Source organism: Pantoea sp. JK (genome assembly GCF_026130245.1).
Taxonomy (GTDB): Bacteria; Pseudomonadota; Gammaproteobacteria; order Enterobacterales; family Enterobacteriaceae; genus Pantoea; species Pantoea trifolii.
Window position 1 is genome coordinate 115,344 of sequence record NZ_JAINFN010000009.1, and the last position, 112,960, is coordinate 228,303.

A 112,960-nucleotide genomic window follows, 5' to 3' on the forward strand; every position below is an offset into this window, starting at 1 on the left:
TGGGGACCCTTGGCTGGATTGCCTCCGGCATCGTTTGTGGTTTCCTGCCGCCGCTGCTGGGCTATGGCGATATTTCAGCCAGCAACGTGCCGTTATTGATCACTGCGGCAAGTTCGCTGTTGCTCGGCATTTTTGCCCTGACGTTACCCGCGACCGAGCCGAAAAGCACCGGCAAATTCAGCCTTCGCGTCGCGCTTGGCCTGGATGCGCTGCATCTGCTGAAGGATCGCAGCTTCCTCGTCTTCTTCGTCTGCTCCTTCCTGTTCAGCATGCCGCTGGCGTTTTACTACATCTTTGCCGAAGGCTATCTGACGGAAGTCGGCTTGCCGCATGCCACCGGCTGGATGACGCTCGGTCAGGTTTCGGAAATCTTCTTCCTGCTGGCGCTGCCGTTCTTCATTAAACGCTTTGGCATCGGTAAAGTGCTGCTGCTGGGATTGACTACCGCCGCGTTACGCTACGTGTTCTTTGTGTTCGGCGGCGATCAAAACATGCTGACGTACGGCTTGCTGTTCATGGGCATTCTGCTGCACGGCGTCAGCTACGATTTCTACTTCATCACTGCTTACATCTACGTTGATAAGAAAGCGCCAGTGGCAATCCGTAACGCCGCGCAAGGGCTGATCACACTCGCCTGTCAGGGCATCGGTAGCCTGCTCGGTTACCGCCTGGGCGGCTATCTGATGCAGGAAATGTTTGCCTACGACCAACCCCGCAACGGCCAGACTTTCAACTGGGCCGGCATGTGGATGTTTGGCAGCGTGATGATCGTAATGATCACCATCGCCTTTATCGTCCTGTTCCGCGACGGTAAAAAACGCAGCGATGAGCTTACCGCTTTCGATAATTCAGCAACTGCTGACAGCCATAAATAAGGGATTTCACCATGACGATGACAACGCAAGAAAAACGGATTTTAGGCGCGTTTTACGGCCAGGCGCTGGGCGATGCGATGGGCATGCCATCGGAATTGTGGCCACGATCGCGCGTGAAGCAGCACTTCGGCTGGATCGATCGCTTCCTGCCTGGTCCGGCTGAAAACAATGCCGCCTGCTACTTTGGCCGGGCGGCCTTTACCGATGACACGTCCATGGCGCTGGCATTGGCTGATGCGATCGTCTCTCACGATGGTGAGATCAACGCGGAAACCATCGGCGCAAATATTTTGCACTGGGCCGAGTCGTTTGATGCCTTTAACAAGAACGTACTTGGACCGACTTCAAAAATCGCGCTCAACGCGATGAAAGCAGGGACGCCGGTGTCGCAGCTGGAAAATAACGGCATGACCAACGGCGCAGCAATGCGCGTGTCCCCGCTCGGCTGTCTACTGCCAGCACGCGATTTATCCGCTTTCATTGATGCCGTCGCACTGGCGTCGAGCCCAACGCACAAATCGGATGTCGCGATTTCCGGCGCGACGGTGATCGCGTGGGCGGTTTCGCGTGCTATTGATGGTGCCAGCTGGACAACGATCCGCGATGAACTGCCTACGATTGCACGCGCGGCGCAGGAGATGCGTGTTACCACCTTTAGCGCATCAATGGCGGCACGCCTCGAACTGGCGTTGAGCGTTGTCGTGCAGGGCAGGGGCGTGGAATCTACGATGCAGCAGATTTACGATCTGGTTGGCACCGGCACCAGCACCATTGAATCGGTACCGGCGGCGATTGCGATGGTGCAATTAGCTGAAACCGATCCGAATCGCTGCGCGATCCTTTGCGCTAACCTCGGCGGCGATACCGATACCATCGGCGCGATGGCGGTGGCGATTTGCGGTGCGCTGCATGGCATCGACAGTATTGATGTTGCCCTGAAAGCCGAGCTGGATGCCGCTAACGCGCTGGATTTCACCCGCTACAGCGCCGCATTTACGCGTTTCCGCCAGCAGCGCGAGGCCGCTTATGCTGACGCCTGATGATCTGCAGAGACTCGAAGGCCGTCTGCCGGTGTGCGTGATTGGTGCGGCGGTGGTGGATGTGATTGCTGATGCTTACTCGTTGCCACATCGTGGCAGCGATGTTGAGCTCCACCAGCAGGGTGTCAACGTGGGCGGCTGTGCGCTGAACGTGGCGATTGCGCTGCACCGGCTTGGCATCCCGTCCATCAACGCGCTACCGCTCGGTAACGGCACCTGGGCGAGCATTGTGCGGCAGAAGTTGACGGAATATGGCATTCACAGCGTGCTGGAAACCGCGAAGGGCGATAACGGCTGGTGTTTAGCGTTGGTGGAACCCGATGGCGAGCGCACATTTCTGTCAGTGAGCGGCGTTGAAAATCAGTGGGATGCAGCACTGCTCGATACGCTGCCGCAGCCGGCTAATCGCTGGATCTACCTTTCCGGCTATCAGCTCACCAGCAAAAGCGGTGATGTGATGATCGACTGGCTGGAGCAGCAAAGCCAGCCGTATCAATTGTTAGTGGATTTCGGTCCACGTCTGGCGGATATCGGCGATGCGCAGTTTGAACGCATTATGGCGCGCCGTCCACTGATTACAGTGAACAGACAGGAAGCCGAACTGCTGTGGCATGAACGTTTGAATCAAACAGAACCCTTTGATGCACATCAGTTAATGTCGCGCTGGCAGCAGCGCTTTGGTGGCGCGATGGTAGTGCGACTCGATAGCGAAGGTGCCGGCTTCGTTGACGCGAATACGCAAGGTTGGATACCGGCATTGCCGACAAAAGTGGTCGATACCATCGGCGCAGGCGACAGCCACGCGGGCGGATTATTGGCGGGATTGGCGTCGGGTTGGTTGCTGGGTGAAAGCGTTGCGCTGGGCAATGCGGTGGCGTCTTATGTGGTGTCACAGCGCGGCGGGGATTGCGCGCCCGATCGCGCCACATTAACGGCTTATTGGCAGCAGCGCCTTACTCCGCAATAAACACATACATATCGCTACGACAGTAGCTAATGCTGTACTCCAGCGGATTGCCCTGCGCATCTAACGCCAGCTGCTTGATCACCAAAACAGGCACGTTGTCGGGTAGGGCGATCTGCAGCTGGAGCGCCTCATCTGGCATGCGAGCACTTACTCTGCTTTGTGACTTAACCGGCAGAATTTGCTGCTGATGGAAATAATCGTACAGCGAAATCCCAATCTCGTCTGCATCGGCGATATAGCGCGCCGGCACCCAGGATTCTTCTACCGACACCGCTTGCTGATCGACATAGCGAATACGCTTCAGTAAATAAACCTCGCTGCCTTTACTCAACCCGAGCTTTTCGGCGATTTCTGCGTCGCAATGGATTTTGCTTTTGTTAATCCACACGGTGTCGGGCTTTTTACCGCGCAATACCGCTTGTTGCGACAAGCCTTTCGGTTCTTTAAGCGAATACTCAAACTGGCTGCAGATCTGCGTGCCGTAGCCACGAGAACGCAACACCACGCCCTCTTTTTCCAGCGCATCCATGGCTTTACGCACGGTGATACGCGAAATGCTCAGTGACTGGCTGAAGTCACGCTCACTTGGCAGGATCTCTTCATGCACTAACACGCCATCGCGCACCGCATCTTTAATGGCAGTGGCAAAGCGTTTGTACAGCGGCGTGCGGCTTTCATCGGCAAGGGTAGAAGTCAGCCGCGAAAATAGTGCAGTTTGATCGGTCATAGCGGGCGGGTTCACTCATTCTGGTAAGCGGCAGAACGTCTATGATACTGAGTTTTAGGCTATTGGGATACGCCAGCAAATGCATGAAAATTGACCTAGCCCGTAAGCAAGACTATAGTAATGCTTACGGGTTAAAAAGAGGCAAGGAAGCGACCATGGGGGATTTATCTTACGCCAGAATTTCAGGAAGAGCGTTTAAGAGCACGCATCAGCGATAAAATTTTGTGCAAGGCAGCGATGTCCATTTTCGCGGGACTTCATGGTGATTGCCTGGGCCGATTTACTTATAAGAAGCGAGTCGGTTTACCAGGCGTCGGTGCTTCTGATGGTGCGCGCTGCATAGTATTTTTCAATGATGGGAAAAATCTTTACTTCTTTGATATGTATTTAAAAAGCCAGCTTTCGAAGAAGAAAGGTAAAGAGTTAGAAGACGATGAAATTGATGCATATTGCAGCATCGCGCGAGATTTTATTGCTATGCCAGACGAGCTAATCGAGGCGTTAATTAAAGCAAAAGAGTTAATTGAGGTAACCTGTAATGACTGGACGTTTAAAAAAAATTCAGAGCATGGCGCAACGCTATAACCAGCTTGGCGCAGTGCAAGATGAAACAGTTGCCGAAATTAATGCTGCCATAGAAGCACGTAACATTCCTCCAGTGCGTACGATGAGTGGCATAGAAATTAAAGCGGTGCGACTGCGCTGGAATATGTCGCAAGCTGCCCTGGCGTTAACCACCGGAATGTCTGTGGAAAGCGTATCCAAATGGGAGCGCAACGAAAGCAAGCCAAATAAAGCGGCATTACGCATTCTCAACACGATTGAAGATAAAGGGCCGGCCGTCTTTATCCTCTAAACAATAAAAGCCCCATTGGGGCTTTTATGCATATACCCGACTCAGCGCTCATCAAACGGCACGCCGCCTTTCGACTTATGATGTTTTGGCGTTTCGATAATGGAAACTGTCACCGAATTAGCGTCGATCTCAAACGAATCGGCCACCGCTGCGGTGACGGCTCTCAACAACTTTTTCTTCTGCTCAACCGTGCGACCTTCCGCTGCATACACAACAATTTCTGGCATCTTTGCTGCTCCTGAAAGTAAACGTAAGTTTTCAGCATACCGCAGCCAACGCCCTGCGTGCAGCGTCAATCACCTATGTTTGCCGGCAATCTGTGTTGAAATGTGTATTGTTATGTTATAACGTAATTAACTCGTTTAATATGTAGCGGATTCAGTCGGAAATCATAATGAAATCAATGAAAAATTTGCTTATCGCTTCGGCGTTAGGCCTGGCTTCTTACGCCTCAATGGCGGCTGAACATCAGGATAAACCGGTGCGCATTGCGGCACCGTTTGAAATTAAAGGCACCGATCCGGCGCTCTCCGGCGACATTTTGTTGCGTATGGATGTGGTGGAAACGCTGGTGGAAGTGAACGAAAGGGCCGAGCCCATTCCGGCGCTGGCGCAAAGCTGGCAGGTATCGGCAGATGGTTTGCAATGGCAATTGAATTTGCGTCCCAACGTGCGTTTCCATGATGGATCGCCACTGGATGCAGCCGCAGTGGTAAAATCTCTCAACACCGCGCGCAGCAAAGCGGGTCTGCTGGATAAAACGCCGATTGCCGCTATCAGGGGGGAAGGGCAGCGCGTCACTATCACCTTGCGCGAACCTTTTACGCCACTGCTTTCGGTGTTAGCAGAGAGCCGTTCTCAGATTCTGGCATTGGCCAGTTGGGATGCGCAGGGCAACATTACCCGCATCATCGGCAGCGGGCCGTTTATGCTGACGTCGTTCCAGCCACCGCAATCTTTGGCGGTAAAACGGTTTGACGATTACTGGGGCGAAAAGCCGGCAATTGCGGCCGCCAGCTATCTCTCTTCCGGACGCGCAGAAACCCGTGCCCTGCTGGCAGAAAGCGGCGACGCGGATTACGTCTTCAACCTGGATGCCGCCAGCCGTAAGCGTTTGGCGCGCAAGCCATCGCTGCAACTTCCTGCTATTCCAGTGCCACGCACGCTGATGCTTAAACTGAATGCGGGCGATCCGCTGTTAGCTGAACAGCCGGTGCGTGCTGCGATCAGTATGGCGATTGATCGTAACGCGCTGGCGATGGCGGTGCTGCGTTATCCGGGCGCGGCCAGCCAGTTATTCCCGCCGAATATGGGCGAATGGCACAACAGCGCACTGCAACCGCTGCAATTTAATCCGCAGCTGGCGGCACAACAGCTGCAAGCGACGGGCTGGACACTGGGCGCGGACGGCGTGTTAACGCGCAACGGCCAGCGCTTCAGCGTGACGCTGCTGACGTTCCCCGATCGTCCCGAACTGCCGCTGATGGCGATGGTTATTCAGCAGCAGCTGCGTAAAGTCGGTATTGAAGTGAAGATCAACTCCACCAACGCCAGCGAAATTCCAGCGCAGCATCACAGCAATCGACTGCAACTGGCGCTGTTTTCCCGTAATTTTGCGCTCACGCCTGACCCAACCGGCACGTTACTGCAGGATTATGCGGAAAAGGGCGGCGACTGGGGCGCGATGAACTGGCATCCGGCCGGTTTTAGCGCGGCGTTGCACACCTTAACGCAATCCACCGATACCGCCGAACGTGCGCAGGCGCGTAACCTGATCACCGCCTCCTTACAGCAGGATTTACCGGTTATCCCGATTGCCTGGTATCAGCAATCGGCCGCGATCAACAGCAAGTTGAAAAACGTGACGCTCGATCCGTTTGAACGCCACTTTGGTCTGCGTCAAATGCAGTGGGAGCAATGATGATGATCAAGCTTGTTGGCTGGCGCCTGGTACAGGCGGCTTTCGTGGTGTTGGCAGTAGGTTTACTCACCTGGTTTCTGGTGCAGGCCTTGCCCGGCGACATGGCGTGGCGCATTGCCAGCGGGCGTTATGGATATGATCGTGTGGATGCCAACGCGGTGGCGCTGGTGCAGCAGGAACTGAGCGGCTCGTTGCATCAGGGCAGCGCGTTGCTGCACTGGCTATTCGATCTGCTGCAGTTCAACTTTGGTCGTTCACTGGTGTCCGGCGAACCGGTGATGGATGAACTGCGCTGGCAGCTGAGTCAAACGCTGGCGCTGGCAGGAACATCACTGTTACTGACGATTATCTTCACTTTGCCGCTGGGCATTTGGGCGGGATGTCACGCCAATGGCAAGCTCGATCGCGCGTTGTTCTGGCTGAGTGCGCTGCTGAAATCGGTGCCGCATTTTGCGCTTGGCATGCTGCTAATTGTGTTACTGGCGCTGCAACTCGACTGGCTGCCTAGCGCCGGGCACGGCGAGCTGCGTCATTTTCTCTTGCCATCGTTAACGCTGGCATTGTCGCTCACCGCAGTGGGCGTGCGCGTAGTGCGTGAAGCGACTTATCAGGTGGTCACGTCAGGCCATTACCGCTGGGGCGCGCAGAAGGGGTTAGCATCCACAACGCTAATGCGTCGTCACGGCATGCGTAATCTGGCATCGCCGGTGTTGACCTGGTTTGGTATGCAGTTTGTCTGGCTGGTGGAAGGCGTGGTGGTGGTGGAAACGCTGTTTGCCTGGCCCGGCATTGGTCACGCGCTGGTGCATGCCATCTTTGCCCGCGATGTGCCGGTGATTCAGGCCAGCGCCATGACGCTCGGACTGCTGTTCGTGCTGCTGAATATGCTGGTGGATGCGGGTTGTTATCTGCTTGATCCCCGAGGAGCACGCGCATGACCATTTCCTTCCCGCGTCTTATTGGCCTGCTGTTGTTGTGCGTGCTGCTTGGCTTCGCCTTCCTGCTGCCCCTGATTCATCACGGCGATCCGCTGGAACAGGATCTGCTGCAGATGCTGCATGCGCCGAGCGGCGGCAATCTTCTCGGATTTGATCATCTGGGCCGCGACATGCTGCCGCGCCTCAGTGCCGCGTTGCGTCTTTCGCTTGGCCTCGCTGCATTATGTGTGATGAGCGCGCTGCTCGCGGGCGTGCTGGCCGGCGTATTTAGCGCGCTGTATGGCGGCTGGCTTGATCGTCTGCTCAGCATGCTCGGCGACATGTGTCTGGCATTGCCAGGATTGCTGCTGGTGTTGCTGTTAGCGGCGATTGCGCCGGATTCTCCCGGCATGTTATGGCTGGGGATTTCGCTGGTGCTGTGGGTGGAATTCTTCCGCGTCACGCGCGCAACCTTGCGTCCGATTGTGCATGCACCCGGCATACAGGCCTCAACACTGCTCGGTTTCTCGGCATTCTACCGTTTTCGACGTCATCTGTGGCCCGCGTTAGCGCCGGTATTAACTACGTTGACACTGTTCGCGTTCAGCAGCGCCATCATGGCGGTATCGGCGCTCGGGTTTATCAGCGTCGGTGTTCGTCCGCCTACGCCAGAACTGGGATTGATGATGACCGAACTGCTGCCGTTCGCCTGGGAAGCCCCGTGGCTGTTAATGCAGCCGGTAATCGCGCTGTTTCTGCTGTTGATCAGCCTGAATCTGTTGATGAAAAAGGAGAGCAAATGAAAGGATTACAGGTTATTGGCATCAGCGTCACAACCGCCAGCGCCACGCTGGTGGAACCGGTTGATTTCACCTTGCAGCCCGGCCAACCGCTGACCTTGCTGGGGGAAACCGGTTCAGGAAAAAGCCTGCTGGCGCAAGCGATCATGGGCATTTTGCCCGATGAATTGCAGGCCAACGGCACGCTGATCATCAACGATCAACGTTTTGCCCTGCCGCAGGATGCCGGATTGCTGCGCGAATTATGGGGCCGCACGTTAGCGTCGCTGCCGCAGGAGCCGTGGCTATCGCTGGATCCCACCATGTCAGTGCAGCAGCAGGTTGCAGAAGGCTATCGTTATGTACGTGGACAAGCGAAAGCTGCCAGCTTAATCGCCGCGCGTCGCGATTTACAGCAGCTTGGTTTACAGGACGCGACGCCGCGTTTTCCGTGGCAACTCTCCGGTGGGATGGCGCAACGTGCCGCGTTTGCCGCCGCACGGGCAGGCGGCGCGGAGATACTGATTGCCGATGAGCCAACTAAAGGGCTGGATGTGGCGCGTCGCGATGAGGTCGCGGCTTTGCTGCGCCGGGAAGTGGCCGACGGCGGCACACTGCTCACCATCACCCACGACATCGCGCTGGCCCGTCAGTTGGGCGGTGAGGTTATCGTGATGCATAAAGGCAAGGTGATCGAGCAGGGCAGGGCGGAACAGGTGCTACATGCGCCGCAGCAGCGGTACACGCGTGAATTACTTGCCGCCGATCCCGCCGCCTGGCCTGCACGGCAACAAACTATTGTTGGCAGCAAAGTGGTGGTGAGTGCTGAGGGCATTCGCATACAGCGCGGCGGCAAACCGCTCGGCGTGCCGCAAAACTTCACGCTGCACGCCGGGGAAATCGTGGGATTACACGGTGCCAGCGGCAGCGGCAAAAGCAGCTTTGGAGATGTGCTGCTCGGTCTGTTAACGCCGCAGCAAGGCAAGATTACGCGCCATGCGGCGGTCGATGCGCTGAAATACCAGAAGATTTATCAGGATCCGTCAGCGCTGTTTCCACCGACCCGCACGCTGGCACAAAGCCTCGACGATGTGTTGCGCCGTCATCACATTGCCTCCACGCGGCGGGATGCGCTGATGGAGCAACTGGCGCTGGCGCCGGAACTGCTGACGCGTCGGCCCGATTCGCTGTCGGGCGGCGAGCTGCAGCGCTTCTCGCTGTTACGCGTGATGCTGCTTGATCCGATATTTCTGTTTGCCGATGAACCCACATCGCGTCTTGATCCACTGGTGCAGCAGCAAACCATCCAGCTCATCACCTCGCTGGCGCGCGAACAACAGTGCGCGGTATTGCTGGTAAGCCACGATCGCGATCTGCTGGAAAAGGGCACGCATCGGGTGATCGCGATGGAGGAGGTCGCTTAACGCTCTGGCGGCTGGCTATCACCGTGGCCGAGTGAACGCTGCATCACCACGGTGTCGAGCCAGCGGCCATGTTTGAATCCCACCGATTTCATTACACCGGTGTGCTCAAACCCGAGCGCCCGGTGTAGGCCAAGCGATCCTGTATTCTCGCTATCGCCAATAATCGCGATGATTTGGCGAAATCCCGCCGCTTCCGCTAGCGCAATGGCTTTGTGTAACAGCGCGCGACCAATGCCTCTGCCGGTTTGCTGCTGATCGAGGTAAATCGAATCCTCCAGCGTAAAGCGATAGGCATAACGCGGACGATACGGCGCCAGATAGCAGTAGCCCAGCACCTGATCATCCTCCTGCGCCACCAGCCAAAAACCGCCGCGCTGCTGCACATCCTGCACGCGATTCTGCATTTCGCTCGTTGAAGGCGGTTCGGTTTCAAAAGTCGCGGTACCGTGCAGCACATGCCAGGCGTAGATTTTCTGGATGGCAGCGGCGTGGTGAGGTCGGGCGGGAATAATGTCCATATGTTCCTGATTCTTAGCGGAGAAAACCACAGCATGCCACCGCGCCGCACGCGAATCATCGGATTTAACAATAGGAAATTCTGATGGCTAACCTTCTGTGCCGTAGAGTCGCCATTGATGGCGACCTGAACAACCACAACTCAATTCTGCTCCGACAATTGCACCGCCATGGTATCCGCCTCCAAAGCCTCGAACACATGAGGTTCGTCGGCGGGATAACAAATGTAGTCGCCTGGATGCAGTTCGACCGGTGCATCGCGCGGCCCTACCAGCGCACGGCCACGCGCGATGATCACATGCTCCACCGATCCCGGCGGATGCGGTTTTGAGTCGCGCGGTGCGCCAGGTTGGCTGGTGACCAGATAAAGATCGCGGCGTCCGCCGGGCGGGCAACTTGCCAGCAAGGCCGCCTGATAATCCGCCATCTCCGCTGAAACGATCATGCCTTCGCCACGGCGAATTACCTGCAATCGCTTCACTTCCGGCTCCATCAAACGCGCGAAAGGAATATTCAACGCCACACACAGCGCCCACAACGTTTCAAGGCTGGGATTGCCGTTGCCCGCTTCGAGCTGCGACAGCGTAGATTTAGCGATCCCGGCGCGACGAGCCACTTCTGTCAGTGAAAGCCCTGCGCGCTGGCGTTCGCGCAGTAATCCGACAGCAATAATATCAATTGGCGTGGTCAAACCCTCTCCTGTTCTTTATATCGAACGATTTGTTCGTCTTGTAAAACAATTCTGCTGCGTTCATTATAACGGCTTTCCTGTTCGATATAAGATCAAATTGTGATGCGTCTGGGTGCAGTGCCGCTTGATCGCGGAGTAATAAAAGCCATATTCCTGGTTTGTCTGGCCGACGGTATTGTCGGGCTTTCTTACGGTTCGCTGGCGGCGGCCGAAGGTTTTCCGCTGTGGGTGCCCATTGCACTCTCAACCCTGGTGCTGGCCGGTGCGTCGGAATTTCTGTTTATCGGCATTGTGGCGGGCGGCGGCAGTCCATTGACCGCAGCAGCGGCTGGGTTGTTGGTTAACGCGCGGCATTTGCCGTTTGGTATTGCGGTGAAAGATCTGGTGGGCAAAGGCAGCCGCAGTCTGTTGGGGTGCCACATCATGAATGATGAAAGCGTGGTGTTTGGTATTTCTCAGCCAAAACTGGCGCAGCGTCGCGCCGCGTACTGGATTTGCGGTTTGGGCATTTTTACCATCTGGCCGCTGTCGGTGATTGGCGGTGCGGTGATCGGCCGCTTTATTCCCGATGTCTCGGCCATTGGTTTAGATGCGGTGTTCCCGGCGATCCTGATTGCCCTGATTTTCCCGGCGCTGCGTCAGCGTCGCACGCTGATCCCCGCTACGCTTGGCACCGCGCTCTCTGTGCTGGCGACGCCGTTTGTGCCAGCGGGCATGCCGGTGCTGTTTTCATTGCTGGGATTACTGAGCTGGCGGGAGCGTAAAAATGCAAAATAATCTGATCATTGGCGGTATCGCGCTGCTGGCGGTAGGCACTTATGCGATCCGCTTCGCCGGTTATCGCCTTGGCAGCCGTATGCAGATGTCGGATCGCGCGCGCAACATGCTGTCTGATGCCGCCACCGTTTTGTTGCTAGCGGTAGCCGTAACCACCGCGCTGTTTGAAGGCACGCACTTCGCTGGCGTAGCGCGCATCGCTGGCGTGCTGTTTGCAGTATTTTTGGCCTGGCGGCGCACACCGTTGATTCTGGTAATTATCGGTGCTGCGCTAATGACCGCGTTGCTACGCTACTTCGGCGTGCCCTGATCGCGCCAGGTTTGCGCGCGTAATTCATATACCAAACTGGCGGGCGCGCCCGGAACATCGTGAACCTGGCCGTAACAGCGCAGTCCCGCCTTTTCCAGTACCTGCTGTGATGCAATATGATCCTGACGCACCGCCGCATCAATCACCGGAAGCTGGCATTCATCGAAGCCATAAGCGACAACCCTTCGTGCAAACTCGGTGGCGAAACCTTTTCCCCACGCCTCTTTCGCCAGACGATAGCCAAGATTATTGACAGGCTTGCCAGCAAACTCGCGCACTGATAAACCACCAAATCCTATAACCTCATCCGGCTGTTCCCGCAGGCAAATCGCCCAGTTACCGAAGGGAAAGGATTGCCAGTGCGCCAGCCAGCGAGTTAATACCTCCTCTGCAAAGGCTACATCGGGAAACGGACCCGCCGGATTGAACATATTGGTATCCGGATCGCCATAGATGGCAAACAGGCGCTGAACATCGGTGGGTTCAACCGGACGAAGAAACAAACGTGATGAAGTGAGCTGCATTGTCGTAACCTTTTGTAGCCGGAATCGGCGTTATCTTCCTGATGAGTTTTGTTACTGTGATACTCCACGGATTACTAGCATAGAGGAAAACGTATGAAACCGCGTTTAGCCCGCTGTGATGAAACGGCCACGCTGTGGCGTATTCGCAACCTTGCCATTCGCCACGGTTGCCAGGACGCTTATCCAGCAGATGTGATCAGCGCATGGACGCCCGATGCGTTGCCGCACGGTTATTTCGAGGCGGTAAAAAGCAATCCCTTTTATGTGGTCGACGACGCTGAATATGGCGTCGCCGCGACCGGTTTTCTCGATTTGCACAGCGGCAGCGTTGAAGCGATCTTTACGTTGCCCACCTGCAATGGCAAAGGGTATGCCAGCGCGATAATGCAGGCAATTATCGATGAAGCGCGTCAGCGTGGTTTTAATCAGCTGACGCTCGCCGCCACCCCCAACGCCAGTAGCTTCTATCAGCGCCACGGTTTTCGTGTAGTGCGAGAGGCGCTTTATCCCTCGGCGCTGGCGCAAGCCGATCTTCCCTGCGTCGAAATGATTCGCGAACTTTAAGGCTAAAATGACAAACAGTGCAAACAACATGGACAGCGCGAATATGGTAATTAACTGCGTAGCCTATCGCCACGGCGAGCGCGAAGAACATGTCGATATCGCCGATATCAGTGAAGTATTAAAAGAAGAGAAATCCTTCGTCTGGATGGGTTTGTACCAACCCGAACCGGCTTTTATGCAGACGCTGCAGCAGGAATTCAGCCTGCATGAACTGGCGATTGAGGATGCGCTGGTGGCGCATCAGCGACCGAAGATCGAGCAGTACGGCGATTCGGTGTTTATCGTGGTGAAAACCGCCCACATGGATGAGCAGCAGCGCATCACTTTCGGAGAAACCCACTTCTTCCTCGGCAAAAACTTCCTGATCACTGTGCGTCACGGTTCTTCGGAAGGCTATGCAGACATCCGCACCAAAGCCGAAAAGAACCACGCGCTACTGTGTGAAGGACCGGGTTATGCGCTCTACTGCATCCTTGATTTCATCGTTGATAACTACAGTAAAATCACCGAATCCCTCAACGATCGCATTAGTCGGTTGGAACAGGGCATGTTCACCACACGTTTCGACAGCGACGCGCTGCAGAACGTTTATCATCTGCGTCGTGAACTGCTGGCGCTGCGTAACGCGGCGCTGCCGGTGACCGAAATCTGCCAGCAGCTGGTGCGCTTCCACGAAGATATCATTCCTAAAAATCTGCGTGCCTATCTGCGTGACGTGCAGGATCACGCGCATCACGTGATGATCGATGCGGAAGATATGCGTGAAATGCTCACCAGCGCGATGCAGGTCAATCTGGCGCTGGTATCAGTGCAGCAAAGCGAAGTGAATAAAAAGCTCGCTGGTTGGGGTGCGATCCTGATTGTGCCGACCATCATTTTCAGCATGTACGGCATGAACTTCCCCGATATGCCGGAGCTGCACACCCACTTTGGTTATCCCGCAGTGGTGGGCGTAACCATCGTTATCTGCTGCGTGATGTGGAGGCGACTGAAAAAGGCCGGTTGGCTATAAAAGTTTATTACCTGCATTTTTTGCACAACTTCCTGCAACCCGGAGTGAAAGATGTCCTTTAATATTGGTCTGCTGCTGTTCCCCAATCTCACGCAACTTGATCTCACCGGTCCGTGGGAAGTGTTTGCCCGCATGCCCAACGTTAACAACTATCTGATTTGGAAAGATCGCCAGCCGGTGATGTCAGATCGCGGTCTGGCAATCGTACCAACGGTGACCTTTGACGATTGCCCCCAACTCGATCTGATTTGCATTCCCGGCGGTCCCGGACAAATTGCGCTGATGGAGGATGACGAAACGCTGGATTTCGTGCGTCACATGGCGGAAAACGCCAAGTGGATGACTTCGGTATGTACCGGTTCGCTGGTGTTAGGTGCAGCGGGTTTATTGCAGGGATATCGCGCGACGTCACATTGGGGTTCGCTTGATCAGCTAAGCCTGCTCGGTGCTACGCCGGTAGCGGAACGTGTGGTGCGCGATCGCAACCGCATCACTGGCGCGGGTGTCACCTCGGGCATTGATTTCGCTTTAACCGTGGCAGAAGAGCTGCTTGGACGTGAAACAGCAGAAAATATCCAGCTGCAGATGGAGTACGATCCGGCGCCGCAACTCCATTCCGGTTCGCCACGCAGCGCGTCGCCGGAACGGTTGGCGGAGGCAAAAATCCAGATGCAGGATTTTATTGCACGCCGACGTGCAGCGACCGAAAGGGCCGCAGCGCGGCTCAAGCGTGATTGAGAAAAACTGGCGATTTCAGCCTGAAATCGCCACAGGTTTTACCGCTTAATGTGCGCTGGCAGTAGGGCGCACGGTGATTTCACTGGTATCCACCTCGCCAGGCTGATCGATGGCCCAACTCACCGCTTTGGCAATCGCTTCCGGCTTGAGCGCAATCTGGCGATAGCTCTTCATCGCGTCACGCGCGGTGCTATCGCTGATGATATCCGCCAGTTCAGATTCCACCACGCCGGGATTGATCACCGTAACCCGCAGATGCTGCGACTCCTGACGCAGGCCATCGGAAATCGCGCGTACGGCGAACTTGGTGGCGCAATATACGGCGGCGGTTGGCGAAACGGTCAGTGCGCCAATTGAGGCGATATTGATAATGTGACCATATTGCTGCGCTTGCATGGTCGGCAGCACCGCAGCAATGCCATACAGCACGCCGCGAATGTTGACGTCGAGCATCAAATCCCATTCATCGACTTTCATTGAGATCATCGGTGACAGCGGCATTACGCCCGCATTGTTGATCATCACATCAATACGGCCATATTTCTCCAGTGCAAAATCGGCCAGCTGCTGTGTGTCGGCGCGCTGGGTGACGTCGGTGGCGAGGTAATCCACGCTCGCGCCGCCAAAACGCAATTCATCACATAACGCCTGCAGACGACCGGTACGGCGTGCGCCGAGCACCAGCTGATGGCCTTGTTGCGCCAGATGACGTGCAATGCTTTCGCCAATGCCGCTGCTGGCACCCGTCAAAATAATCACTTTCTTAACTGTATTCATGATGCATTCCTCGTTGAGTTGACGAGGCTATTGTTGATAAATCACGCAGTGCGCAACAGACCGAATTGTGGCGCATCTTTGCCTGATTCTCTCGGGCACATTGTGCAATCACGATTTACACCGCTATGCTTTGCCTGAATCTCTCTGAGGAAATTATTCATGCCGCACACCGTGCAACAGCGCACCTGCGCTTTACTCAGTCAGCTGGCGCGCCAGGAGGGCTATACCGAATCGCTGCTCGATAGCGTGCGCTTTATGCGCGCCGATCGGCAGTGGGCGCGCACGCCGGTATTGTATGAGCCGAGCATCATTATTATTTGCCAGGGATCGAAACGCGCTTTCCTCGCCGACAAAATGTATCGCTACGACGCGCAACATTATCTGGTGTTGTCGGTGCCGCTGCCATTTTCTGCTGAGACGGAAGCCACATCAGAAGAGCCGCTGCTGGGCATCGCTATTCGTCTGGATGTTGCCATGGTGGCGCGGCTGGTGGCACAACTGGCCAGCAGTGATACAACGGTAACCGCTGCACCGGCGGGCATCATCTCCACACCGATCAACGAAACGCTGGCGGAGAGCACGCTACGTTTACTGGAAACGTTGAGCGATCCCCTTGAAGCCAAAGTGTTGGGACCGGCGCGCGTCGAAGAGATCTGTTTTCGCGTATTGATGGGCGAGCAGGGCGGCGCGGTGCGTGCGGCGTTAACCTATCAAGGCCATTTTGGTCGTATCGCGCGAGCTTTGCAGCGCATTCATGCCGACTGGCGTCAGCCGCTGGATGTGCCGCATCTGGCGAATGAAGCCGGCATGAGCGTGCCGCGTTTCCATCTGCATTTTAAAACGGTGACGCAGACCTCGCCGATTCAATATCTAAAATCGCTGCGCTTGCATCAGGCGCGTTTAATGATGATCCGCGACAATCTCACCGCCGCTGGCGCAGCAGCGCGTGTCGGCTATGAGAGTGATTCGCAGTTTAATCGTGAGTTCAAACGGATGTTTGGTCGCAGTCCGGCAGAAGAAGCGCGGGAGATGAAGCGGGCGTTTGAGTTGTTACCGCCGGAGCAGCTGTCCGGCCGATTGCAGGCGCATTAACTTAGCAAATGCTCATGATGGCAACCACTAATAAAATCCAGAAGGCAGCACAGCCGGTAAACATCAGTTGCCAAACCTGATGGCGTTGTGCGGTGAAAAGAGTAGACATACGAGCACGTAGAACCGATTGCATAGCGACCTCAAATCAAAATGTTCATAAAAGTAAGTAAGCGAGCTGAAGCAGGAAAATTCTGTCAGCGAATAAGAATATTCTGACTTTTTTTGAGGGGTAAAATCGACAAGACCAGTCTTGTTTTTTGCTTGATAAATAATCGGTAATAAAATAAAAAGCCGTGAAAGTCAGGAGGCTATTCACGGCGACATCCAGATATTTTTCTCATTACACGTTGCGCGTCACGCCGCCGTCAACGCGAATATTCTGGGCGGTAATATAGGCCGCACCAGGCGATGCCAGGAAGGCGATGGTTGCTGCCACTTCTGCAGACGTGCCGTAGCGTTGTAATGGCACGCTGTCGCGACGTTCATTGGTTTTCGGCAAGCTATCGATCCAGCCAGGCAGCACATTGTTGATGCGAATGTTATCGGCCGCGTAAGTATCGGCGAAGATTTTGGTGAAGGATGCCAGCCCGGCACGGAACACCGCTGAGGTCGGGAACATATCGGTTGGCTCAAACGTCCACGCCGAGGAGATATTGATAATGCTGCCGCCGCCCTGTTTCTGCATGGTTGGCGTGACCAGGCGCGTGGCGCGCACCACATTCAAAAAGTAGGTTTCCATGCCGAGCTGCCACTGCTCGTCGGTTAATTCCAGAATCGGCGCACGCGGACCATGACCGGCGCTGTTCACCAGCACATCAATGCGGCCCCAACGCGCCAGCGTTTGATCCACCAGCTTCTGCAGATCTGCAATCGACTGATTAGAACCGGTCACGCCTAAACCGCCCAGCCGCTCCGCCAGCGCTTCACCTTTGCCGGATGAAGAGAGAATCGCCACTTTAAAGCCGTCACTTGCCAGTTTTTCCGCTGCTGCTGCACCCATGCCGCTGCCGCCTGCGACGATTACTGCGACTTTTTCTACTGTCATCATTGATCTTCCTGTTAATTAAAAATCGATTAAATCCAGTATAAAAGGTAATTTCAGCAGCAGAGAGTCAGTCTGTTTGCCAATTGACGATAGGAAAACTACAGGATGAGTCAGGGATTTAACGAGTTGCCGCCGCTCAATGCATTGAAAGTGTTTGAAGCCGTGACGCGGCATCTTAATTTTCGCCTGGCGGCGGAAGAGTTAGGCGTGACGCAGGGCGCGGTGGCGCAGCAAATTCGCGGTCTGGAAGCCAGCCTTGGGCTGAAATTGTTCGATCGATTGCCGCGCACGCTGGCGCTGACCGGCGCGGGTGCAGGTTATGCGGTGAGTATTCGTCAGGCATTTGAACTGATCGATGAAGCCACGCGCACGCTGCGTCCGGAACCGAATCGCTTAACATTGAGCGTAACGCCCACCTTTGCCAGCCGCTGGATGCTGCCGCGCTTACCGGGTTTTACCGCCGCGTGGCCGGATATCGATCTGCGCGTGTTGGCGTCTGAGCGGCTGGTGCAGTTTCATCATGAAGGCGTCGATTTAGCGGTGCGCTACGGCAGGCCGCCATTTGGCGCGGGTCTGGATGCCACTTTACTGTTTAGCCAAACGGTATTAGCGGTAGTGAGTCCGGCGCTGCTTGCCGAGCTGGGAAATCCGGCCGACAGCGACAACTGTCTGCGCTACGCCTTGCTGCACGATGGTCATCATCTTTGGCCTGCGTTTCTCGCGTTTAACTTCCCGCAAGTATCGCTACATCATCAGCATCACCTGCGTTTCAATCAAACCGCGCTGGCATTGGAAGCGGCGATCAGCGGGCAGGGCATTGCGCTCACCAGCCCGCATTTCGTGCAGAACGATCTGGCCAGCGGACGTTTGGTGCCTGCGTTTCCGCAGCAAATGACCATGGATGCCGGTTGGTATCTGGTGTGGCCGCGCCGTCGGCGCGAGCAAGCGCCAGTGATGGCGGTGCGCGATTGGCTTTTAGCGCAGGTTAGCAGCTGATTATTGTTCAATAACGATATCAATAAAACTGATGATCCGCACGGGATCATGAATGTTATAACTGCTTAATGATGCAGGCGTGGGGTTTTATCCTGTTAAGGCAGTGAATTAGCAAAATATTGCGAAAATTCAGCAAGTAAAGCAACGGATTGCGCGTTGCATTCTGTCGGGTGCTGTGAATAAATACGGAGTCAATTTTAATAAAAATGCCATAAAGGCCAGGCTCGCGCCTGAAAAAGATCATTGCCTATGACCGACCATAAAGATGTTTTAGCCAGGGACATCAGCGCCAAAAGTGAAAGCATGCAGGCGCATCTCATCGCCATCCGCCGTGACATTCACGCGTATCCGGAGCTGGGTTTCGACACCATTCGCACTGCGCACATCGTTGAGCAGGAGCTGCTGCGCCTGGGTTTGACGCCGAAAACCGGCGTCGGCAGAACCGGCGTGATGGTTGAGATTGTCGGCGCGCATCCCGGTAAAACCGTGCTGTTACGCGCGGACATGGATGCATTGCCAATCCATGAACAAACCGGTTTATCTTTCAGCAGCCAATATCCTGGCAAAATGCACGCCTGCGGCCACGATATTCACACCGCGACGATGCTCGGCGTGGCGGCGATTGTGCCGCACTATCGCGCGCAATTGCATGGCACCTTGCGTTTGATTTTTCAGCCAGCGGAAGAGACGCCCGATAGCGGTGCCGAAGCGATGATCGCCGATGGCGCGGCAGACGGCGTCGATCTTGCCATTACGCTGCACAATAAACCGGAACTGGCCGCCGGGGAAATTGGCTTAACGCGCGGTGCCAGCACCGCCTCCAGCGACGAGTTTGATGTGGTGGTGCACGGTAAATCAACGCATGCCGCCCGTCCGCACATGGGAACCGATCCGATCATTGCCGCCGTGAACCTGGTCAGCCAGCTGCAAACCATTATTTCGCGCGAGCTCGATCCCGCCAACTCGGCAGTGCTGACCATCGGGCACATTCATGGCGGCAGCACGCACAACATCATTTCCGATAGCTGCCTTATTCAGGGCACGGTGCGCGCCAAATCACCGGCGGCGCGTGTGCATATCGAAGAGGCGTTCAAACGTATCTGCGCGGGCGTCGCGCTGTCGCTGAATGTGCGCGTTGAGGTCAATTATCAGCGCGGCGTACCGCCGTTGATGAACGACGATGCGCTGATTGATGCGCTGGAACCGATTTTATCGCATCAGTTTAGTAAGGTGATTGTCGCCAAACCGAGCGCCAGTTTTGGTGCTGAAGATTTCTCGCTGTTTACCGAGCGCGCGCCAGGCTGCCAGATCCACATCGGATCCGGCGCGCCGGGGCGCGACGACCATCTGCACAATTCGGATTACCAACCCGACGAGCGCAGTATCCATGCCGGCACGCAGGCATTAGCCCGTTTAGCCATTGATTTACTCTCTTAAAATAACGAACTTCGAGGTTTTCTGATGATGCGTAAAGGACTGTTTACCGCTTCTATGGGCATGCTGCTGCTTGCCTCTTCCGCTCTGGTGCAGGCAAAAGATTTTGGCACGCTGAAATTCGCCACTGAAGCTGCTTATCCGCCATTTAACCAATCCACGCCGAACGGCAAAATCGTCGGTTATGAGCCGGATATGGTGGCTGAAATCGCTAAACGTGCTGGTTTCAAATACGAAATCGTGGCGCAGAAATGGTCCGGTATGATTCCGGGTTTAGTCGATGGCAAATATGACGCGGTGATCGATGCCGTGACCGTCACGCCGAAGCGTGAAGAAGTGGTGGATTTCTCTCGCCAGTACACCGTGAGTGTTTCAGGATTCGTGACTCTGAAAGGCAGCGCAGTTGATACCTTGCCAGGCAATGGCGAAGTGGTGCTGGCGGATGACGAAGCGGCTATGACCAAATCTATCGATGCTTTGAAAGCCAAATTCAAAGGCAAAACCATTGCGGTGCAGGTTGCCACCATTCAGGCGGATTTCCTCAACAAATATCTGGCGGATGTGGCAACGATTCGCACGTATCAGGCTGGCCCGGAAACCTTCGCCGATCTGCTGAACGGCCGTGTTGATGCGGTAATGGCGTCACGCACCAACCTGAATGCCTATGTGAAAAAGCATGCGGATACCGTTAATAGCACCGGTTACGGTTTCTCGGGCGGCGTGTTGGGCCAGGGTTCCGCTATCGCGATTCAGAAAAACAATCCTGAGCTGAAGGCGGCGCTGGATAACGCGTTAAATTCAATGATCAAAGATGGCACGCTGAAGCAGCTGTCTGAAAAATGGTTCGGCGAAAACGTCGCACCTAAAGAGTAATTCCAGGCGCTTATGGCTATTGATTGGCAAATCTTAGGTTTTGGTGACGAAGGTTGGGGCGGCGTGTTGCTTAACGCTGCCACGGTGACCGTCACCGTTTCATTATGTGCATGGCTGCTGGGCGCAATTCTCGGCAGCCTGTTGTGTTGGATGCAGATTGGTGGCGGGCGCTGGCAGCAGCGCCTCGCCAACGGTTACATCACGCTGTTTCGTGGTGTGCCGGAGCTGCTGGTGATCTACCTGTTCTATTTTGGTGGGCGTCAGGTGGTGTCGTTTGTTGGGGAAAGTCTTGGCCTACAAGGACCGTTTGATGTGAACGGCTTTGTCGCCGGTGCGATTGCCATCGGCCTGATCTCCGGCGCTTATCAAAGCAGCGTGTTCCGCGGTGCGTTCTATGCGATCCCAAAAGGCACGCTGGAAGCCGCAACGGTAACCGGCATGGGCCGTTTGATGCTGTTCCGCCGCATGATTGTGCCGCAAGCGTTGAAAACTGCGCTGCCGGGCATGGGCAATCAGTGGCAATCGGTAATCAAAGAGTCGGCGCTGGTTTCGGTCACTGGCTTAGTGGAAACCATGAACCAGATCTCCACCGCCTCGAACTCGACACAAATGCCGTTCTTCTTCTACAGCGTTGGCGCGGTGATCTACCTGATCATCACCACCTGTTCCGATTTTGTTTTCCGCTATGTGGAAAAAGTGGCCATGCGCGGGCAACAACGCGCGCGGTTGTAAGGAGCCACGATGGATGTCACTTTTCTGCAGCACACCTTAGCTGCGTTGCTGCGCGGCCTGCCGCTGACGCTCAATCTGGCGCTGTTGTCGTTGTTGGGTGGCGGCGTGCTGGCGCTGCTGCTCAATCTGCTGCGCCAGAATCGCTTCGGCAGCTACGTTACCCGTTTCTACGTCTGGGTATTTCGCGGCACGCCGTTGCTGATTCAGATCTTCATGATCTATTACGGCCTCGGCAGCTTACCAGCGGTGCGCGAAAGCGTGCTGTGGCCGCTGCTGCGCGATCCTTACTGGTGCGGTTTGATTGCATTAATTCTTAACGATGCGGCTTACACCTCGGAGATTCTGCGCGGCGGGCTCAACGCGGTGAGCGTGCAGTCGCTGGAAGCGGCCAAAGTGAGCGGCATGTCGCGCTTCACCACGCTGCGTCGCATCACGCTGCCGCTGGCGGTGCGCCAGGCATTGCCGGCTTACAGCAATGAAATTATCTCGATGATCAAATCGACCTCGCTGGTCAGCACCATCAGCTTGATGGAGATGACCGGCATTGCTGATTCCATTGTCTCTGAAACTTTCCGCGCGCTGGAGGTGTTTATCAGCGCGGCGATTATCTATCTGCTACTGACCGTGCTGGTGAGTAAAGCGGTAGCGCTGCTGGAGCGCCGTTTGTCCCCTTATCACGTTGGAGCACGTCCATGAGTAAACCCACTATCGCCCTGAGTCATCTCAGAAAAAGTTATAGCGGGCACGAAGTGCTGCACGATATCAGCCTGACGGCGCAGGATGGCGACGTGATTTCGCTGATCGGTGCCAGTGGCTCAGGCAAAAGTACCTTGTTGCGCTGCATTCCGTTCCTGGAAGTGCCGCAGGGCGGGGAAATTGCGGTGGGTGACGAAGTGGTCACTATCGATAATCCCGACGAGAAGCTCAGCCGCGAGCAGCAGCGTCGTATCAAGCTGATGCGCATGCAACTCGGTTTTGTCTTTCAGAGCTTCAATCTGTGGCCGCATAAAACCGTATTGCAGAACATCATCGAAGCGCCGATTCATGTGCAGAAGCGCAGTAGCAAAGAGGCGATTGAAGAGGCCGAAGCGCTGCTGCAAAAAGTGGGTCTGTACGAGAAGCGTAACGCGTGGCCTTCGCAGCTTTCGGGTGGTCAGCAACAGCGCGTGGCGATCGCCCGTGCGCTGGCGCAGCAGCCGAAGGCGATTCTGTTTGATGAGCCGACGTCAGCGCTTGACCCCGAGCTGGTGGGCGAAGTGTTACGCGTGATTCGCAGTCTGGCAGAAGAGGGACGCACCATGATCATCGTTACGCATGAAATGGGCTTCGCGCGCGATGTCTCGAACAAAGCGGTGTTTCTGCATCAGGGCAAGATTGAAGAAGCCGGTTCGCCACAGCAAGTTTTCAGCGATCCGCTTTCAGCACGCTGTCGCGCATTTGTGAGTAGTCACTTAAATCGGAATAGTTAATAACAGCTTCCTTTCTGTTTGCACCAGCTCCATGAGCGAGCTGGTGCACCTCATGTTTTCCATTAATTTCCTCGTAATCAAAGCCAGTGCTGTCGTATTTGGTGGTCCGAATCGCAGCGACCGCGCGTCAGGCACACTTCTGAAAACACGAGCCGACCGGGAAAAGTCGTTGAATCCCAATACGGCGCGGGTTACAACGTTTGACTTTAGTCAGGCCTCCTTTGCTGGAGTACTTCTTTACTGCATAACCACGGAATTCTATGCCGCACACTTACCGACCATGGATGAAAAGGTATTGGCTGGTCTGGCTACTGTTAACGCTGATCACCTTGATAGCGTTATTTGCCGATCAAATTTTGCAGCAGCAGCGTGTGGGCGAGGCGCAATTTAATCAGCAATTTAACCGCCTTGCCGCCTATCAAACGCAGAATGAAACGCTATTGCCGCTGCTTGATGGCGATGAGGATCTCGCTGCTTTGCAGAGCAAATTTCCGCAGCTTGTCCTGCTGGAACACACCGTAAATCGTCCGTTAACCGCGCCACGTTTTGAAGAAGTGAGCGGTGGACGCTATTGGCTCTACAATCCTTACCGCCAGATTCGCATGCTGATCGATTTGCACTTTGCCCTGCAAACCTCAGATGTAGCGCTGGCGTTGGCGTTTCATATCCACGCTCCGCCTGCGATGCAAACAGCGAACTATTCGGACTCGGCGCGTTGGCAATGGCAGCGGCCGTTCATCAATCACTATCAGCCGTTCTTACTGAAAGGCAGCGCCAATCCCGACTGGCGAGCGCTGCATATGCTGCCATTTACGCTGGCGCTGCTGTTGTGGCTGGTGATTGGCGGCTTGGGCTGGTGGCTGTTGCGTCACTGGCGTCAACATGTGGAGATGCGCCTGCGTGCGGACTATTTCCAGCGTACGCGGCGTGAAGCGCTGGGCGAGTTCACTGCGGGCATCATTCATGAAATCAATCAGCCGCTGACCGCCATCAACACCTGGTTGCATAGCAGTCAGTTACTGTTGAGGCAGGGTAAACACGAAAATCTGCCACAGGCGCTCAACGCGATGAGTTTGCAAACCGAACGCCTCGCGGCGTTGCTGCAGCGTTTTCGCGACATCGTGAGCGAACGCCCGGTAGCGATGAGCGCTGTGAATCCGGAAGCGGTTTGGCGGCGCGTAACAGTGCTGTTGCAACAGGAACTGGATGATGGCGATGTCGCGCTGCGTCAGCAGTTCCAGCACGGTCAGGCGAAAGTGCTAAGCGATCCACAGTGGCTGGAACAGGTGTTCCACAACCTGTTGCAAAACGCCATTCACATGCAGCACGGACGTCCCGATGCATGGGTGAACATTGCATCGGAGCATGTTCCACAGGGCATCAAAATCATCATCAGTGATAACGGTCCCGGCTTCTCTGCGGAAGGATTAGCGCAGGCTTGCATGCCGTTTTACAGCACGCGCGCCAATAGCATGGGATTAGGCATGACGTTGGTCGAGAACTTGATGTTACGCATGAACGGCCAGCTGCGGCTGGCAAATCGCGCTGCAGGCGGCGCGGAGATTACCTTAATTTTCCAACTGGCGGAGTAACGGAATGGTCGCAAAGGTTTGGTTAGTGGATGATGATTTGTCTGTGCGTGAATCGCTCGGTTTTTTACTTAAAACGCTGGAATATGACGTGGCCGATTTTGCCGATCTGGCCGCATTTGAAGCGGCCACGCAAGCGCAGGAACCGCTGCGCGGCTGTTTGCTGCTGGATGTGCGCATGCCGGGCATTAGCGGCCTGAGCTGGCTGGCGGAACAGGGCGATCGCCATCCGCTGCTGCCGGTGATCATCATGACCGGTCACGGCACCATTGATGCCTGCCGTCGTGCATTTCGTCAGGGCGCGTTTGAGTTTTACACCAAGCCGCTGGATATAGAACCGCTGCTGGAAACTATTCATCTGGCATTCAATGAGAGTGAACAACGTGCCGGGCGCTGGCAGTCGCAGCAGGGTTTGCAGGCGCGATTTGCGCTATTATCGGCGCGTGAAACTGAAGTAATGCAAATGATGATTGCCGGGCAAACCAGCAAAGAGATCGCGCGTGATTTATCGCTGTCGCCGCGTACCGTGGAAGCGCACCGCGCGGCAGTGTTCGCCAAGCTGGAACTCAATAATCTCGCGCAATTGATTCACGCCTGGCAGCAGCTGAACCAGGTATAACTACCAGGATGAACGGGTAATCGCCCGAATATTTCTTTTCTCTGCCGCGCTTTAAAGTGCCACTCACTATTAAACAGGAGTGACACATGAACATCCGCCTTTCTCTGATTGCCGCTGCGGCGGCCTTTGTTTCCTTTAGCAGCCATGCGGCATTAACTGAATCCAACCTTTCACTGGCTGACGCACAGAAGCTGGCAAGCGCCGCGATTCAGTCGTGCGCGGCGAAAAACTACAACGTAGCCGTGACCGTGGTTGATCGTGCCGGTGTGGTAAAAGCGGTGCAGCGCATGGATAATGCCGGTCCGCACACCGTTGAAGCCAGCCAGATGAAAGCCTACACCGCGCTCAGCACCAAAAATCCAAGCGGCAAGGTGATGGAAGCGGCGCAGAATAATGCCGGTGCGCAGAATATGCGTGATATTCCTGGCTTCCTGCTGTTGGCGGGTGGTGTGCCGGTGAAAAGCGGCGATCAGGTGATTGGCGCAATCGGCATCGGCGGCGCACCGGGCGGCAATCTGGATGAAGCCTGTGCGATGGATGCACTGAAAGCGTTATAAACAAAGTGTAGGGTCGCCATTCATGGCGACATGGTCACATGCGGCGTGACAGCGCAAAACAGATCAGCGGCATCGGCAAGGTAAACAGCAGCAGCAACCACAGCAGCACATACACCGCGTCGATGCCATTATTTTGCAGATTGTTATACAGCTGAACCGGCATGCCCTGCGGGAACCAGGCAAAGATCATCACGATGCCAAACTCGCCCATGGCACGCGCCCACGCCAGTGCGCTGGCGGTTGCCAGCCCCGGCGCGGCAAGCGGGATCGATAGACGCCAAAAACGCTGCCACGGCGACGCGCCCAACGTGCGGCCCGCTTCCAGAATCGGCTTTGGCACACCGGCAAACGCCGAACGTGCGGTGGTGACGAAGTAGGGCAACGCGCCGTACCATTGCGCCAGAATAAACGCGGCCGGATTATTCACCAGCGTCCAGCCAAACTTCTCCAACAGTTCACCCGGCAAACTATACGGCCCGTAAGCGCTTACCAACAAAATCCCCATCGCCAGCGGCGGCGTCAGCAGCGGGATCATCACCAGCAGTTCGACGATTAACCGCATCCGACCGCGCGCCTGCGACAGCCACCATGCCAGCGGCAATCCACTGACAAATATCAGCAATAGCGCGATCGCACCCAAACCCAGCGACGTAGCGATAGCATTGCCATCGCCCCACGCCAGCTGCAGATGCTGCCAGTTGGTGACGCCAATCAGCGTGAGAAAAGGCACCGCCAGCAACAGCAGTGCGGGCAGTGACAGCCATAGCGCGGTGGCGTGACGGGTTTTCATCAAGGGTAGATCGAACTGCCTTTCGGCGCGGCATAGCCATTCTGTTTAAACAGCGCCTGTCCCGGCTGACTCAGCATAAAATCGACAAAGGCTTTGCCGGCGGCAGCGCCGTGCGGGGCGTTCTTCAACACGGCGGCGTAGTAAACCAGCGGCTGCGTGTGTAGCACTTTGTCTTTGCCCGCGCCGTCTTTCACGCTGAAACTCACCGTGTTGTACCACTGCTTCGCCATTGCCGGATTACTCAGATTAATCTCGTCGGGCAGTGCCACATAGGGCAGATGCGCGGAGATCACTTCGCTCTCGTAACCGGCGGCGGCATCAACCTGGCCGCTTTCCAGCCGTGTTAGCAGGCCGCCTTCCAGATGGGTTTGTGCCGGATTTTGATAGCCGCCCATAATTTTATCGGCGATGCCCGGCTGATGGTAATACTTCTCAGCCAGCAGCAGGGTAAAGATGATGTTCTGACCTTTAGGGTCGTTGATCGGATCGGTGCGGCCGAACTTAATGCCCGGCGTTGCCAGCACCTTCAGCCAGCTGGTGTTGCTGCCTTTGGCCTGCGCGAACTGCTGCGCGTATTTTCCTTTCGGACTATACGCCACCACCATGCTGGTGCTCGCCACTGGGATCGCATCATCAATCAATCCAGCATCTTTCAGGATCTGCATCGGCCCCGGCGTGATGGAAACAAACACATCGGCGGTGATTTTTTTGCTCGCCAGCAAACGTGCCATGCCATAGGCGCCCTGGCCCTGACCTTCATACGTGCCGTTGTTTTGTTTAGCAAAGACTGGACCTAATGATTGGTCCATCACTTTGCCCATGGAACCGGCGTAGGTCACGCGGATATCGGTATTCGCTTGTGCATGCAGACTCAAGCCCGCGCCGGCAGTGAGCAGCAGCGCGGTGAGGTGAGTGAATCGCATTCCCTTTCTCGCTATATAATTAGGTAGATAGCGATTATCGGAATTGAGGCAAGCTGTGCAAGCGAAAATCTATTGCGAAATCATACTAAAGGCCCGCCGCAACGGGCCGACGCGCTTAGGCGAGAATGCGTTTGGCCCAGGATTCAATCTCGTCGCCGCTGCCGATATCCAGCTGCACTAAACCATTGGTGATGAAGGTTGGTGAAACGTGGATGCCATTTTGCCGCGAATATTTGCTGTGCCATTTGATCTCATTTTGCAGTTCGGCACGCAGGAACGGTTCGCGTGCGTTAACGCCGCTGTAATGCTCAAGACGATCGAGAATCTGATTCGGCGTCGCGTCCATATTCGGGCCGTGGCTGTGATCGATAAACTCGAACTCTTCACGATGATCGGCCACCGCTTGCAGCACCTTTTTGGCTGCCGCTTTGCCTTCCGACAAGGTTGAGGCGGCAAGGATGTAGCGCACAATCACGCCGGAATACATATGCCAGGGCTGTGATTGCAAACGGATTTTTAACGTCATCTTCTCTTCGCCCACTAATTGCAGCAGCGCGTCGAGCTTGTTGAATGCGCGCACGGAGAACGGGCAGGTCGGTTCCAGAAAGACTTCAAACACTTTCGGGCCGTGGCCCCAAACCAGCGGATCGGCGTGTAATGCGGTGGATTGGCTCATGGTAATTCCCTGTTGCAACGATAAAAGTTGCCTTACTTTGGCAAAGCGCTGCGTGGACAGCCAGTGCGGGCTTGTGCTTTTTTGTTACAAAGCCATTCGCGGGCTGCAAATGTGACGAAAGAAAAATCGTTTTATAGATCCGCGAGCTACAAGAAACTCGGCCCGCAGCGGCTTTGCACAGAAAATAAGCGGCTATAGTTAATCCTGTTTCAATCTTCTTACTTGTAGCATTTTTAGTTCATTTGCCTGGAGCCAAACGTTTAGAGCATCGAGGTTCAATGTGTTTGCCAATCTCTCCTGGAAAATCATTCATCAGGTTCTCAACGAAACCATTGTTGAGTTAATGGACGAACATCAAACGCTGGACGTTCCCACTCTGCGTGAGCGGCTGCTGGAGATGGCGGAGAGCGAATCCGATGAATTAATGGTGTTGTGTTACTGGCAAGCGAGCAGAGTGCTAACGCGCTTGCCGCCGACGGTAACCGCCAGCCAACTGATTGAAGAGGCGCGCGTCGCCTATCGCACGCCGATTTATCATGATCCGCTTTAACCCTTGATGCTTTTCAGCGGTTTTAACGCGTTAAAGCGGCTAAGTGACGGATTTATGGTCAAGAGCGGGAAACACGCTCTGCTAGACTTGCCCTGTCAAAAACCTGGATACAGAGGACAGTAATGAAAATCAAAAGTTATGCCGCCTTGAACGCGGGTGAAGCGCTGGTGCCTCACGAGTACGAAGCTGGTGAACTGGCTGCTGAAGAGGTGCAGGTTGAGGTCGATTACTGCGGTGTTTGTCACTCAGATTTGTCGATGATTGATAACGAGTGGGGCATCTCCTCGTTCCCGGTGATTGCCGGCCATGAAGTGATTGGTCGCATCAGCGCCTTAGGCGACGCGGCGCAAAACAAAGGTTTGAAAGTGGGCCAGCGCGTGGGCATCGGCTGGACAGCGAAAAGCTGTCAGCACTGTAATGCCTGTATCAATGGCGAGCACGTCAACTGTGAAAACGGTTCGGTGCCAACCATCATGAATAAAGGCGGTTTTGCCAGCCATCTGCGTGCCGACTGGCAATGGGTGATCCCGCTGCCGGAAGCGATGGATTACACTTCGGCGGGTCCACTGCTGTGTGGCGGCATCACCGTATTTAAACCGCTGTTGATGCATCATGTCACCGCAACCAGCCGCGTTGGCGTGATCGGCATTGGCGGCCTGGGCCACATGGCGATTAAATTGCTGCGTGCGATGGGTGCAGAAGTGACGGCATTCAGCTCCAACGCCAGCAAAACCGAGTCGATCAAAGCGATGGGCGCGGACCGCGTGGTTAACAGCCGCGACCCGCAGGCGCTGAATGCGCTGGCTGGGCAGTTTGATTTGATCATCAGCACGGTAGCCGTCGATCTCGATTGGGCACCGTACTTCCAGGCGCTGGCACCGCACGGTAAATTCCACACCGTCGGCGCAGTAATGAAGCCGTTTGAAGTGCCGGCGTTCAGCCTGATTATGGGCGATCGCGCGGTGACCGGTTCTTCTACCGGTTCACCAGGCCAGCTGCGTTCACTGATGAAACTGGCATCGCGTGCGGATATCGCGCCACAGGTGGAAGAGTTCCCGATGTCCAAAATCAACGAAGCGTTGGATCACGTACGCGCGGGTAAAGCCAATTACCGCGTAGTGTTGAAAGCCGATTTTTAATACGTCAAACGGTGCGCATTACTGCGCACCGATTTACCTATCGCACCTCCCTCCCAAACAGCATCCTCAGCCTTAATCCCCTGATTGTTCGGCATATAATGACGCATCGCTTTGATAAACTGCTGTCACCCAACCCAACTCGAGGACAGCAATGAAAATTTCCAGCTATGCCGCTCTGCAAGCGGGTGAGGCGTTGGTGCCTTACGAATACGATGCCGGTCCACTGGCCGCTGAGGATGTGCAGGTTGCGGTAGATTATTGCGGCGTCTGCCACTCTGATTTGTCAATGATCGATAACGAATGGGGCGGCTCGCGCTATCCGCTGATTGCGGGTCACGAAGTGATTGGTCGTGTGGTGGCTTTGGGTGATGCGGCGCAAAACAAAGGGCTGCACATCGGCCAGCGCGTGGGCATTGGCTGGACAGCGAAAAGCTGCCAGCACTGCGATGCCTGTATCGAAGGCGATCAGGTGAACTGCGAAAACGGTAAAACCTCTACCATCAATAATCACGGCGGCTTTGCCAGTCATCTGCGCGCTAACTGGCAATGGGTGATCCCACTGCCGGACGCGCTGGATATCGCCACCGCTGGGCCGTTACTCTGCGGCGGTATTACCGTGTTTAAACCGCTGTTAATGCACAACATCTCCGCCACCAGCCGCGTCGGCGTGATCGGCATTGGCGGTCTGGGGCATATGGCGATCAAACTGCTGCGGGCGATGGGTGCGCACGTTACGGCGTTCAGTTCTTCAGCCGCGAAAACCGATTCGATTAAAGCGATGGGTGCCGATCGGGTGGTAAACAGCCGTGATCCGCAGGCGTTGAGCGCGCTGGCCGGGCAGTTTGATCTGATTATCAGCACCGTGGCGGTGGATCTGGACTGGAAGCCGTACTATCAGGCGCTGGCGCGCCGTGGCGCGTTCCATACTGTTGGCGCGGTGATGAAGCCGTTTGAAGTGCCGGCGTTCAGTTTGATTGTTGGTGACCGTGCGTTAACCGGATCGTCAACCGGTTCACCGGGCCAATTGCGGGCGTTGCTGAAGCTGGCATCGCGTACTGATATTGCGCCGCAAGTGGAAGCGTTCCCGATGTCGCAGGTGAATGAAGCGCTGGAACATCTGCGTGCCGGGAAAGCGAACTATCGCGTGGTGTTGAAAGCGGATTTTTAAGGGCGGTGCAGGTGGTAAAAAAGGTCGCCATGAATGGCGACCCTACGAAATTAGCCTCGGTCATCCTTTTCGCCGAGGAAGAAATACCACAGCGGAATTGACGTCAGCGCGGTAAACACCGTGGTGTACAACGCAATCATAAAGCCCTGCGTGATGTACATGGTCAGCGACCAGTGGCTGAACGGAATGCCATATTGATCGATAACGCCGCCGATAATCGCATTGCTCATCACCGTCCCAACAATCAGCGCCAGGATGAACAAACCGCGCAGGAAATAGCGCATCTCTTTACGCTTCACGGCAAAGCGTGCGCGAATAATGCCCAGCGGAGATTGCTGTGAGGCCAGCAGCGCGGCTTCATCAAGCGGCGCGCGTTGCTGTTTACGCCAGCGCAGAATATCCAGCAGCAGGAACGCCAGCAAACTCGCGCCCATCACCGGCAGCGCGTAACCCAACGCCAGCGCCAACATTAACCACGCACCTTTGGCGTAATGCGGCAACGCCATCCAGGTTTCGGTCAGGGTTTGTGCTGGATTCGCTTCGACATCTTTTGGCCGGCGAATCCACCACATGCGATAACCGAGCACAATCATGCTGCATAAACCAAGGCCAAAGAACGCCAGCAGCAGCTGATTGGGCAATCCAAACAGCACGCCCATGTGCGCATCCACACCCCAGCGCGTCAGCTTCGCCACCAGCGGGAAACGGGCAAAGTAGACGTGATCCACCACGCTAAAGTCCTGCGGATTCACCGACACCGCATCCACGTGCGTTGGCCAGCTGCGGTCGATTTCCGTCACCGCCCACGCTTTGTCGGCGCTTTTCGGCTGACGCAATTCAAGCTTCGCTGCACTCAGTCCATCCTGACGCGCCGCGTTCAGCACGCGATCCCAGTCGGCATCGGCAGCGTTATTGCGCACCGGTTTGGCGGGCGCCGCCGCCGGTTTGGTCATGGATGACATCGGCATGCTCATGCCCGACATATCCGCCCTATGCTCGGCGTGCGGATCGGCTGGTGCAGCAGGCGCATCGCTATTCAGCGAGGTATTGACTTGTGGCGTCAGCCAGTTCAGTTCAGTACGCATGCGATCGATATTGCCGCCCGCCCACTGCGACCACGTCAGGCCGGTCACTGAGAAGAACACCAAACCGATTGCCAGCGTCAGTCCGAGCGTGACGTGCCAGTGTCGGCTGAAGGCGAAGCCACTGCGCGGCTGTTTCAGCTTCCGTTTCGGACGCGTTCCCAGCCACAGCACCACGCCACCCAGCGCCGCCACCCACAGCCAGGACGCCGCCAGCTCGCTGTAGTTGCGACCGAAATCGCCAAGCAGCAGGCTGCTGTGCAGCAAGTCGATGGTGGTGCGCAACGGCAATACGCCGCTGGTGCCGTAAACCGGCATATCGCCTTTCACGTTCAGGCTATAAGGATCGATAAATATCGCACGCGACAGCGATGCACCGAGCGTGGCGTCGCTGAATTGCACCCGCGTGGTGTCCGTTGCGTGCGGCGCAGGACGCACCGCGTAAATGTGTTGATTTTCTCCCGCATAAGCGCGGGCCGCGCTGATTTGCGCGGACAGCGGCTGCGCGTTGCCATGTGGTTCAGCAATTAGCGCATCGGCATAAATCAGGTTTTCCAACTGAGGCGTTAACACATAAAGCGTGCCGCTGAGCGCCGCAACGAAGATGAACGGGGCGACAAACAGACCAATATAAAAATGTAAGCGACGTAGCAAATTAAGCACCGCGCCGCGCGGTGCTGCAGAGTGAGCAGCAGACAAAGCCGTCTTCCTTCCAAAAAGAAATTGTCTTAGCACATCGCTCAAGCCGAGCGTGCGCTGCAATAAATGAGGTCAGCAGGAAAGCGGTGCAGGCGGGGCGCGCGGACGGTGAATGCTGCTAAAGCGACGCACAATCGGCGCAACCACGCGGGGCAGCGGCGGGGCGCGTGAGATCACCATGATCAGCCAGATGAACGGAATAAACACCCACATCAATAGCGGGACATGCACCAGCAGATCACAGTAGCCGCAGGCAAACTCGCCGTCGTCCATCATGTGATGGCTCATGCCGGGCATCGGCATATCCGCCATCATCATTGAATGATGGCTCATCGAGCTATCCATCATGCTGTGCTGCGGCATCACCAGCAGCTGGCTTTGACGCTCCATCAACGTTTTTGACACAATCGGCGCGACGAACAGCAGCAGCACCGCCACAATGGCGACGCAGGCAGTCAAACGCTGGCGGAAGTGTTGTGTAAACGTCATGGTTGCTAGTGGATGATTCCGTAAATGAGGCGGAAGTGTAACGCGAATGCCGTTGGTGGGTTAAAAAAATAGAGATTATTTAAGGAAAAATTCGCACCTTTTGAAAATAATCACTTAAAGAGATGCGGCCGTTAACGTTAATGCAACCTGTTAAATACAGAGTGGAAACAATATGACGTGGTCGCCATGAATGGCGACCCTACGGTGATTTAAGGCGCCTTAAAAAATCGATCTTCCCAGTCGTTCGGTAAGTTTCTCCAGCAGCGCGGTGCCTGCTAAGGAGTTACCCGAATGATCCAGCGCGGGCGACCAGACTGCGATACTCATGTCGCCAGGGATCACCGCAACAATGCCGCCGCCGACGCCCGACTTCGCTGGCATACCCACGCGCCAGGCGAATTCTCCGGCACCATCGTACATGCCGCTGGTCATCATCAAGGCGTTCACCTGACGTGCCTGGCGCGGTGAGATCACCGCTGATTCATCATCCTGAGTGCGGCCCTGATTGGCGAGATAGAGAAAGGTGCGCGCCAGTTCTTCACAACTCATCGCTAACGAGCAGTAGTGAAAATAGGTTTCCATCACTTTGCTGACATCGTTATGGAAGTTGCCAAAGGATTTCATCAGCCAGGCAATGGCGGCATTGCGTGCCGAATGTTCGTATTCAGAGCGCGCGACGACGCGGTCGTAATTGATGTCGTTTTGCTGCGCCAGACGACGCACAATTTCCAGCATGCGCTGACGCGGTGCTGTCAGGCGGCTTTCCAGCAGATCGCACATCACCAGCGCACCGGCATTGATAAACGGATTGCGCGGTTTGCCTTGTTCCAGCTCCAGCTGCACTAGCGAATTGAACGCCTGGCCGGACGGCTCTTTGCCGACGCGTTGCCAGATTTCACCATCCTCATACAAGGTGAGCGCCACGCTGAGTGACAATACTTTGGAAATTGATTGGATGGAGAAACGTGTCGCGGCATCGCCGGCCTGAAAACAGCGTCCGTCAGGCGTGCAAATGGCGATGCCGAGCTGGTCGGCATCCACGTCGGCCAGCGCCGGAATATAATCCGCCACTTTCCCCTGTTGGGTGAGCGGGCGAACTTCGCTGACAATCTCTTCTAGCAATGCATTACTGAGTTCCGACACCTTCACGCTCCATGTAGCCATTCGTGGCCAGGATGATGGTGATTTGCGTGCAGCGCGTCAATCGGCGGCGCGAAATTCTGTGAGCCTTCTGGGTGAAGCCTGCGTTACAGTGCGAGCTGATTTCATCAAATGTCGAGCTCGCGCGATGATAACTAACCTGTTTCGCGATTTTCCCGCCGCCGCACAGAACGGCAGCGCAGAGACGTTCGAAGCGCTGCTAACGCAGCCCAATCTACACATCGAACGCATCGTTTCCACCGGGCAAGCCAGTCCACCGGATTTCTGGTACTGCCAGACGCAAGGTGAATGGGTGATGATTTTACAGGGATCGGCAGGATTGCAGCTGGAAGGGGAAGCGCAGGAGCGTCATTTGCAGGTTGGCGATTTTGTCGAGATTCCCGCAGGCTGCCGCCATCGCGTCAACTGGACGGACAGCAGCGGCCCAACGGTGTGGCTCGCGGTGCATTACGGCGCGATTCCGCCTGATTTGGCCTAAGGTCGCTTGCCGACGCTGTGCGTCAGCGTGGTCCAGCGTCGCGCCTGCTCGCTCAGGCTAAAGCCAAGGCCGTGACGATCGGAAATCAGCATGCGGCCATCGCGCAGTTCCAGCTGCTCATTGAACAGCGGATTGAGCCATTCAAAGTGCTCCAGCCAGGGTTCAATCGGATAGGTTGCCGCCATGTGAATGTGGATCTCCATCGCGAAATGCGGTGCCAGTTTGCGGCCATGCCGCGCTGCCAGATCCATGATCTTCAGGAAAGGCGTGATGCCGCCAACGCGCGGCGCGTCGGGCTGCACGAAGTCGCTAGCATTGCCCAGAATCAGCTGTTCATGCTCGCGGAAGCTGGTGAGCATTTCCCCGGTGGCGATGGGCGTATCCAGCGCGGCAGTCAGCGCGGCGTGGCCTTCGACATCGTAAGCATCCAGCGGCTCCTCAATCCACACCAGATTAAACTGCTCCATCTTGCGCCCCATGCGGATCGCCGTTTCGCGATCCCATTGCTGATTGGCGTCAACCATCAGCGGGAAATCATCACCCAGCGTTTGGCGCACCGCGGTTAATCGACGCAGATCTTCAGCGGTGTTGGGCTGACCGACCTTAAGCTTGATGCCGCCAATGCCACTTTCGCGTGAAATCGCCACGTTTTTGATCACCTGATCGAGAGGCGTGTGCAGGAATCCGCCGGAAGTGTTGTAGCACTGCACGGAATCGCGATGTGCGCCCAGCAGTTTAGCCAGCGGCAGCCTGGCGCGACGCGCTTTCATATCCCACAGCGCGATATCAAACGGCGAAATCGCCTGCACTGCCATGCCGCTGCGGCCGACTGACGCGCCTGCCCACAGCAGTTTGGTGTAGATCTTGTCGATATCATTAGGATCTTCACCCAGCAGAGCGTCAGCAATTTCACAGGCATGCGCATAAATGCCCTGACCGCCGGCGCGTTTTGAATAGCTAAAGCCGATGCCTTGATAGCCATCGCGCGTTTCAATTTCCGCAACGATTATTGCCACTTCGGTTAATGGCTTTTGACGTCCGGTCAGTACTTTGGCATCGCTGACCGGCGTTGCCAGCGGCAAAAATACCAGCGACAAATTGATCCACACAATACGATCGCCGCTGTCCGTGGCGTTGCCTGTAGCCTGCGTTTTGGCGTAGCTCACGGCGTTAGAATTCACACTCGACATGATGTTCTCCGGTAAATGATTGCGCTAACATTCTTGGTCCGCATTGCACTATGTGCCAGGAGTTAGGTTTAGTTATGTCTTGATGATCACACTTTTACCATTCTGCAATAATAATGATAGCCCTAACATTTTAGCGTTGAGCTGTTGTCACGTCTCACCAGACTGCTATGCTAGCGGCATCTGCATGAACCGTGAGCTGCCATGAAACCAACCAAACTGGTGCGCAAAGGCGCGCCAACGCTGGAAGATGTTGCCCGCGTCGCGGGGATTTCGCCGATGACGGTCAGCCGGGCGTTAAATTCGCCGCAGCAGGTGCGGCCGGCGACGGTAGCCAAAGTGAAAGCTGCCATCAGCGCCACCGGCTATATTCCTAACGCCCAGGCCGGCAGCCTGGCGAGCAATCGCAGCCGCTTAATCGCGGTGGTAGTGCCGCAAATCAATAACAATATGTTCGTTGATACCATTCAGACGCTGAATGACACGCTCAGCGCGCACGGCTATCACATGCTGTTGTGCGTCACCGGCTATGAGACTGAAACCGAGGCAGAAACCGTGGCGACGCTGTTGTCGCGGCGTCCGGATGGCATCGTGCTGACCGGCATTCATCACAGCAGCCAGTTGAAAAAAGTGTTGTTGCAGGCCGAAGTGCCGGTGGTGGAGATCTGGGACATGACGCCAACACCGATCGACATGCTGGTGGGTTTTTCCCACGAAAAGGTCGGCGCGCGTGTGGCAGCGTACCTCGCAGAACGCGGTTATCAGCGACCAGGTTTGATTTGGACCGATGACCGCCGCGCGCTGCAGCGCAAGCAGGGATTACTCGATGCGTTAGCCGCTCAAGGCATTTCACCGCAAGTTGATGCGCCGATAGTGCTGCCAGCGCTGATGCAGCGCGGGCGCGAAGCCTGCGCTCAACTGCTGGATGCGCATCCTGATGTCGATGTGCTGGTGTGCAGTTCCGATACGCTGGCGCAAGGCGCATTAATGGAAGCGCAGGCACGTGGAATAAACGTGCCAAACCCACTGGCGGTGATTGGTTTTGGCGATCTGGATTTTGCTGCTGCCAATTTCCCCGCTATCTCGACGGTGCGCATTGAACGGCATCGCATGGGGCAGTTAGCGGCTGAGCAACTGCTGAACCGGCTGCGAGGGAATGTGGTTGAACATCCCATTATCGATCTTGGCTTTGAGATGGTGCCGCGCGATTCCGGTTAGCGAAATCTGAAGTGAGAAGCTCATCACATGCGAAAAATATCTTCCATGTTATAAAATATGGAAAATTTATTTCAAATTGAGAGGTTCCTATCATGTCATCGCTGCCGTCCCTTGAAACCTTGCTGCAGCAGGAAGCTGAGCATCGTTTACCGCAGTTTGATTTCGATTTAGCGTGGCAAATCGGCCAAAGCATCCAGCAGCGTGCCCGTGAAGACAATGCGCCTGTGGCTATCGAAGTCTATGCGTTTGGACAGGTGCTGTTTCTGGCTGCGTTGCCAGGATCCGCTCCAGAAAATCTGGAATGGATGCGTCGCAAGCGCAATACCGTGCTGTTGACCGGTCATTCATCTCTGTATCTGGGGCTTTTCAATGAGCAGAAGGGCGAGCGTATGGCAAAGCAGGCTTATACTCGCCAGGAAGATTACACCGATCACGGTGGCTCTTTCCCGCTGCTTACTGCTCAGGGTGCGATCATCGGCGCAGTCACCATCAGCGGTTTACCTTCCGAAGACGATCATGCGTTAGCGCTGTGGGGGATTACCCAGCTGCTGCGCTGAGGTTGCTCGAATAAATAACGCCGGAAAATGAAAAATGGCCTCCGGCGTATTGATCATCAAAATAACAGAGTTGCTGAGCCAACGCCGCACGCTTTGGCGTATCGCGCGATGGTATCCAGGCTGGCAGAGGTAATGTTTTTTTCCATGCGCGAAACGGTTGGCGGTTTTACTCCCATTCGCTCTGCTACCTGAGCGCTTGTCAAACCCGCATTCTGCCGCCACTGTTTGAGTAGCGATTGCATCCGCGATTTACGCTCCTCAGCTTCCCATGCTGCACGATATTCGGGATCTTGCAGCATCTCTTCATGAATTTGATTATGAGTTTTATATTTCATTCTGCATTTCCTCCAGCCTTCGTAGGGCTTTCTCTATTTCTGATGATGGTATTTTTTGACTCTTCTTAATGAAAATACGCAGCATGTAAATTTTCTGTCCTCGCTGATACACCCAAAGTCCGCGTGAGATATCGCTACCAGACGTTCTAATCTCATACAGCCCATTTCCCAATGGTTTGGTATGAGGTTCACGGAGACTACAAGGATCGGTTTGCAGTCGATTGACGAGTTTTACAAACTTCACGCGAATGATTGGCGGTAATGACCTAAGTTCATCCTCAGCTGCTTCATGGTAGATAACCTCGAACACTGGCAGGGCCTCCGTGCGATAATTCTAACGATGATTCGTTATTAGCTCAACAGCTAATATTAGCCTTTGAGCTAATGATTCATGCTTAATCGAACGGAAGTTTAAAAGTATTCAAAAAACAAAAACGCCCGATGCGATCAACACATCGGGCGTTTTAATGCACAACAAACGCTATTTCATTGCCGGGACTTTAAGCTTATCGCCTGCGCCGGTGGCTTTACGCAGATCGGCCACCTGGCTGGCCTTAACTTCTGCAGCCTGATTTCCCCACGAATTCCTCACGTAGTTCAGCACATCCGCCATCTCCTGATCGTTAAGTTTCCAGGAGAACGCCGGCATGCCTGCGGATGTGGGGCGACCTTCGGTGTGCGGTGCGCGGGCACCGTCCAGCAGCGAGTGAATCATGTTGGTGGGATCGTTCTGCATTGCGCCATTGCCGGCAAAGGCGGGTACCATGCCGGTGATACCTTCACCCGACAACCCGTGACACGCCGAACAATCCACCTCATAGCGCAGTGCCGCCTGATCGTGACGCGTTTTATCCATCACAAACCCGGCGGATTTCGGCGTGGAAGAGGCCGGTAAGCTGCGCAGATAAGTGGCGATAGCGTGCAAATCGCGATCGTTAAAATACTGCGTCGAGTGCTCAACCGCTTCCGCCATTGGACCCGCCGCCACGCTTTCGCCGTTAGAGCCAGTTTTTAGATAGTCAGCGATCTGTGCATCGCTCCACTTGCCAATGCCAGCGTGAGGATTTGGCGTGATATCCGGCGCGTACCAGCTGCCCAGATTGCCGCCTTGCAGGTACTGGCTGCTGATTTCGCCGCCCAATGCGTTGCGCGCGGTGTGACAAACGCTACAGTGCGCCGGACCATCAACGATGTATTTGCCGCGATTCCACTCGTCATTCTGCGCAGTTTGCGGCTTGAACGCGTTGTTATCGAAGAACAACAGGTTCCAGCCCGCCATCGCCAGACGAATGTTATACGGGAAATTCATGCCCGCATTCTCATCGATGGCGTTGTGCACCGGTTTTTGCGCCGAGAAGTAGGCCCAAAGATCGTGCATATCGCCATCGCTCATTTGGGTGTAAGCGGTGTACGGCATCGCTGGATAAATGAAGCCGTGTTCGCCGCGTCCCTGACGCACCGCGTTGAAGAAATCGCGCTCGGTCATGTTACCGATGCCGGTTTCACGGTCTGGTGAAATGTTCGAGGTCTGCAGCGCGCCAAAGGGCGTATCGATTTTGTAGCCGCCGGAAAAGTCCGCATTGTGACAGGCGACACAGTCGGCGAGGCGCATCACGTACTCACCGCGTTTGATGGCGGCATCGTCGTTGCTGTGGAAATCGGCCAGCTGCACCTTGTCGTCGGCAACGTTGGAGCGCGCGCTGTCTAACACCACCCACAACCGGCCGGACGCCGCGATGCCTGCAATCACCGCCAGCGCGGCGAGCGTGTAGGTAATTTTCTTTGCTTTCGCCATGATTACGCCCCCACCAGCGGTGCCGGATTATGGATGTACTTCTGGTGGATCGCCTGCGCGGCGCGCACCGCCAGCGCACCAATGGTAATGGTGGGGTTATAACCGCCGTTGTTCGGGAAGGCGGATGCGCCGACCACAAACAGGTTGTGCGCATCCCAACTTTGCAGATACGGATTGAGTGCAGAAGTGCTGGGATCGGCGCCCATCACCGCGCCACCAATAGTGTGCGAGCTGTGCTGCTGGTACGGATTCCAGCTCTTCTCCGCCTGGTTATCCACCACGATGTGCTGGCCGCCGGTCTCTTTCATGATGTTGATGGCGCGATCGGTGACGTACTTCGCCATGCGCACATCGTTCTGGTTCCAGTCGAACGTGGTGCGGATCAGCGGCTGGCCGTGACGATCTTTGTAGTTGGGATCGAGATCGAGATAGGCTTCGCGCATTGGCATTGAGGTACCCTGGCAGAAGATGGTGCCAGCGGTTTGGTAATCACGCTTGTAACCCGCTTTCCACTCGCTGCCCCAGCGTTTGGTGCCCGGACGCAGGCCGTTCATGTTCTGAATCGGACGGCCGTTGGTGGAGAAGCCCATGATGCCCGCGCCGCCGATAAAATCGAGATCGCTGTGGTCGAAGTTATCGCCATTGAAGTCATCAATCTGCACCGCCAATGCGCCGCCGCCGATGAACGGATTCATGTATTCGTTATCAAAGAAGCCGGTGACGCTGGAGCAGGTTTGATAGTTGTAGTTACGGCCAATGGTGCCGCGCCCGGTCAGCGGATTGTATTGCTCGCCCACGCCGGAGAGCAGCATCAGGCGCACGTTATCCATCTGATAAGCGGTGATGCAGACGATATCCGCCGGTTGGAAGCCTTCCACGCCATCCTGAGTAATGAATTTCACACCTTTCACCGTTTTACCGTCGTCATGTTTCACGGCATGCAGCACTTCGGTTTCGGTCAGCAGCGTGAAGTTTGGACGGCGCATCAGCACCGGCAGAATGCAGGCTTGCGGCGATGATTTGGAGAAGTTGCCGCAGCCGTGGAAGTCGCAGAAGCCGCAATACGTACACGGACCCATGCTGACGCCGAGCGGATTCACATAGGCTTGCGACAGGTTACCGGCAGGCACCGTGAACGGGTGATAACCCATGCTTTCGGTGGTTTTGCGGTACTTGCTCATCCAGTGCGTATCTTTCAGCGGCGGGGTAGGATAGTCGCGCGAACGCGGGCCTTCGAAGATATTGCCGCCTTTTTGCGGCTGGCCGTTGAGATTGCCCGCGATACCGGAGGTACCCGCAATACGCTCGAAGCGATCGTAGAACGGTGCCATTTCGTCGTAGGTCACGCCCCAATCCTGCAGTTGCAAACCCTGCATCTTCTTGGCGCCGTAGCGTTCACGGGTTTGCTTCGCCACTTCAAAATCCCACGGCGTAAAGCGCCATGACATGCCCGCCCAGTGTGTGCCGGCACCGCCGACGTTCCAGCCAAACTGAAACGCGGACCAGTTACGCACCGGCGCTGCCAGCTGATCGCTGCGGTTGCGGAAGGTGGTGGTTTCCACGCTCATTGGTTGCAGGATTTTGCGGCGCGTGTGGAAACGCAGTTCATCGGCATCAATGGCGACCGGGAAATCGGTCGAGGTATCGCGCCAGGCACCGCGTTCGATGGCGACCACGTTAAGTCCCGCGCGGGTTAGCTCTTCCGCCATCACCGAACCGGCCCAACCTAAGCCGACGATGACCACGTCAGCTTTATTTCTAACTAATGACATTGACTCAGCTCCGGCTATTTAATCGTTAGGAATCAGACTGACGGGAATAAGCGCCAGATTTTCGTTGCGGCGTTCGATATAAGGGCGATAGTCATAGCGTGCGCCAGGAAAACCGATCATTTTCCAGCCCACCATATTTTTATTTCCGCCATAAATCGGATCCGCTAAATAGCTTTCGCGCGCGTTTTGTAGCATTAATTCAAACAGCGCCTGGCTATTCACGTCTTTTCCTAAATCGATCTTGCCGTCTTCCATTGCCGTCAGGAATATATCGATCTGTTCAGCTGATAAGGTATGCAATGATGCCTGATGCTGTTGCTGCGCCCACTTTTCCAGCGCGGCTAAGCCGGTTAAATAGCGCGCTTTCGGCGGGGTGAGAAATTGCGGGCTGCCCATCAACGCCGCTTCATTTTCCGGATGCAGCGGCGCCTGCAAATAGAGCGCCGCGCCGGAGCCATAATCTCCGGCTAACTGGTTATCGAGGAACTCGATTGCGCCTGCTTCACTGGCGGACGGGCCAAGGTCATCGGCGGGGATCAGACGATCAAAAATGGCCGCCAGGTTTTGGCGATCCAGCGGATTAGTGAGCACCTGATAACCGTCTTGCCATGCGGGTTGCGGCAGGTGATCGGGGCTGAGTTTGGTTTCCAGCGGGACATTGTGCAGCTCTTTCGCCCGCAGTTGCGGCGCGACGGCGAGGGATGCCACAATTCCACTGAGCGAAAAGAGCGCTTCTCTTCGGTTCATACTTCTTATCCCTTAATCTTCAAGACATGAATATTGACAGAGCACGACGTTCAGATATTTCAGACGCAATGACATCGCGCTAAATAGCGCGCAGGCGCTAGCGACGAATCTGCGTTCGTTATTATTTTTTCAGAGGTGGGTTAATATACGGTCGCCATTTATGGTGACCGTATTCGCGGGAAACCCGTTATCGGGCGCCCTTTATGTTAATGAATATATTTATTCATATCTTCATAGCAGTGACGGGAAATATCCCACAGGTCGTCTTCCCAATTCTGCGGGCTTAACAGTTCCGGCGACCAAACACCGTCGTAGCCGGTGGCTTTCACCGCAGATACCCAGGCGGCAATATCGACATCGCCTTCGCCCGGCGCATAGTCGCGTTGTACCCACTCATCCCAGGCTTCGCCCGGTTTCGCCGCGCGACCATCGCAGAAATGCACGCCGTAAATCAGATCTTTATCTATGCGCGCCACTTCGGCAGGCGTGGTGCCGCCACCGGCATGCAGGTGCCAGAAATCCACTACCACACCAAGGTTGTCTTTGCCGCTCTGTTTAATCAGATCAAGCGCATGTTGCAGCGAATTGAATGCGGTGAAGGCAACGACTTCAATCTGGAATTTGATACCGTGCGGTGCGCCGATATCGGCGATGGCGGAGATATTCTCCAGCAGGATGGCATCACGCTCGTTAGCGGAAAGGTGATCGAGTTCGGTCAGCGCCATGATTTGCACTACCGGGCAACGCAGTTCCACCGCAGCCTGGCAGATTTTTTCCGCTTCGCGCAGCAGCTCAGCGCGTGCTTGCGGTTCATGGCGACCCATGCGTTTTAGCGCATTAATGCAGGTAATATCGACGCTGTATTTCGCCATCAGATCGCGGTAGGCAGCATAGCTGCCACCGTTTTCCAGATAGCGATACAGATGTTCTGGCAGGATTTCCAGCCCGCTAAAGCCTGTCTCATGGGCGATGCGTAACTGAGTGACGGCATTGCTGTACCAAACAGACACGCCATGCAACGACAACTTCATCTCTCCTCCTTGTTACCTCACGGCTTCAGGTGAGAGCGTCGAATACGCAATTCTCCCTGAGACCAAACGCCACCCGGAGTGGCACGTTCATCAATCAGCCGGTTCAGGGCTTCAGTGACGATCAAATCAATACGCTGGCTGAAGGTGGTGAGCTGCCAGCCGGGCAAGCTGGCTTCGTCGATGTCATCGAAACCCACCACCGCCATAAATTTGTTGCCTGCACCTTCGCGCAGTGCCGCCAGCGCGCCGAGCGCCAGCACATCGTTTTCGCAAAACAGCGCTTCTACCCGCTGATCGGGCGCGTGCGCGTTGAGATACTCGGTCAACACGTCGTAGCTGCGTTCGCGGGCGTATTCACCGGCGGTGAGCAGCACTTCAAGCGCTAAGCCAGCTTCGTTGAGCGCAAGTTGCAAACCTTCTAAACGCAACGTGTGATGGCTGCTGGTGGCCGGGCCCATCATGTAACCGATGCGGGTATAACCTTGCGCCAGCAGCAGTTCACCCAGCTGTTTACCCGCCTGCAATCCGTCGACATTGACCACTTCAATGCCGGGTTCGTCGTTGTTACGGCACACCTGAACCAGCGGAATGTGGTGCATTTCACGTGCCACGGCGATCAGTTCATCACTCAGAACCGTGCCGAGAAACAGCATGCCATCGACCTGCAGCTGATCGGCCAGCGACAGCACCGCACGGTAGTTTTCACCGCTACTAATATTCAGCAGCAGCGCCATGTAGCCGCGCTGCTGCAGCTGGCGGGTGACGGTGTCGAGCATCAGCATCGAGTGCGGATTTTTTAGCTCGTCGATCACCACACCAATAATCTGTGTCTTCTTCTGCGAAAGGCTGCGCGCCAGCAGGTTAGGACGGTAACCCAGCTCGGTAGCAATGGCGATGACGCGTTCGCGCGCTTTCTCGGAAATGGACGCGCCGGGCGTAAAGGCTCGCGACACCGTCCATTTCGAGACGCCAGCCAGTCTTGCCACATCGCTGGCGGTGGCTTTGTGGGATTTTGCGGTTGGTTTACTCATAGCACCTGCATAGGGGAAATAGCGGAGACCCCCAGCATTGAACGTGAAACCCAACGGAAAATAAACACCTAAGCGCACGCATTTGGTGTAAAGCGCGACAATTAACCCTGTTTTTATGATGTTGCGATTATGTTTGATCTTTGCACCCGATTGCAACATTTTTTGCAATCGGGTGCATTTCATTCACTTTTTGTGATCGCTTTCGCTGATTTGCACTTTGCCAGATTGACTAAAAAGTCGTCTTCGCCGACATTTTGCTCACCACAAAGCAAGAAACATCATTAAAGGCTCACCTAAGTGGCTCATTTTGCACCCGGTAGCAAAAAGTAAAATACCTGAAAAACAATACCCAACATCTTACCTCAACCCATTTTGCACCCGAGTGCAAAATAAACAGGAGTTGTTATGCTCATCGGTGAAAAGAGTATTCCACGCCCACTGCGCTGGGCCATGATCGGCGGCGGTCGTCTCAGCCAGGTTGGTTATAAACACCGTTGTGGTGCGCTGCGTGATAACACGGCGTATCAGATGGTTGCCAGCGCCTTTGATATCGATGCCGAGCGCGGCCGCGATTTCGGCGTCAACTTAGGACTCGATGCGGATCGCTGCTACGCCACTTATCAGCAGCTGCTGGCCGAAGAGGCAAAGCGTGAGGATGGCGTTGAAGTGGTATCTATCGCCACACCAAACGGCACCCATTTCGAGATCACTAAAGCGGCGCTGAATGCCGGTATTCACGTGATTTGTGAAAAGCCACTGTTCTTCACCACCGCCGAAGCGCTGGAAATCAAAGCGCTGGCGGCGGCGAAAGGGCTGATTGTCGGCGTAACTTACGGTTTCTCTGGCCATCCGCTGCTAATGCAGATGCGGGCGATGATCGCCAATGGCGAAATTGGTGATGTGCGCATGGTGGAGCTGCAATACACCCACGGCTTCAGCGCCAATGACAGCGCCGACAAATTCAGCGAAGCGCAAAAATGGCGCGTCGATCCTAAAATTGCCGGTCCGTCGTTTGTACTCGGCGATATCTCTACGCACACCTTCTACATCTCACAGCTGGTGCTGCCAGAGCTGAAAGTGAAATCGCTGCTGTGCGATCGTCAGAGTTTTATTCCGTCGCGTGCGCCGCTGGAAGATAACGCCATGGTGCTGATGCATTACGACAACGGCGCGGTAGGGCGCATGTGGGCCTCATCCATTAACGCCGGTTCGATGGACAGCCAAAGCATTCGTGTGATTGGTTCGCGCGCCAGTCTGGAGTGGAGCGACTACAACCCTGGCGAGCTGAAATATGAAGTGCAGGGCCAGCCGAATCAGATCATGCATCACGGCATGCCGTACCTGCATGAAAGTGCTTTGGCAGATGAACGTCTGGGCGCACTGCATACCGAAGGTCTGGCGGAATCCTGGGCCAACATCTATTTGAAATTTGCCATCGCCATTCACGCCACCCAACAGGGCGACCAAAAAACTCTCGATAACCTGATCTATCCCGATATCAACGCCGGGATTGAAGGTGTGCGCTGGATCGAAAACTGCGTGCGTTCTGCGGACAACGGCGCGAGCTGGGTTAACTACGAATAAGGACTGCCATGAAACTCTCGTTTTGTACCGATAGCCTCGGTCATCTGCCGTTTGAACAGATGCTGGATAAATTGCTGGAATTGGGTGTTTACGGCGTTGAGATGACGACCGGCGGCTGGTCACCGGCACCGCATCTGCGTACCGAAGCGTTGCTGGCGAGTGCCACGCAGCGTCAACAGCTGCTGCAGGCGCTGGAGAGTCGCGGCATGTCGATTGCGGCGCTGAACGTGTCGGGTAATCCGCTCGATCCGGGCGAACTGGGCAACAAGCACAAGCGCGATACGGAAAACGCGCTGGCGCTGGCCGGTGAACTGGGCGTGAAGAAAATTGTGATGATGAGCGGCCTGCCGCCCGCCAGCCCGCACGACACCATTCCAAACTGGATCACTTACACCGTGAGCTGGCCGCCGACACTGAAAAACTGCCTCGATTATCAGTGGAATGAGGTAGCGATTCCTTACTGGCAGGAGCTGGTGCAGCGCGCCAAAAACAGCGGCGTGGAGAAGTTTGCGCTGGAGAACTTCAGTTCGATGCTGGTGTGGAATCCGGAAACCTTGTTCCGCCTGCGCGACGCGGTGGGTGATATGGTTGGTCTGAACCTCGATCCCAGCCATCTGCTGTGGATGGGCGCGGACCCGATTGCCGCTGCGCGCGCGCTTGGCCCGGCGATTCATCACTGCCACGGCAAAGATGTGCGTCTGGAGCGCGGGCTGGTGGACATCAACGGTCTGCTGGAAACCAAGCCGGTGGAAGATGTCGCCAATCGCGCGTGGAACTATGTTGCCGTCGGTTGCGGCCAAGATCTGCAGTGGTGGAAAGAGTTCTTCTCGGTGGTACGCATGATGGGCTACAACGATTGGGTATCGCTGGAGATGGAAGATCTCACCATGTCGGTGGAAGCGGGCGTGACCTCCTCGATTGCGGCGCTTAAGCAAACCATTAGCCAGTAATGTCAAACCCACGGCGGGCAACCGCTCGCCGTGTTCTGTACATCGAGCCTTGCCTGCCTGATAATTCGAAATTCTACCCACTATTAAGAGGCAGCCATGCTGGAAAACCACCCACAGCGCGATGAAATCAGGCTGGAGAATGTGCTGGCGGCGTTGGGCAATCCGATGCGTATGACGGTGATCAGCATTCTGGCGGACGGCGGTGAACACACTTGCGGATCGCTGCTGAAAGGCGTTTCCAAATCCACCTTAACCCATCACTGGCGCGTGCTGCGCGAGGGCGGCATTATCTGGCAGAAACCCTCTGGCCGTGAAAATCTGCTGTCGCTGCGCCGCGACGATCTCGATGCCCGTTTTCCGGGTTTGCTCGATTCGGTGTTAAGCGCCACCCAGCAAGATCCTCTGACCCGCACCACGCTGGATGACTTCCAGGTTAAATAACCCGCGCACGCCCAGCCAGCGTAGCCACAACCATCTGTAGTGCCGCAATCATTAACAGCAGCATCAGCGGCCACTGCCAGTTGCCGCTGACATCATGCAGCAGGCCAAAACAGAGCGGGCCCAGCGCCGCTAATCCGTAACCAACGCACTGCGCCATGCCCGACAATTTCGACGCCTGCAAATGATCATGGGTGCGCAGATTAAACAGCGACAGGCAAATCACCATCGATGCACCGGCGCCCAGTCCCGCCAGAATCAGCCACAACAGCGCGTAATTTGGCGCGATTAGCAGACCCGAAACCGCGATAAAAATCGACAGCGAGGCGAGAAAACCAATCGCTCGCTGATCGCGCATTTTCTTCAGCGCACTCATGCAAGCCAGATTCGAAACGATGGCCACAATCTGATAGACAAACAGCATGCCACCCGCTTCCAGTTGGCTAATGCCGCTGTCTTGCGCAAAAGGCGTAAACCAGCCAATCAAGGTGTAAAACACCAGCGACTGGCAGGCCATAAACAGTGAAACCTGCCAGCCTAAGGCCGCGCGCCACGGTGAGCGCGTTGAAGTGCTGTTGGCGCTGTTTTTTGCCTGAGACGCAGGCTTCTTCAGATACGGCAGCCAGGCTAACAGCGCGACGATCGCCGGAACCAGCCACACTGCTAATGAGAGTCGCCAGCCCGCGCTACTTAGCTCTGCCAGCGGCACCACCACGCCCGACGCAATGCTGGCGGTGATTGCCATGGTCATCGCGTACAAGCCAACATATCGGGCGGTGTGTTCGGTGAAATCACGTTTAATCAGCGGCGGCAGGAGCACGTTGGCCGCCGCAATCCCCGAGCTCAGGATGATGGTTCCCGCCCACAACGCAGATTCACTGCCGCTGATACGCAGCATCGATCCCAGCGTGATGAGCAGTAATGCGCCCCACAAACTGCGCTCAAGACCAAAACGGTTGCCGAACCAGGCTGCAGGTGGCGCTAAGGTAGCGAACATCAACAGCGGCAAGAAGTTAATCACGCCCGCGGCACTGGCGCTCAGGCCAAACGTCAGCCGGATGTTTTCCAGCACCGGGCCGACCGCGGTAATAGGCGTGCGCAAGTTGGCCGCCGTCAGCAGCAGTAAGAACAGGAAAAAACCAGAACGACGCAGAACAGGATTCGCAGATAACGCGGTATGGGTCATATTTTCGCACCATAGCAATGAGGCAGACCGAGTCTGCTTATGGTGCGTTGGTTGACGTTAACGCTTACGCAGCGGCGATTGACCGCTGAAAGGAGGGCAATACTAACGAGTGAGTGGGGAGATGTAAAGTCGACGGATTATCGAGTGCGGTCATATTAAATTTGTCGCTTGCGCCATCGCTCATCCGCGTCCACCTTTAGTATTTCCCTTTTCCACAAATGGACGAACAATGCTCTGGTTATGGAACGTGCTTATCTTGTTGGCAACCGTGGTGGTGATGGAAATCGTCGCGGCGCTGTCGCATAAATACATCATGCACGGCTGGGGTTGGGGCTGGCATTTGTCGCACCATGAACCGCACAGCGGTAAGTTTGAGCTCAACGATCTGTATGCGGTGGTGTTTGCGGTACTGGCGATTGTGCTGATTTATGTCGGTGTGCAAGGCATGTGGCCGCTGCAGTGGATTGGTGCCGGAATGACGACGTACGGTGCGCTCTACTTCATGGTGCACGATGGTCTGGTGCATCAACGCTGGCCGTTCCGCTATATCCCGCGCAAAGGCTATCTCAAGCGCTTATACATGGCGCACCGCATGCATCATGCGGTGCGCGGACGTGAAGGCTGCGTATCATTTGGTTTTCTCTATGCGCCACCGCTGAATAAGCTGCAAGCCACGTTGCGCCAGCGCCACGGGCGAAAAATCAACGAGGACGCTGCCACAGACCAGCCGGACGCGGTTCAGGATGAGCCACACGCGAAGTAATCGCCAAACCAGCCCCTTTCACCAGCAGCGCCAGTTTTTCACCTTTACTGGTGCGCTGACGTGAATCCCAGGCGTGCACACCGGCGTGCTGAACTTTGACGCCAATTTCGCGATAAACGCCGCGTGCCGTAGCGATGGCCCACGCCGAGCGCAGCGGTAAACCCGGTAAACCGGATCGCGCCGAGTGATAATAGGGTTCCGCTTCCGTCACTAAACGCGCTGCCAGTGTGGCGAGCGCCGCGCGATGTTGCGGCGCCGTCAGCGTATCGGCGCGTAATCCCGCCTGATCGAGCCAGGTTTGCGGCAGATAACAGCGGCCATTTTCAGCATCTTCAACGATATCGCGCGCAATGTTGGTGAGCTGGAACGCCAGGCCTAAATCGCAGGCGTGATCGAGCACCGTTTCGTCGCGTACGCCCATCACGCGTGCCATCATCAAACCGACCACGCCCGCGACGTGATAGCAGTAACGCAGTGTGTCGTCGAAGCTGGCATAGTGTTCGTCACGTGCATCCATGGCGAAGCCTTCCAGATGATCAAACGCCAGTTGCTGAGGCAGTTGGTGAATGATCGCCACTTCCTGAAACGCCCTAAAGGCCGGTTCATCCATGTGCGCACCGCTGTAGGCGCGACGGGTTTCAATTTGCAGATGTTGCATGCGTGCCTGCGCATCTTCGACGGCATGCTGCGTGCCGCCTTCGCCCAGCGTTTGCCCATCAATCACATCGTCGCAGTGACGACACCAGGCATACAGCATCAACGTGCTGCGGCGCGTCGGCGCATCAAACAGCTTGGCGGCGGTGGCGAAACTCTTCGAGCCGACCGCCATGGTTTGCGTCACTTGCTCAAGTAAGGGCTGTCGATTCATTCGGCGCGATCCTCCAGCATCAGCCTGGCGGTGGCCTTAGCCGAACCAATCACGCCGGGCACGCCCGCGCCCGGATGCGTACCGGCACCCACCAGATAGAGATTGCTGATATCGGCATCACGGTTATGCGGGCGGAACCAGGCGCTTTGCGTCAAAATCGGCTCCAGCGAAAACGCCGAGCCGTGATGGGCATGCAGCGTGTCGCGAAAATCAAACGGCGTAAACATTCTGTGTGTCACTAATTGCTGACGTAATCCCGGCATGTAGTGCTGCTCCAGATAAGCAAAAATTCGATCGCGCAAGCGCGGTCCTTCCTGTTGCCAGTCGATGTCAGCGGTGCCGAGATGCGGCACCGGCGCTAACACATAAAAGCTGCCGCAGCCGGGCGGTGCCAGCGACGGATCGCTGCTGCAGGGCGCGTGCAGGTAGAGTGAAAAGTCCTCAGCTAGCTGGCTGCTGTTAAAAATCTCATCGATCAATTCGCGATAACGCGGGCCAAAACAGACGGTGTGATGCGCGAGCTGTTCATGTGGCTGATTAAGGCCAAAATAGAGCACAAACAGCGAGTTGCTCATGCGCTTACGCTTCAGCGATGTCGCACGTTTGATTGCCAGCGGATGGTGGCGCAGCAGTTTGTCGTAGGTATGCACCACGTCGGCATTGGAGGCCACAGCCGCAGCTTCGAAGCGTCGTCCGTCCTTTAACTGAACGCCGCTAATGCGGTTGCCGCTGGTATCCAGCTGACTCACTTCGGCATTCAGTAACAGCTCGCCGCCAAGATCCTCAAACAGCCGCGCCATGCCTTTCACCAGCGCGCCGGTGCCGCCACGCGGAAACCATACGCCCCATTCACGCTCCAGCGCATGAATTAAGGTATAAATCGATGACGTTGCAAAAGGATTACCGCCCACCAGCAATGAGTGAAAGGAGAACGCCTGACGCAGATGATCGTCCTGAATAAATTTCGCCACCATGCTGTAGACGCTGCGCCAGGCTTGCAAACGTCCCAGCTGCGGCGCGACGCGCAGCATGTCACGCACTTGCAGAAACGGCACCGTACCGAGTTTCAGATAACCTTCTTTAAATACTTCACGGGAATAGGCGAGAAACTGACGATAGCCTGCAACATCCTGCGGATTGAACGTGGCGATCTGCTGCTCCAGCAGCGGCTGATTGTTGTCGTAATCGAGCTGTTTGCCATCTTCCCAGCACAGGCGATAGAAGGGCGTTACCGGCATCAGCTCGACGTAATCGCTGAGCGATTTTCCCGCCAAGGTAAACAACTCTTCGATGGCGCTGGGATCGGTGATCACCGTAGGTCCGGCATCAAAGGTAAAGCCTCTATCTTCAAACACATAGGCGCGTCCGCCCGGTTTGTCGCGCTGCTCGAGTAAGGTGGTTGGTATGCCCGCTGCTTGCAGGCGAATCGCCAGCGCCAGGCCGCCAAAGCCTGCGCCAATCACATAAGTGCGTTTCATTTTTTCTTCCCTGGTTCGACAGAATTCAACAGCGCACGCAGCGCTTCACCGATGGGCACCGGCGGTTTGCCGCACAGAATTCGCGCTTTATCGCGCAGGCGCAGTTGCCCGGCGTAAAAGCGACTAATTAACCCGGCATCGAGCCGGTAAAAACGTTGCATCACGCGCCAGCGCTGCTGCGGCTTGCCGGCCAAAAACAGCATGCGATTCAGCAGGCGGAAAAATCGCTGCTCGCGCCACTGCTGACGGGCAAAGCGTTCGATATGTTGACTGAGCGTGCTGGCATCGGTGGGCAACAGCGTGGCCACCCGTTCTGCCAGCGCCACGGCGGACGGCAAGGAGTAACCGGTGGTGGCATGAAACAGCCCGGCGCGCAGGCCGCTGCACGCTTGGCCGCGCTGCTGTTGCCAGAATTGTTCAATATCGCCGCTCAGGGTAATCGGCAAAATGCCATGCTCTTCACGCCGCAGCGTGTCAAGCCGCCAGCCTTGCTGTTTGGCATAGTCGGCGATGTGATGACGAGCGGTGTTCTCCGCCAGCGTGGGCTGATTAACGTAATGGGTATCTTCAATCAGTAACCGATCGGCGCTGAGCGGCAGCGTGTAAACAAACCGATAGCCCGCTTGCTGATCGACGGTGGCATCCATCAGGATTGGCTGTTGCAGGCCGTGCGGCTGCGCCAGCTGCCACTCTTGTCCGAGAAACACCTGATAACCCAGTTGCAGATGCGGCGTGGGTTGTAAGCCGCGACCATCAATCACCACTTGCGCAGCAAGCTCACGACCATCCGCCAGCGTCACCTGCGTGGGTTTTACCTGTTGTACGGCTGTGTTTGTCCACAGATCGTCACCCATCGCCGCGTAGAGATGCCGGGCAAAATCGTCTGATGCGATGGAACAGTAATCACCATCCAGATTACGGCGCAGCGCGGGAAAACGTACCTGATAACCGGACCAACGTGCCGTCATCAGCGGGTGCAGCCAACGCAGCTGTTCAGCGCTGAGGTCGCTCTGATGAAATGACCAGGTATGATTGCCTGCCGGATGTGCGTCGCTCTCCAGCAACAGGCATTTGAGCTGCGGCTGCAGTTGGCGCAGACGCAGCGCAATCAAACCGTTTGCCAGTCCGGCACCGACCAGAATCACATCGTAGTGCGCACGCATCAGGTGGCCTCCGCCAGCACAACTTGCTGCTGGCACAGCGCTTGTTCGACGATGTCGGCCGCACGCTGGCAACCGCCTGCGCGCTGTAGCTGTGCCTGTATCGCTGACATCCGTAACGCGTAGCGATCGTCGGTAAGTAATTGTTGCAGATGCTGCTCCAGTTGATGAACGCGGTTAAAGCGCGATGCGCGCCGTCCAACGCCATGCCACTCAATGCGCGCTGCCACGCCGGGTTGATCAAAGGCAATGGGCAGCGCCAGCATCGGCGTACCGCATTCCAGCGCTTCCAGCGCGCTGTTTAATCCGGCATGAGTAATAAAAAGCTGCGCGTGTTGCAGGGCGGCACGTTGATCGACAAAATCCGTCACCCACGCTGCACCAGCCAGCTGCAACTTGTGCACCTGATCGGCGTTCAATCCCCCACAATGAGCGATCACCAGCGAAAGTTGCTGGCGGCGGCACGCCTGTGCCAGATGCAAAAACAGGCGGAAGCGATGGCCTTGCAGCGTACCCAGCGAGGCGTAAACCACCGGCTGGCGCAGCGCCGGCCAGGGCGCATTGAGCGGCGCTGCCGCAACCGGCGGGCGCAGTTGTCCGACGGCGTGATAGCAGGCGGGCAGTTGCTGACGCGGAAAATCAAAGGCGGGCACCATCTGGCTGATTTGTGCCAGCGGTGAAAGGCACTGATGCAATCCGCGTCGCTCCGTCAAATTGAACGCCCGCGCGTGTTTGAGGATGACGTCGCCGTGGCGACGCATGATGCGATCATAGATATCGCTGCTGGCCTGAAAACGTTTCAGCCCTTTTTCATCCTGAGCATAACGGAAGGGCATCACCGCCAGCGGAATGCCGGCTTCACGGTTGACCGGTAGGGCGCAGGCCACCGAAACAAACGGCAGATGCAGCGCTTCAGCGACTAATCCGCCTGCTGCTTCCATTTCATCAGCGATCACACCATCAATGTTCAACGATTTCAGTACCGCTGGTAGTTCTCGGCACAGCATATCGGTGCAGGAGGCGAGATCGTTGATTACGCGAAACAGCGACAGGCCGCCCGGCGAAGCCAGCCGATGCAGCACGGGCGCCAGCGAACCGGCCGGATGCGTTTGCTGGCCTACTGCAACGAAATTAATGCGTTCGTCGCTGAGCAAAGTGCGGGCGTCGGCTTGCTGGATGAAGGTGATGCGATGGCCACGCGCCAGCAGCGTTTGTGCTAACGCCTGCAACGCGTGAAAGTGGCTATAAAGCGGCGGCGCGATCACCGCAAAGTGGCCCAACGGCTTAGCCGCGCTCAGTTGAACATCGCTAGCTGTTGATTAAACAGCGCGTGCATGTATTGGCGAGTGGCGATGCCGCGATGGCAGGCGCAGGCAAGGTGTGCATCGGCGCTGCGCAGGTGATCGCGCAGGCGACGTTCCGCGCCGTCAGCACCGAGCATTTGTACCAGCGTGGATTTGCCCTGATCCTGATGCACATCTTTACCGGTGTGTTTGCAGCCGTCGGCGAGGTCGTCGAGCAGCTGAAACGCCTGGCCCAGATCCTGGGCGAAGAAGCTAAGACGTTGCCGCACCTGTGGCGAAGCGTCAGCGGCAATCGCCGCCATTTGCAGCGTGGCGCGAAACAGCACGCTGGTTTTCAGTTCGTTAGTTAGGGCGATCGCTTCCGGGCTGCGGCTCTGGGTGCCGTCATGCAGATCCTGAAACTGCCCTTGCACTAATCCCTGCAGTCCCACGGCGGCGGAGAGTTCGGCAATCGCTTCAGATTTTTGCACCGCAGGCAAATCGGGTGCGATGGCAATCACTTCAAATGCTCGGCTCAGCAGCGCGACGGCGGCGAGAATCGCCACGTTTTCACCAAACTCACGATGCACGGTAGGGCGACCACGGCGCATCTGCGCGTTATCCATCGAGGGAATGTCATCGAGAATCAGCGATGCCGCATGCACCATTTCCACTGCACAGGCGAGATCGAGAACGCCATTTTGCGTCAGCTCGCAACCCATATCGCGCGCTGCCAGCAGCAGTAATAAAGGACGGATGCGCTTACCCTCCGCTAGCGTTCCGGCACGCATTGCGGCACGCACGCGATCGCTTTGCTGTCCCGCAGGCAGTAAATGTTCAAGATGCGCCTGTAAAATGTGCTGCAGCTGAAGGAGTTCGCTTGTCTGATGTGCTGTGGTGTCGACATGGGTGGTCATAATGGCTATCCATGGTTGGTGAATTTCTTATGCTTTTTGATTAACCGTAGACTGCCTAAGGTGAGTTCGCCAGCGGGGGCCGCGTGGTTAAGCCGATTTTCGTTTATTTCGAATATTGATTGTTTCGTTTATTGCGATTATCATTCTGTTACTGCAATTAGCAACCACAAACAATTAATTGGAAAACGCATGAAAAACTCAATTCTGGATAGCTTGAGCCTTCCGGCTCCGAAGGAGATTGAGGCCGCTTTGCGCGGACAGAGGGAGCTCGCAACGTATCTATCCACCAAGCAGGAAACACAAAAAATAACCATTCAGGATGCAGATAACGAAACGCATCAGATTGAACTGCCAACGTCAGCTCTGACACTACTGATGGCTGTTTTAGGTGAGTTGGCGGTGGGAAATGCGGTTCAGGTTGTTCCTGTACACGCAGAATTAACTACGCAGGAAGCGGCGAATATTTTAAACGTTTCACGCCCACATCTGGTGAAACTTTTAGAGCAAGGTCAGCTTCCCTACCATAAAACAGGTCGCCATCGTCGCGTGCTTTTTGCTGATCTTATGCAATTCAAAGAGAAACGTGCGCAAGAGAGCAATGAGGCAATGCAGGAATTGGCAGACCAGGGACAGGATCTCAATTTCTACTGATGAACCATTCACCTTATGCCGTTGTACTGGATGCGTGTGTATTGTATCCATCGATACTGCGCGATGTACTGCTTCGTCTCGGTCTGACGGGGTTATACCAGCCAAAATGGACAGCTACCATTCAGGATGAATGGCAGCGTAATTTACGCAGCAACAGGCCAGAGATCACTGACGACCAGTTGCTGCGAACTCAGACATTGATGAATAAAGCGCTTCCTGACGCAATGGTGTCAGGATTTGAATCGCTTATTGCAGGCATAACCTTGCCAGATCCTGATGACCGCCATGTTGTTGCCGCTGCTATACGCTGCAAGGCTGAAGTCATTGTCACCATGAACCTAAAGGATTTCCCAGGAAGCCTGATGGCTGAATTTGAAATTGAAGCCCTTCACCCTGATGAATTCATCATGGATTTTTTCGACTTAAATCAGGCGTTGGTTTTGAAAGCAGTGAATGCGCAACGCGCCAGTTTCAGACGCCCATCAATGGGCGTCACGGCTTATCTGGATTCGCTATTACGGCAAGGTTTACCGATGACAGTAAACGCATTAGACAAGTTTCGTTTTCTCATTTAGCAACGATTGAATCGCTATGCTGCTGCATGGCATTTATTTCAGCGTGATCTTATTAGCGAAATAAGTAACAGCAACGCCGTAACATAAATAACTCCGTTAGGCTGGTGGAAATAAATACCGCTAATGGACAATACAATGACGAATTCCAAACCTGCCGTACTGATTATTCAGCCGCTGATGCCGCAGTTAGACAGTAAACTCACGCAACATTTCCACTGCCATCGCTTATATGAGCAACAAGACGCAGCGCTATTTATTCAGCAGCATTATAAAGCGATAAAAGCCATTGTTACGCGTGGCGATGTCGGGGTTGAAACTGCACTGCTGGAACAATTACCCGAGTGTAAAGCGATTGCCGTATTCGGCGTCGGCACCGATCGTATCGACCTTCAATACGCTGCCGCACACGATATTCAGGTCAGCATCACCCGCGATATTCTGACCGACGATGTCGCTGATTTAGCCCTAACGTTAACACTGGCGTTCTCGCGTAATTTGGTGGCTTACCATCAGTTTGCAAAATCCGGTGCATGGGAAAATAACGGCGTTGAGCTCTCCATTCGTGCCAGCGGAAAAAGAATCGGTATCGCCGGGTTGGGCGCGATTGGCTTAGCGATTGCGCGCCGTGCTGAAGCGTTTGGCATGGAGGTGGCGTATACCGCGCGTTCGGCTAAAGATGTCAGCTATAAGCGCTACGACACTATCGAGCAACTGGCTGCTTTCAGTGATTTTCTGGTGCTGGCCCTGCCGGGCAGCAAAGAGAATTTCCAGCTGGTCAACGCTAAGGTGCTGGCGGCGCTCGGCAAAGACGGTGTAGTGATCAACATCGCGCGTGGCACGGTAATCCATGAACCCGACCTGATCGCGGCATTGCAACAGGGAACCATTAAAGGTGCCGCGCTGGATGTTTATCCGGATGAACCGAAAATTCATCCCGCGCTACGTGAACTGGATAATGTGCTGTTAACGCCGCACATTGCCAGTGCAACTCATGAAACGCGCGCGCAAATGACCAATAATGTGTTGGAGAATTTGCTTGCCTATTTCGCCGATGGGAAGATTCTGACATCGGTATAATTTAAGTGTCCGGATTAAGATGAAATTCTTATATCCAGATAAATTATCCCTGTTTAGTCATAGCAATTTTCACTCAGCCAGGCTGTTATAATAGCGGCACTTAATTCAGGAGCCCATTATGACAGCACAGAAAATTGCCATTATTGGCGGCGGCGTTATCGGATTAGCGGTGGCGCGCGCCTTAGCGTTGCAGGGCGTTGAAGTCACCGTTTTCGAACAACAACATATTGGTGCGGGCACCAGCAGCACCACGTTTGCCTGGGTGAACTCCAACGGTAAACAGCCGCAAAGTTATCACCTGCTTAATGTGCTCTCGATGGAAGAGCATCTCAAACTGCAGCACGCGCAGCCGAACGGGTTGCGCTGGCTGGAAACCGGCGGAACCTGGGAATGGGCCGCCGAGGGTGATGCGCAGCAACGTTTGCTGCAGCGTGCGACGTCGCTGCAATCGGCAGGTTATGCGGCGCGTGAAGCGTCGCCCGCAGATGTGCTGCGCGATATCCCGGAGCTGCGGGCGCAGGCCATTAGCGGCAGCGTATGGCACTTCCCGACAGAATCGGTACTGCATCCTGCGCTCTATCTGGCACGCTTGTGGTCCGAAGCGAAAGCGCACGGCGCGCTGCTGTATCAGCATCAACGCATCAACAGCATCAGCGAAAGTGCCGATCGCGTTACGCTGGATCTGGAAAACGGCGAGCAGTGGCAGGGCGATCGTATCGTGTTAGCCACCGGACGCTGGGCCAATCAGTTGCTCAATTCACTCGAACTCAATCTGGCGTTGCTGGATACCAGCAAACCGAATGCGGTGGCCTGCAGTTTTCTGGTGCACACCGCGCCGCAGCCGCTGTCGCTCAGTGCCAATCTCATCTCTCCGCAACTCAACGTGCGCCCGGACGGCGGCGGACGTTTGCTGCTACAAGCGTTAGAGCTGGATCATCTGGCCGATTCATCTGCGCCCCCATCGATCACCAGCGATATCGCCGCGCAGTTCCGCGCGCGTTATCATGCGCTGTTTGCGGATGCGGGCGAGTTGCACATTGAACAAATCGTCGTAGGCCAACGTGCCCGACCTGCCGATGGTTTACCGGCAATCGGTTATGTCACTGCGCACCAACGCGTGTATGTGGCGGTGACGCACAGCGGCATTACGCTTTCGCCATTGATAGGCAAGCTGGTGGCTGAAGAGTTGATCGGCGATGTGGCAAGTGAGCTGCTGAGCGATTTCCGCCCGCAACGGTTGATGGGTAAAAGCGTGGAAGAGTTTGCGCCGATAAAACGTAATTTCCCGGCGGCGCAATAACGCAATGAGACACGGTTTTTACAGGTCTCTTTCATAATCGATGGTCTCTTTCACTGCCGCCACGGCAAGCCGCAGTTTATCCTTGCTAACCGATCCCAATGCAAGACGAATGGCATGCGGCACATTGATTGAGGTGCTGAAGGGCTCAGCTGAAGCTACCGAGATTTGCTGCTGCATTAAACGCTGTACCACGCGTTCAGCCCTGACTTCGCACGGCAACGGTAGCCAGAGAAAATAAGAGTTGGGATGGCTGATAAAATCTTCGGGCGCAAGAATCTGGCGGGCGATCGACTGGCGCTCACGGGCATCCCGTCTTTTCAGTGTTTCCAGGCGTTTGATCGTCCCATCCTTAATCCAGCCACACACTAACGAGACCATCAGAGAAGGGGTATTCCACGTAGTAGCACGAATAGCCCGCTCAAGCGCTGCACGCATGCCAGCGGGGCAGACGACGGCGCCGACGCGCAATCCGGTGGCGATATTTTTCGCAAAACCGGTCACATAAAGGGTTCTTTCAGGGGCATAAAAAGCCATCGGCGGCGGCGGACGAGGCACCAGATAAGCATAGGCGGCATCCTCAATCACCAGAAGATCAAACGTTCGGGCAATCAGGGCGAGCTCTCTGCGTTGCGCAGCACTCAGTACCCAGCCAAGCGGGTTATGCAATGTAGGTATGGTATAAATCGCACGCACGCGCCTGCGCTGACAAATCTGTTTTAATGCATTGAAATCAGGACCGTCGGGTCCAGCAGGTATGGCGGCAAGTTCAAGATGATAAAGCGCAGCCAGCGCCTTAAAGCCTGGATAAATCAACGCGTCTACCGCCACAACATCGCCGGATTTCAGCAATCCCATCACCGCGATGGTAAGGCCGTGCTGTGCGCCATTGACAATCAGAACGTCATCAGCCGAAGGCGTGATCCCAGTTGAGCTAAGCCATGATGCAATGGTATGCCGGTCGCTCTCTTTCCCGGCATGCGGCTGATAACGCAGCAGCGATTCAATATCCCCTACATTGGAGAGATTGCGCAGGGCATCGCGCAGGCGATCGGCCTGATCGGGCAATGCGGGATAATTGAAATTGAGGTCCACCACATCGGTTGCGACCACATGCTGATCGACACCGAGACCCAGAGGCAAAGAAATTTCCCGGACAAAAGTCCCGCGTCCGGTTTCACCGCTGACCAGCCCGATTGCCTCAAGTTCAGCGTAGACACGTGTAGCGGTTGCTAGTGAGATCCGTCTTTCCGCCGCCAGCGCGCGATGGGTTGGCAGGCGTGTGCCTGCCGACAATTCTCCGCTGCGTATAGCCGCTGCATATTCGTCAACCACATCCTTATAACGTGCTTTCACCGAATGTATCCATGACAATATTTTGATTGTTCTGGATCATGGCGTTTATCCTCCGTAGCGTCAATTCATGAAGGAAATAGTCACCTTCACTCAGCTACTGAAAGAGGTTTAACGTGGTGATACAAAAGACGCGTCCTGAGTCAATGTCAGGCTGGCTGAACGGCCTGGCGGGCATGATTATTTTCAGTGGATCGCTGCCGGCAACGCGTATTGCCGTTCAGGACATCGACCCGTTTTTTCTGACTTTCATCCGCGCATCGATAGCGGGTGTGCTGGCGCTCATGTTGATCTGCTTGTTTAAGGTCAAAAGACCTGATCCAAGCCAACTATTCTCGCTCTTCATCGTCGCTATGGGCGTGGTGATTGTTTTTCCGTTGCTGACCGCCATGGCATTGCAGCACGTAACTTCGTCACATTCGATCGTTTTCCTCGGGTTGCTTCCGCTAGCAACCGCCGTCTTTGGCGTCATTCGTGGTGGTGAACGTCCGCGACGCGCTTTCTGGCTCTTTTCCCTCTGCGGCAGTTTGCTGGTTGTGGGCTTTGCGCTTTCTCATCTCGCTGCCGTATCACTTAAAGGCGATCTGCTGATGCTCGCGTCAGTGATCGTCTGCGGCCTGGGCTATGCCGAAGGGGCAAAACTTTCGCGTGAGCTGGGAGGCTGGCAAGTTATTAGTTGGGCGCTGATTATTTCACTGCCTTTCATGTTGATCGCGTCATATTTTACCGTACCTGAATCCCTAAGCCACATCAGCACTTCAGCCTGGCTTGCGCTGGGTTATGTCTCGCTTTTCAGCATGCTGATTGGTTTTATTTTCTGGTACAAAGGGCTCGCTATCGGTGGAATTGCCGCTGTCGGGCAACTGCAGTTGCTCCAGCCATTTTTTGGACTGGGTCTGTCGGCTTCGTTGCTGCACGAGAGCGTCAGCCCGCTGATGATAGCTGTCACGCTTGGCGTCATTCTCTGCGTCATCGGTTCGCGAAAATGTGTGCGTTAATCTTCATGCATGTTGGCCGCCCGCAGGCGGCCTCATCCATTTTGGATTAATAACGCAGTCGCCCGCTAAAACCATTGGAAATCAGCGCACCCGACTTAAGTGTTAAATCGAAATCCTGTTCTCGCGGCTGCAGCGCGTTAATGAAGCTTTCAGCCCATTTGTGGCAATCATGCAGATGCAGGTTTTTTAGCAGGCTGGCATGACGTTCGCGACGCACCGAAAGCGGCATGATGAGCGCGGTGTGAATGGCATCGGCGATAGCATCGGGATCGTAAGGATTCACTAATAGCGCGCCCTGCATCTGTTCAGCGGCGCCAGCAAACTGCGACAGAATCAGCACGCCGGGATTGGCATGATCCTGCACGGCGACATAGGTTTTCGCCATCAAACTCATCCCGGCTATTAGCGGTGTGACCAGCGCCACGCGTGCCGCACGATAAAATCCGCACAGCTCTTCACGCGAATAGTGATTGCTCAAATAACTCACCGGATACCAGTTCAGCTCGCCATGCACGCCGTTCATTTCGCCGCAGCGGGTTTCTAGATCACGCGACAATGCTTTGATGCGATGGCTGTAACCTGACGCCGTTGAAGCCAGCTGCACCAACGAAAACTTGTGGTGATACTCCTCGTGTTGACGCAGCAAAACTTCTATCGCGCTGATGCGGTAGGGCGTGCCGGTGCTGTCGTCAAAATGCCCGCCGCTGAGGATAAGATTCTCCGGTAAGGTGTCGCGACATTGCTGTTCCATAAACTGGCAGCTGTTACTTTCCGCCAGCGCGCTGGTTTCGGCGGTATCAATGCCCACCGGGAATACGCCGACGCGAATCTGGCGGCCATGAATGCGCAGCGTGTAAGGCGTTTGGCGTTCGCAACGGAATCGGGATTCAACCCAGGCGGTGAAATTGTTCATGTCGTGGGTGGTCTGGAAGCCAATCAGATCGGCGCACAATAAGGAATCAGCCAGATAGCGCCAGTTGGGCACCGATTCAAAGGATTGTCCCGCCGGGAAAGGTTGATGGAAAAAGAAACCAATGCGATTTATCAGGCCGACATCGCGCAGCATTTTAATGCCAGGGATCAGGTGATAATCCTGCAACCAAATATCATCATCAGGCATGGCATATTCACTAATGGCGCGCGTATAGGTTTCATTCATTTTCATATAACCGATTTGGCTACTGGTAGAAAAGCGCGCCATATCGGGACGCTGATGAAATACCGGCCATAATCCCTGATGGATATATTGATGATAACCTTCTTCATATTCTGATTTAGTTAAGCGGAATGTCAGCGTGTCGAATTGTTTACCACTAGTAAAATTTAACTCCCGATGAGGTTCAGTGGTAAAAGACTCAAACTCGCCACTCCATTTCACCCACATGCCACCACGACGCGTCAATATACTTTCATAAATACTTGAAAGCGTTGAGTGGTTGTTTTGATTGTGTGATACCAATATTAAGCCTGACATAGTTTTTACCCATTGCTTGACCTGCCCGTAATTAATATCTGGCAGGAAGTTTGAAAGAGGTTGGCGCAGTAAAAATTGTAGAATGCCGTTCATTACGGTAAACGCCAGAAAATTGACTGCCGCGCCTCGTTAAGGCAATCTTCCACTTATCGCTGTCGTGATGACGCAATGCCAAAAACTAGACGTGAGTATTCAGTAAATTTTATGCGTATTTATCGAGAACGCACCTTTACACCCTTTGCGGAGTGATAATATTTCAATGCGTTGTTGTTCCACCGGGTTAGAAATCGCAGATATGCTATTAATTGAACCGCTGTTAGTAAATTCGATACTTTTCATCTCGCGCTACCTCTCCGAATCCTTCAGGGCTGTCGATGAAATTAATTTAGCCGACCAACCCGTAAAAATGTCGTAAAAAAGGCGCTGGAAATTATAAAAATGTAATAGATTTAATTTCGAGTTTGGGAAAAGGCTGGAGTCGATATCATAAGGGTCGGTGCGTTTTTCGTAGGGTGCGCATTTATACGCACCGGGACATTCGGCCTGTTAGAATGACCGCCGTTCAGAAGTGACTTGAAGAGGTTTAGTTGTGTCGACGTTAGTATTTAGAGAAGCCAGGCTGGCCGATGTGGATCGTTGTTACGCGATTGAGATTGAGGCTTACGAAGGTGATGAAGCCGCCACGCGAGAAAAGATTGCCACCCGCATCGCGCAGTATTCGCAGGGATTTTTATGTCTGGAAACCGACGGCAAGGTGATTGGTTTTATCAACGCCGGTAGCGCGTGGGATGTGGTGATGTCGGATGAAGCGTTCAAAGAGTTAATCGGCCACGATCCCGCAGCACCGAACGCCGTCATTATGTCGGTGGTGCTTGACCCCGCTTATCAGGGTAAAGGTTATGCGTCGTTATTGATGCGCCAGTTTATCGACCTGATGAAGAAAATGGATAAGCGAACCATTCATCTGATGTGTAAAACCCAGCATGTTGAGCTGTATAAAAAATGGGGCTATCAGTACGTCAAACCGTCCGAGTCAGACCACGGCGGTATGGCGTGGCATGAGATGCTGATGACGCTGTAATTCGTCGGGGCGCCATTCATGGCGGCCCGAATCTTACCTCACGCAGCCACACTTTTCGGCTGAGCCGACAGATGTCCCACCCATAAACTGGCCACCCATTTCACACCTTTGGCGGTGAAACGCGCTTGTGAGAAAGCATGCTGATTCTCGCCACGCCCAGAGCGCAAGGTGAAATAACCCGCTTGCATATGGTGTTGCTGCGGTGCCAGCGTGCCTTTTTCGCGATACATGATATTGCGTTCTAACAGGAACTCACGAAACTCGGTTTCCTTGACCTTCAACATCTTGCACAGCTGACGAAAGCCGAGTGAATCTTCGATCTCAACAAAGCGATCAAAAAATTCAGCCTTGGGGGCAGACAACGCGAGTTGCTGTTCAGCAGCACGACGCTGCTCAAACTGCTCCGCCCAGGCGCGGGCCGCTTCCGCCGGATTGGTGAAATCAGGCAGATGAGTAAATTGTTCGCGCTGCTGCCAAAGATCGAGTAATTCCGCAGTGAAGCCAGGCGAAAGCCGGGCAACGGCAAGTAATGAATCGCGTTTGTTGAGATGAAACTCCTGACGCATTTCACCCTGATGCTCATACAGATTCACCGTCAAAGGTTGGGAAAGCCGCTGTGCGGTTTCCAGGCTTTTCACCAGGCGCTTCACTTCACCGTGTGTAATGCCCGTGACATGGGCAATTTCGCGGCTGCTCATCATCATCGATGCATTCAAAGCAGACAGACTTTCCGTTGAGATCATCATCATTATCACCTCTTGCAGACTTACTCAGCCTTGTAGCTGTTGAATAAGTATACGTAACACTGTTTATATATCCAGTGTTATTTTTAACCGTTCACGCAAGATGTTCAGCTTTGCGTAACGTTTCACAAAGCCAGCTCAGTTTCACGCAATCCCTGCGTATTCTCTTAAAGTGAGGTTTTCACGGTTTATTAAATTGTCGCGATGAGGGCTGTTTGATAGTTTTGAGCCAATTTTCCGGGCTTTTATCGGCTTTCTGCAGCATTACGTGCAGGGTTGATGTGTGCCTTTTTAACAGCAATAAGTAGTTAACTGGCGGCTATGCTGCTGGAGAAACGATGAAAAAGAATAAATTTAAAACCCATCTGGTCTCATTAGGTTTACTGGCGGAAAAAAAGCTGACCAAACGCCAAACGCTGCCCGATTACAATCCCACCGCAGAGCAGGATATTAATTTGGTTGCGCGCCAGACCGCACCTGCGGCCATTCCGCGTCAGATTTGGATGTATTGGGAAAGCGAAACGCTGCCGCAAGAAGTGCAGATTTTTGTCGACAAGATCGCGCGTGAAAATCCCGGTTATCTGGTCACGGTCATTAATAACCTGAACATTCAGCACTATCTGCCCGACCTGCACTTCGTGCATCAGGATATGCGTCCTTCGCATAAAAGTGACGTCATCCGGCTGGAGTTGCTGCATCGCTATGGCGGAATCTGGATGGATGCCACCATCATTCTCAACCGCACAATGGACGAATTGCTGGCGGTGAATGTTGACGATCGTTATGACCTGATCGCCTTTTATCGCGACAGTTCGACGCTAGACAAAGCCTATCCGGTGATTGAGTCCTGGTTCCTGGCCGCGCCGAAAAATAACGCCTTTATTGCGCGCTGGCTGCACTTTTTCCGCCCGATTGTCGAAGTGGGCGCCGACGAATTTTTCCGTCGTTTGCTCGCGCTGCCTGATTACGAAACCATTGTTCAAGGCATCACGCCACCGGATTATCTGGTGGTGTATATCGCGCAGCAGCAGGCGTTGCGTGAGAATAATCAGTACAACTTCTATCTGCGTAAATGCGAGGCCAGCGCGTTGCTGTATCAAAGTCTGGTGGAGTGGCGTCCGGTGAAGCTGAGCCGCATGCTAATGGTAGATCGTCTGCCAGCAGTGTTGCCGCCGCTCACCAAACTGACGGGATTTGATCGCAAATATCTCGACACCAATCTGAAATATGGCGTGGTGAACAAAGACAGCTTGTTGGGTCAGATTCTGTTGACTAGTGCCCGCCCGCAGACGCCGCTTCCGGCGCTGACGAGCAAGGCATAACGCATTAAGGATTGATCAGCTGTTGCAGTGCTGCGGCGCTGGTTTCATCGTCCGGCACATACACCAGCAGGCGATCGCCGTTACGGGACGCTGACCACCAGTTATTTTGCCGCAGCGTCAGTTCACCCACTTCGTCGCGGTAAAAGCGTTTCACGCGATTCTCCACCTGGCCCAATTCATAGCGCTGCCAGGTGTGCGCAAACTCATCTGAACTGTTCAGCAGGCGGGCAAGAAAGCTTTCCCAGTGCGGATCGCCAAGGTGCTCGCCCATCTGCCCGCGAAACATCGCTACCATCTGCGGCATCACTTCATCCCAGTCACTGATGGCTTTGCGCCATGCGGGATGATTGAAGGCCAGCCAGATGCAGTTGCGATCTTCCAGTGCGATCTCGGCTAAATCCACGCCCATCAGGGCACACCACGCAGCGTTGTAACCGAGGATATCAAAGCGCGGCGTCTCGATAATCGCCGGTAACTGGATAGCGTCAAGCATCTGCTGATTGTGCGCGGCAATTTTGCAGCAGGCTGCCACTACGCGCACCGAAGGCAACGCATGTCCGGCAAGCGAAAACAGGTGCTGCGTTTCCACATCGTTGCACTGCAACGCGCTGGCAATCGCCGTCAGGGTTTTCGGCGAGGCTTTGATATCGCGGCCCTGTTCCAGCCACGTATACCAGGTGACGCCAACATCCGCTAACTGCGCGACTTCTTCACGGCGTAAACCTGGCGTGCGGCGATGGCGCATGCGCGGCAAACCAAGCCGATTAGGATCGAGGTTTTCGCGGCGCGTGCGCAGAAAAGTGCCGAGTAATTTGCGGTTGTTTTGTTCGGTGGTAACAGGCGCGGATGCCAGGCTCATAAGCAGATCCTTCGACAAGACGGGTAGTATTTATACCATGATAAACAAGAACTGGTACCCGTTTAACGGTTAGGTGATGCTATGCCGTACTGACAGCAAAAACAAGGTAAAACCGATGCAGACATCGCAACTTCAACGCACAGGATTGATGGTCCTGCTTGCCGGGCAACTGCTGCCCATGATTGATTTTTCTATCGTTAACGTAGCGTTAGACGCGATGGCCCACACGCTGCAGGCCACGGCGATCGAGCTGGCGCTGATCGTCGCGGTCTATGGCATCGCCTTTGCCATCTGCCTGGCGATGGGCGGGCGGCTCGGTGACAATTATGGCCGCCGCCGCGTATTCCTCGCTGGAGTAGGGATCTTCGGTATTGCATCTTTATTATGCGGCATCGCCAATAGCGTTGGCCTGTTGATGTTTGCCCGCGCGCTGCAAGGCGTGGGCGCGGCCTTTATCGTGCCGCAAATTCTCGCCACGCTGCACATTACGTTGAAGGGCAGAGCGCATGCACGCGCCATCGGTTTGTACGGCGGCATTGGCGGGCTGGCGTTTATCATCGGTCAGGTACTGGGCGGTTTTCTTATCAAAGCGGATATCGGCGGCTACGGCTGGCGCAGCGTATTCCTGATCAACCTGCCGATTTGCCTGTTTGTGCTGATCACCGCGCGCCGCTTTGTGCCGGAAACGCAGAACACCCAACGCGTGCCGGTGGATGTCAGCGGCACCTTGCTGCTGGCAGGCGCGATTGGCTGCCTGATGCTGGCACTGGCGCTCGGTCCGCTGCTGCATTGGTCGTGGCCGTGCATCTTGCTGCTGGTGCTGTTTCCGCTGTTTCTGCATCGTCTGCGCCAGAGTTCGCTGCGTCTGGAAGCGGCCAACGGCGCGCCGCTGCTGCCGCCTTCACTGCTGCGTCTGCCAAGCGTGCGATTTGGCCTGACGCTGGCGGTGCTGTTCTTCTCCTGCTGGAGCGGCTTTATGTTCTCGGTCGCGCTAACGCTGCAAGCCGGTTTGGGGCTGACGGCGTTCCAGTCCGGCAATGCGTTTATCGCGCTGGGCGTGGCCTATTTTATCGGGGCGATGCAATCGACGCGCATCGTCGAGCGTTTAGGTAAGCGCGGTGCCTTGCTGATGGGCTGCGGCATTCAGATGGTGGGTTTGCTGGCGCTGATCGCCACGCTGCAACTCGCCTGGCCGCAGGTCGGCATCTTCACGCTGATCCCCGCGACGGTACTGATTGGTTTTGGTCAGTCGTTTATTGTCAGCACCTTCTACCGCATTGGCATGAGCGGCGTGCCGCATCATCAGGCGGGCGCGGGCAGCGCGGTGCTTTCAACGGTGCAGCAATCGGCGCTGGGATTAGGCCCGATGCTGCTGGGCGGCGTATTCACACAGATCTACACGCACGGTAATCATCTGGCGGCGATCACTGGTACGCTTGGCGTTGAGTTGGTGATGATGGCATTACTGGTGATTTTCACCAGCCTCAATCGCCGTACGTTTCAGCCGGTAACGGCGGAAGGGTAATTCTTGTGAGCAGATTTCAGCAGGAGCGTTCCACCTTATTGTAAAACAACCGAAAATCCGTGAGTCGCGCTGAATTAACCTTTGGCTCAGCGGTCTTTTTTCCGGAACATATCGCCGCAGTTAACGGGCTGAACCGCGTGTTCAGCCCGTTTTTTATGTGGTGCGGAAGCAGGGCGCTTGAATCAGGCACAGGAAAAACGGCAGGCTCACAACAGATGAAGAAGATGTTAACCGGGTTACTTTTTATGGTAACCACCACCGCCTTTGGTGCAGATGATTTCACCCTAAAGGATATTCACTTTGCTGGGCTCCAGCGCGTTGCACCCGGCGCGGCGCTGCTGCATATGCCGCTGCGTATTGGCGATCGCGTCAATGATGATGATATTCGCAACACCATCCGTGCGCTGTTCGCCACCGGCAATTTTGACGATGTGCAGGTGCTGCGAGATGGCGATGCGCTGCTGATTAAAGTCAAAGAGCGCCCGGCGATTGCCAGCATCTCGTTCTCTGGCAACAAAGCGATTAAAGAGGATCAGCTCAAGCAGAATCTCGATGCCTCGGGCGTGCGCGTGGGAGAAGCGCTGGATCGCACCACGCTATCGGATATGGAAAAAGGGCTGGAAGATTTCTACTACAGCGCCGGAAAATACACTGCCAGCGTCAAGGCAGTCGTCACGCCGTTGCCGCGCAATCGCGTCGATCTGAAGTTCATTTTCACCGAAGGCGTGTCAGCAAAAATTCAGCAGATCAATATTGTAGGCAACCAGGCTTTTTCATCGGATGAACTGATTTCGCATTTCCAGCTGCGCGACGATGTGCCGTGGTGGAATATCATCGCCGACCAGAAATATCAGAAGCAGAAACTCTCGGGCGATTTAGAGACGCTGCGCAGTTATTATCTTGATCGTGGTTATGCGCGATTCAATCTTGATTCCACACAAGTCAGTTTAACGCCGGATAAAACACATATCTACGTTACGATAAATATTCATGAAGGCGATGTTTACCATGTTAGCGGCGTAACACTGACGGGAAATATGGCTGGCTATTCCGCCGAGATTGAAAAACTGGCGCAGTTGCCAGCGGGCACCTTATACAGCGGGGCAAAAATCACTGAAAACGAAGAGGCGATTAAAAGCCTGCTCGGTCGTTACGGCTATGCGTTCCCGCAGGTGAATACCCAATCGGAAATTAACGACAGCGATAAAACCGTACAGTTACACGTGAATGTCGATGCCGGGCGACGCTTCTCGGTGCGGCAGGTGCGTTTTTCAGGCAACGACACTTCGAAAGATGCGGTGCTGCGTCGTGAAATGCGTCAGATGGAAGGCGCATGGCTGGCGAGTAATCAGGTGGAGCAGGGCAAGGCAAGGCTTAATCGTACCGGCTATTTTGAAAGCGTAGATGTGGATACACAGCGCGTGCCGGGCAGCCCGGATCAGGTGGACGTGGTGTATAAAGTGAAGGAGCGCAATACCGGCACCTTTAATGTCGGATTGGGCTACGGCACCGACAGCGGCATCAGCTATCAGCTTGGCGTCAGCCAGGATAACTGGATGGGCACCGGCAACACTGTGAGTTTTAGCGGCACCAAAAACAGTTATCAAACCTATGTCGAAATCGCCGCCACCGATCCCTATTTCACCGTGGATGGCGTCAGTCTGGGCGGCAAGCTGTTCTACAACGATTACAGCGCGGAAGATAACGATCTTTCTGAATACACGCTGAAAAGCTTTGGCGCGGGCAGCACCTTAAGTTTCCCGATCGGTGAAAACAGCAGCGTGAACAGCGGGCTGGATTACGTCTACAACCGCGTCAGCAATATGGCGCCGCAGGTAGCAATGTGGCGCTATCTGGGTTCGCAGGGCATGCATCCAAAAGTCATCACCAGCGATGACGACGATGACGATGCCACCGTTGCCGACAAATTTACCGCCAACGATTTCTTCTGGAATATTGGCTGGAGCTACAACTCACTGGATCGCGGCTTCTTCCCCACCTCGGGCGTGAGCGCCGGTTTCAATACCAAAGTGACGATTCCAGGTTCCACTAACAGCTATTACAAAAGCACGCTGACCGCCAACGGCTATTTGCCGCTGAGCAGCGATCATCGCTGGGTGTTAATGGGTCGCAGTAAAGCCGGTTACGCCGACGGCTTAGGCGGCAAAGAAGTGCCGTTCTACGATAACTTTTATGCGGGCGGCTCTAGCTCAGTACGCGGATTCTCCTCCAACACCATCGGGCCAAAAGCCGCCTATTACCGCTGCAGCGGTAGCGAAAGCAGTTACGGGACTTGCCCGGTAGAGAAATCAGATGATGCGGTGGGCGGTAATGCGATGGCGGTGGTGAGCGCAGAGCTGATTGTGCCAACGCCGTTTATCAGCGAGCGCTATGCCGATTCGTTGCGCACCTCTTTCTTCGTCGATGCCGGCACCGTGTGGGATACCAGCTGGCAGAACACCGCGGCCACCAAAGCGGCGGGGATTCCTGATTATGGCGATCCCAGCCAGATTCGCGTGTCGAGTGGCGTGGCTTTGCAATGGCAATCACCGTTGGGTCCGCTGGTGTTTTCTTATGCCTTGCCGATAAAGAAATATGAGGGCGATAAGTCGGAGCAGTTCCAGTTTAATATCGGTAAAACCTGGTAGCTGTATTTAAAGCGTTAAATGATGAGATGAGTTTTACATTATCATTAAACGGTGAAGACAGAATAAAATAGCCAGCAGGGTAAAATAGTAGTCGTGAAATGCTTAAGGAATGAGTGTTCGCAAATATCGTTGTTATGCATATGATGAATTTTATTTCGCCACCCAATGTTGGGTGGTTTTTTTTATTTGTAAGAGAGGTCGCCATAAATGGCGACCCTACGGAATGTGCAAATACGTGCGATCGCAGCGATGAGGTCAGGAAAGGCCAGCCCGAAGAGCAAAGGGTCCGAGCCATGGATGGCGAGGCCGATCTGCATGGATGCAGGGTTTCTTTGCGATCGGGCGGGCCTTTTCTGGCCTAAGCACCAACTTAAAGCGACTCAACCAATCTTAATCCCGTTTCAGCATCAAACAGATGAATCTTCTCAGCGTTGAAGCCAAGCATAATGCTGTCGCCGCTCACCGCCGCGTGACGGCCAGAAATCTGCATATGCAGCGGCTGACCGTGCCATTCGAGATGCAGCAAAGTTGATTCGCCGGTGATCTCCACGACTTTCACCAACGCTGCGGCATTGCTGTTGGTCTCCAGCAGATCGTGCGGGCGTACGCCGAGCGTCACGGCTGCGCCTGCACGCTCGCGCGCTGCCGCTTGCCAGCGCGCGGGCAGCGGCTGCCACAGATCCTGACACTGCACGCCGGGTACGCCATCGCGGGCGATCAAGTGTGCCGGTAACAGATTCATTGGCGGTGAGCCGATAAAACGCGCGACAAAGGTATCCGCCGGACGATCGTAAATCGCCAGCGGCGCGCCTTGCTGCACGATGCGGCCATCTTTCATCACTACAATTTGATCGGCCAACGTCATCGCCTCAACCTGATCGTGCGTCACATAAACCATGGTGGTTTTGAAACGCTGATGCAGCGATTTGATCTCGGCGCGCAACTCCATGCGCAGTTGCGCATCAAGGTTCGACAGCGGCTCATCGAACAGGAACACTTTGGGATTTCGCACCATCGCGCGGCCCATCGCCACACGTTGACGCTGTCCGCCCGACAACGCGCGCGGATAGCGTTGCAGCAGCTTATCGATGCCGAGAATCCCGGCGATGCGCGCAATTTTAGTTTGCTGCTCCTCGCGCTTCACCTTTTTCACCTGCATGTGAAACGCCAGATTCTCCGCCACGGTTAAGTGCGGATAGAGCGCATAGCTCTGAAACACCATGGCGATATCGCGGTCGGCGGGATCGCGATCGTTGATCTGTACTTTATCCATCATGATCGCGCCATCCGACAGGCTCTCCAGCCCGGCCAGCAAACGCAGCAACGTCGACTTCCCGCAGCCGGATGGGCCCACCAGCACGGTAAAACTGCCGTCAGGAATGGTGAGATCGAGCGGATGCAGCACCGACTGTTTTGCGTAGCGTTTGGCCACTTTTACGAGTTCAACACTGGCCATAATTTAAAACTCCTGGGAAAGTTGCAGTTGATGCCAGTCAGGATAACGACGCGGCAAGGTGCTGATAGCCAGTGACGCCACCGAAATACCCCATTGCAAAGCTGTGGTGAGATCTTGCTGATGCAGCAGGGCGGTGAGGAATCCAGCGTTAAAACTGTCGCCCGCGCCGATGGTATCCACCACCGTGACCGGACGCGCTGGCTGACTCACTGCATGCTCGGCCTGCCAGCAACGCGCGCCCTTGGGGCCGCATTTCACCACGCAGCCGCCGCGTCCGCTCAGCTGTTGCGCCAGCATGTGCGCGCTGGCAGGCAACTCGTCTTTCGCCGCCAATCCCAGCGTTTCCACTTCATTGAGCAGCAGCCAGTCGCACAGCGGCAGCCATTGCGTGACTTGCTGGCGCACCTCGTCCGTCCAGCCCTGCGGCGGCCAGCCGGTATCGACGGCGGTGATAAAGCCGCGCTGCTGTAACTCTGAAAGCAGCGCCGGATATTCGTCATACAGATGCAGACACAAAAAGGTGCCGCACAGCAGCACGATATCGCCGTTAGCCGCTTGAGCAGGCAGCTGATCCAGCACATCCTGCGCGGTGAGTTGCACGATGTGGCCGAGATTACTCAGGAAGGATCGCTCGTGATCCGAATGCGTCACGCCAACCGTAAGTGAGGTTTCGCAGCTGTAGCGCGTCCAGTGCGCGGCGCTGTGCGGAAAATGACTCGCCAGCCAGGCACTCAGGCCATCGTTGCCCTGATTAGCCACCGCGCGATGGCGCACCTGCATCGCTTCCAGCGCCAGCGCGCAGTTGCCTGCCGATCCGCCCGGACGCAGTTCGCTGTGATTCAGCATCACTTCGGTACCGCGCTGCGGCCAGTTATCCAACGTGCCCATGATCAAATCGACATTAATATTGCCCACCACATACAGCGTGGCGGTGAGTTTATGTTCCATCATCCTTTACTCCCGCCACTGGCAAGGCCGCTGACCAGCGTCTTTTGCAGCCAGATGGCAATAAACAGCGGTGGCACCGACGCCAGAATGCCGACGGCAGCGATCAAGCCATCATCGGTGGCGCGCCCGGCGGTGAATCCGGCAATGGTGACCGGCAAGGTTTGTGCGGCGATGTTGCTGGTAAACAGCAGCGCATAGAAAAACTCGTCCCACGCCAGCAGCCAGCCAAACAGCGCGGCGGCACCCAACACCGGCTTCGCCAGCGGCAGCGTAATGCGCAGCAGCACTTGCCAGACACGCAGGCCATCAAGGCGCGCCGCCTGTTCAATATCCTGCGGCAGCGTATCGAACTGGTTTTTCAGCATCCAGGTAAGGAACGGCAAAATCAGCGAGCAGTAGACGATGATCAATCCGGGCCGCGTGTTGAGCAGATCGAACTGCTGCAACAGGAAGTAGAGCGGCAGCACGAACGCCACCGGCGGCACCATATAGATAGCGAGTGAGGCGAATAGCCAGCCGTCGCGACCGCGATAGCGCGAGAAGCTGAACGCCGCCGGAATCGCCAGCAGCAAGCAGATGATTGTCGCGCCTGTGGCGACTAACAAACTGTTGCCGAGCGCATGCAGGAACAGCACGCCCGGCTGGCCTGGCTCCAGCGACAACAGCTTGCCGTAGCGGGTGAAATCCCACTGGCGCGGCAGCCACTCGAGCGGCACGCGGGTGAGATCGCTGGCGGCGCTGACGCTCATCAAAAACAGCCAGCCCATCGGCGCTAGCACCGAGAACGCCACCAGCAGCGCGGCGGCGTATTTGCCAACATGGCGCATTTTAACCTTCATGAGCGCTTCCTTTGCGGCGCTGCCGCCACAGTAACAACATGTATAGCGTGATCAGCACCGCGCACAGCAAGGTCATCAACATGGCGTAAGCCGCGCCGCTGCCGGCCCGCAAGTAGCTAAACGACTCCTGATAAACGTAGAAACTCAGGGTTTTGGTGCTATCGACTGGCCCGCCGCGTGTCATCACGTAGATGATGTCGAAGATTTTGAAGGCGTCGATGGTGCGCAGAACCAGCGCCACGCTGAGCGGGCCAACAATCGCCGGGAAAGTGATGGCACGAAAACGCCGCCACGCCGACGCGCCATCCAGCCGTGCGGCTTCAAACAGATCGTCGGGAATCGATTGCAGTGCCGCCAGCACCAGCAAGGTCACCAGCGGATAGTTTTTCCAGATATCGGCAAACATCACCGCGTTGAGCGCCGAATCCGGCGAACCCAGCCAGCTGCGATAGCCATCAATGATGCCTAACTGCGTGAGCAGGGCGTTGATGCTGCCGTAATCCGGGTTGAAATTGAGACGCCACATCATGGCGTTAACGATGGTTGGCAGCGCCCATGGCAGAATCACCAGCACGCGCAGCAGGTTGCGACCGGCGAATTTCTGGTTTAGCAACAGCGCTATCAGCACGCCGATCACGCCTTCAATTGCCACCGACACCACGGTGAAATAGAGCGTGCGCCACAGCGAACTGCGGAAATCCGCATCGGTGATGGCGAACAGATAATTTTCAAAGCCAATCCAGCCCGGCGCTTCACCGCTGCCGATCAGGGCTGCATCGGTGAAACTCAGCCAGATGGTGCGTAACAGCGGCCATGCGGTGAGCAATAGCATCACCAACAACATGGGTGCCAGCAGCACCCATGCCTGCCGTTGTTCGCGTTGACGCAAACTCAGCATTGTTGCCCCTTAGCGCAGACGCGCCGCACTCTTATCTACCGCTTGCAGCGCGGCATCTGGCGTTGCGCTGCCCACCAGCACCTGCTGCAACTGCTGCTGCAGCGTGTTGGAGAGACGCGAATAGTCGGCGGTTTCCGGACGCGACAGCATCACGTTAAGCGACTTATCCGCCGCCGCGATCAGGCTTTCCTGGTTTTTCAGCACCGCCGGATCCTGATACGAGCTTTTCCAGATCGGCAGACTCAGCGTGGCGTATTGGTTCTGTACCGGCTGTGAAGTCATGTAGCGAATGTATTGCCATGCCTGATCCGCGTGCGTGCTGCCTTTGGTGATGCCAAGGCCCATTGAACCATTCACCGCACCGAATTTACCCGGCGCATCGCCTGGCGCGGGAACGATGCCCACCTGACCGGCGACCTTACTTTGCTTCGGATCGTTGGCCATGTTGTACATATAGGTCCAGTTGAGCGCGAATGCCGCATCGCCGTTGGAGAAGGCTTTACGCACATCTTCTTCCAGATATTCGCGGGAAGCCGGATTGCTCAAGCCTTCATCCAATGAGCTTTTCATCAGCTTCACCGCTTGCAGCGAGGCCGGTGAGGAGAAATCGAGTTTGTCATTGTTATAGAATTTGCCGCCGAAACCCGACACCAGCGTGGTGTAATCGCACACCAGCGCTTCGGCCTGCGACCAGCTCCATACCAGCGGATATTTCACGATGTTCTTCTGCTTGATGATGCGCGCGTCATCCATCACCTGCTGCCAGGTTTGCGGCGGGGTGGTGATACCGGCTTTCTCCAGCATCGCTTTGTTGTAATAGAGATATTTGGTGTCGAGGATCCACGGCATGCCGAGGGTTTTGCCTTTGAACTCAACGGTGTTCATTGCGCCCGGGAAAATCTGCCCCTTTTCGTCGGCGCTGATGCGGCTGCTGACGTCCTGCAACAGATCGAACTTGGTGAATTCTGCCGGCCAGATGGCATCGAACAGCACCACATCGTAGCCGTTGCCGCCCGCGCCACGCGCCGCAACAATTTTGTCGTGCAGCGCTTCGTACGGTACAAACTCAAGATTAACCTGCACGTCCGGGTGCGCTTTCTGAAACTCCTGCGTCATGGCGCGGATATCATTTTCGTTATACGCCGCCTGCGTCATAAACAGCGCATTCAACGTGGTTGCTGCCGCTGCGTTGCCCACGCTGGCTAACAGAACCGCTGCAAAACATCCTTTTATGACTGGGTTGAATCGGATTTTCATGGTGTTTTCCGCCTTGATGCAAAAAGAGGGTGTTTTATTAAATCAATTTGATGGATTTAATAACGCGCACAGGTTGTCAGATTGCTCCGGCTGACATCGGTTAGCTTATGCAATTGATGTGCCAAGGCATAAATCTCATTTGCCACTGGACACTACTTTGCACGGATTTTTACCGCTGTCATGTAAACAGGTTGTAAATTGTGTGGCTGATCATAGAAGTTGCTGTGACGTCGAATTTGCATAGCAGCCAGAGATTGGGGGGCCATTTCTTTTTTAGTTGCATTATTCTGGTGCAAAACAGCGCAGCACTGCGACTTTAGCGTGCACTGCGCTGGGATTCGGTCTCTTATGGTGGCCTGCGCGGCCATCATCTTTGCTATTTGCTGAGACTGTGAGATCGATCAGAAAGTGATTTGCGATGCAGCATGCCAATTTCTCGTAACAGGAAGAGATAGAGGGCAGGCATGATTAATATCATCGCTATCACATAGCCAAATTTATATTTCGCGGAAAGGCGTCCTTTTACACCATAAAAAATATGTTTCCCAGTAATAAAAAAAAGGATAACCACATAGGCCGTGACGATATATCCCACCAGAAAATAGGCTGAAAGAAAATTTGAGATCAATGTCTGCATAATAACCTCGGTGTTGTCTATTGGTAGTCACACAAGACTGACGAGAGCATTTTGCTGTTGATGGTATTGTTGGCAAAGTTGCACCACTTGAGTAAAGTCATGTGCTAATGAATTTGGCGAAGCAGTAAGCAAGGTTTTTTCATCGTGAATACCATAGGTCACTGCAATTGATTTACATCCCAAATGGTTCGCCATGAGAATGTCATGTGTGGTATCACCCACCATAATGGCTTGTGCATTGCTGGCGTTGAAAAAATCGAGGATTTTTTCCCCGGATTCTGGATGCGGTTTTTTTTGCTGCACTTCATCCGCACAGACAACAATATCAAACAGTGAGGCGATGTGCGCCGCAGATAGTAAGGTATTGGCACTGTGAGAAAATTTATTGGTTGTCACCGATAAGCGCATTCCCAGGCGCTTAAGTGTCTCCAGTCCGTTAATCACACCGGGGAAGAGTAAAGATTGGGCAGCGGGAATAATGATGAGTTTAAATTGACGCTGATACTCTTCAACAGCTAATTCAACCAGATAATTGTTCACGGGCAGTTGCATTAGTTGGGCAAAGGCTTGTTCCAATGGTAAGCCTATCGTCTGTCTGATTAACGCTTGCGGTAATTCTTTTAAACCCAATGCGCGAAAAGCTGCATTAAATGTTAAAGGGATGGCCTGAGCGGTATCAAAAAGTGTTCCGTCGAGGTCAAACATAATAATAGTTTGAGGCGTATTCATTGATTGTCTCTCAATACAAAAAGCTAACTGAAAATTAATGGCCCAGCTTTCTTTGTGGTAAAGCGACAGGTGATTGGGATTTATCATGACGCGGACGAGCCAGATAAATAGCCGTAACAATCGCTACACATCCCACCAGCTGTAAATGGGTGAATGTTTGGCCGAGGATTAAATAGCCCAGCACACAAGCAGATAAAGAGCTCATAAAACCCAGGAAAGAAGTGGTAACCGGCGGTAGTTTTTCAATGCCACGGAACCAGACAAAGTAGCCAAAAACGCCGCCCGCCAGACTTAACCAGCCGTAGCCAATAATATTGGTTAGCGTAAGTCGAGAAGGAAACGTTTCCAGCCAAAGCGCCGCAGGCAATAACATTAAACCGCCTAGCGTCAATTGCCAGCCGGTAAATGCCAGTAAAGACATATTGGCTGGTCGTCCCCAATGCTTGGTGAGCAAAATGCCCATCGCCATGCTGGTGGTGCCAACTAATCCAACCATAATTCCCTGCGTATTAAGCTGAACGGCGCTGTTTAACACCAGTAGCCCAATGCCAGCCACACCAACCAGCGCGGAAAACACATGCATAATGCTGAGCTTATGCCGAAACACCAATGCACCAATAACCATAACAATGATTGGCTGGCAGGACATCACCAGTGATGCCAGACCACCAGGCAAAAAATAAGCGGCGGCAAACAGGCAGTAAAAAAACAGGCCAATATTAAGAAATCCTAACGCCGCCATTTTTAACCACCAAACGCCGTAAGGTCGCACGCGGCAAAACAGCAATAAAATAATGCCGGCTAATAACGCCCTGATGACCGAGGCCAGTAAGGGCATATTGGCCGGTAAGGTCTGCGTAGTCACAATATAGGTACTGCCCCAAATGATCGGCGCCAGCGCAGTGATCATAATGTTTATTAGCGTGGCAAACTTATTCATGATGCACGCCCGGATAAGTGCCAAAGTAGCGATCGCCAAAATCACCAATACCAGGCCGCATAAAGGCAGAATCCGTCATCCCTTTTTCAATCGATGATGTGATGATGGTCAAATCGGGCCAGGTTTCGACCAGGCGCTGAATACCCGCAGGGGAAGCAAGCACGTTGACTACGATCATATTCTCAATAGCAACGCCACTCTCTTTGAGAATATCAATCGCTTTCAGCAGCGAACCGCCGGTAGCCAGCATCGGCTCGAAAAGCATGACGCTCATGCCAGCAATACCTGCAGGTAAATGTGAATAAAGATAGTGCGGAAGTTTCGACTCTTTATCGCGCTGAATAAGGATCTTACCGATAGGTTGATGCGGAAACATGGCGCGGAACTCACTCTCCATGCTTTCACCCGCTCTAATCACGGATACCCCACAGATATCACGGACAAGTGCCTTACCCGTAAAAGGATCACCTATTGGCGTGGTCACTGTCTCATCAGAGTAGGGCAAGTGCTGTGCGGCGCTTTGCAGCAGCAAACGTATCACCTGATTTGCATGGTGTGTGAAGGTGTTCAGGTTGGCCGAACGATTACGCATCCTGAGATGTAAATGGGATAGCCAGGCAGAATCGGGTAACACGTGAACGTTGGGCAGTGTTGACATAGGTCAGTCCTATTGATCCTTGAGAAACAGTAATAGAGTGATAAGATGAATATATCTTTCACGATAGTATCTTTTCAAAAAGATACTCATTAAAAAGATAAACACAACTATAATTCATTTTCAAGTCTCTTTTTCTTTTATGAGGAACACCATGCAGTATGACCATGTAGACAGATTACTCGTTCAGTGGCTGCAACAACGCCCCGATTTGGATTGTTCACCCATGGGCGTGCTTGGCCGCATCAGCCGCATGAGCAGAATTGTTGATAAAAAGCTCGATAAAACATTTAAAAACAACGATCTGAGCGCTATCGAGTTTGATATTCTGGCGGCGCTCAGGCGGTTCAATTCGCTGACGACACCTACAGAACTCTACCAAACATTGATGTTGTCCTCTGGGGCGATGAGTACAAGGGTTGAGCAGTTGGTTCAGCGTGATTTAATTGAAAGGATTTACAGCGAAGAAGATCGCCGGAGCTGTAACTTGAGCCTGACAAAAAAAGGAAAGTCATTGATAGATAAAGCTATATCAGAACATGTCGCCAATGAAGATGAGATTCTGAATCCGTTAAGTCAAGAGCAGCGAGAACAATTGGCATCGCTGTTACGTAGCTGGTTATTAGCTAACGAAAAGTAGTTCCGATACCGGCCTGATTCCAGGCCGGTTAATCCCTTCATTGACCTTTTTCCCGGCATAATTCCTCTTTAAGAAATATCTTTCCAAAAAGATACTTGACTTTGCTAACTGCAAAAGTATCTTTTGTGTGAACTATAACTGCTGGGAATATTACATTATCATGACGGTCAAAGCCCCAATATCGCCTGCTGTTTCAGAATCCTTTTCAGAACGTAGTCATAGCAGTCACTCAGTAAGTTTATTCGCCATGCTTGAAACCCATGCGCGCCATTTCCCTGAGCAAATTGCGGTCAAAGATGCGCAAAACTCATTGAGTTATCGTCATTTTTTTCAGCAGATTTGGAGCAATGGAAAGAAACTCAACGCGTTGATTGATACCGAATTGCAGTACATCGGACTTTATTGTGAACCTTCGGTTGAGATGATTTGCGGCGCATGGAGCATTCTCGCGGCTGAGCGCGCCTACCTGCCGCTGGCACCGGATTATCCTGCCGATCGTCTGCGCTATATGATCGAGGATTCGGGCATCAAGATGGTACTTACCCAGCCGCATCTTAAGGCGCAACTCGCTACGATGGTGACAGAAGAGATTACTATCATCACGCTGGATGACCTTCAGGCCAGTGCCGCAGCCACTGTTCCTCGCCACCCGTGCCACCACCGGGAGCGGCTAGCCTATATGATCTATACATCGGGTAGCACCGGTAAACCAAAAGGCGTGATGGTGAGCTATGCGAATATTTCTCACCAGATGGCCTGGCTAAAAAGCCAGTTTGGTTTTGACCACAATGACCGCATTTTGCAGAAAACCCCGGCCAGTTTTGATGCCGCACAGTGGGAAATTCTGGCACCGGCCTTTGGTAGCCAGGTGATTATGGGTCCAAAGGATTGCTATCGGGATCCGGATGCATTGATCAACACCCTCATTAGCGAGCAGGTGACAGTGTTGCAATCTGTACCCACGTTGTTGCAGGCACTGGTCGAACACCCCCTTTTCCAGGACTGCTGTGCGTTAAAGCACGTATTTAGTGGCGGTGAGATTCTGACTCGCAATCTGGCGCAGGCGTTTTTCCAGCGTTTACCGCACGCTGCATTGACCAATTTGTATGGTCCAACCGAATGCACCATCAACGCGTCGAGTTTTACGCTGGATCCTGAGTTGATCGCTGCTTATCCCGATGCCATCGCCATTGGTAAACCTGCGGCCAATACGCTTTATCATGTGCTTAATCCCGCGGGTGAACCTGTCGTGCCGGGTGAAACGGGTGAACTCTATATTTCTGGTTTGCAGGTCGCTAAAGGCTACTATCAGCGACCTGAACTCACCGATGAAAAATTCCTGCCGAATCCCAGAAAAATAATGGCAGGTCACGATCTCTTATACAAAACTGGCGATTTAGTTCGTCAGGATCCGAATGGTAATACCCACTTTGTGGCGCGCGTGGATAATCAGATCAAGCTACGCGGTTATCGGGTAGAACTGGATGAGATTCGCCTGGCAATTGAAAATCATCACTGGGTAAAAACAGCGGCGGTTGTGGTTCAACAAGATCCGCGCTCGGGTTATCAGACGTTGGTCGCCTGTGTTGAGCTGGACAAACGCCAGGCGGCGCTGATGGATCAAGGCAATCACGATCGTCACCATCTCTCTAAATCGAGTAAGTTGCAGGTGAAAGCGCAGTTGTCCAATGCGGGTTGCCGAATGATATCAACGGCCCAATTATCCAGTAGCATCACGCTGCCTTATATCGCTTCAGACCATCAACAGCGCACGACGGCGTTTGGTCGTAAAACCTATCGTTTTTTTGACGGCGAACCGTCGCTGACGCGACAGGATTTAATCGATCTTTTACAACGTCAGCCCATAGAGAGCTGCACAGATGAAAATCTCGCGACGCTCACGCTGGATAAACTGGGCAAGCTGTTACGCAATTTTGGGCAATTTGTCAGTGATGAGCGGTTATTACCCAAATACGCCTATGCATCGCCGGGCGCACTCTACGCCACACAACTCTACCTGGAATTAAAGGGTTGTGCCGGATTACCCCCCGCGATCTATTACTACCATCCTGTTCATCACTGCTTGCTACCTATTGCCTCATTGCAACCGACAACGGATCCCATTTTCCGGCTGCATTTTGTCGGTAATCGACAGGCGATTGAGCCGGTTTATAAAAATAATCTGCGTGAAGTACTGGAGATGGAAACTGGTCACATGCTCGGTCTTTTTGACGAGTTGCTGCCCGAATTGGGGCTTCATGTACATCAAGCCGCACTATTACGCGGCGCATTACCTGAGTGGTATCAAGGCAGCCACGATGACGATTATCTGGGTTGCTACGTCGTTGATCATCAACCGGTTGCAGCGAGCCGCGTGCAACCTGAACTCTATTTACAAATGCAGCAGCCGCTCCCGGACTTAGATGCCGGACTTTATCAGTACCAGGCAGGTGAATTGCATTTCCTTTCGACCAGCATGTTGCAGAAAAGGGATGTCATCGCGATTAATCAAAGGGTGTTTGACCGTGCGCAGTTCGGAATTAGTGTGGTGTGTAATGGCGGCGATCGTGAAGAACATTACATCCTTGCGGGTCGTGAAATGCATCGTTTACAAGCGAATACACAACGGTTGGGCCTGATGTCATCCGGTTACAGCTCGAAAAGTAATAACGACTTGCCTGCCGCGATAAGCATGCGTGCAATTTTGGCGGAACAGCAACTGCCTATGGAGAGCCTCTATTTTTGCGTGGGAGGGCCAATCAGCCAGGCGCAGTTTCTGCATCGGGGAATGAATGAGGATCGCATTCATATGCAGGGTCCAGTTGAACTACTCAAGGAAGACCTGGCGGCACAGCTGCCAAAATATATGATCCCGAATAAAGTGATCATCCTGGATAATCTCCCGCAGACGGCCAATGGCAAAGTTGACCATCAGGCACTGAAAGCGCTTCCAGAATTAACGCATACAGACGATGGGCAAGAGAGGGTGCCGCTTAAATCCGCGACCGAAAAGAAAATTGCCGAAATTTGGTGCGCGGTAATGAAATGGGAAGCGGTATTTGCCACGGACGATTTCTTTACCGGTGGCGGCAACTCGTTAACTGCGGTTGGGCTGGTTAATCGCATCAATAAAACCTTCAATATTAAACTTCCGCTGCAGGTGATATTTCATACGCCTCATATCGCAGGTTTAGCGACTGCGGTAGAAAATTGTATTCAATCCGACGTTGAATATTCCCGTCTGATCAAACTGAATGATTTTGCGGAAAAACCGATTTTCTGCTGGCCAGGTTTGGGAGGATATCCGTTAAATCTCAAATTACTGGCGCAGCATATTCCTGATCAGCGTGCATTTTATGGCATTCAGGCGAGAGGTATAAATGAAGGTGAAATACCACTGCCAACCATTCAGCAAATGGCACTGGAAGATATTCGCCAGATAAAAGCGATACAGCCAACCGGTCCTTACACACTTTGGGGATACTCTTTTGGCGCGCGCGTGGCTTTTGAAACCGCAGCGCAACTCGAAGCGCAAGGTGATGTTGTTGAGTCACTGTCTCTATTAGCGCCGGGCGCGCCCATCACGCAAATGGAGCGAGAACAACGATACGAGCATAAAGCCGCTTTTGATAATCCGGTATTTCTGGCCATTCTGTTCTCGGTGTTTGCCCATCAGGTTGAGGGGCCGTTACTGGATCGCTGCCTGAGTAGTTGCAATACCAAAGCAGAGTTCATTGCCTTTATTTGCCAGCGCTTTCCCCTGTTACAGCGTGAAATGGTTGAGCGCATCATTCACATTGTCGAAACCACTTATGCGTTTAGTTATCAGTTCAAGGAGTTGCAAAATCGACAACTCAACGCGTCTGTCACCATTGTAAAAGCACAAGGCGACCATTACTCGTTTTTAGAGCATGCGCCAGCATTTAGTCGACAACCGCCAACCATTATTGAGTTATCAGTCGATCACTATGCGGTGCTTAAACAGCACGGCATCCATGAACTGATTCACACCTTATTTACTACTCAACCGTGTAAGGAACAGGCGCATGCGTAACAGCGAATTTAAACTCGAATTTCAACCCGAAGTGAAGCAAGCACTTGAATTAGGACATCCCGTTGTTGCGCTGGAATCGAATGTGATTACCCACGGGCTTAATTATCCCGATAATATTGAAACGGCATTAAAGGTCGAGGCGGCTGTGCGGATAAGCGGCGCGATTCCTGCCACTATTGGTATCGATAACGGTAAAATTTTGGTGGGTATGGATTACCAACAAATAGAACGTTTCGCCACTCAAAAAAATATAGCCAAAGTCTCCAGTCGCGAGTTACCGTTTATTCTGGCGACCGGTGCGATGGGAGCCACCAGCGTAGCGTCGTCGTTGGTGATTGCTGAATTAGCGGGCATTCCTTTCTTCTCCTCTGCCGGATTGGGCGGTGTTCATCGTGGTGCGGAAACATCAATGGATATTTCCGCCGATCTCATCCAGTTAACGCGTTCAAAAGTGACGGTAATCTGTGCCGGCGTTAAAAACATCCTTGATGTGGGTCTCACGTTGGAGTATCTCGAAACCCATTGTGTACCGCTTGTCAGCTGGCAAACCGATGAGTTTCCGGCGTTCTATTGCCGTAACAGCGGCTTTAAAAGTCCAGTGCGCCTGGATTCAGCACCGCAACTTGCGCGTGCGATTGAAATCAACCGGGCGCTGCCAGGGGCCGCCGGAATGGTGATTGCTACCCCAACCCGTGAAGAGGATGCCATCAACAGCGAGGAGGTTCAGCAAGCCATTGACAACGCTATCTCCCAGGCGAAGCTGCAGGGTATTAACGGTAATGGTGTAACGAAATTCATTATGAAAGCCGTGGAAGAGATGACGGCGGGGCGTTCAGCAGAAGCCAACAAAGCGGTACTAATCAATACGGCACGCGTGGCTGGAGAGATTGCCATGGCGCATTACACCTATTGTCGTAATCACTGACTTTAAGGAGAACCCAAACGATGCCGCATCTCAATGTGAGCTTTCATCAAGGTCCAGAAGAGAGTCTCGATCTCGACGCGCTATCTCAGGCGCTGACTGAAATTATCACCGAAAAATTGGGTGTGAAAAGTCAGTATGTTTCGATGACGATTCAACCAGTCGCCAAACAACATTGGTCAGAACAGGTGTTGGAAAAATATATTAACCAACCCGGCTATCAGGTGATTAAGCCGGTGAGCTATTAAGCTGATTTAGCGCTCGCGCGAGCCTGGCGCAGTGATTCATGCGCCAGGCCAATCCTCTTTCCCTTCCCGAAAGGGTTGTAAAATGTGTGGCCGATCATAGATATTGATGCGGCTATCCGCAGCGCGTGGAATTAAAGGGAAGGGAGCAAGGTGAAAACGTCGGGAACCAATCTTGAACATGCACGGGCGCACAATCGCCGCGTGATCATTGAAGCCATTCGCCTGCATGGTGAACTGACCCGCGCCGAGCTGGCTCGTCTCACCGCGCTGACGCCGCAAACCGTGTCGAATATTGTGGCGGAGTTGGAGCAGGCCGAACTGCTCACCAGCCGTGCGCCGCGCAAGCAAGGACGCGGGCAACCGGCGATTCCGGTGACGCTTAATCCCGCCAGCGCCTTTTCGATCGGCATCCATCTTGATCACCAAACGCTGCTGATTGTGCTGGTGGATCTTACCGGTGAAATTCACTTCCGCCGCCTTATTCTGGTACAAAAGCCGCAACCGGATGCCACGTTAGCGCGCATCGCCGAGGTGCTCAGCGAGATCAAAACGCAGCTGGGCGATCGCTGGCAGAAAGTGCTGGGCATTGGTGTGGTGATGCCTGGCCCATTCGGTGTTGAGGGCATCTCGTCGATGGGGCCAACCACGCTGCACGGCTGGGAACAGGTGAATATCGAAGCCAAACTTGCTGCGATGAGCGGCGTGCCAGTAACGCTGGAAAACGATGCCACGGTGGCGGCAATTGGCGAACGTTTTCATGGCGTGGCGCGACAGCTCAACTCGTTTGTCTATCTCTACATCGGCACCGGTTTGGGCGCGGGCATTATCATGGATGGCCATGTGTATAGCGGGCATGCGCATAACGCCGGTGAAGTGGGTCATGTGGTGGTGGAGCCCGGCGGACGCGAATGTTACTGCGGCAATCATGGATGCTTAGAACGCTATGTTTCATTGCAGGCGGCGTACGAGTTTTGCGGGCTCGATCCGATGACCGCCTTGCCGGAAGATTTGCTGGAAGTCGATCCGGCGCTGTTTGATAAATGGATCGATACCGTGTTAACGCCACTGCGTCAGGCGATTAACCTGCTGGAGTGCATCTTCGATGCTGAAAGCGTGATCATCGGCGGCATGATGCCGGCGGTGCTGCTGGATAAAATCATTCGTCGCCTGCCGCCGCTCTATCAATCGGTGCGCGGCCGCTACCTCACCGGAACACGCGTTAAAGTAGGTATGACCGGCAGCGATACTGCCGCGTTAGGTGCCGCCGCGCTGCCGATTTTCGACGAGTTTAATCCGCAGTTTCAGGTGCTGATGAAGTAACGGCCCGATCAGGCCGCTACCTTCACTGCCGTTTTCTGCTTCTCCTTCATCTTCCAACACAGCCACAGCGCAATAAACCACGCCGGTGAAGCAGCTAATGCAGCGAGCGTGTCGGGATCAAATATCATGATCACCACCGAGAACAGGAAGAAAATCAGTGTTCCCCAGGCCGTCACTTTGCCGCCGGGCATCTTGAATTTGGATTTCTGATGCAGATCCGGACGTTGTCTGCGGTATACAAGATATGAGACCAGAATCATGCCCCAACAATAGATCACCAGAATCGCGGCCAGCGTTGAAACGATGGTGAACAGCGTTGTCACATTCGGCACCAGGAACAGCAGCAAGGTGCCGCTTAGCATGCAGAAGCAGGAGAACAGCAGGCTGCGCAGCGGAATACGTGTGGTGCGCGACAAAATACGGAACTGCCAGTGCGCATGCTTCTCGACGGACAAGCCATATAACATGCGGGTGCTGGAGTAGACGCCGCTGTTGGCGGAAGACATTGCCGAGGTGAGCGCCACGAAGTTGATGATCGCCGCCGCCGCGGGCAATCCGGCTTTGGCAAACAGCGTCACGAATGGGCTGGTATCCGGCGACACGCCTTGCCATGACGTCACCGCGATGATCACCATCATCGAGAGCATGTAGAAAATCACAATCCGCAGCGGCAGAGAGTTAATTGCACGCGGCAGAATTTTCTCGGGATCGCGGGTTTCTGCCGTCATGGTGCCGAGCAGCTCAATGCCGGTGTAAGAGAAAATCGCGATTTGGAAACCAGCAAGAAAACCGGTGATGCCATGCGGCATAAACACGGCGGGATCGGTGAGGTTATGCACTGAAGCTTTAACGCCATCCGGCGAGGTCCAGCCGCTAAATACCATCCATCCGCCGGTGATAATCAGCGCGATGATGGTAATCACTTTGATCAGTGCAAACCAGAATTCAGCTTCACCAAAAGCCTTCACCGACAACATGTTAAACAGACACAGAATGCCGAGGGTGAACAACGCGGGTATCCACGCTGACATTTCCGGGAACCAATATTGCATATACGCGCCACACACCACCACATCCGCAATACAGGTCACCACCCAACTTAGCCAGTACGACCATCCCAGAAAGAAGCTGGCTTTCGGCCCAAGATAATCACCAACAAAATCGGCAAATGAGCGATAGTCGAGCCGGCTAAGCAGCACTTCGCTCATCGCCCGCATCACCATATAGCTGAAGAAGCCGACCAGAATATAGATGATTAATATCGAGGTTCCGGCCACCGCAATATTACGTCCCGCGCCCATAAACAGCCCGGTACCGATCGATCCACCCAGCGCGATCATCTGAATATGACGTTCGCTCAGTCCTCGCTGCAGTTTTTGCGAGGCGTCGTGAGTCCGAGCAGGCTGAATCTGCTCTTGTGTAGGTTTGTTAGACACACTGATTCCTTCAGTCTGGCAAAAAGACGCATGACGATGCATGCCCGCAAGCATCAATGGCAAATAAGGAGTTGAACCTTAAAGAGACATGCTTAAATAGATGAAAGAATAACGAAATTAATAAAACGCTAATTCATGATGGAGGTTTCCGGCTAGGTTTTACTCATCGTGGTGGCGTGAGTTAACAAAGTCAATGCGGAAAAATAACAGTTTATTCACTTTTTGATAGCCATCAAAGAACTGAAAAATAGGAATAAAATCCAATTTTATGCAATTTAGTGAATAGTATTCGCATAAATATGCGTCATATGAGGGGCTTTTTTAATGCTTAGTTATTCACTCTTTCACGAATTTTTGTATCTAAAAAGTTAAATCCTCCTTATTCAACGCAACCCGCTTTTCTTAAAAGGTGTTAAATTACTTTCCGTCTAGTGCAATGCATCACCTTTCCACGTCTTTTCAATATAAATAACTCTGAACCTACAGGCTTCTCATGGAAAAGTTATCTTACGCTTCTGAAAGCAGTACATCTCCCTGGACTACCTACCTGAGCCAAATTGACCGCGTTGCGCCTCATCTTGGTGAATTGTCTCGCTGGATCGAAACCCTGCGTCATCCCAAAAGAACGCTGATTGTCGACATCCCGGTGCAGATGGATGACGGCTCGATTCGCCACTTTGAGGGCTATCGCGTACAGCACAATCTCTCGCGCGGACCGGGCAAAGGGGGCGTACGTTACCATCCTGCAGTTGACCTGAATGAAGTGATGGCGCTGTCAGCCTGGATGACCATCAAATGTGCGGCGGTTAACCTGCCTTATGGCGGCGCAAAAGGCGGTATTCGCGTCGATCCGCACTCGCTGTCTGAAGGTGAACTGGAGCGCTTAACCCGCCGCTACACCAGTGAAATCGGCTTGATTATTGGTCCGCAGAAAGATATTCCCGCACCCGACGTCGGCACCAATGGCAAAGTCATGGCCTGGATGATGGATACCTACTCGATGAACCACGGCACCACCATTACCGGCGTTGTCACCGGTAAACCGATTCATCTTGGCGGCTCGTTAGGCCGTGAGAAAGCCACGGGCCGTGGCGTATTTATAACCGGTCGTGAAGTGGCAAAACGCTCCAACATTACCATTGAAGGCGCACGCGTGGCGTTGCAAGGCTTTGGTAATGTAGGTAGCGAAGCAGCGCGGCTGTTCGCCGAAGCCGGTGCGCGCGTGGTCGTGATTCAGGATCACACCGCAACCTTACTCAACGAAGGCGGCATCGATTTAGCCGCGCTGACTGCGTGGCAAATCGAACATAAACAGATTGCCGGTTTCCCAGGTGCGCGTGAGATCGACAGAGAGCAGTTCTGGACCACCGCCATGGATATCCTGATCCCGGCTGCGCTGGAAGGGCAAATTACCCGCGAGCGCGCCGAAATCATCAGTGCCAAACTGGTGCTGGAAGGGGCTAACGGTCCAACGTATCCGGATGCGGATGACATGCTGGCGAGTCGCGGTGTACAGGTGGTGCCAGACGTAATCTGCAACGCAGGCGGGGTAACGGTAAGTTACTTCGAATGGGTTCAGGATATGGCGAGCTTCTTTTGGAGTGAAGATGAGATTAACCAGCGTATGGATCGCATCATGACGGAAGCGATGGTGCACGTTTGGGATAAGGCCGCTGAAAAGCGCTGCTCATTGCGTACTGCTGCTTATATTGTTGCCTGCGAGCGCATTCTGCTGGCACGTAAAGATCGCGGTATTTATCCGGGCTAATTAATTAAATTTTAAGTTTGTTTAAATCGTTTGATAAACGCCGTCTTTGCCATGAGAGGGCGTTTATCTTATCTTTCATGCGAGGTTTACGCCACGCAGCCCTGACCAGCACCTCGCGGCTGATTGGGTAATCATCACCGAAGGATTTTCGCTAAATTCACTCACCAAAGTGACAATTCTGTCAGTTAAACTCCTTATATTCTCGCTACCTACATAAACGTATTCATTGGTGGGTAACACATACGCATAACCTTTCTCACAGACTAAACTGCGCGCAAAACCATTCTCAAGCATCGCATACAGCAGTTCTATTTGCGTGCCAGCGGTGGGGTCTTTTAATTCGACACGGATAGTGTAACTGAACATAGTATTATCTCCGGTGTTTAAATTTAAGTTTACTTAAGTTTAAATGATCGAAAATGGAGATCTTTTTTTTAAGATAAATCTTAGTGGATATTCATAAATAATCACCGCCATTAACAGTAAATGTTGGCCCTGTTAAGCGTAACGACAAAGGGGGAATTAAATATAATTATTTAAATTTCAATTTTATTGCGCTCTGGTTAAATAATCTCTTTTTATTTTATTAAAGACAGCAGGTTTCTCGCAGGCTATAATTAATTTCAGCTCACTGTGAGCTGGTTGCTAAAAAGTTAAAAAATAGTATCCGCAACGGGCGATTTTAAAGATTTTATTCATTAATATTTATCTCTGCCCACGAGGTGTCGCGGATGAAATTACCTACAACGGATTTTTACGTCTTTGCTCAGGAAGATAGCGAGGGTTGCTGCGACTTGCACCGTGAAAGCTGTCGTATGGCGCCGGCCTACGATAATCGTGTTTTTATGGGATCTTTTTATTCACCGGAACACGCCTGGCAATATTTCCACACTCACCATCCTAATAGCCGAGCGGTATTTTGTCTGTTGTGTATGAAAGAATAATGCGGGAAACATTTTACCTGTAAAATAGCAGCGGAAGGTTTGATTTAACTGAGGCGTGCCGGGCGGAAACTAGCAGGAATGGGCCGCACCTCTCCGCTTTATTCCAGTTTCACGTTAATGTCGGTTTGATAAGCGGAAGATATCCCGCCACCCCATGTCGCGTAAGCTGCGCCAGCATTTGCTGGGCGGCATCGTTAGCATTATGTTGCCACAGTGCGATACCCATACTTCCCACGGCGGGCAGTTGAGCGTTCAGGGCATGCAATCCAGCAGGTAAACCGATCTGGCTGCGCAAGGTGATCCCTAATCCAGCCCGCACCGCTGCCCAGATGCCGCTCAAACTGTGGCTGGTAAACACCACGCGCCAGTCGAGCCCAGCCTGTTCCAGCACGTTCAGCGCACGTGTACGCATCAAGCATGGCGCTTCAAACATCACCAGCGGTATAGCTTCACCACGCGCGAGCAAGCAGCGAATATCGAACTCTTGCGCACCGATCCACGCCAGCGGCGTCTGGCCCAGCAACTCACTTTGCGCGGGTAAATTATCACCTTGCCAAAGTAGCGCCATATCGAGACTTTGCTCGGCCATCGCCTGCAACAGCGGTTGGTTGCGATCGACGCGCGCGCTGATACGCACACTCGGATGCTGGCGGCTAAACGGGCCAAGAATGCCAGGCATCAGCGACTCACCGAAATCTTCCTGCATGCCAATACGCACATCACCCTGCAACAACTCGCCGCGCACCGCGCGCCAGGCTTCATCATTCAGGCTGAGCAGACGGCGCGCATAGCTCAGCAAGATTTCGCCGCCGGGCGTGGGCGCCAGATGACGACCGCGTTTGGTCACCAGCGCCATACCGCATTGCTGTTCCAGCTTTTTTAACTGGGCGCTAACCGCTGACGTCGAGCGGAACAGCTGCTGCGCCGCCAGCGCGAAGCTGCCGCACTCGATTCCCAACACAAAACTGCGCAGCGCATCGCTATCAAGCGAGACCGGAATCTTCTCCATAACCATCCTTCAAAGCGGGACTATGAGTCCTGAATAATATGATTTTCAGGATTGTAGCAGCGCGCCACAATCGCTGCCTATTTAATGCCGGAGAAAATCATGAGTAAGCCACTGGATCGCGATTCGTTACAGCAGGTCGCACCGAAGTTAGCCGAGTTAACCCAGCAGGTGTTGTTTGGTGATATCTGGCAGCGGCCGGTGCTGTCACCGCGTGAGCGCAGTTTGATCACGCTCGCCACGCTCAGCGCTTTGGGCCGCGAGCAGCAACTGCCGTGGCATCTTGAATTTGCGCAGCAGAATGGACTGAGTCGTGAAGAGCTGGTGGAGTTATTTACTCATCAGGCGTTCTACGCCGGATGGCCCGTTGCGGTCACCGCACTGGCTTTGCTGCAACAGGAGAACAACTGATGCCATTGACCCGAATCACCGTGCGCGACGGTTGGAGCGATGCCGATCTGCAAATCTTATCGGACACGTTGCATGAGGTGCTGGTCGCCGAGTTCAACGTACCGCCCGACGATCGTTTCCAGGTAATTGAATCGCTGGCGGCGCCGCGTTTTATTTATGATCGCCACTATCTCAGCGGCGGTCGTAGCGAGCGCTATGTGTTGCTGAACATCGTGGCAGGAAAACCGCGCAGTGCGGAACAGAAGCGGGCAACCTATAGGATGTTGAGTGAACGGCTGCAGCAGCGGCTTAATCTTGATCCCCATGATTTGATGATCATTATTCAGCAAACCCAGCTCGGAGACTGGAGTTTCAGCGGCGGAAAGATGTTTGAGTTGTAAGCGCCTTAGGGGCGCCATTCATGGTGTAATGCATGTCAGTTAAGCCAACGATGAGTGAGCAGGCCGGGGCCACTTTTGGTCCTGCGGTCCTCGCGCCGCTATCGCGGTACCTTCACTTTGCTCGTCTGCCTGACGGACCGGCGGAGACGGGACCTCCATGTCCCGGCTCCGCCTTTCGCCCGCGTCCTGCGGGCTCTCCTGGCTTCCTCGCTTCGTTCAGCGCTGCGGATTGCCTGCCCAAAAGCGGCCCCGTCCTGCTTCTTAGCTTCCGTACGTGATGTTGAAAAAGGCTCAATTTTGAGAGGCGCTGGCGCCTCTGCTGCGGCAAGAGGGCCATTCGCAGCGCTGAGGCTTTTACGTTGGGCCAGGAGCCTCATGCATGGATGCGTGAGGCAGTTCGGGGCCGTCCAGGACGGCCGATCCGCGAACGGTCCGTTGGCACGACGTGAAAGCCGAAGGCACCGTGATAGCGGCGCGAGGACGGCCCGTGACGCAGCAGATGTGCCAGAGCCCGCACCAGTTTAAAGCAACATGCTTTCTTAACTGACGAGCATTACGCCATTCATGGCGACCTTCTTACGGGCATTGCCAGATCACTCCATCACCCAATGCCCGTCACTCACTTCGCGATAACGCCGCGCTTCAGGCACAAATCCCAACGCACGCACCGGGCTTTTCAGTTCGCTGATGTCAATCTGGCGCTTCACATGGCGGCGCGCCGGATCGGGCACCGGCACCGACGACAACAGTTTGCGCGTGTAATCATGCTGCGGATTTTCAAAAATTGCCGCGCGCGGGCCGATCTCGACGATCTCACCGAGCAGCATCACCGCCACGCGATGGCTGATGCGCTCGACCACCGCCATATCGTGTGAAATAAACAGATATGACAAGCCGAGGCTCTGCTGCAGGTCGAGCAGCAGATTGATGATTTGCGCTTTTACCGTGACATCCAGCGCCGACACCGATTCATCGGCGATGATCATTTTCGGATCGAGCATCAACGCACGGGCGATGCAGATACGCTGGCGCTGTCCGCCGGAAAACTCATGCGGATAGCGTTTCATCATGCTGGCGGATAATCCGACGCGCTCCATCAGTGAAGCGGCTTTCGCACGCGCCTCGGCTTTGCTGCCTAAACGGTGTTGAAGAAAAGGTTCGGTGAGCGCTTCCAGCACCGACATGCGCGGATTAAGGCTGGCAAACGGATCCTGAAAAATCATCTGCATGGCGCGGCGCAAGGTGCGCAGCTCGTGAGCAGAAAGATTCAGCACGTCGTAACCATCAAAAGCCACTTCGCCCGCGTCGGGCGTAACCAGGCGCGTCAGCGAACGTCCGGTGGTGGATTTTCCGCAGCCGGATTCACCGACCAGCGACAAGGTTTCGCCCGGCATCAAATCAAATGAGATGTTTTCCACCGCATGTACCGCGCCGGTTTTACGGCTGAACACGCCTTCGTGGATGCTGAAGCGGGTGCTGAGATTTTTCACCGACAGCAGCGGCTGCTGCGATATGGATACGAGGCTAGCATCAGGCGCGTCGTGCTCATCAAAGGAAAACTTACGCGGCCCAGCAATGCCGCGCATTGCGCCAAGCTGCGGCACGGTGGCAATCAGCGTGCGGGTGTAATCGGCGGCGGGCGCGGAGAAGATCGCGGCAGTGGTGCCGGTTTCCATCACATCACCTTGATACATCACCAGCGTGCGATCTGACACTTCCGCTACCACGCCCATATCGTGGGTAATAAACAGCACTGCCGTGCCTTCCTCTTCCTGCAAGGTCTTAATCAGGTCAAGAATTTGCCCCTGAATGGTGACGTCCAGTGCGGTGGTCGGTTCATCGGCAATCAGCAGTTTGGGACGCAGCGCCAGCGCCATCGCTATCATCACGCGCTGGCGCATGCCGCCGGAAAAATGGTGCGGATAATCATTAAAGCGTTTCGCCGCATTGGGAATGCGCACTTTCTCCAGCAGTCGAATGGTCTCTTCACGCGCGGCGCGTTTGCTGATTTTGCGGTGATTGATCAGCGCCTCAACAATTTGATTGCCGATGGTGAACGACGGATTCAGGCTAGTCATCGGTTCCTGAAAAATCATCGCCACCGCATTGCCGCGAATATCACGCATGGCGGATTCGCTCAGCGTCAGCAGATCAACGCCGTTCAGCAACACTTTGCCGCTGACGCGCGCGTGGCGCATGTTGAGTAAGCGCATGATCGCCATTGAGGTAACGCTTTTCCCCGAACCGGATTCACCCACAATCGCCAGCGTTTCACCGGCGTTAACGGTTAAGGACAGGTTTTTCACCACTTCGCGCCATTGATCGTCGACGCGGAAGGCGACGGTCAGATTTTCGATGCGCAGCACCGGTGCGACTGCTGAGGCTGACATATTCATTTTGCTTTCACAAAGCGTGCAGACAAACTGCTCACCGGCAGGAAGCTGAAATCCGTATCAAACGGATAGGCGGGCTGCAATTTGCGTTTGCGGGTTAGGCGTTCCACATATTGATCGACCACGCCTTCCGACAGCGCCATCAGGTTTGGATTCGCCAGCGGAGCCAGTTCCGGCGACAGATAACCCGACTTCACCACCACAATTTTAGCGGTGGCAGGATCGAGGCCGAGCAGGGCGAAATCCGCCAGGTTGTGATATGGACGGCGACGATCGGCGACCACCAACGTAATGCCGCCGGTTTGCAGCAGCGCCTGTTTCGCCAGCGAACGCGGATCATCGCTAAGATGCTTCACCACAAATTCGGCCTGCACTTTGCCACCGGCCGGATCGAGCGACGCGCCAACGGTCAGTGTTAAGATTGCGCCAACGCCGGCAGCAAATGCTGCATCGGTGGCGGGTTTATCGGTAATACCGGCGACGATAACGCCCTGTGCATCCCGGCGAATTAGCTCCACCAACACATCCGCGCGATCGCCAACGCCGCCGCCGGTAGGATTATCACCGGAATCGGCCAGAATCACCGGCGCGGTTTCGCTGGCGATAGCCATGCTGACGCACTCTTCAATGCTGCCTGTGACGCAGCCAAAGCTGAATTCATCGCGCGCCTGCCAGTAAGCCAGCGCCAGTTTTGCCGCCTGTTCCGCCAGCACATCGGCATCGGTGCCGGTCATGATCGCAGCGGCGGTGGCGCGCGGTTCATCGGCCCAGACGTAGCCGACCATCAGCGAGGCATCCCAGATATGCTCCAGCTGGTTTATCGCGGGCAAACGGGCGTACAAACTTTTAGCCGGTTCATCTTCGGTACTGGTGCGCTCGCCAGGTAATACCACCGGAATCGATGCCCACACCACGCCGGGTTTGATGCCGGTTTGCAGGCTTTTGACCAGCATCGATACCGAGCGGCGCATGGTTTCTTCGACATCAATGTGTGGCGCGGTGCGGTAAGTCGAGAACATATCGATGGCATCAATGATGCGCTGCGTGACATTGCCGTGCAGATCGTAGCTGACGGTGATCGGGCAACCCGCGCCAACCAACTCGCGCGTGGCGCTGATCCAGTCGCCTTCGGCATCTTCCATGCCTTCAACATAGACCGCGCCGTGCATGGCGAGATAGACGCCATCCACCGGCAAATGTGCTGCGAGGCGCGTCAGGAATTCCTGCTTAAAATCGTCGTAGGTGATGCGCGCTACCGGACCCCCGGCGATGGCGCGCGCGTGGAAGGTCGGCAGAAACGCGGCATCATAATCCTGCAGAAAGGCGAAGTAAGGGTTGGTGGTGAGTTCATCCCCGCGCACGATGCGGAAGTCGTCGGCATAATTCAGCACCGGATTATAAGTACTGCACTCAGTATGAATTCCACCAAAAGCAATGCGCATAGCAGCCTCCGCTAGTCGGGTAAGTGAATGATAAAACGATACGCCGCCACACTGGCTGCGGCTCTGGCCCAGCTCTCTTCGTTGATTGCCATGCTGGCGATCGGCGTTTTGCCGATGATCGACGGCAGCACATGGCTGTCGATTGCCTGCATCACCACGGTTTTCAGCAAGCCATCAAACGAATCGGGCTGATGTGCAATGACAATTAATTCGGGGTCGTTCATCTGGATGATATTGGCGATCGACAAGCCCAGCGCATGACCGGCCTGATGCAAGATGGCAATCGCCGCGCTGTTGCCTTTTACCGCCAGCGCTTCCAGCTCGGCAATCGATTCACTCTCCAGCGCTTTGTCACGCACGCTTTCGCGGATGGCGGTTAACGAGGCCAGCGTATCGAGGCAGCCGCGTTTGCCGCAGCGGCACGGACGTCCGCCAGGTTCGATGGTGCAGTGGGCGATTTCACCGGCAGCGCCGTGTGCGCCACGGTGCAGCTGGCCCTGAAAGAAGTGCGCCGATCCAATGCCGTCACCGTGTGAAATCAGGGTGAAGTTGCGCGCCTTTTTCGCCACGCCGAAAATCTTCTCGCTCACCGCTAACGCCTTGGCATCGTTTTCTAACGACACTTCCAGCCCGGTTTGCTGTTTCAACAGTTCCGCCAGCGGCACGTTTTTCCAGCCCAGCAGCGCCGACTGCACGCAAATGGCCTGATGTTCATCGACAAATCCGGACAGCGTCACGCCCAACCCGATCAGCTGATCTTGCGAAATCGATTTCTGCGCAATCAGATCGGGAATCGCCGCCGCAATCATTTTTGCCAGCTGCGGCGGATCGAGATTCAACGGCATTTGCGTGGCGGCCAGCGTGCGGCCGTGCATATCAATCAGCACTAACACCACGCGCTCGCCAAGCAGCGAGGCACCAAGAAAATAGGCGCTATCGGCACGCATTTTTAATAACACCGATGGACGACCCTGACCGCTGGATTCCGGAACGCTCTCTTCCAGCAATCCAGCCTGCAGCATCTCTTTCACCAGCGGGCTAATTGCGGCTTTGCTTAATTTCATTTTTTCCGCAAGCGCGGTGCGGCTCATGCCATGCGACGCAATAAGTAAGCGCAGAATTTGTTGCTGGTGGGCATTGAGCATTGAGGTTCTCACGGCGTTAGCACTATGCGCTGACAATAATAAGGACAGAAAACAAATACAACGATATTTAGTTAAATTTCTGAATGCAGATCTGATTATAAGTAAATTATATGAACCAACCTATTGGCTTTTGTTTAGCGAGTGTGGCTTATATAGCGTGGATATTTCACCGATCGTTTCAATGATTCATTGAGGGTCTTCATGGAAAGCAAACACAAGCATTTCAAGGTACTGACGCTGGCCGGTTGTTTAATTGCGTCGATGGCAAGCGCCTCCGTATTTGCCAGCCAACTGGTGATCATGCAAAACGAACCACCGCGCAGCATGGACCCCGGCAACCAAACCGCGACCTTTACCGGCACGGTGCTGGACCCGATGTACGAAGGCCTGACGCGTCTCGGTGATGACGGAAAAATCATTCCGGCGCTGGCTTTATCCTGGACATCCGATGACAGCGGACTTAACTGGACCTTCACCCTGCGGCCCAATGTGAAATTCCACGACGGCACGCCATTTAATGCCGATGCGGTGGTAGAAAACTTCCAGCGTCATTTAAATTCGCAGCGCGGTTTAGCCGGTAGCGGGAAAATTCGTACCTTCATTCAGGACGTGAAGAAAAAAGACGATCTCACTGTCACGTTTCAGCTAAAAAAAATTAACCCGGCCTTTTTAATTGTTTTAGCCTCCGGTCCGGGATTAATGGTGAGTCCAACGGCGGATAAAGCGGGCAGTATTAACAATAAAGCCGACGGCACCGGTCCTTATAAACTGGTACAGTACAAATCCGGCGAATATGTGCTTGAACAAAAGAATCCCGACTATTGGGGGAAATCTTCCGGTCCGGATGAAATTAAATGGACGTGGAGCAGCGAGCCTTCAGTGATGAATATGGCGCTGCAATCGGGGCAGGTCGATATTATTAACCCGGTGCCGCCGCAGTTTGCTGGCATGTTGAAAAACAACGCTAACGTTAATCTCAAACAGTCGCCGGGTGCGGCGGTGTTCTGGGTCGATCTCAACACCCAAAGCAAAGCGCTGAGTGATGTGCGCGTACGTCAGGCGCTGAATCTCGCCACCGACCAGCAGGCGCTGGTGAAAGCCATCATGTTTGGTTATGCACAACCGGCGAACTCCGCGCTGGCACCGGTCGATCCGAACTACGACAAAGCGCTGCATGACTATCCGTATGATCTGCAAAAAGCCAAAGATCTGCTGAAAGCGGCGGGCTACGCCGACGGTTTCCCAATGTCGATCGCGGTGCAGGCTCCAGATGCGCGTACCGCACAAGTGCTGCAGGGCATGTGGAGCAAAATCGGCGTGAAACTCAACGTGCGCCAGATGGAGAGCGGCGTGTGGACCAAAGCGGCGTTTGCCGATGGCAAAGAGAAAGCTGCGCAGAGCACCGATGCGGTGCTGGCGTCCTGGTCTTCTGGTTTGTATGGTTCGGATCTGCAGCTGCGTCCGCTCTATCACACCAGTAGCTTTGCGCCGGGCGGGGCCAATCTCGGCTTCTTTAGCGACAAGCAAACCGATGATCTGATCGACACCGCTGCATCGACGCTCGACGATGCTAAACGCAAAGATCTCTACTTCCAGGCGCAAAAACAGATCAGCGGATTAGCGCCGCAGGTGCTGTTGTTCTATCAGGATGATCTCTATGCCGCACGTAAAAATATCAGCGGCGTAGTGATGCAGCCCGGCGGACAAATCGTCGTACGCGACGCGGTGAAGCAATAACCCAATGGTTGATGTGATATGAAAGCGTACGTCGCAAAAAAGGTGCTTTCGCTGCCGTTAATCATTTTCGGCGTGTCGATTATCGTGTTTATCGCCATCCGCGCGCTGCCGGGCGATCCGGCGCGGCTGATGGCGGGACCAGAAGCGCCGCAGGAAGCGGTGGACCATATGCGCGTGCGGCTGGGGCTGGATCTGCCGCTGCCGCTGCAATATGTCAAATTCGCGGCGGAAGCGCTGCACGGCAACCTTGGCTTGTCGTTGCAGTCGCAGCGTCCGGTGATGACCGAGATCAGCGAGCGGTTGCCGTACACCTTATCGCTGGCTGCACTGGCGTATCTGTTGGCGATTGCGATTGGTGTGCCGGCAGGCATGACCGGCGCCATCTATCGCCAGCGCATTCCCGATCAAATTGTGATGGTGCTGACCATTGCCGGTGCGTCGATTGCCAACTTCTGGCTGGCGCTGCTGGCGATGAATTACTTCGCCGTTGAGCTGGGCTGGTTACCGCTGTTAGGTGCTGATTCGTGGAAAAACTACATCATGCCTACTGTCACGCTGGCGATTTTGCCGATGGCGATGATTGCGCGCATGACGCGTTCCAGCATGCTGGATGTGCTGAGCCAGGATTACATCCGCACCGCCAAAGCCAAGGGATTATCCTCTGCCAGCATTAACTGGAAGCACGCGCTGCGTAATGCGCTGATCCCGATTGTGACCATCGTGGCGCTCAACTTCGGCAGCCTGATTGGCGGCGCGGTGGTGACCGAATCGGTGTTCAACTGGCCTGGCATTGGCCGCTTGTTGGTGGATTCGGTGCGCTACCGCGATTATCCGGTGATTCAGGGCGTGACGTTGGTGGCGGTTACCGGCGTGGTGCTGATGAATCTGGTCGGCGAAATCCTGATTGGCCTGCTCAATCCAAAAATAAGGTTCGACTGATGAACAGCATTGAAACTTCTGTGCTGCCGCCGCGTTCGCGCAGCCGTCACCTGCTCAGCATCCTGATAGCCAATCCCTCCATTGCCATCGGCGGTGCGCTGGTGCTGCTGGTGGTGCTCGCCGCCGCACTGGCTCCGCTGATTACGCATTGGGATCCGGTGGAGCAGGATTTGCTTAATACCTTGCAAGCGCCGTCGGCCGCACACTGGTTTGGCACCGACGATTATGGCCGCGACATTTTCTCGCGGGTGATTTTCGGCGCGCGCATTACGTTGTTTGAAGTGAGCTTGAGCGTAGCAATTTCAATGGTTATCGGCATTCCGCTTGGCATCATTTCTGGCTTAGCCGGACGCAAAATTGATGCGCTGATCATGTGGGTGATGGATATCATCTTCGCCTTTCCCGGCATCGTGCTGGCGATTTTGATTGTTAGCGTGCTCGGCGAAGGACTGACCAATATGCTGATCGCCATCTCGTTGTTCTCGATTCCTGTCTATGCGCGTTTGAGCCGTAACCTGACGCTGGGCCTGAAGAACATGGAGTACATCGAAGCGGCGCACATGCTCGGCGTGCGCTATCCGCGCATCATTACCCACTACATTCTGCGTAATTCAATTGGTCCGCTGATTGTGCAATCGACGCTGACGGCGGGCGCGGTGGTGTTGTCTGCCGCCAGCCTGTCATTCCTCGGTTTAGGCGTGCAGCCACCGATGCCGGAGTGGGGCACCATGATGAGCGATGGGCGCAACTTCCTCGGCCTGAATATTTATGTGTCACTCTTCCCCGGATTGGCGATTTTGATTACCGTGCTGGGCTTCAATGTGCTGGGCGACGGTTTGCGCGATGTGATGGATAAACGTTTATGAGTAAACAATCTGCGGTGATTTGCCTCGATCTGGGCGGCTCTTTTATTAAGTTAGGCGTGATGAATGCGCAGGGTGAATTAACTCTTCTCGATCAGCAAAAAATCCCGGCGGCAAGCTGGGACGAGTTCACCGCGCTGGTGAGCCGTATGATTGCCCAACATCACCTGCATTTTACTACCAGCAGTCCGGTGGCGATCTCTACCGCCGGCATTGTGGCACCCGATTCCGGCGAGATGTTTGCCAGCAATATTCCCGCGTTTCATCAGCGCAGTTTGGCGAACGAGCTGGGCGCGCTGCTGCAACGCGAGGTGATTGTGCATAACGATGCCGACTGTTTCACGCTGGCGGAAGCGCTGGCGGGCGCGGGCAAAGGACACAAAGTGGTATTTGGCGCGATTCTCGGTTCGGGCGTTGGTGGCGGATTGGTGGCGGATGGCCGCATCATCACCGGGCAGAACGGTTTGACCGGCGAATGGGGACATGGGCCGATCACGCTAACCGAAGTGAAGATCGATGGCGTCACGCGTCGATTGCCGCGCAAGGCTTGTCCGTGCGGCCAAAAAGGCTGTCTCGACAGCTACGGTGGCGCACGTGGGCTGGAAAATCTGCATCAAACGCTGCATGACCGCACGGCAAGCAGCGTAGAAATCATTGAACGCTGGCAGCGGCAGGAGGCGCAGGCGCAGCAAACCATTCAGGCATGGCTGCAAATTGTCGGGCAGCCGCTGGCTTACAGCATCAACATCACCGGCGCGTCAGTCGTGGCGGTTGGCGGCGGATTGGCATCGGTGGCTCCGTTGATCGCGGCATTAGATGAGGTGGTGCAGGGCTACGTGCTGCGCCGCACCGCGCATCGCTTAGTGGTGCCAGGCGAGTTCGCGCATCACGGCGGCATGATGGGCGCGGCCCTGTTGGCGCGTGATTTAACCAGGCGCGCATAAACGCACCAATCCTTGTAGGGTCGCCATTCATGGCGACCTCTGCCAAAGCGCTGCCGCACCGTAACGCCAACCCTTCACCCATATTTGCGCTATCATATGCCGCTCACTCTTCTCAGTCCTGACGATGATTGTTTCAGGCAATCACGATCCTGACTGAGTTCTTCACTTGCGGTTCGGAAAACTCATGTCATCAGTACAACCCCAACTTACTCAGCTGCCGGATGAGGCATCGCTGCCGCGTCAGAGCGTGCTAAAAGCCTTGTTCGCGCTCGGCACCGGCGGCTTTGCCATTGGTACCGGCGAATTCGTCATCATGGGCCTGCTGCCCGATGCAGCCAAAGGCCTCAACGTATCGATCCCCTCAGCCGGGCATCTCATCAGTATCTATGCGCTTGGCGTGGTGATTGGTGCGCCGCTGCTGGCAGTGCTGGGCGCACGCGCCTCACGCCGTAATTTCCTGATGACGCTGATGGGCCTGTTTGCCGCCGGTAACCTGCTGAGCGCCATTGCGCCGGGTTACTACTCAATGCTGCTGGCGCGTTTCCTCGCCGGTTTCCCGCACGGCACTTTCTTTGGCGTGGCGGCGTTGGTCGCAGCCGGTTTGGTGGAACGGCGCAAACGCGCGCAAGCGGTATCGATGGTGCTGTTTGGCCTGACCATCGCCAACTTACTCGGCGTGCCCGCCGTGACGGCGATCGGCCAATGGTTTGGCTGGCGCGATGCCTTCGCCATTGTCGGCGGTCTGGCGTTGGTGACCTTACTGCTGATTTGGTTGTGGGTGCCAAACGTGGCGGGCGACAAAAATGCCAGCCCGCTGCGCGAATTGTCGGCGCTGACGCGCAAACAGGTATTGCTGACGCTGGCGATTGGCGCGGTAGGCAGCGGCGGTTTGTTCTCGGTGTTTAGCTACGTGAAACCGACCATGACCGAACTGGCGCAGATGCCGGTAAGCTGGATTCCGGCGGTGCTGGCGCTGTTTGGTTTGGGCATGATCATCGGCAACATCGCCGGTGGTCGTCTGGCCGATCGCGGCATTGAAAAGACCATCCGCATTTTGCTGATCTGGTCATTTCTGGTGCTCAGCGCCTTCGTGTTTGCTGCACACTATGCGCTGGCAGGTGCCATCAACGTGATGCTGGTGGGCACCATGGTGGCGCTAGCAGCGGTGCTGCAGATCCGTTTGATGGATGTCGCCGGTGATGCCCAAACCATGGCGGCGGCGATGAACCATTCGGCGTTTAACCTCGCCAACGCACTGGGCGCGTGGCTGGGCGGCGTGACCATTTCAGCGGGTTTAGGATGGCAATCCACCGGTTGGGTAGGCGCGATTCTCGCGGTGCTGGGGCTGCTGATTCATGCGGTGGCGATGCGCGATGCACGCCGTCAATCGATTACCTTTGCGCACTAAAGCCATTAACACGTTAAGGTCGCCATGGATGGCGACCCAACAAATCACGCCAACTTCTGCTGCAAAAATGCCATAAACACCCGATTGATCTCACTGCGTTGGCGATGCTGCGGATAGAGCGCATTGAGATGCAGCGAGGTCGGTTGCCACTCTTCTAACACCGTCACCAGCTCACCGCTTGCCAGCGCCGGTGCCACGATAAACTCCGGCAACAGAATCAGCCCCAATCCGGCCACCGCCGCGTCACGTAACATTTCCCCGTTATTACTCACCATCGGCCCATGCACGCTAATCACTTTGCGCTGGTCGCCGTTAAACAGTTCCCAGCCGGTTTGGCTTTCGCGTCCGTAGCGTAAACACAAATGCTCGCTCAATTCTTCTGGCGTACGCGGCGCGCCTGCGCCTTGCAGGTATGATGGGCTGCCGCAAATCACGCGGCGAAACTCGCCCAGCCGCTTAGCGATCAGGCTCGAATCGGGCAGCGTACCGATGCGGATCGCCATATCAAATCCTTCGCCGACCATATCGACATGCCGATCCGCCAGCTCAACCTGAAACTGCAAGCCCGGATGCAGGCTAAGAAACTCGGCAATAAACGGCGACAGATGGCTGATGCCAAACGACATCGGCACGCTCAGGCGGAAGCTGCCTTGCAGCACATGCCGACGCCCCGATACCGCCAGTTCGGCTTCCTGCACATCATCCAAAATGCGCTGCGCGTGCTGCGAAAACAGCTGACCGTTATCGGTCACCGACAATTTACGTGTGTTGCGATTCAGCAGCCGCGCGCCGAGCGACTCCTCCAGCGCGGCGATGCGGCGACTGACATACTGCTTCGACAGCATCAGCTGTTCAGCGGCGGCGGTGAAGTTACCGGCTTTGATCACGGCTACATAAATGCGGAGATCTTCAATCTGCATATTGTCCACTTATCGGTGACAGTCATTGTCATTATGACGCATTGTTAGGCAAATCAGTTTACGTATACTTATCTGCAACGGGAAGGGCAATCGCCCCCCAACAGCAAATTTGAGGAGCAGACCATGATTGAACAACGCCTGTCAGAACAACGCGGAGTGGGTGACCACGGTTGGTTGAATTCGCATCATACGTTCTCTTTCGCCAGTTATTGGGATCCAAAACAAACCGGCTTCTCAGACTTGCTGGTGATCAATGATGACCGCGTTGCACCGGGTCGCGGCTTTGGTGCGCATCCGCACAACAACATGGAGATCATCTCCTATGTGCTGGAAGGCGCGCTGGAGCATAAAGATTCCATGGGCACCGGTTCGGTGATTGTGCCGGGTGATGTGCAGCTGATGAGCGCCGGTAGCGGCGTTACGCACAGCGAGTTTAACCACTCAAAAACCGACAATGTGCACTTCCTGCAGATCTGGATCGTGCCTGGCGAACGCAATTCGCCTCCGGGTTATCAGCAGATTTCGGTGGCGGAAAGTGACAAACGCGGTCAGCTGCGTCTGATTATTTCGCCGGAAGGGGAAAACGGATCGCTTAGCGTGCGTCAGGATATCCGCATTTATGCCGGACTGTTTGACGGTGTCGAGCAGCAAACCCTCGCGCTGGATGCTGATCGCTACGCCTACATTCACGTAGCACGCGGCAGCATCGAAGTGAACGGCGTGAAGTTCAAAGAAGGCGACGGCGCACGTGTACGCAACGAAAGCGCGCTGCAGTTTGCTAACGGCGAAGATGCGGAAGTGCTGGTGTTTGATTTGCGTCCGCTGGAAGTGAATCATCCGCAGCGTTAATGTTTAAAAAGCGGTCAAAGAGCAGTGCGAGCCATCGCGCTGCTTTTTTTTATGCGCGATCACAGCGGTTGTAACAATTTTTCTTAACATTAATTGCAGTGATTAAGATCGCAATAATTATTTCCATACTCTCTTTAATAGTTAGCCAATGAACCTAAGCATCACGGCTTAACATGGAGAGGGCAGCATGCAAGAAAAAATCCCCGGAACGCGCTGGTATCGCGTCATCGCCCCGATTCTCATCACCTGCATTGTCTCATTCATGGATCGCGTCAATATCAGCTTTGCGCTGCCTGGCGGTATGGATCAGGATTTGGCGATCACCAGCCAAATGGCTGGCGTAGTAAGCGGTATCTTCTTTATTGGTTATCTGTTTTTACAGGTGCCGGGCGGACGTATCGCGGTGAATGGCAGCGGCAAACGCTTTATCGCCTGGTCGTTGGTAGCGTGGATGGTGGTGTCGATCGCCACCGGTTTTGTCACCAATCACTATCAGCTGCTGGCGCTGCGTTTTGTGCTGGGGATTTCCGAAGGCGGCATGCTGCCGGTGGTGTTAACCATGGTCAGCAACTGGTTCCCGGAAAAAGAGCTGGGTCGCGCCAACGCCTTTGTCATGATGTTCGCGCCGTTAGGTGGCATGTTTACTGCGCCGATATCGGGTTACATCATCAATGTGCTGGACTGGCGCTGGCTGTTCATAATCGAAGGCCTGCTTTCAGCGGTGGTGCTGCTGGTGTGGTGGCTGGTGATCGCCGATCGTCCTGAAGAGGCGCGCTGGTTACCGGCGCGAGAAAAGGAGTATTTGCTGCGCGAACTGGCGCGCGAAAAGGCTCAGCATCTGCAAAAGGAACCGGTCAGCAAAGCGCCGTTGAAAGCGGTGTTTCGCAACTCGGGCCTGATGAAGTTAGTGGCGCTCAACTTCTTCTATCAAACCGGCGATTACGGTTACACGCTGTGGCTGCCGAGTATCCTGAAAAATCTCACCGGTACCAACATGGCGGGCGTTGGTCTGCTGGCGGCGATTCCTTTTGTCGCGACGGTACTCGGCATCTACGCTATTTCGTGGTTAAGCGATCGCACCGGCAAGCGCCGTTTGTGGGTGATGGTGTCGCTGTTCTGTTTTGCCACTGCCTTGCTGGCATCGGTGGTGCTGCATAATAACGTTGTCGCCGCCTATATCGCGCTGGTGGTGTGCGGCTTCTTCCTCAAAGCGGCAACCAGCCCGTTCTGGTCGATTCCCGGACGTATCGCTGCGCCGGAAGTGGCGGGTAGCGCGCGTGGCGTGATCAATGGCTTGGGTAATCTGGGTGGATTCTGCGGACCGTACTTAGTCGGGATCATGACGTTGCTGTATAGCCAAAATGTGGCGATTTGCTGGCTGGCGGGTTCACTGGTGATTGCGGGAATCTTTACGCTGTTACTGCCGAAAGCGTGCGATATCAATCCATCTGAAACGCGCCGACATATGAAAAGTAATCATTTGATGAGTTTGAAACATTAAGTGAAGCGAGGCTGGCACTATTCTGAATATTAATAGTAGAAAGTCAGATTAAATAAAAAGGGAGCGCCTGATGAGGTGCTCCCTTTTTAATGCATTAATCAATCGACAGATTGTGAATAGCCAGCGCAGCGCGCGCGGCTTCTTCACCTTTCTTAATGAAATGCTCGGTATAGAAGTTTTCGATAACATCAACCGGCTGGAAATTATGCGGCGTTAATGACACGGAGAACACCGGCACGTTGGTGGTCAGCTGCACATTCATCAAGCCATCAACCACCGCAGCGGCAACGAAATCATGACGATAGATACCGCCGTCAACCACCAGCGCCGCGCAGACAATCGCATCGTATTTACCGGTTTCAGCCAGACGCTTAGCCAGCAGCGGCATTTCAAATGCGCCAGGCACTTCCAGCACTTTTAATTCTGCTTCTACGGATTGATCGGCTAATTCTTTTTCAAATCCCACCAGGGCATTATGGACAATTTCTTTGTGCCAGCCGGCTTTAATAAATGCAATTTTAATATTCTTCATGGATATTCCGACATCACCTGTAATTGGTTCTTGCGCATAAAATAATGTGTTTGTATACCATATGTTACGTTTGTGATCCACAAAGCCCAGGTAGCGATAAATGCCTTGCTGCTTGTTTCCCTGTAAATCGTCTGGTTATTCCGCGCTTGACGGCGACCATCGCCTGCAATACAAATAGACGCGTCGGGGGAGTCTCGCCAAAGAGACTGAGAGGCTAATAGCGCACTGCGCGGCTTAGCGACCCTTTGAACCTGACCCAGTTGATACTGGCGTAGGAAGACTGACAGTCTTGTTCATTGGGCTGTCTGGCGCTCAGGCTAGCTTGATGGTTGCGCCATTTCCCTTCTCCTGTATCTGCGGGTCTCAGCTAACACTGAGAGGCCGATGTGAATTCCCCCTTTTTGAACATCCCGGAACCGGCGCTGTGAGCCGCTGGAGCGTGCTCGGCTGCGGCGTGGCGGGCTTGTGCGTGGCTACGTTGCTGGCGGAACGCGGCGAAGACGTCGAAGTGATTGGCGATGACGCGCGCCGCCCGGCATCGTGGTTTGCTGGCGGCATGCTGGCACCCTGGTGTGAAGCCGAAAGTGCGCCGCGCGACGTCATCACCCTTGGACAACACGCCACCGCATGGTGGCAACAGCGCGTCAGCAGCGTAAAGCATCAGGGCACGTTGGTGGTTGCGCCGCCGCGCGATAGCCAGGAACTCAACCGTTTCGCCCGTATGACCGAGCAGCACCAATGGGTCGATCCTGCCGACATCGAACCGGCGCTGGAAGGGCGCTTTGCACGCGGTCTGTTTTTCGCCGGGGAAGCGCATCTCGATCCGCGTCTGGCGTTGCAGGAGATGCGTGATGCGCTGATCGCGCGCGGTGTGCAATTCAACAATCATGCGCCGAGCGGCCAGATTATCGATTGTCGCGGCATTCACGCCGCGCCGGAATTGCCGCGCCTGCGTGCGGTGCGCGGCGAAATGCTAATTCTGCACAGCGAAGACGTGCAGTTTTCCCGCCCGATTCGTCTGCTGCATCCGCGTTTTCCCTGCTATTTGGTGCCGCGACGCGGCGGCCACTTTATGCTCGGCGCCACCATGATCGAGAGCGACGACGCCAGCGCCATCAGCACGCGCGCCATGATGGAGTTGCTCAGCGCCGCCTACGCCATTCATCCGGCTTTAGCCGAAGCGCGCGTCATTGAGAGCGGCAGCGGGCTGCGTCCGGCTTATCCGGCGAATCTGCCGGAAATCCACTATCACAACCACACCTTTTATCTCAACGGCATGTATCGCCACGGTTTTCTGCTGGCACCGATGCTGGCAGAGCAGCTGATGCAGCGTCTTTCTGGGGAACTTAAAAATGAACATTCAGCTTAACGGCCGCATCATCAACACGCAGGCAAACAGCCTGAGCGAATTGCTGATCGAGCAGCAAATTGACGCGGCCTGCGTCGCCACCGCCTACAACGGTGCGTTTGTGCCAAAAAGCCAGTACCACACGCAGTTGCTGGATGAAGGTTGCCAGCTCGAAGTGCTGTCACCGATGCAGGGAGGTTAAGCGATGTTTTACGATTTTGACCCGCAATCGCGCTTCCTGCTCGGCACCGCCGGTTATCCTTCGCCCGCCATTTTGCAGCAGGCGATTGCCGCCTCCGGCACCGACATCATCACCGTCAGTTTACGGCGCGAAGGCGCGGCGGGCGCGGCTTTCCGTGAATTGCTGACCGGCCTCAACATCCGCGTGTTACCGAATACCGCCGGTTGTCACACGGTGAAAGAAGCCGTCACCACCGCGCACATGGCGCGCGAACTGTTCAACACCGCGTGGATCAAGCTGGAAGTGATTGGTCATGCCGACACGCTGCAGCCCGATCCTTTCGCGCTGGTGGAAGCCGCGCGCATCCTCAGCGCAGAGGGTTTTCAGGTGTTTCCTTACACCACTGAAGATCTGATCGTCGGCGAAAAACTGCTGGCGGCGGGCTGCGAACTGTTGATGCCGTGGGGCGCGCCGATTGGTTCCGGCCAGGGTTTACGTAACATCGACGGCCTGCGTGCCATGCGCGCGTGGTTCAGCGACATTCCGCTGATCATAGATGCCGGCATTGGCGCGCCGTCGCAGGCGGCGCAGGCGATGGAGATGGGCTTTGATGGCATTCTGCTCAACACCGCCGTCGCCAAAGCGGGCGATCCGATCGGCATGGCCAACGCCTTCCGTCTGGCGATTGAAGCCGGGCAAGCCGCTCGCGCTGCCGGACTGATGGAGAAGCGCGATATGGCCGCTGCGTCCACGCCGATTTTTGGCCTGGCAAATCTGAGTTGAGGCAGGCAAATATGCAACGTTATCAACGCCAGATGATGCTGGCGGAAATCGGCGAAGCAGGGCAGCAGAAGCTGCTCGACGCGCGCGTGCTGGTGGCGGGCGCGGGTGGATTAGGTGCCACGCTACTGCCGCAGCTGGTGGGTGCGGGCATCGGCCATATTCGGCTGTATGACGACGATGTGGTGGCGCTGCATAACCTGCATCGGCAAACGCTGTTTACTGAGCAGGATATCGACCAGCCCAAAGTGCTGCGCGCGCAGCAGGCATTGCAGCAACGCAATCCGCAAGTGCAGATTGAGGCGCTGCAGCAGTCACTGAGCGCCAGCAACGTGCAGCAGGCGTTGGCGGGATGCGATCTGGTGATCGACGCCGCCGATAACTTTGCCGTCACCTACCAACTTTCGGATGCTTGCATGAAGGCGGGCATGCCGCTGATCAGCGCCTCGGTGCTGGGACGGCAAGGTTACGTCGGCGGATTCTGTGGCGGCGCGCCGAGCTACCGCGCCGTGTTCCCGCGTTTGCCGTCATCGGCGGCGAACTGCAACACCGCGGGCGTGATGGGCCCAGCGGTGGCGACGCTTGGCGCGATGCAGGCGCAGATGGCGCTCAGCGTGCTGCTGGAATTGCAGCCATCACCGCTCGGTTGTCTGGTGAACTGCGACTTCGTGAACTGGCATTTTTGCCCGTTCCGCTTTGATGATGCGGAAGAGCCGGAACATGCAGTGCCGTTTATCGACCCGTCAATGCTTGCCGCCGATGACTGCATTGTCGAGTTGCGCAGTTGTGAGGAAGCGCCGGTCAGCGTGGCGGATGGCGTTGAGCGCATCTTGCCGCAGGCGATCGCGGCGTGGCAGCCGCCCGCCCAGCAGCGCATCGTGCTGGTGTGCGCCAGCGGCATCCGCGCCGCGCAGGCCGCTAGCGCGCTGGCGCAGCGCGGATTTCTTCAGCTGGCGATTCTGGCGGCCAATCGCCCATGAATCAGGACATTTTCTTCAACGATGTGAGTTTTAGCTGGGGCGATAAACCGCTGTGTCAGCGGCTGAATTTGCAACTGCGCGGCGGCAAAACCACGGTAATGCTGGGACGCAGCGGCATCGGCAAAAGTACGCTGTTGCGGCTGGTGGCCGGATTACTCCAGCCGCAGCAGGGCGCGGTGCAGGGCTTAAGCGGCAATGTAGCGTGGATGGGCCAGCAGGATCTGCTTTATCCGTGGCTGAACGTGCTCGACAACGTGATGCTGTCGGCGCGGCTCAGCGGCGAAAAGCCGGATCGTCCGCGCGCGCTGGCGCTGCTGGAGCAGGTGAAACTCAGTGACGTAGCGCATGCGCCGTCGCAGCAACTTTCGGGCGGCATGCGGCAACGCGTGGCGCTGGCACGCACGCTCTATGCGCAGCGCGACGTTGTGCTGATGGATGAACCTTTCGCCACGCTGGATGTGATGACCAAACTCAGCCTGCAAACGCTGACTGCCGAATTACTGCAAGGCAAAACCGTGCTGCTGGTGACGCACGATCCGCTGGAAGCGTGCCGCATGGCCGATGACATTCTGCTGCTGCAAGGCCAGCCGCTGGCCATCGAAAGCTGGCCGGTTCCCGGCGGTGACGCGCCGCGTGCGTTTGATCATCCCGACGTGCTGCAGGCGCAGGCTCAACTCTTCTCCCGACTGAATACCCATGAAAACACTGTTTAGCGCGATTTACCTGATCGTGGTGCTGCTGTGCGGTTGGCTGCTGGCGGGTCACAGCGGCGTGCCAACCTTCCTGCTGCCCGCGCCGCAGGCAGTGCTTGAAGCGCTGTGGTTGCATCGTCAACTGCTGTGGCATCACGCGCTCTATACGCTGGCGGAAATTGTGCTGGCGCTGCTGCTGGGCATCGGCGCGGGCGTGACGTTGGCGGTGCTGATGGCGGCCAGTCCGCTGCTGCGTCGCGTGCTGTTTCCGCTGGTCACCGCCAGCCAGGCAATTCCGGTGTTTGCCCTCGCGCCGCTGCTGGTGCTGTGGCTCGGCTTTGGTATCGCCTCGAAAGTAGTGGTGGCGGCCTTGATCCTGTTCTTCCCGCTGTGCTTATCGCTGTTCGATGGGCTGTGCCGCACGCCCAGCGGCTGGCTGGAACTGGCGCAAACCAGCACGTCATCGCGCTTCCGCATCTTCTGGCGCGTGCGCTGGCCCGCCGCGTTACCGCAATTTTTCTCCGGCCTGCAGATGGCGGTGGTGCTGGCGCCGATTGGCGTGGTGATTGGTGAATGGGTCGGCGCCAGCGAAGGGCTTGGCTATCTGATGATGCAATCCAACGCGCGCCTGGAAACCGCCACCAGCTTCGCAGCATTGCTGCTGTTACTGATTCTGGCGCTGCTGCTTTCGGGCAGCGTGGCGCTGATGCGTAAGAAACTCCTCTGGCAATCTACATAAGGAAGTACCGTGAATACCCTACGAATCGCATTGACCGCGTTGCTGCTGCTGGCGACCGCTAACGTCCAGGCGGCGGAGAAAGTTCGTCTGCTGCTCGACTGGTTTATTAACCCCAACCACGCGGCGATTTTTGCTGCCCAGCACAGCGGCGCGTTTAAGAAAGAGGGGCTGGATGTGGAGATGATCGCGCCGGCCGATTCCGCGTCGGTGCCGTTGCTGCTGGCGGCGGGTAAAATCGATCTCGCCATCAGCTACCAGCCGCAGCTCTACACGCTGGTGGATAAAGAGGTGCCGGTGATCCGCGTCGGCACGTTGATTAATCAGCCGCTGAATACGCTGACCACGGTGTCAGGCGATATCCACTCGCTGAAAGATTTCGCGGGCAAAACCATCGGTTATGCGGTGCCGGGCACCGAAGATGTGGCGATTCGCAATATGCTGAAATCACAGGGCGTTGATGCTGACTCGGTGAAGCTTATCAACCTGAATATGGATGGCACCTCCGCGCTCCTTACGCACAAGATTGATGGCGCGATGACCATCTTCCGCAACTACGAGCTGCTGGACCTGAAAGACAAAGGTGCCAAGCCAACGGTGTTTAAACCGGAAGATTATGGCGTGCCTGCTTATGATGAGCTGATCATTGTGGCAAACCAGAAAACTGCCGCGCAGGATAGACGCATTCCGGCGTTTTTAAGTGGTCTGGATGCCGGTGTGGCGTGGCTGCGTGCACATCCGCAGGAAGCGTGGCAGGCGTTTATTAAGCAATATCCCGAGCTGAATACGCCGCTCAATCACGAGGCGTGGCAGGCAACGCTGCCGTATTTCGCCGCGCACAGTGCGGAGTTTGATCAGGCGCGCTATCAGGCGTTTGGTGAATATATGAAGGCCAATGGCGTGATTAAAGTTGTGGCACCTATGGCGCGATATTCGTTGTAGGTTGGTGCGTTGTCCCTCACCCCAACCCTCTCCCGCGCGCGGGAGAGGGAGCTGACCGCGCCCACCTCCACATTCCCTCTCCCGCCTGCGGGAGAGGGCCAGGGTGAGGGAAACCACGCACAATTCCCTTGCACCCGCACTTATTTTTGATAATGATATTTATTCTCAACTATCAAGTGATGGACAACCTGATGCGTTTCCCCGCTCTTTCTCTGCTACTTAGCCTGTTTTTCATTTGCACCCATGTACATGCCGACGCCG

114 protein-coding genes and 1 riboswitch (2 of these 115 only partly in view) are annotated in these 112,960 nt (G+C 54.9%); of the genes, 67 read left to right on the plus strand and 47 right to left on the minus strand.

The window, feature by feature from the left end:
* The 3 genes in view from PanJK_RS18700 to PanJK_RS18710 are tightly spaced (at most 17 nt apart) and all read left to right on the plus strand, a layout consistent with a single transcriptional unit that may run on beyond the window.
* A protein-coding gene (locus tag PanJK_RS18700) for a nucleoside permease (RefSeq protein WP_265301929.1) crosses the window boundary here: on the plus strand, positions 1-875 show its 3' portion. It extends 400 nt beyond the left edge of the window; the window shows 875 of its 1,275 coding nt (coding positions 401-1,275); the start codon falls outside the window, past its left edge; the stop codon is at positions 873-875.
* Between the two features lie 17 nt (positions 876-892).
* Entirely contained in the window at positions 893-1,915 is a 1,023-nt protein-coding gene (locus tag PanJK_RS18705; protein ID WP_265302189.1) for an ADP-ribosylglycohydrolase family protein, read from the plus strand.
* Complete coding sequence (locus tag PanJK_RS18710) at positions 1,902-2,882, plus strand: PfkB family carbohydrate kinase (RefSeq protein WP_256699065.1); 981 nt, start codon at positions 1,902-1,904, stop codon at positions 2,880-2,882. The genes PanJK_RS18705 and PanJK_RS18710 overlap by 14 nt, the downstream gene beginning before the upstream one ends.
* Here PanJK_RS18710 and PanJK_RS18715 read toward each other — a convergent pair.
* Positions 2,869-3,609 carry a GntR family transcriptional regulator gene (locus PanJK_RS18715; RefSeq protein ID WP_265301932.1) on the minus strand — a complete coding sequence of 247 codons (741 nt, stop codon included), beginning with the start codon at positions 3,607-3,609 and terminating at the stop codon, positions 2,869-2,871. The genes PanJK_RS18710 and PanJK_RS18715 overlap by 14 nt on opposite strands.
* 162 nt (positions 3,610-3,771) lie before the next feature.
* Between PanJK_RS18715 and PanJK_RS18720 the strand changes: the two genes are divergently transcribed.
* On the plus strand, positions 3,772-4,194 hold the full coding sequence (locus PanJK_RS18720) for a type II toxin-antitoxin system RelE/ParE family toxin (RefSeq protein WP_265302191.1): 423 nt from the start codon (positions 3,772-3,774) through the stop codon (positions 4,192-4,194).
* A complete protein-coding gene (locus tag PanJK_RS18725) occupies positions 4,148-4,465 on the plus strand; it encodes a helix-turn-helix domain-containing protein (RefSeq protein WP_256699067.1) in 318 nt (105 codons plus the stop codon). The genes PanJK_RS18720 and PanJK_RS18725 overlap by 47 nt, the downstream gene beginning before the upstream one ends.
* A 41-nt stretch (positions 4,466-4,506) precedes the next feature.
* Here PanJK_RS18725 and PanJK_RS18730 read toward each other — a convergent pair whose 3' ends face one another.
* Positions 4,507-4,692 carry a tautomerase family protein gene (locus tag PanJK_RS18730; RefSeq protein ID WP_007886101.1) on the minus strand — a complete coding sequence of 62 codons (186 nt, stop codon included), beginning with the start codon at positions 4,690-4,692 and terminating at the stop codon, positions 4,507-4,509.
* A 167-nt stretch (positions 4,693-4,859) separates the two neighbouring features.
* On the opposite strand from PanJK_RS18730, the gene PanJK_RS18735 reads away from it, so the two are divergent.
* Genes PanJK_RS18735 through PanJK_RS18750 form a run of 4 tightly spaced genes read left to right on the plus strand, consistent with a single transcriptional unit; the run spans position 4,860 to position 9,506 of the window.
* Positions 4,860-6,386, plus strand: a complete 1,527-nt coding sequence (locus PanJK_RS18735; protein WP_321161865.1) for an ABC transporter substrate-binding protein — start codon at positions 4,860-4,862, stop codon at positions 6,384-6,386.
* A gap of 2 nt (positions 6,387-6,388) precedes the next feature.
* A complete protein-coding gene (locus PanJK_RS18740) occupies positions 6,389-7,324 on the plus strand; it encodes an ABC transporter permease (RefSeq protein ID WP_265302193.1) in 936 nt (311 codons plus the stop codon).
* Complete coding sequence (locus PanJK_RS18745) at positions 7,321-8,106, plus strand: ABC transporter permease (RefSeq protein WP_265301937.1); 786 nt, start codon at positions 7,321-7,323, stop codon at positions 8,104-8,106. Before PanJK_RS18740 ends, PanJK_RS18745 begins: the two co-directional genes overlap by 4 nt.
* Positions 8,103-9,506 carry an ABC transporter ATP-binding protein gene (locus PanJK_RS18750; protein WP_265301939.1) on the plus strand — a complete coding sequence of 468 codons (1,404 nt, stop codon included), beginning with the start codon at positions 8,103-8,105 and terminating at the stop codon, positions 9,504-9,506. The genes PanJK_RS18745 and PanJK_RS18750 overlap by 4 nt, the downstream gene beginning before the upstream one ends.
* Here PanJK_RS18750 and PanJK_RS18755 read toward each other — a convergent pair.
* Positions 9,503-10,024: a GNAT family N-acetyltransferase gene (locus tag PanJK_RS18755; RefSeq protein WP_265301941.1), complete on the minus strand. Its 522-nt coding sequence runs from the start codon at positions 10,022-10,024 to the stop codon at positions 9,503-9,505. The two genes, PanJK_RS18750 and PanJK_RS18755, sit on opposite strands and share 4 nt — an antisense overlap.
* Before the next feature lie 140 nt (positions 10,025-10,164).
* Entirely contained in the window at positions 10,165-10,713 is a 549-nt protein-coding gene (locus tag PanJK_RS18760) for a helix-turn-helix domain-containing protein (protein ID WP_061719009.1), read from the minus strand.
* 102 nt (positions 10,714-10,815) lie between these two features.
* Here PanJK_RS18760 and PanJK_RS18765 point away from each other — a divergent pair, with 102 nt between their 5' ends.
* A complete protein-coding gene (locus PanJK_RS18765; RefSeq protein ID WP_008109202.1) occupies positions 10,816-11,490 on the plus strand; it encodes an AzlC family ABC transporter permease in 675 nt (224 codons plus the stop codon).
* Positions 11,480-11,800, plus strand: coding sequence for an AzlD domain-containing protein (locus PanJK_RS18770; RefSeq protein WP_008109204.1), 321 nt, complete (start codon positions 11,480-11,482; stop codon positions 11,798-11,800). Before PanJK_RS18765 ends, PanJK_RS18770 begins: the two co-directional genes overlap by 11 nt.
* On the opposite strand, the gene PanJK_RS18775 is transcribed toward PanJK_RS18770, so the two are convergent.
* On the minus strand, positions 11,782-12,324 hold the full coding sequence (locus PanJK_RS18775; RefSeq protein ID WP_265301947.1) for a GNAT family N-acetyltransferase: 543 nt from the start codon (positions 12,322-12,324) through the stop codon (positions 11,782-11,784). The two genes, PanJK_RS18770 and PanJK_RS18775, sit on opposite strands and share 19 nt — an antisense overlap.
* A gap of 93 nt (positions 12,325-12,417) precedes the next feature.
* On the opposite strand from PanJK_RS18775, the gene PanJK_RS18780 reads away from it, so the two are divergent.
* The 3 genes from PanJK_RS18780 to PanJK_RS18790 are packed head-to-tail and all read left to right on the plus strand — an operon-like array spanning position 12,418 to position 14,638.
* On the plus strand, positions 12,418-12,888 hold the full coding sequence (locus PanJK_RS18780; RefSeq protein ID WP_256699073.1) for a GNAT family N-acetyltransferase: 471 nt from the start codon (positions 12,418-12,420) through the stop codon (positions 12,886-12,888).
* A gap of 43 nt (positions 12,889-12,931) precedes the next feature.
* A complete protein-coding gene (gene corA / locus PanJK_RS18785; protein WP_265302195.1) occupies positions 12,932-13,900 on the plus strand; it encodes a magnesium/cobalt transporter CorA in 969 nt (322 codons plus the stop codon).
* 51 nt (positions 13,901-13,951) lie between these two features.
* Entirely contained in the window at positions 13,952-14,638 is a 687-nt protein-coding gene (locus PanJK_RS18790; protein ID WP_265301950.1) for a DJ-1/PfpI family protein, read from the plus strand.
* A gap of 45 nt (positions 14,639-14,683) precedes the next feature.
* Here PanJK_RS18790 and PanJK_RS18795 read toward each other — a convergent pair whose 3' ends face one another.
* Positions 14,684-15,415, minus strand: a complete 732-nt coding sequence (locus tag PanJK_RS18795; RefSeq protein ID WP_265301952.1) for an SDR family oxidoreductase — start codon at positions 15,413-15,415, stop codon at positions 14,684-14,686.
* 159 nt (positions 15,416-15,574) lie between these two features.
* Between PanJK_RS18795 and PanJK_RS18800 the strand changes: the two genes are divergently transcribed.
* Positions 15,575-16,507 carry an AraC family transcriptional regulator gene (locus tag PanJK_RS18800; RefSeq protein WP_265301953.1) on the plus strand — a complete coding sequence of 311 codons (933 nt, stop codon included), beginning with the start codon at positions 15,575-15,577 and terminating at the stop codon, positions 16,505-16,507.
* 340 nt (positions 16,508-16,847) lie between these two features.
* Here PanJK_RS18800 and PanJK_RS18805 read toward each other — a convergent pair whose 3' ends face one another.
* Positions 16,848-17,552 carry an SDR family oxidoreductase gene (locus tag PanJK_RS18805; protein WP_256699166.1) on the minus strand — a complete coding sequence of 235 codons (705 nt, stop codon included), beginning with the start codon at positions 17,550-17,552 and terminating at the stop codon, positions 16,848-16,850.
* Between the two features lie 105 nt (positions 17,553-17,657).
* On the opposite strand from PanJK_RS18805, the gene PanJK_RS18810 reads away from it, so the two are divergent.
* From PanJK_RS18810 to PanJK_RS18850, 9 genes are all read left to right on the plus strand, one after another.
* Positions 17,658-18,548 (plus strand): LysR substrate-binding domain-containing protein, encoded by an 891-nt coding sequence (locus PanJK_RS18810; protein WP_265301955.1) that lies wholly within the window; start codon positions 17,658-17,660, stop codon positions 18,546-18,548.
* A 249-nt stretch (positions 18,549-18,797) separates the two neighbouring features.
* A complete protein-coding gene (locus PanJK_RS18815) occupies positions 18,798-19,985 on the plus strand; it encodes a M20 metallopeptidase family protein (protein ID WP_265301957.1) in 1,188 nt (395 codons plus the stop codon).
* Between the two features lie 21 nt (positions 19,986-20,006).
* Entirely contained in the window at positions 20,007-20,855 is an 849-nt protein-coding gene (locus PanJK_RS18820) for a transporter substrate-binding domain-containing protein (RefSeq protein WP_305961345.1), read from the plus strand.
* A 12-nt stretch (positions 20,856-20,867) separates the two neighbouring features.
* Complete coding sequence (locus PanJK_RS18825) at positions 20,868-21,587, plus strand: ABC transporter permease (RefSeq protein ID WP_008109228.1); 720 nt, start codon at positions 20,868-20,870, stop codon at positions 21,585-21,587.
* A gap of 9 nt (positions 21,588-21,596) precedes the next feature.
* Complete coding sequence (locus PanJK_RS18830) at positions 21,597-22,283, plus strand: ABC transporter permease (protein WP_061719022.1); 687 nt, start codon at positions 21,597-21,599, stop codon at positions 22,281-22,283.
* Positions 22,280-23,056 carry an ABC transporter ATP-binding protein gene (locus tag PanJK_RS18835; protein WP_265301961.1) on the plus strand — a complete coding sequence of 259 codons (777 nt, stop codon included), beginning with the start codon at positions 22,280-22,282 and terminating at the stop codon, positions 23,054-23,056. The genes PanJK_RS18830 and PanJK_RS18835 overlap by 4 nt, the downstream gene beginning before the upstream one ends.
* Positions 23,057-23,340: 284 nt before the next feature.
* On the plus strand, positions 23,341-24,648 hold the full coding sequence (locus PanJK_RS18840; RefSeq protein WP_265301963.1) for a sensor histidine kinase: 1,308 nt from the start codon (positions 23,341-23,343) through the stop codon (positions 24,646-24,648).
* Positions 24,649-24,652: 4 nt separating this feature from the next.
* A complete protein-coding gene (locus tag PanJK_RS18845; RefSeq protein ID WP_265301965.1) occupies positions 24,653-25,264 on the plus strand; it encodes a response regulator transcription factor in 612 nt (203 codons plus the stop codon).
* An 86-nt stretch (positions 25,265-25,350) separates the two neighbouring features.
* Entirely contained in the window at positions 25,351-25,821 is a 471-nt protein-coding gene (locus PanJK_RS18850; protein ID WP_265301967.1) for a GlcG/HbpS family heme-binding protein, read from the plus strand.
* 34 nt (positions 25,822-25,855) lie between these two features.
* Here the strand turns inward: PanJK_RS18850 and PanJK_RS18855 are convergent, their stop codons facing one another.
* The 3 genes from PanJK_RS18855 to PanJK_RS18865 all read right to left on the minus strand — a co-directional run bounded on the left by PanJK_RS18855 (position 25,856) and on the right by PanJK_RS18865 (position 28,210).
* Positions 25,856-26,611 carry a molybdate ABC transporter permease subunit gene (locus PanJK_RS18855; RefSeq protein WP_265301969.1) on the minus strand — a complete coding sequence of 252 codons (756 nt, stop codon included), beginning with the start codon at positions 26,609-26,611 and terminating at the stop codon, positions 25,856-25,858.
* The gene (locus tag PanJK_RS18860) at positions 26,611-27,534 is read right to left on the minus strand and encodes an extracellular solute-binding protein (RefSeq protein ID WP_265301971.1); all 924 of its coding nucleotides are present in this window, start codon (positions 27,532-27,534) and stop codon (positions 26,611-26,613) included. The genes PanJK_RS18855 and PanJK_RS18860 overlap by 1 nt, the downstream gene beginning before the upstream one ends.
* A 115-nt stretch (positions 27,535-27,649) precedes the next feature.
* The gene (locus tag PanJK_RS18865) at positions 27,650-28,210 is read right to left on the minus strand and encodes a thioredoxin (RefSeq protein ID WP_265301974.1); all 561 of its coding nucleotides are present in this window, start codon (positions 28,208-28,210) and stop codon (positions 27,650-27,652) included.
* A 280-nt stretch (positions 28,211-28,490) separates the two neighbouring features.
* Here PanJK_RS18865 and PanJK_RS18870 point away from each other — a divergent pair, with 280 nt between their 5' ends.
* From PanJK_RS18870 to ahr (PanJK_RS18880), 3 genes are all read left to right on the plus strand, one after another.
* Positions 28,491-28,760, plus strand: coding sequence for a hypothetical protein (locus PanJK_RS18870; RefSeq protein WP_265301977.1), 270 nt, complete (start codon positions 28,491-28,493; stop codon positions 28,758-28,760).
* Between the two features lie 122 nt (positions 28,761-28,882).
* Positions 28,883-29,899, plus strand: a complete 1,017-nt coding sequence (gene ahr, locus PanJK_RS18875) for an NADPH-dependent aldehyde reductase Ahr (RefSeq protein WP_008108001.1) — start codon at positions 28,883-28,885, stop codon at positions 29,897-29,899.
* Positions 29,900-30,050: 151 nt separating this feature from the next.
* Positions 30,051-31,067 (plus strand): NADPH-dependent aldehyde reductase Ahr, encoded by a 1,017-nt coding sequence (gene ahr, locus PanJK_RS18880; protein ID WP_154190823.1) that lies wholly within the window; start codon positions 30,051-30,053, stop codon positions 31,065-31,067.
* Positions 31,068-31,117: 50 nt separating this feature from the next.
* Here ahr (PanJK_RS18880) and PanJK_RS18885 read toward each other — a convergent pair whose 3' ends face one another.
* The 3 genes from PanJK_RS18885 to glsB form a co-directional block, all read right to left on the minus strand.
* Positions 31,118-32,848 carry a DUF2534 family protein gene (locus PanJK_RS18885; RefSeq protein WP_265301983.1) on the minus strand — a complete coding sequence of 577 codons (1,731 nt, stop codon included), beginning with the start codon at positions 32,846-32,848 and terminating at the stop codon, positions 31,118-31,120.
* Positions 32,849-32,920: 72 nt separating this feature from the next.
* On the minus strand, positions 32,921-33,337 hold the full coding sequence (locus tag PanJK_RS18890; protein WP_265301986.1) for a DUF2946 domain-containing protein: 417 nt from the start codon (positions 33,335-33,337) through the stop codon (positions 32,921-32,923).
* Positions 33,338-33,556: 219 nt separating this feature from the next.
* Complete coding sequence (glsB, locus tag PanJK_RS18895) at positions 33,557-34,480, minus strand: glutaminase B (RefSeq protein WP_175501710.1); 924 nt, start codon at positions 34,478-34,480, stop codon at positions 33,557-33,559.
* A 145-nt stretch (positions 34,481-34,625) separates the two neighbouring features.
* On the opposite strand from glsB, the gene PanJK_RS18900 reads away from it, so the two are divergent.
* Positions 34,626-34,976 carry a cupin domain-containing protein gene (locus PanJK_RS18900; RefSeq protein WP_265301989.1) on the plus strand — a complete coding sequence of 117 codons (351 nt, stop codon included), beginning with the start codon at positions 34,626-34,628 and terminating at the stop codon, positions 34,974-34,976.
* Here the strand turns inward: PanJK_RS18900 and PanJK_RS18905 are convergent.
* Entirely contained in the window at positions 34,973-36,169 is a 1,197-nt protein-coding gene (locus tag PanJK_RS18905) for an L-talarate/galactarate dehydratase (RefSeq protein WP_265302198.1), read from the minus strand. The genes PanJK_RS18900 and PanJK_RS18905 overlap by 4 nt on opposite strands.
* A 198-nt stretch (positions 36,170-36,367) precedes the next feature.
* Here PanJK_RS18905 and PanJK_RS18910 point away from each other — a divergent pair, with 198 nt between their 5' ends.
* Both PanJK_RS18910 and PanJK_RS18915 read left to right on the plus strand, forming a co-directional pair.
* Positions 36,368-37,381: a LacI family DNA-binding transcriptional regulator gene (locus PanJK_RS18910; protein WP_265301991.1), complete on the plus strand. Its 1,014-nt coding sequence runs from the start codon at positions 36,368-36,370 to the stop codon at positions 37,379-37,381.
* A 92-nt stretch (positions 37,382-37,473) separates the two neighbouring features.
* Positions 37,474-37,938, plus strand: coding sequence for a heme-degrading domain-containing protein (locus PanJK_RS18915; protein ID WP_265301993.1), 465 nt, complete (start codon positions 37,474-37,476; stop codon positions 37,936-37,938).
* A gap of 56 nt (positions 37,939-37,994) precedes the next feature.
* Here the strand turns inward: PanJK_RS18915 and PanJK_RS18920 are convergent, their stop codons facing one another.
* The 7 genes from PanJK_RS18920 to PanJK_RS18950 form a co-directional block, all read right to left on the minus strand.
* Positions 37,995-38,273 carry a helix-turn-helix domain-containing protein gene (locus PanJK_RS18920; protein ID WP_256699100.1) on the minus strand — a complete coding sequence of 93 codons (279 nt, stop codon included), beginning with the start codon at positions 38,271-38,273 and terminating at the stop codon, positions 37,995-37,997.
* Positions 38,263-38,583: a type II toxin-antitoxin system RelE/ParE family toxin gene (locus PanJK_RS18925; protein WP_256699101.1), complete on the minus strand. Its 321-nt coding sequence runs from the start codon at positions 38,581-38,583 to the stop codon at positions 38,263-38,265. Before PanJK_RS18925 ends, PanJK_RS18920 begins: the two co-directional genes overlap by 11 nt.
* 171 nt (positions 38,584-38,754) lie before the next feature.
* Complete coding sequence (locus tag PanJK_RS18930) at positions 38,755-40,068, minus strand: cytochrome c (protein ID WP_265301996.1); 1,314 nt, start codon at positions 40,066-40,068, stop codon at positions 38,755-38,757.
* 2 nt (positions 40,069-40,070) lie between these two features.
* Positions 40,071-41,840: a GMC family oxidoreductase gene (locus PanJK_RS18935; RefSeq protein ID WP_265301998.1), complete on the minus strand. Its 1,770-nt coding sequence runs from the start codon at positions 41,838-41,840 to the stop codon at positions 40,071-40,073.
* Positions 41,841-41,858: 18 nt separating this feature from the next.
* A complete protein-coding gene (locus tag PanJK_RS18940) occupies positions 41,859-42,587 on the minus strand; it encodes a gluconate 2-dehydrogenase subunit 3 family protein (protein WP_265302000.1) in 729 nt (242 codons plus the stop codon).
* 206 nt (positions 42,588-42,793) lie between these two features.
* Positions 42,794-43,618, minus strand: coding sequence for a sugar phosphate isomerase/epimerase family protein (locus PanJK_RS18945; RefSeq protein WP_265302002.1), 825 nt, complete (start codon positions 43,616-43,618; stop codon positions 42,794-42,796).
* A 17-nt stretch (positions 43,619-43,635) separates the two neighbouring features.
* A complete protein-coding gene (locus PanJK_RS18950; RefSeq protein ID WP_265302004.1) occupies positions 43,636-44,649 on the minus strand; it encodes a LacI family DNA-binding transcriptional regulator in 1,014 nt (337 codons plus the stop codon).
* Between the two features lie 405 nt (positions 44,650-45,054).
* Here PanJK_RS18950 and PanJK_RS18955 point away from each other — a divergent pair, with 405 nt between their 5' ends.
* The 3 genes from PanJK_RS18955 to PanJK_RS18965 all read left to right on the plus strand — a co-directional run bounded on the left by PanJK_RS18955 (position 45,055) and on the right by PanJK_RS18965 (position 47,624).
* Entirely contained in the window at positions 45,055-46,233 is a 1,179-nt protein-coding gene (locus tag PanJK_RS18955) for a Gfo/Idh/MocA family protein (protein WP_008108027.1), read from the plus strand.
* An 8-nt stretch (positions 46,234-46,241) separates the two neighbouring features.
* Positions 46,242-47,183, plus strand: a complete 942-nt coding sequence (locus PanJK_RS18960) for a sugar phosphate isomerase/epimerase family protein (RefSeq protein ID WP_265302007.1) — start codon at positions 46,242-46,244, stop codon at positions 47,181-47,183.
* A gap of 96 nt (positions 47,184-47,279) precedes the next feature.
* A complete protein-coding gene (locus tag PanJK_RS18965) occupies positions 47,280-47,624 on the plus strand; it encodes an ArsR/SmtB family transcription factor (protein ID WP_265302010.1) in 345 nt (114 codons plus the stop codon).
* On the opposite strand, the gene PanJK_RS18970 is transcribed toward PanJK_RS18965, so the two are convergent.
* Positions 47,617-48,807 carry an MFS transporter gene (locus PanJK_RS18970; RefSeq protein WP_265302012.1) on the minus strand — a complete coding sequence of 397 codons (1,191 nt, stop codon included), beginning with the start codon at positions 48,805-48,807 and terminating at the stop codon, positions 47,617-47,619. The two genes, PanJK_RS18965 and PanJK_RS18970, sit on opposite strands and share 8 nt — an antisense overlap.
* A gap of 229 nt (positions 48,808-49,036) precedes the next feature.
* On the opposite strand from PanJK_RS18970, the gene PanJK_RS18975 reads away from it, so the two are divergent.
* Positions 49,037-49,570, plus strand: coding sequence for a sterol desaturase family protein (locus tag PanJK_RS18975; RefSeq protein ID WP_008108032.1), 534 nt, complete (start codon positions 49,037-49,039; stop codon positions 49,568-49,570).
* Here PanJK_RS18975 and crtB read toward each other — a convergent pair.
* From crtB to PanJK_RS19000, 5 genes are read right to left on the minus strand one after another with little or no spacing between them, the layout of a single operon-like run.
* Positions 49,509-50,438: a 15-cis-phytoene synthase CrtB gene (crtB, locus tag PanJK_RS18980; RefSeq protein WP_265302016.1), complete on the minus strand. Its 930-nt coding sequence runs from the start codon at positions 50,436-50,438 to the stop codon at positions 49,509-49,511. The genes PanJK_RS18975 and crtB overlap by 62 nt on opposite strands.
* Entirely contained in the window at positions 50,435-51,916 is a 1,482-nt protein-coding gene (locus PanJK_RS18985) for a phytoene desaturase (protein ID WP_265302018.1), read from the minus strand. The genes crtB and PanJK_RS18985 overlap by 4 nt, the downstream gene beginning before the upstream one ends.
* A complete protein-coding gene (gene crtY / locus PanJK_RS18990) occupies positions 51,913-53,079 on the minus strand; it encodes a lycopene beta-cyclase CrtY (RefSeq protein WP_265302020.1) in 1,167 nt (388 codons plus the stop codon). The genes PanJK_RS18985 and crtY overlap by 4 nt, the downstream gene beginning before the upstream one ends.
* Complete coding sequence (locus PanJK_RS18995) at positions 53,079-54,356, minus strand: glycosyltransferase (RefSeq protein WP_265302022.1); 1,278 nt, start codon at positions 54,354-54,356, stop codon at positions 53,079-53,081. The genes crtY and PanJK_RS18995 overlap by 1 nt, the downstream gene beginning before the upstream one ends.
* A 14-nt stretch (positions 54,357-54,370) precedes the next feature.
* The gene (locus tag PanJK_RS19000; protein WP_265302025.1) at positions 54,371-55,276 is read right to left on the minus strand and encodes a polyprenyl synthetase family protein; all 906 of its coding nucleotides are present in this window, start codon (positions 55,274-55,276) and stop codon (positions 54,371-54,373) included.
* Between the two features lie 189 nt (positions 55,277-55,465).
* Here PanJK_RS19000 and PanJK_RS19005 point away from each other — a divergent pair, with 189 nt between their 5' ends.
* The 4 genes from PanJK_RS19005 to PanJK_RS19020 all read left to right on the plus strand — a co-directional run bounded on the left by PanJK_RS19005 (position 55,466) and on the right by PanJK_RS19020 (position 58,879).
* Positions 55,466-55,927, plus strand: a complete 462-nt coding sequence (locus PanJK_RS19005) for a helix-turn-helix domain-containing protein (RefSeq protein WP_265302200.1) — start codon at positions 55,466-55,468, stop codon at positions 55,925-55,927.
* Positions 55,927-56,502, plus strand: a complete 576-nt coding sequence (locus PanJK_RS19010) for a PIN domain-containing protein (RefSeq protein ID WP_265302027.1) — start codon at positions 55,927-55,929, stop codon at positions 56,500-56,502. The genes PanJK_RS19005 and PanJK_RS19010 overlap by 1 nt, the downstream gene beginning before the upstream one ends.
* A gap of 135 nt (positions 56,503-56,637) precedes the next feature.
* Positions 56,638-57,579, plus strand: coding sequence for a 2-hydroxyacid dehydrogenase (locus tag PanJK_RS19015; RefSeq protein WP_265302029.1), 942 nt, complete (start codon positions 56,638-56,640; stop codon positions 57,577-57,579).
* A 118-nt stretch (positions 57,580-57,697) separates the two neighbouring features.
* Complete coding sequence (locus PanJK_RS19020) at positions 57,698-58,879, plus strand: NAD(P)/FAD-dependent oxidoreductase (RefSeq protein WP_265302031.1); 1,182 nt, start codon at positions 57,698-57,700, stop codon at positions 58,877-58,879.
* Positions 58,880-58,897: 18 nt separating this feature from the next.
* Here the strand turns inward: PanJK_RS19020 and PanJK_RS19025 are convergent, their stop codons facing one another.
* Positions 58,898-60,232 (minus strand): PLP-dependent aminotransferase family protein, encoded by a 1,335-nt coding sequence (locus PanJK_RS19025; protein WP_265302033.1) that lies wholly within the window; start codon positions 60,230-60,232, stop codon positions 58,898-58,900.
* Positions 60,233-60,375: 143 nt separating this feature from the next.
* Here PanJK_RS19025 and PanJK_RS19030 point away from each other — a divergent pair, with 143 nt between their 5' ends.
* Positions 60,376-61,227 (plus strand): DMT family transporter, encoded by an 852-nt coding sequence (locus tag PanJK_RS19030; protein ID WP_265302035.1) that lies wholly within the window; start codon positions 60,376-60,378, stop codon positions 61,225-61,227.
* 46 nt (positions 61,228-61,273) lie between these two features.
* Here the strand turns inward: PanJK_RS19030 and PanJK_RS19035 are convergent, their stop codons facing one another.
* Entirely contained in the window at positions 61,274-62,701 is a 1,428-nt protein-coding gene (locus tag PanJK_RS19035; RefSeq protein ID WP_265302037.1) for an alpha,alpha-trehalose-phosphate synthase (UDP-forming), read from the minus strand.
* A gap of 589 nt (positions 62,702-63,290) precedes the next feature.
* On the opposite strand from PanJK_RS19035, the gene PanJK_RS19040 reads away from it, so the two are divergent.
* Positions 63,291-63,782: a GNAT family N-acetyltransferase gene (locus PanJK_RS19040; protein WP_265302039.1), complete on the plus strand. Its 492-nt coding sequence runs from the start codon at positions 63,291-63,293 to the stop codon at positions 63,780-63,782.
* Positions 63,783-63,820: 38 nt separating this feature from the next.
* Here PanJK_RS19040 and PanJK_RS19045 read toward each other — a convergent pair whose 3' ends face one another.
* Positions 63,821-64,528, minus strand: a complete 708-nt coding sequence (locus PanJK_RS19045; RefSeq protein WP_265302202.1) for a phage antirepressor KilAC domain-containing protein — start codon at positions 64,526-64,528, stop codon at positions 63,821-63,823.
* 335 nt (positions 64,529-64,863) lie between these two features.
* Here PanJK_RS19045 and PanJK_RS19050 point away from each other — a divergent pair, with 335 nt between their 5' ends.
* Positions 64,864-65,847 carry a glycosyltransferase family 32 protein gene (locus tag PanJK_RS19050; protein WP_265302041.1) on the plus strand — a complete coding sequence of 328 codons (984 nt, stop codon included), beginning with the start codon at positions 64,864-64,866 and terminating at the stop codon, positions 65,845-65,847.
* 4 nt (positions 65,848-65,851) lie between these two features.
* Here PanJK_RS19050 and PanJK_RS19055 read toward each other — a convergent pair whose 3' ends face one another.
* Entirely contained in the window at positions 65,852-66,706 is an 855-nt protein-coding gene (locus tag PanJK_RS19055; protein WP_008108064.1) for a helix-turn-helix transcriptional regulator, read from the minus strand.
* Positions 66,707-66,821: 115 nt separating this feature from the next.
* Here PanJK_RS19055 and PanJK_RS19060 point away from each other — a divergent pair, with 115 nt between their 5' ends.
* Together PanJK_RS19060 and bamA are read left to right on the plus strand one after the other, a co-directional pair.
* The gene (locus tag PanJK_RS19060; protein WP_210080063.1) at positions 66,822-68,231 is read left to right on the plus strand and encodes an MFS transporter; all 1,410 of its coding nucleotides are present in this window, start codon (positions 66,822-66,824) and stop codon (positions 68,229-68,231) included.
* A gap of 215 nt (positions 68,232-68,446) precedes the next feature.
* Entirely contained in the window at positions 68,447-70,879 is a 2,433-nt protein-coding gene (bamA, locus tag PanJK_RS19065) for an outer membrane protein assembly factor BamA (RefSeq protein WP_265302050.1), read from the plus strand.
* A gap of 370 nt (positions 70,880-71,249) precedes the next feature.
* Here the strand turns inward: bamA and PanJK_RS19070 are convergent, their stop codons facing one another.
* From PanJK_RS19070 to upp, 8 genes are all read right to left on the minus strand, one after another.
* Positions 71,250-72,335 (minus strand): ABC transporter ATP-binding protein, encoded by a 1,086-nt coding sequence (locus tag PanJK_RS19070; RefSeq protein WP_265302052.1) that lies wholly within the window; start codon positions 72,333-72,335, stop codon positions 71,250-71,252.
* A 3-nt stretch (positions 72,336-72,338) separates the two neighbouring features.
* Entirely contained in the window at positions 72,339-73,283 is a 945-nt protein-coding gene (locus tag PanJK_RS19075; protein WP_265302204.1) for a carbohydrate kinase family protein, read from the minus strand.
* A complete protein-coding gene (locus tag PanJK_RS19080; RefSeq protein WP_008108069.1) occupies positions 73,283-74,122 on the minus strand; it encodes a carbohydrate ABC transporter permease in 840 nt (279 codons plus the stop codon). The genes PanJK_RS19075 and PanJK_RS19080 overlap by 1 nt, the downstream gene beginning before the upstream one ends.
* On the minus strand, positions 74,112-75,020 hold the full coding sequence (locus tag PanJK_RS19085) for a carbohydrate ABC transporter permease (RefSeq protein WP_256698485.1): 909 nt from the start codon (positions 75,018-75,020) through the stop codon (positions 74,112-74,114). The genes PanJK_RS19080 and PanJK_RS19085 overlap by 11 nt, the downstream gene beginning before the upstream one ends.
* 9 nt (positions 75,021-75,029) lie before the next feature.
* Positions 75,030-76,277: an extracellular solute-binding protein gene (locus tag PanJK_RS19090; RefSeq protein ID WP_265302056.1), complete on the minus strand. Its 1,248-nt coding sequence runs from the start codon at positions 76,275-76,277 to the stop codon at positions 75,030-75,032.
* A 664-nt stretch (positions 76,278-76,941) separates the two neighbouring features.
* Positions 76,942-77,643: an HAD family hydrolase gene (locus tag PanJK_RS19095; protein ID WP_265302059.1), complete on the minus strand. Its 702-nt coding sequence runs from the start codon at positions 77,641-77,643 to the stop codon at positions 76,942-76,944.
* A gap of 34 nt (positions 77,644-77,677) precedes the next feature.
* Positions 77,678-78,622: an EamA family transporter gene (locus PanJK_RS19100; RefSeq protein ID WP_265302061.1), complete on the minus strand. Its 945-nt coding sequence runs from the start codon at positions 78,620-78,622 to the stop codon at positions 77,678-77,680.
* Positions 78,576-79,241 carry a uracil phosphoribosyltransferase gene (gene upp / locus PanJK_RS19105; protein ID WP_265302063.1) on the minus strand — a complete coding sequence of 222 codons (666 nt, stop codon included), beginning with the start codon at positions 79,239-79,241 and terminating at the stop codon, positions 78,576-78,578. The genes PanJK_RS19100 and upp overlap by 47 nt, the downstream gene beginning before the upstream one ends.
* Positions 79,242-79,392: 151 nt before the next feature.
* On the opposite strand from upp, the gene PanJK_RS19110 reads away from it, so the two are divergent.
* The 5 genes from PanJK_RS19110 to PanJK_RS19130 all read left to right on the plus strand — a co-directional run bounded on the left by PanJK_RS19110 (position 79,393) and on the right by PanJK_RS19130 (position 86,422).
* Positions 79,393-79,878, plus strand: a complete 486-nt coding sequence (locus PanJK_RS19110) for a MarR family winged helix-turn-helix transcriptional regulator (RefSeq protein WP_256698490.1) — start codon at positions 79,393-79,395, stop codon at positions 79,876-79,878.
* A 160-nt stretch (positions 79,879-80,038) separates the two neighbouring features.
* Complete coding sequence (locus tag PanJK_RS19115; protein ID WP_265302066.1) at positions 80,039-83,932, plus strand: amino acid adenylation domain-containing protein; 3,894 nt, start codon at positions 80,039-80,041, stop codon at positions 83,930-83,932.
* Positions 83,925-84,857 (plus strand): pseudouridine-5'-phosphate glycosidase, encoded by a 933-nt coding sequence (locus PanJK_RS19120; protein ID WP_265302068.1) that lies wholly within the window; start codon positions 83,925-83,927, stop codon positions 84,855-84,857. Before PanJK_RS19115 ends, PanJK_RS19120 begins: the two co-directional genes overlap by 8 nt.
* A gap of 20 nt (positions 84,858-84,877) precedes the next feature.
* A complete protein-coding gene (locus PanJK_RS19125) occupies positions 84,878-85,102 on the plus strand; it encodes a tautomerase family protein (RefSeq protein WP_256698492.1) in 225 nt (74 codons plus the stop codon).
* A 150-nt stretch (positions 85,103-85,252) separates the two neighbouring features.
* Positions 85,253-86,422 (plus strand): ROK family transcriptional regulator, encoded by a 1,170-nt coding sequence (locus PanJK_RS19130; protein ID WP_265302072.1) that lies wholly within the window; start codon positions 85,253-85,255, stop codon positions 86,420-86,422.
* 8 nt (positions 86,423-86,430) lie between these two features.
* On the opposite strand, the gene PanJK_RS19135 is transcribed toward PanJK_RS19130, so the two are convergent.
* On the minus strand, positions 86,431-87,858 hold the full coding sequence (locus tag PanJK_RS19135) for an amino acid permease (RefSeq protein ID WP_414858953.1): 1,428 nt from the start codon (positions 87,856-87,858) through the stop codon (positions 86,431-86,433).
* 493 nt (positions 87,859-88,351) lie between these two features.
* Between PanJK_RS19135 and PanJK_RS19140 the strand changes: the two genes are divergently transcribed.
* Complete coding sequence (locus PanJK_RS19140) at positions 88,352-89,626, plus strand: Glu/Leu/Phe/Val family dehydrogenase (protein ID WP_256698494.1); 1,275 nt, start codon at positions 88,352-88,354, stop codon at positions 89,624-89,626.
* 75 nt (positions 89,627-89,701) lie between these two features.
* Here the strand turns inward: PanJK_RS19140 and PanJK_RS19145 are convergent, their stop codons facing one another.
* Positions 89,702-89,992 carry a hypothetical protein gene (locus tag PanJK_RS19145; RefSeq protein ID WP_256698495.1) on the minus strand — a complete coding sequence of 97 codons (291 nt, stop codon included), beginning with the start codon at positions 89,990-89,992 and terminating at the stop codon, positions 89,702-89,704.
* Between the two features lie 365 nt (positions 89,993-90,357).
* Between PanJK_RS19145 and PanJK_RS19150 the strand changes: the two genes are divergently transcribed.
* Positions 90,358-90,570: a hypothetical protein gene (locus PanJK_RS19150; protein WP_265302075.1), complete on the plus strand. Its 213-nt coding sequence runs from the start codon at positions 90,358-90,360 to the stop codon at positions 90,568-90,570.
* 109 nt (positions 90,571-90,679) lie between these two features.
* On the opposite strand, the gene PanJK_RS19155 is transcribed toward PanJK_RS19150, so the two are convergent.
* Positions 90,680-91,579 (minus strand): LysR substrate-binding domain-containing protein, encoded by a 900-nt coding sequence (locus tag PanJK_RS19155; protein WP_265302076.1) that lies wholly within the window; start codon positions 91,577-91,579, stop codon positions 90,680-90,682.
* A 99-nt stretch (positions 91,580-91,678) separates the two neighbouring features.
* Here PanJK_RS19155 and PanJK_RS19160 point away from each other — a divergent pair, with 99 nt between their 5' ends.
* Positions 91,679-91,987: a carboxymuconolactone decarboxylase family protein gene (locus tag PanJK_RS19160; RefSeq protein WP_256698498.1), complete on the plus strand. Its 309-nt coding sequence runs from the start codon at positions 91,679-91,681 to the stop codon at positions 91,985-91,987.
* Positions 91,987-92,367, plus strand: a complete 381-nt coding sequence (locus PanJK_RS19165) for a tautomerase family protein (RefSeq protein ID WP_265302079.1) — start codon at positions 91,987-91,989, stop codon at positions 92,365-92,367. The genes PanJK_RS19160 and PanJK_RS19165 overlap by 1 nt, the downstream gene beginning before the upstream one ends.
* A 593-nt stretch (positions 92,368-92,960) precedes the next feature.
* On the opposite strand, the gene PanJK_RS19170 is transcribed toward PanJK_RS19165, so the two are convergent.
* Genes PanJK_RS19170 through PanJK_RS19180 form a run of 3 tightly spaced genes read right to left on the minus strand, consistent with a single transcriptional unit; the run spans position 92,961 to position 97,347 of the window.
* A complete protein-coding gene (locus tag PanJK_RS19170; protein ID WP_414858954.1) occupies positions 92,961-94,757 on the minus strand; it encodes a dipeptide ABC transporter ATP-binding protein in 1,797 nt (598 codons plus the stop codon).
* A gap of 2 nt (positions 94,758-94,759) precedes the next feature.
* Positions 94,760-96,202 (minus strand): M81 family metallopeptidase, encoded by a 1,443-nt coding sequence (locus PanJK_RS19175; RefSeq protein WP_265302083.1) that lies wholly within the window; start codon positions 96,200-96,202, stop codon positions 94,760-94,762.
* Positions 96,203-96,213: 11 nt separating this feature from the next.
* A complete protein-coding gene (locus PanJK_RS19180; RefSeq protein ID WP_265302085.1) occupies positions 96,214-97,347 on the minus strand; it encodes an ROK family transcriptional regulator in 1,134 nt (377 codons plus the stop codon).
* Between the two features lie 201 nt (positions 97,348-97,548).
* On the opposite strand from PanJK_RS19180, the gene PanJK_RS19185 reads away from it, so the two are divergent.
* The 5 genes from PanJK_RS19185 (at position 97,549) to PanJK_RS19205 (ending at position 103,238) form a co-directional block, all read left to right on the plus strand.
* A complete protein-coding gene (locus PanJK_RS19185; RefSeq protein ID WP_265302087.1) occupies positions 97,549-99,084 on the plus strand; it encodes an ABC transporter substrate-binding protein in 1,536 nt (511 codons plus the stop codon).
* 18 nt (positions 99,085-99,102) lie between these two features.
* On the plus strand, positions 99,103-100,023 hold the full coding sequence (locus tag PanJK_RS19190; RefSeq protein ID WP_265302089.1) for an ABC transporter permease: 921 nt from the start codon (positions 99,103-99,105) through the stop codon (positions 100,021-100,023).
* The gene (locus PanJK_RS19195; RefSeq protein WP_256698505.1) at positions 100,023-100,889 is read left to right on the plus strand and encodes an ABC transporter permease; all 867 of its coding nucleotides are present in this window, start codon (positions 100,023-100,025) and stop codon (positions 100,887-100,889) included. Before PanJK_RS19190 ends, PanJK_RS19195 begins: the two co-directional genes overlap by 1 nt.
* Positions 100,886-101,830, plus strand: coding sequence for an ROK family protein (locus PanJK_RS19200; RefSeq protein ID WP_265302091.1), 945 nt, complete (start codon positions 100,886-100,888; stop codon positions 101,828-101,830). The genes PanJK_RS19195 and PanJK_RS19200 overlap by 4 nt, the downstream gene beginning before the upstream one ends.
* 184 nt (positions 101,831-102,014) lie before the next feature.
* The gene (locus tag PanJK_RS19205; protein ID WP_265302093.1) at positions 102,015-103,238 is read left to right on the plus strand and encodes an MFS transporter; all 1,224 of its coding nucleotides are present in this window, start codon (positions 102,015-102,017) and stop codon (positions 103,236-103,238) included.
* A 44-nt stretch (positions 103,239-103,282) separates the two neighbouring features.
* Here PanJK_RS19205 and PanJK_RS19210 read toward each other — a convergent pair whose 3' ends face one another.
* Complete coding sequence (locus tag PanJK_RS19210) at positions 103,283-104,158, minus strand: LysR family transcriptional regulator (protein ID WP_265302095.1); 876 nt, start codon at positions 104,156-104,158, stop codon at positions 103,283-103,285.
* 123 nt (positions 104,159-104,281) lie between these two features.
* On the opposite strand from PanJK_RS19210, the gene PanJK_RS19215 reads away from it, so the two are divergent.
* Both PanJK_RS19215 and PanJK_RS19220 read left to right on the plus strand, forming a co-directional pair.
* The gene (locus PanJK_RS19215) at positions 104,282-105,007 is read left to right on the plus strand and encodes a pirin family protein (RefSeq protein ID WP_265302097.1); all 726 of its coding nucleotides are present in this window, start codon (positions 104,282-104,284) and stop codon (positions 105,005-105,007) included.
* 187 nt (positions 105,008-105,194) lie between these two features.
* Complete coding sequence (locus PanJK_RS19220; RefSeq protein WP_265302100.1) at positions 105,195-106,508, plus strand: MFS transporter; 1,314 nt, start codon at positions 105,195-105,197, stop codon at positions 106,506-106,508.
* Positions 106,509-106,602: 94 nt separating this feature from the next.
* Here PanJK_RS19220 and PanJK_RS19225 read toward each other — a convergent pair whose 3' ends face one another.
* Positions 106,603-107,040 carry a 6,7-dimethyl-8-ribityllumazine synthase gene (locus PanJK_RS19225; protein ID WP_265302102.1) on the minus strand — a complete coding sequence of 146 codons (438 nt, stop codon included), beginning with the start codon at positions 107,038-107,040 and terminating at the stop codon, positions 106,603-106,605.
* A 175-nt stretch (positions 107,041-107,215) separates the two neighbouring features.
* Positions 107,216-107,335, plus strand: a riboswitch (TPP riboswitch).
* Positions 107,336-107,464: 129 nt separating this feature from the next.
* Between PanJK_RS19225 and PanJK_RS19230 the strand changes: the two genes are divergently transcribed.
* The 8 genes from PanJK_RS19230 to fepB all read left to right on the plus strand — a co-directional run.
* On the plus strand, positions 107,465-108,409 hold the full coding sequence (locus tag PanJK_RS19230; RefSeq protein WP_265302103.1) for an FAD-dependent oxidoreductase: 945 nt from the start codon (positions 107,465-107,467) through the stop codon (positions 108,407-108,409).
* On the plus strand, positions 108,393-108,590 hold the full coding sequence (thiS, locus tag PanJK_RS19235; RefSeq protein ID WP_265302105.1) for a sulfur carrier protein ThiS: 198 nt from the start codon (positions 108,393-108,395) through the stop codon (positions 108,588-108,590). The genes PanJK_RS19230 and thiS overlap by 17 nt, the downstream gene beginning before the upstream one ends.
* A gap of 3 nt (positions 108,591-108,593) precedes the next feature.
* Positions 108,594-109,352: a thiazole synthase gene (locus PanJK_RS19240; RefSeq protein WP_008110718.1), complete on the plus strand. Its 759-nt coding sequence runs from the start codon at positions 108,594-108,596 to the stop codon at positions 109,350-109,352.
* 11 nt (positions 109,353-109,363) lie between these two features.
* Positions 109,364-110,329, plus strand: coding sequence for a HesA/MoeB/ThiF family protein (locus PanJK_RS19245; protein ID WP_265302120.1), 966 nt, complete (start codon positions 109,364-109,366; stop codon positions 110,327-110,329).
* Positions 110,326-111,042: an ABC transporter ATP-binding protein gene (locus PanJK_RS19250; protein ID WP_265302122.1), complete on the plus strand. Its 717-nt coding sequence runs from the start codon at positions 110,326-110,328 to the stop codon at positions 111,040-111,042. The genes PanJK_RS19245 and PanJK_RS19250 overlap by 4 nt, the downstream gene beginning before the upstream one ends.
* Positions 111,026-111,760, plus strand: coding sequence for an ABC transporter permease (locus tag PanJK_RS19255; protein WP_265302124.1), 735 nt, complete (start codon positions 111,026-111,028; stop codon positions 111,758-111,760). Before PanJK_RS19250 ends, PanJK_RS19255 begins: the two co-directional genes overlap by 17 nt.
* Positions 111,761-111,769: 9 nt before the next feature.
* Positions 111,770-112,699 (plus strand): ABC transporter substrate-binding protein, encoded by a 930-nt coding sequence (locus PanJK_RS19260; protein ID WP_265302127.1) that lies wholly within the window; start codon positions 111,770-111,772, stop codon positions 112,697-112,699.
* 191 nt (positions 112,700-112,890) lie between these two features.
* A protein-coding gene (gene fepB, locus PanJK_RS19265) for a Fe2+-enterobactin ABC transporter substrate-binding protein (RefSeq protein ID WP_256698517.1) crosses the window boundary here: on the plus strand, positions 112,891-112,960 show its 5' end (the start). It continues 881 nt past the right edge of the window; only the first 70 of its 951 coding nucleotides appear in the window; it begins with the start codon at positions 112,891-112,893; its stop codon lies beyond the right edge, outside the window.

Excerpts from the sequence above, each read along its gene's own strand:
- crtY (WP_265302020.1), bottom strand. The coding sequence starts at position 53,079 with ATGCGTGCGCACTACGATGTGATTCTGGTCGGTGCCGGACTGGCAAAC.
- PanJK_RS19005 (WP_265302200.1), top strand. The coding sequence starts at position 55,466 with ATGAAAAACTCAATTCTGGATAGCTTGAGCCTTCCGGCTCCGAAGGAG.
- PanJK_RS18910 (WP_265301991.1), top strand. The coding sequence starts at position 36,368 with ATGAAACCAACCAAACTGGTGCGCAAAGGCGCGCCAACGCTGGAAGAT.
- PanJK_RS18985 (WP_265302018.1), bottom strand. The coding sequence starts at position 51,916 with ATGAAACGCACTTATGTGATTGGCGCAGGCTTTGGCGGCCTGGCGCTG.
- PanJK_RS19085 (WP_256698485.1), bottom strand. The coding sequence starts at position 75,020 with ATGCTGAGTTTGCGTCAACGCGAACAACGGCAGGCATGGGTGCTGCTG.
- PanJK_RS19210 (WP_265302095.1), bottom strand. The coding sequence starts at position 104,158 with ATGCAGATTGAAGATCTCCGCATTTATGTAGCCGTGATCAAAGCCGGT.
- PanJK_RS19140 (WP_256698494.1), top strand. The coding sequence starts at position 88,352 with ATGGAAAAGTTATCTTACGCTTCTGAAAGCAGTACATCTCCCTGGACT.
- PanJK_RS19255 (WP_265302124.1), top strand. The coding sequence starts at position 111,026 with ATGAAAACACTGTTTAGCGCGATTTACCTGATCGTGGTGCTGCTGTGC.
- PanJK_RS18800 (WP_265301953.1), top strand. The coding sequence starts at position 15,575 with ATGCCGCACACCGTGCAACAGCGCACCTGCGCTTTACTCAGTCAGCTG.
- PanJK_RS19045 (WP_265302202.1), bottom strand. The coding sequence starts at position 64,528 with ATGATGATCTCAACGGAAAGTCTGTCTGCTTTGAATGCATCGATGATG.
- PanJK_RS19030 (WP_265302035.1), top strand. The coding sequence starts at position 60,376 with ATGTCAGGCTGGCTGAACGGCCTGGCGGGCATGATTATTTTCAGTGGA.
- PanJK_RS18775 (WP_265301947.1), bottom strand. The coding sequence starts at position 12,324 with ATGCAGCTCACTTCATCACGTTTGTTTCTTCGTCCGGTTGAACCCACC.
- PanJK_RS18715 (WP_265301932.1), bottom strand. The coding sequence starts at position 3,609 with ATGACCGATCAAACTGCACTATTTTCGCGGCTGACTTCTACCCTTGCC.
- PanJK_RS19070 (WP_265302052.1), bottom strand. The coding sequence starts at position 72,335 with ATGGCCAGTGTTGAACTCGTAAAAGTGGCCAAACGCTACGCAAAACAG.
- PanJK_RS18950 (WP_265302004.1), bottom strand. The coding sequence starts at position 44,649 with ATGAGTAAACCAACCGCAAAATCCCACAAAGCCACCGCCAGCGATGTG.
- PanJK_RS18815 (WP_265301957.1), top strand. The coding sequence starts at position 18,798 with ATGACCGACCATAAAGATGTTTTAGCCAGGGACATCAGCGCCAAAAGT.
- PanJK_RS18770 (WP_008109204.1), top strand. The coding sequence starts at position 11,480 with ATGCAAAATAATCTGATCATTGGCGGTATCGCGCTGCTGGCGGTAGGC.
- bamA (WP_265302050.1), top strand. The coding sequence starts at position 68,447 with ATGAAGAAGATGTTAACCGGGTTACTTTTTATGGTAACCACCACCGCC.
- PanJK_RS19120 (WP_265302068.1), top strand. The coding sequence starts at position 83,925 with ATGCGTAACAGCGAATTTAAACTCGAATTTCAACCCGAAGTGAAGCAA.
- PanJK_RS18765 (WP_008109202.1), top strand. The coding sequence starts at position 10,816 with ATGCGTCTGGGTGCAGTGCCGCTTGATCGCGGAGTAATAAAAGCCATA.
- PanJK_RS19180 (WP_265302085.1), bottom strand. The coding sequence starts at position 97,347 with ATGCTCAATGCCCACCAGCAACAAATTCTGCGCTTACTTATTGCGTCG.
- PanJK_RS18705 (WP_265302189.1), top strand. The coding sequence starts at position 893 with ATGACAACGCAAGAAAAACGGATTTTAGGCGCGTTTTACGGCCAGGCG.
- PanJK_RS18890 (WP_265301986.1), bottom strand. The coding sequence starts at position 33,337 with ATGACGTTTACACAACACTTCCGCCAGCGTTTGACTGCCTGCGTCGCC.
- PanJK_RS19170 (WP_414858954.1), bottom strand. The coding sequence starts at position 94,757 with ATGTCAGCCTCAGCAGTCGCACCGGTGCTGCGCATCGAAAATCTGACC.
- PanJK_RS18940 (WP_265302000.1), bottom strand. The coding sequence starts at position 42,587 with ATGAACCGAAGAGAAGCGCTCTTTTCGCTCAGTGGAATTGTGGCATCC.
- PanJK_RS18975 (WP_008108032.1), top strand. The coding sequence starts at position 49,037 with ATGCTCTGGTTATGGAACGTGCTTATCTTGTTGGCAACCGTGGTGGTG.
- PanJK_RS19185 (WP_265302087.1), top strand. The coding sequence starts at position 97,549 with ATGGAAAGCAAACACAAGCATTTCAAGGTACTGACGCTGGCCGGTTGT.
- PanJK_RS18745 (WP_265301937.1), top strand. The coding sequence starts at position 7,321 with ATGACCATTTCCTTCCCGCGTCTTATTGGCCTGCTGTTGTTGTGCGTG.
- PanJK_RS19145 (WP_256698495.1), bottom strand. The coding sequence starts at position 89,992 with ATGTTCAGTTACACTATCCGTGTCGAATTAAAAGACCCCACCGCTGGC.
- PanJK_RS18810 (WP_265301955.1), top strand. The coding sequence starts at position 17,658 with ATGAGTCAGGGATTTAACGAGTTGCCGCCGCTCAATGCATTGAAAGTG.
- PanJK_RS18710 (WP_256699065.1), top strand. The coding sequence starts at position 1,902 with ATGCTGACGCCTGATGATCTGCAGAGACTCGAAGGCCGTCTGCCGGTG.
- PanJK_RS19095 (WP_265302059.1), bottom strand. The coding sequence starts at position 77,643 with ATGAATACGCCTCAAACTATTATTATGTTTGACCTCGACGGAACACTT.
- PanJK_RS18845 (WP_265301965.1), top strand. The coding sequence starts at position 24,653 with ATGGTCGCAAAGGTTTGGTTAGTGGATGATGATTTGTCTGTGCGTGAA.
- PanJK_RS19020 (WP_265302031.1), top strand. The coding sequence starts at position 57,698 with ATGACAGCACAGAAAATTGCCATTATTGGCGGCGGCGTTATCGGATTA.
- PanJK_RS19055 (WP_008108064.1), bottom strand. The coding sequence starts at position 66,706 with ATGAGCCTGGCATCCGCGCCTGTTACCACCGAACAAAACAACCGCAAA.
- PanJK_RS19160 (WP_256698498.1), top strand. The coding sequence starts at position 91,679 with ATGAGTAAGCCACTGGATCGCGATTCGTTACAGCAGGTCGCACCGAAG.
- PanJK_RS19115 (WP_265302066.1), top strand. The coding sequence starts at position 80,039 with ATGACGGTCAAAGCCCCAATATCGCCTGCTGTTTCAGAATCCTTTTCA.
- PanJK_RS18855 (WP_265301969.1), bottom strand. The coding sequence starts at position 26,611 with ATGAAAACCCGTCACGCCACCGCGCTATGGCTGTCACTGCCCGCACTG.
- PanJK_RS18830 (WP_061719022.1), top strand. The coding sequence starts at position 21,597 with ATGGATGTCACTTTTCTGCAGCACACCTTAGCTGCGTTGCTGCGCGGC.
- corA (WP_265302195.1), top strand. The coding sequence starts at position 12,932 with ATGGTAATTAACTGCGTAGCCTATCGCCACGGCGAGCGCGAAGAACAT.
- PanJK_RS19245 (WP_265302120.1), top strand. The coding sequence starts at position 109,364 with ATGCAACGTTATCAACGCCAGATGATGCTGGCGGAAATCGGCGAAGCA.
- crtB (WP_265302016.1), bottom strand. The coding sequence starts at position 50,438 with ATGAATCGACAGCCCTTACTTGAGCAAGTGACGCAAACCATGGCGGTC.
- PanJK_RS19060 (WP_210080063.1), top strand. The coding sequence starts at position 66,822 with ATGCAGACATCGCAACTTCAACGCACAGGATTGATGGTCCTGCTTGCC.
- PanJK_RS18805 (WP_256699166.1), bottom strand. The coding sequence starts at position 17,552 with ATGACAGTAGAAAAAGTCGCAGTAATCGTCGCAGGCGGCAGCGGCATG.
- PanJK_RS19195 (WP_256698505.1), top strand. The coding sequence starts at position 100,023 with ATGAACAGCATTGAAACTTCTGTGCTGCCGCCGCGTTCGCGCAGCCGT.
- PanJK_RS19220 (WP_265302100.1), top strand. The coding sequence starts at position 105,195 with ATGCAAGAAAAAATCCCCGGAACGCGCTGGTATCGCGTCATCGCCCCG.
- PanJK_RS19090 (WP_265302056.1), bottom strand. The coding sequence starts at position 76,277 with ATGAAAATCCGATTCAACCCAGTCATAAAAGGATGTTTTGCAGCGGTT.
- PanJK_RS18860 (WP_265301971.1), bottom strand. The coding sequence starts at position 27,534 with ATGCGATTCACTCACCTCACCGCGCTGCTGCTCACTGCCGGCGCGGGC.
- PanJK_RS18795 (WP_265301952.1), bottom strand. The coding sequence starts at position 15,415 with ATGAATACAGTTAAGAAAGTGATTATTTTGACGGGTGCCAGCAGCGGC.
- PanJK_RS18960 (WP_265302007.1), top strand. The coding sequence starts at position 46,242 with ATGAAACTCTCGTTTTGTACCGATAGCCTCGGTCATCTGCCGTTTGAA.
- thiS (WP_265302105.1), top strand. The coding sequence starts at position 108,393 with ATGAACATTCAGCTTAACGGCCGCATCATCAACACGCAGGCAAACAGC.
- PanJK_RS19125 (WP_256698492.1), top strand. The coding sequence starts at position 84,878 with ATGCCGCATCTCAATGTGAGCTTTCATCAAGGTCCAGAAGAGAGTCTC.
- ahr (WP_154190823.1), top strand. The coding sequence starts at position 30,051 with ATGAAAATTTCCAGCTATGCCGCTCTGCAAGCGGGTGAGGCGTTGGTG.
- PanJK_RS18755 (WP_265301941.1), bottom strand. The coding sequence starts at position 10,024 with ATGGACATTATTCCCGCCCGACCTCACCACGCCGCTGCCATCCAGAAA.
- PanJK_RS18825 (WP_008109228.1), top strand. The coding sequence starts at position 20,868 with ATGGCTATTGATTGGCAAATCTTAGGTTTTGGTGACGAAGGTTGGGGC.
- PanJK_RS19155 (WP_265302076.1), bottom strand. The coding sequence starts at position 91,579 with ATGGAGAAGATTCCGGTCTCGCTTGATAGCGATGCGCTGCGCAGTTTT.
- PanJK_RS18965 (WP_265302010.1), top strand. The coding sequence starts at position 47,280 with ATGCTGGAAAACCACCCACAGCGCGATGAAATCAGGCTGGAGAATGTG.
- ahr (WP_008108001.1), top strand. The coding sequence starts at position 28,883 with ATGAAAATCAAAAGTTATGCCGCCTTGAACGCGGGTGAAGCGCTGGTG.
- PanJK_RS19080 (WP_008108069.1), bottom strand. The coding sequence starts at position 74,122 with ATGAAGGTTAAAATGCGCCATGTTGGCAAATACGCCGCCGCGCTGCTG.
- PanJK_RS18850 (WP_265301967.1), top strand. The coding sequence starts at position 25,351 with ATGAACATCCGCCTTTCTCTGATTGCCGCTGCGGCGGCCTTTGTTTCC.
- PanJK_RS19225 (WP_265302102.1), bottom strand. The coding sequence starts at position 107,040 with ATGAAGAATATTAAAATTGCATTTATTAAAGCCGGCTGGCACAAAGAA.
- PanJK_RS18945 (WP_265302002.1), bottom strand. The coding sequence starts at position 43,618 with ATGAAGTTGTCGTTGCATGGCGTGTCTGTTTGGTACAGCAATGCCGTC.
- PanJK_RS18730 (WP_007886101.1), bottom strand. The coding sequence starts at position 4,692 with ATGCCAGAAATTGTTGTGTATGCAGCGGAAGGTCGCACGGTTGAGCAG.
- PanJK_RS19150 (WP_265302075.1), top strand. The coding sequence starts at position 90,358 with ATGAAATTACCTACAACGGATTTTTACGTCTTTGCTCAGGAAGATAGC.
- PanJK_RS19110 (WP_256698490.1), top strand. The coding sequence starts at position 79,393 with ATGCAGTATGACCATGTAGACAGATTACTCGTTCAGTGGCTGCAACAA.
- PanJK_RS18725 (WP_256699067.1), top strand. The coding sequence starts at position 4,148 with ATGACTGGACGTTTAAAAAAAATTCAGAGCATGGCGCAACGCTATAAC.
- PanJK_RS19205 (WP_265302093.1), top strand. The coding sequence starts at position 102,015 with ATGTCATCAGTACAACCCCAACTTACTCAGCTGCCGGATGAGGCATCG.
- PanJK_RS19035 (WP_265302037.1), bottom strand. The coding sequence starts at position 62,701 with ATGTCAGGCTTAATATTGGTATCACACAATCAAAACAACCACTCAACG.
- PanJK_RS18840 (WP_265301963.1), top strand. The coding sequence starts at position 23,341 with ATGAAAAGGTATTGGCTGGTCTGGCTACTGTTAACGCTGATCACCTTG.
- PanJK_RS19200 (WP_265302091.1), top strand. The coding sequence starts at position 100,886 with ATGAGTAAACAATCTGCGGTGATTTGCCTCGATCTGGGCGGCTCTTTT.
- upp (WP_265302063.1), bottom strand. The coding sequence starts at position 79,241 with ATGTCAACACTGCCCAACGTTCACGTGTTACCCGATTCTGCCTGGCTA.
- PanJK_RS19165 (WP_265302079.1), top strand. The coding sequence starts at position 91,987 with ATGCCATTGACCCGAATCACCGTGCGCGACGGTTGGAGCGATGCCGAT.
- PanJK_RS19050 (WP_265302041.1), top strand. The coding sequence starts at position 64,864 with ATGAAAAAGAATAAATTTAAAACCCATCTGGTCTCATTAGGTTTACTG.
- PanJK_RS19240 (WP_008110718.1), top strand. The coding sequence starts at position 108,594 with ATGTTTTACGATTTTGACCCGCAATCGCGCTTCCTGCTCGGCACCGCC.
- PanJK_RS18735 (WP_321161865.1), top strand. The coding sequence starts at position 4,860 with ATGAAATCAATGAAAAATTTGCTTATCGCTTCGGCGTTAGGCCTGGCT.
- PanJK_RS19015 (WP_265302029.1), top strand. The coding sequence starts at position 56,638 with ATGACGAATTCCAAACCTGCCGTACTGATTATTCAGCCGCTGATGCCG.
- PanJK_RS18935 (WP_265301998.1), bottom strand. The coding sequence starts at position 41,840 with ATGTCATTAGTTAGAAATAAAGCTGACGTGGTCATCGTCGGCTTAGGT.
- PanJK_RS18780 (WP_256699073.1), top strand. The coding sequence starts at position 12,418 with ATGAAACCGCGTTTAGCCCGCTGTGATGAAACGGCCACGCTGTGGCGT.
- PanJK_RS18790 (WP_265301950.1), top strand. The coding sequence starts at position 13,952 with ATGTCCTTTAATATTGGTCTGCTGCTGTTCCCCAATCTCACGCAACTT.
- PanJK_RS19075 (WP_265302204.1), bottom strand. The coding sequence starts at position 73,283 with ATGGAACATAAACTCACCGCCACGCTGTATGTGGTGGGCAATATTAAT.
- PanJK_RS18930 (WP_265301996.1), bottom strand. The coding sequence starts at position 40,068 with ATGGCGAAAGCAAAGAAAATTACCTACACGCTCGCCGCGCTGGCGGTG.
- PanJK_RS18740 (WP_265302193.1), top strand. The coding sequence starts at position 6,389 with ATGATCAAGCTTGTTGGCTGGCGCCTGGTACAGGCGGCTTTCGTGGTG.
- PanJK_RS18915 (WP_265301993.1), top strand. The coding sequence starts at position 37,474 with ATGTCATCGCTGCCGTCCCTTGAAACCTTGCTGCAGCAGGAAGCTGAG.
- PanJK_RS18900 (WP_265301989.1), top strand. The coding sequence starts at position 34,626 with ATGATAACTAACCTGTTTCGCGATTTTCCCGCCGCCGCACAGAACGGC.
- PanJK_RS19190 (WP_265302089.1), top strand. The coding sequence starts at position 99,103 with ATGAAAGCGTACGTCGCAAAAAAGGTGCTTTCGCTGCCGTTAATCATT.
- PanJK_RS19250 (WP_265302122.1), top strand. The coding sequence starts at position 110,326 with ATGAATCAGGACATTTTCTTCAACGATGTGAGTTTTAGCTGGGGCGAT.
- PanJK_RS19215 (WP_265302097.1), top strand. The coding sequence starts at position 104,282 with ATGATTGAACAACGCCTGTCAGAACAACGCGGAGTGGGTGACCACGGT.
- PanJK_RS18835 (WP_265301961.1), top strand. The coding sequence starts at position 22,280 with ATGAGTAAACCCACTATCGCCCTGAGTCATCTCAGAAAAAGTTATAGC.
- PanJK_RS19010 (WP_265302027.1), top strand. The coding sequence starts at position 55,927 with ATGAACCATTCACCTTATGCCGTTGTACTGGATGCGTGTGTATTGTAT.
- PanJK_RS19000 (WP_265302025.1), bottom strand. The coding sequence starts at position 55,276 with ATGACCACCCATGTCGACACCACAGCACATCAGACAAGCGAACTCCTT.
- PanJK_RS19175 (WP_265302083.1), bottom strand. The coding sequence starts at position 96,202 with ATGCGCATTGCTTTTGGTGGAATTCATACTGAGTGCAGTACTTATAAT.
- PanJK_RS18955 (WP_008108027.1), top strand. The coding sequence starts at position 45,055 with ATGCTCATCGGTGAAAAGAGTATTCCACGCCCACTGCGCTGGGCCATG.
- PanJK_RS18865 (WP_265301974.1), bottom strand. The coding sequence starts at position 28,210 with ATGAGCCAATCCACCGCATTACACGCCGATCCGCTGGTTTGGGGCCAC.
- PanJK_RS18750 (WP_265301939.1), top strand. The coding sequence starts at position 8,103 with ATGAAAGGATTACAGGTTATTGGCATCAGCGTCACAACCGCCAGCGCC.
- PanJK_RS18920 (WP_256699100.1), bottom strand. The coding sequence starts at position 38,273 with ATGAAATATAAAACTCATAATCAAATTCATGAAGAGATGCTGCAAGAT.
- PanJK_RS18970 (WP_265302012.1), bottom strand. The coding sequence starts at position 48,807 with ATGACCCATACCGCGTTATCTGCGAATCCTGTTCTGCGTCGTTCTGGT.